We start from the raw sequence: 115,343 nt of genomic DNA, 5'->3' as shown, positions 1-115,343 counted from the left end.
TCGTCCCTGCGCTCCATGGCGCGCCAGGGGCAGGCGCTGCCCTTCGTCATCACCGTCGACGGGGAGTTCGGCGGCCAGATCACCATCGGCAACGTCGTCCGGGGCGCGCTCCGCTCCGCCTGGGTGGGCTACTGGGTGGCCGGCGACCGCGTGCGGGGCGGGGTGGCCACCGCGGCGGTCGCCCTCGCCGCCGACCACTGCTTCGCCGCGGCCGGCCTGCACCGGCTGGAGGCCACGGTGCGGCCGGAGAACAGCGCGTCGCTGCGGGTGCTGGCCAAGCTGGGCTTCCGCGAGGAGGGGCTGTTCCGCAGGTACCTGGACGTGGACGGGGCCTGGCGGGACCACGTCTGCCTCGCCCTCACCGTCGAGGACGCCCCCGAGGGCCTGGTCGCCCGCCTGGTGGCCGCCGGCCGCGCCCGGCTCGGCTGAGCGCGTGGCCTTCGTCACCGGACGCTTCACGTATCCGCCCCCGGGGCATGGCTACCTGATCAGGCATGTGGGGGAGAGGGATGACGCGGAGTGGGGACCGCGGGCCGCGTAACGGGGGTCGGGCGGCCGTCGTTGGTCCGTGCGGGTGGTCACGTCGGCGTCATGCTGGCGCGTCGAGATCGTCATCCGGTTCGATGAACGCATCGGGTGATCTCTACCGCCTGCCGGGAACGCGTGCCCGTCGGCGCGCCTCCGACACTGGTGTGACTGCTGTGACTAGCGTGGCGGTGGCACACGCGCGCTGCTCGACGACCGGGGGAGGTGGCGAGTCATGAGCTCGTTGATCTTCGCGGCGCTGGCCGTCGCCTGGCTCGTCGTGCTGGTCCCGATGATCGCCCGGCGGCGCCAGGAGGTCGTCCGCACCGCCGACTCCGCGTTGGCCGCCCGCGTCCTGCGGCGGGGCGGGTCCCGGCGGGCCGGCCAGGCCAGCAGCACGGAGGACGGGTTCGACATGGCCGACCCCGACGGCGACGGCCACCCCGGTGGCGAGGGTGACGGCGCCCACGGCCCGTACGAGGCGTACGGCGACGGCGACGACCGCCCCGGGCCCGACGAGCGGAACGACCTCGCCGACGAGCCGGGGACGTCCCGGCGCTACCGACCGGGCCGGGGCGGCTTCGACCCCGACCACGCGGCCGCCGTCGCGCGGGCCAAGTACCAGTTCCGGCAGCGCGTGGTCCTCGCCATGCTCCTGCTGGCGCTCGTCAGCGGCGTGCTGGCCTTCGTCTCCCTGCCGCTCCTGTGGTGGGTCCACGGCGGGCTCGACCTCCTCCTCGTCGGCTACCTGACCTACCTGCGCCGCCAGGTGCGCATCGAGGAGGAGGTCCGGCAGCGCCGCCTCGCCCGGCTCGCCGGCGCCCGGCGCCGCGCCGCCGGGCAGCCGCACCCCACCACGGCGCCCGCCGAGCGGGACGAGCAGCTCGCGGTCCCACCCAGCCGGTCGCCGCGCCCCGGGACGATCGTCGTGGAGATCGACGACGAGGACCCGGCGTTCGACGAGCTCGACGCCCCCACGCCGTTCAGCTACCGCCGCGCGGTGGGCGAGTAGAGGGGGGTGGCGAAAGTGCCCCCAGAAACCTGCTATGCTTTGGGGGCACCAAGCACGGGGCTGTAGCGCAGTTGGTAGCGCGTCTCGTTCGCATCGAGAAGGTCAGGGGTTCGATTCCCCTCAGCTCCACGTCCGACTGGACGACCCCCGTTCGCGGAAAGCGCGAACGGGGGTCGTCCTTTATTGTTTTGGAGGGCCGAGCCCCCCATGCCCCCCACGGTGCGAGCTCCTCGCCTTGGCGGGCGCTGGGCGCGACATCTCGGACCAGCATCTCTTCTTTTGTGTCTTACATCACTGGGGCGGGGTCGTTCTGTGGGCTCCGGGGCGTATTTCCGCTTGCTGTGGTGAGGCTCACGTTCTTCTTCTGGGGTGGGGTGGGCCGTGGCGGTCTTCGACCGCACAGCTGGGAGGACCTCGGCTCGCCTCGGTGGCGCCGGTGATCTCTGTTGGCCGATCGCTTGGTGCGGGCGCTCGGAGTGTCCACATGGGCCCATGAAGGGCTGTCTCTTCCTCGCGCAGCGTCGAAGGATCAGGGCCATGGCTGTCTTCGACCGCATGGCTGGGCACAGCTTGCTGTTGGCGTGGTTGCCTGGCGGTGCACGCCTTTGGGACTGTCCACGTTGGCTCTGGGGGTGCTCAGGGGCTGTGCGGTCGTCTTCGATCGCACGGCTGCACAGAACGGCTGTGGGGGTTTGCCGCTGGCTCAAGGTCTTCTCTGGGAGGGGCAGTCGCCGAGAAGTGGTGGGCTTTGGCGGTGGTTCGGCCGTACGGCTGACGGGGGTGCTCGCTCGGTATTCGCGCTCGGGAGAGCTGTCAGGAGCCCGGGTTGTTGGGGTGGGTGCCAGATCTCTGCTGTTGACAGCCCCCACCCGCCTTGGGGGGCGAGCCCTGCTCCAGCCTATTCGCTCGGGGGCGCGTGGCAAAGGGCTGAGGGTTTCGCTGTGGATAACTTGGGGCCCTGTGGACAACCTGGTGGAGTTGTTGGGGATGGCCTGTTGATTGCGCTGGCTTTGGGGGGCGAGTCGCCGGCGAAGATGCAGGTCATCGCCGCTCTCGGGTGGGGATCAGCTGGGCAGGCTGGTGCGCAATGCCTGGATCGGGTGGTTCGCGGGGGATTGTGACTGCAGCGTCATGCGACGCCTTGATTCCGCAGGTGATCACGACATGTCGTCTCCTCCCGCGCGGCCGCAGATTTTCTCGCTTACCTGGCCGACTCGTCCGTAGTGCTTGCCAGGGTGCGGTTGTTCAGCACAGGATAGAAGACCAGCGTCACCAGGATGAGAAAAACGCCACCGGCGACATACGAGACCTGGACGGCGAACAAGCTGGCGAGAACGCCGCCGAGTGCCGCGCCAACCGGACCCCCGGTCATTACCACCAGTCTGCTCGACGAGAGCACTCTCCCCAAGAGTTCATTGGGCACGATCTGCTGGCGCAATGTGCTCACCACGACTTTCTCCGCGGTCATCAGCGCGCCGGTCACCATCATCATCGCGGCCGCGACCCACGCATTGGCGACAAGTCCCAGAACCAGAACGGCCGTGCCCACGCCGGCTTTGCCCGCGAGCACCACCGTGCCGGGGCCGAATCGCTTGCCGGCGGCCGCCGCGGCCAGTCCCCCGACCGTCGCGCCGACCGCGGTGGCCGTCAGCAACAAACCGAAACCGAAGTCCGGAAGTCCGAGGACCTCCTTGGCCAGCAGCGCGAGCATCGCGAACTGGGCGGTGACGGCGATGTTGCCGAGGCAGGAAGCCGTGGCCAGCGCCCGCAGGGTCCGGTTCCCGAACAACCACCGGATGCCCTCGGCGATTTCGCCCCGCACGCTCCTGCGCGGAGTTCCGGACGTCTCCTTCGGCTTGGCGTCCGTCCGGATCGAGAAGATCAACAGGCCGCTGGCGGCGAACGAGAGGGCGTTGCCGGCGAACGGCAGGAGGTTCCACAGGCCGAACAGGGCGGAGCCAAGCGGAGGCCCCACGAAGTCCTCACCGTTGCTCTCCGCCGCGACGATCCGCCCGTTCGCCGTTGCCAGGCTCCGCGGATCCCGCGACACGAGGTCGGGAACGGCCGACTGGGCGGCGATGTCGAAGAAGACCTGGCCGACGCCCAGCAGGAACGCCGCGAGCACCAGACACACCAGGTTCACCAGCGCGGTCAGGACCAGCACCGCGAGAGCGACCAGGACGGCGAACCGCCCCAGGTCGGCCCACACCATCACCCGCCGGCGGTCCAGTCGGTCCACCACGACACCGGCGTGCAGCGAGAGCAGCACCCAGGGAACCTCGGCGGCCATGACGACGGAGCTCAACGCCATCGGGCCGCTGGTGCTCTGCAGGACCAGCAGGGGCAGCGCGGCGGCGTGCATGCCGGTGCCGATGGCCGACACGAGCGTGGCGCCGAAGAGTCTGTGGAAGCGACTTCCCAGTCTCACCTTGGCGTCGCCAGATTCCTTCGTGCGCACTTCGAGAATTCCTCTGGCCAGAGTTTCACAACAGAAGGCTCCAGTGCTGGGTATCGCGCCGAGCCGAACCGTGCGAACACGTCCGAGACGATTCCGCCGATGCTCAGAACGGATTCCGCGTTCACCATCTCCTCGTGCTCGCAGTCGATCGGGCAGGTCTCCACTCCTCCCTGGGTGAGACCAGTCCACCGCGGAAGTTGATACGGAAAGGCCGGGCGTGGGGCGCCCGGCCTTTCCTGGGGAATCTGGTGGGTCAGCGGTGGCGGGCGACGTCGTAGGCGGCGCAGCCGATCAGCTCCAGGGAGACCTGGAGGCGGTCCAGGCTGATGTTGTCCTGGATGGTGTCCTCGGGGGTGTGGTAGGTCGGCTCCAGCAGCTGCGGCCCGGCTTCGCCGCGCCAGCTGAAGTTCGCCGAGGCGATGCCGCGCTGGTGGAAGGGCACGTGGTCGCTGGAGCCCCTGGCCACCGGACCCTTGGTCTGGGGCGTGTAGCCCAGGCGTCGCGCGGCCCCGGCCACCGCCGAGGTGGTGGTGTTGTTCCCGCCGTCGACGGAGAGCAGCCAGTAGTGCTTCGCCGGGTCGTGGCTCGTGGCGACCATGTCGTTCTGGAAGCAGCCGGCGATGCGCTTGGCCGCGTCGTCGTCGAGCTGGGACACGTAGTGCTTGGAGCCGATGAGGCCCTGCTCCTCGGAGCCCCACAGCGCGAAGCGCAGGGCCTTCTGGGTGGGCAGGTAGCGCAGCACGCGGGCCAGCTCCAGGCAGAGCGCGGTGCCGCTGCCGTCGTCGTTCGCGCCCGGCGAGCCGGGAACGGAGTCGTAGTGGGCGGTGACCATCACGACGCCCTGGTCCCGGGACGGGAAGGTGGCCGGGCGCTCGGCGAGCACGTTGTACGAGGTCAGCTTCTTGTGGTGGGTGACGCGCAGGCTCAGCCGCAGGCCGCCGCCCGCGAGTCGCTTCCTGGCCTTCTCGCCGTGCACCTGGGCCAGACCGAGCACCGGGACGCCGACCCGCTCGCCGATGGCGGGGGTGAAGGAGCCGGCCCGCTGGTTCGGGGCTGTCGGGGCGGGTGTGGCGACCAGGAGCACGGCTGCCGCGCCCTTCGCGACCGCGGTCCTGACCTGCTTCGCCTCGCTGCCGCGCACGCGGTCGACCAGCACGATCCTGCCCCGGACGTCGGCCGGGTAGTCCCCGTCGCCACCGGCTCGGGCGTCCACCACGTCGCCGGTCACGGTCACGTCGAGCGCGCCCTCCGACGAGGCGGCGGACTGCCAGCGGACCCCGTCGCCCAGCACGTCGGCGAGGTACTTGTCGGCCACCGGGAACGGCTGGAGCCGCACGTTGTACCGCAGGTCCCGCAGCACGTCGGCCAGGTAGTCGGCCGCCCTGCGCTCCGACGGCGTGCCGCCGATGCGCGGCCCGATGGTCTCGCTGAGGTGCCGGATGTGCGCCAGAGCGCGCCTCGCGCTGACCCGCGCCGTGATCGCGTGGTCGCCGATGCCCAGCGAGGGCGGGTTGACCGCGCCGGGGCGCTGGCGGGTGGCCGCGGCGGCCGTGCCGGGCAGGAATCCGACGGTGGCGAAACCGGCCAGGGCCGCGGCCCCGGCGAGCAGGTCACGGCGGCGTACTCCGGTCATGGGGTGTCTCCCGTGCGTTCGGCAGTCCGCGAAGGCCCCGCCGCTCGGACGCGACGGGGCCTTCCCGGAAGGCTTCTTCGTATGTCGACGCAGGGCACCCTGTGCTGAGGAAACCTAGGTTCGCTCCCCGCCGGGAACAACCCGCCGTTCGGCGGGGTCGGTGGCGGCGGGCGGTCCGCCCGGGCGCGGGCTCGGGGCGCTGCTCGGGGCCCTCGGCCGGCGGACCACCGGCCGAGAGGCGCTCCAGCTCTCCGCGGCGGGGCGTCAGCGCCAGGACGGCAGCCACATCTCCGCGTTCCACCACCACAACGGGATGGCGTTGCCGTTCAGGATCGGCCACAGCCAGGCGAAGTTGGCCACCACGAGCCCCGTGTAGATCGCCACCACGAGCAGGCCCGTGCCCCGGCGTTCCGCGCCGGCGCGGGCCGAGCCCAGGATCTCGCCCATCACCAGGACCAGCCCGAGCACCAGGAACGGCGCGATCGGGGTGACGTAGAAGTAGTACATCTGCCGGTCGAGGTTGACGAACCACGGCAGCCAGCCCGCGGCGTAGGCGACCAGCACGGCCGCGTACCGCCAGTCCACGCGGGTGACGGCGCGCCACAGCGCCCAGCCGAGCATCGGGAAGGCCAGCCACCACATCGCCGGCGTGCCGACCAGCATCACCGCGCCCAGGCAGTCCTGCCGCCCGTCGCAGCCCGGCGCGCCACCACCCGACTCCAGGTAGTAGAGCATCGGCCGCAGGCCCATCGGCCACGTCCACGGCTTGGACTCCCACGGGTGCGGCTTGTTCGGGTCGGTGACCAGGGAGTTGTGGAACTCCAGGACCTTCGAGCTGTAGAACCACAGCGACCGCAACGCGTCCGGCACGAACCAGAAGGGCGAGTCGGCGCCCACGTCCCTGCCCACCGCGTGGCGGTCGACGCCGGTCTCGCTGCCGAACCAGGCCCACCAGGTGGCCAGGTACGCCAGGATCGGCACCACGGCCAGCGCCCACAGCGCGGGACCCAGGTCGCGCACGACCGTGCCGACCCAGGGCCTGGGCACGCCGGCCGCGCGGCGCGCCGTCACGTCCCACACCACGCAGAGCACCGCGAACGCGGCCAGGAAGTACGTGCCCGACCACTTGACGCCGCAGGCCAGGCCGAGCAGCACACCGGCGCCGAACCGCCACCAGCGGAAGCCCATCCGCGGTCCCCAGGGCGTCTCGGCCACGCGGCCCTCGCGCACCGCGACCGCCAGGCGTTGCCGCACCTGGTCGCGGTCCACGAGCAGGCAGCCGAACGCCGCCAGCACGAACACGGCCAGGAAGGCGTCGAGCATCCCGACCCTGGACTGCACGTGGCTGAGGCCGTCGCAGACCAACAGCACGCCGGCCAGGGCGCCGAGCAGCGTCGAGCGGGTGAGCCGGCGGGCGATCCGCACGATGAGCAGCACGCTGACCGTGCCGGCGACCGCGGCGGAGAACCGCCAGCCCCATCCGTCGTAGCCGAACAGCCACTCGCCGATCGCGATGAGCTGCTTGCCCAGCGGGGGGTGCACGATGAGCCGGTAGCCGGCGTTGTCCTCGTAGCCGCCGTTGCGGAGCACCTGCCACGCCTGCGGCACGTAGTGCTTCTCGTCGAAGACCGGCGTGCCCTTGTCGGTGGGGAAGCCCAGGTTCCAGAACCGGACCAGACCGCCGAGCGCCGCGAGCGCGAGGGCGGTGGCCCAGCCGCGGAGCCGGTCGGTGGGCGGGGGCGGGCCCAACCGGTCGACGGGGTCGGCCGGCGCCGGGTCCTCCGGTGGCGGCAGCGCCCCGACCGGCACGACGGCGTCGCCGGGTTCCGGCGCCTGGCGCACCAGGACACCGACGCCGGACTCCTCGGCGTCGGGGACGGTGCGAGGGACACCGCTGTGCTCGATGGTTCGCTCGCTCCGCTCGCTCACTCGGCCGATCGTAGGGTGGGCGGCGTGAGCCCCGTATCCGGTTCCGGCCGCCTGGTGCTGGCCGCCGCCCCGATAGGACAGCCCCGTGACGCCTCGCCCCGGCTGGTCGAGGCGCTCGGCGCTGCCGACGTCGTGGTCACCGACGACATCGCCTGGCTGAGGGGCCTGGCGAGCGCGCTCGACGCGCCTCCCGCCGGACGGGTGGTCGACACGGACGAGCCGGTCCGGCCGCTGGCCGAGGCGGTGCGCGACGGGGCCACGGTGCTCGTGGTGACCACCGACGGGATTCCCGGGGCCGCCGCGGTCGGGCTGGTCGCGGCCTGCGCGGCCGAGGGGGCGCCGGTGACCTGCGTGCCCGGCCCGTCGGCGGTGACGGCCGCGCTCGCGGTGTCCGGGTTGCCGTCGGACCGGTTCTGCTTCGAGGACGCGCCGCCGACGGAGCCGGAGGAGCGGGGGCGCTGGTTCGCGGCGTTGGCCGGCGAGCAGCGGACCGTGGTGTTCTGCGCGGACCCCTCGACGTTGGGGGAGACGTTGGCCGAGGCGGCCGCGGTGTGGGGTGCGGACCGGCCCGCGGCGGTGTGCCGGGACCTGACCGGTCCGGGGGAGGACGTGCGGCGCGGCGGCCTCGCCGAGCTGGCCGAGTGGGCGGCGGGCGGGGTGACCGGGCCGGTGAGCGTGGTGGTCGCGGGCGCCGAGCCGTCCGACCTCACCGGGGACGACGTGGACGCGCTGGTGGCGGAGGTGGAGCGACGGGTCGCGGGGGGCGCCCGGCTGAAGCAGGCCGTGGCCGAGGTGGCCGAGACCAGCGTGGGAACGGGGAAGAAGGCGCTCTACGACGCGGTCCTGGCGGCTCGGCGCGCGTAGGGGGACGAGACTTTTGCCGGAACCCGGTTGTTCGCCGCCGGAGTGAATCCGTTCGAGGCGAATTTTCACTCTCCCGGGGTGGCTGTGACCGGCCGAAACTGTCAGACCTCGCCGTCATGATGTGAAAAGGGGGTTCCCCCTAGCTAAGGGCTGTAGGCACGAGGCGGGCGCTCGGTCGGCGATTCTCGGGGGTCTCGGCGCGGACTCGGGTGTGGGCCTGACCGCTCTTCACATGAGTGGCTGGGTCAAGGGGCTGCCGAGTCGGGCGGTGTGCGCGCCGACGGCCGGGGTGGGGGCCTCGGGGTGCAACAGGGCTTCGAGCGGGGCCGCCTTCGTCAGGCACTCCTGCCACTCCGCGTGGGGGTCGGAGTCGGCGGTGATGCCGCCGCCCACGCCCAGCCAGAGGCGGTCGCCGTGTTGTTCCAGGGTGCGGATGGCCACGTTGAGCTCCAGGCCGGCCAGCGGCGAGGCCACGCCCACCGCCCCGCAGTAGACCTCGCGGGGCGTGGTCTCCAGCTCGGCGACGACCTCCAACGCGCGCAGCTTCGGCGCGCCGGTCACCGATCCGGGCGGGAAGGCCGCGGCCAGCAGGTCGGCGTCGGTGGCCGCCGCCGGCAGTCGTCCCTCCACCGTCGACACCAGGTGCCAGACGCCCGGGTGCGGCTGCACGTCCAGCAGCTCGGGCACGGTCACGCTGCCGACCTCGCAGACCCGACCCAGGTCGTTGCGCACCAGGTCGACGATCATCACGTTCTCGGCCACGTCCTTGGTCGAGCGGCGCAGCAGCTCGGCGTTGGCGGCGTCGGCCGGCCCCCGCCGGGGCAGGGTGCCCTTGATCGGGCTGGACCGCACGAGCCGGTCGTGGCGGGCCAGGAAGAGCTCGGGCGACAGCGACGCCACGGCGCCCCACCCGCCGGCCACGTACGCGGCGCGCGCGGGGCGCAGCCGGGCCGAGCCGGCCGCGAACACCTCCAGGGCGTCGCCGTCGAACTCCCACTCGAACCGGGTGCACACGTTGGCCTGGAAGATCTCCCCGGCCGCGATCCGCGCCACGCACCCGACCACCGCCGCCTCGTGGCGTTCGGCGGGAGAGCGCCGCAGCGGGCCGGCCAGCCAGGGGCGCTCTGGCGGGTCCTCGTCGGCGGCGACGAGCTCGGCGAGCTCGGCGACCAGCTCCTCCGGCGCGGGGCGGTCCACCGGCACCAGCGCCTCGAACCACCACTGGCCGCGCGCGTCCCGGCGCAACACGTGGTCGGCCCAGCCCCACGCCGCGTCCGGCAGCAGCCGGGCGCGACCCCCGCCGGGCCCGAGCGGCCCGGACCAGCGGCCGGGATCGGTCAGGCCGTAGCCGAGAAAGCCGAACCACCCCCCGCCGACAGCGCCGGGGGGCAGGTCGGGCGCGGCCACCACGACCGGTTGCCGGTCCGGGGTCGTGAACGCCTCGGCCGGGGAGGTCGGAGCGACGAGGACGGTCGGCGCGAGCACCGCCTGCCCGCCGAACCAGTCACCGATCACCGCCGCCGGCGGGGCCGTGCCGGCCGCCGCGGCGCGTGCCGCCAGTCGTCGCAGGACCCGCTCCGGCCCGGCGTCGCCGGCCAGCGGCCGCGACACGACCCACACCGCCTCCATGACCCCACATCTTCACCCAGTCGGCGTAACTCGCCGTCACCCGGTCATCGGGCCGGCCCATTCTCGTGGGGCGGTGGGCCGGCCCGACAGGCCGGTCAGGCGTTCCGCCGCCGGTAGGAGCGCGTGCCCCACACCACGGTGAACCCGAACACGACCACCACGACCAGCACGCCGACCAGCACGTCGGTCGCCGCGTAGTCGCCGAGGAACAACGCCCGTTCGGCGTCCACCGCGTAGCTGAGCGGGTTGAACCAGGACACGACGCGCAGCCAGTCCGGCGCGAGGGCCATGGGCAGGAGCACGCCCGAGAGCAGCATCAACGGCAGCGTCAGCGACTGGACGACGGGCGCGAACTGGTACTCGTTGGGCAGGGAGAGGGCCATCGTGTAGGACGCCGCGGACAGCGCCCCGGAGAGCACCGCCGCCAGGAGCAGCCCGAGCGCCAGCCCCGCGACGGGCGCGCGCATCCCGAGCACGGCCGCCGCGGCGAGCAGGAGCACCGCCTGGACCATCGTTACCACGACGTCCCGCAGCACCCGGCCGAGCAGCAGCGCGGTCCGGCTGACCGGGGTCACCCGCATCCGCTCGACCACGCCGGCCCGCAGGTCCGGCAGCAGCGCGAACCCGGCGAACCCCCCGGTGAACAGGGCGAGCTGCACCAGGATGCCGGGCGCGAACACCTGCCAGGAGTTCGTCGCGCCGGGCACGCGCACCAGGTTCTCCAGCAGCGGCCCGAACAGCACCAGGTAGAGCACCGGGTGGACCATCGAGATCACGATCGTCACCGGGCTGCGCAGCACCGGTCCGATCGTGTGGCGGAAGACCAGCAGGGTGTCACGCGGCACGGGTTGCCTCCGGGGCGTCGTCGCGGAGCGAACGGCCGGTCACGGCCAGGAAGACGTCGTCCAGCGTGGGATGGTGCACCTGGACGGAGGTGAGCGGCACGGACGCCTGGTCCAGCGCGCGCATCAGCTCGGGCAGCGCCGTGTCGCCCCGGGGCACCCGGAAGCGGACGCTGTCCGCGGTGGTCGCCACGTCCCGCGCTCCCCGCAGCCGCCCGGCGATCTCCGCCAGGGCGGCGAGCCGGGGCCCGGCGACCTCGACCACGTCCCCGGAGACCTGCCGCTTCAGCTCGGCGGGAGTGCCGGCGGCCACGATCCGCCCGTGGTCGATCACCAGGACGCGGTCGCACAGCGCGTCGGCCTCGTCGAGGTAGTGGGTGGTCAGGAAGACCGTGGCGTGGTGGTCGGCGTTGAGCGCGCGGACGTGGTCCCACACGTGGGCGCGGCTCTGGGGGTCCAGCGCGGCGGTGGGCTCGTCGAGGAACAGCACCGCCGGGTCGTGGACCAGGCCGATGGCGAGGTCCAGGCGCCGGCGCTGCCCGCCGGAGAGGGTGGCGGTCGTCCGGTCGGCCAGGTCGCCGAGGGCGAACCGGTCCATCAGCTCGTCGACCCGCCGGCGGGCGCGGTCGCGGTCGAGCCGGTGCAGGCGGGCCTGGAGGACCAGCTCCTCGCGGACCCGGCCCTGCGGCGAGCAGCCGCCGCCCTGGGCGACGTACCCGATCCGGCGGCGCACCGCGGCCGGTTCGCGGCGCAGGTCGTGGCCGGCGACCTCGGCGGAGCCGGCGGAGGGTTCGAGCAGCGTGGTGAGCATGCGCAACGTCGTGGTCTTGCCGGCCCCGTTCGGGCCGAGGAATCCGACGATCTCGCCGGCGGCGACGTCGAGGTCGACGCCGCGGACCGCGTCGACGGTCGCGCGGCGGGTCTGGAAGCGGCGGGCGAGCCCGCGCACGTGGATCACGTGACAACCCCCTGGGAGGGAGAGGAGGAACGAGGTCTGCTCAGAAGTCAAACTTGACTACCGGTGGGCAGCATGGCCTTCGACGCGACTGGTAGTCAAGTTTGACTAGATGGTATTTCGTATACGATCTACGACCCCTATGGAGGGTCGAAGCGATATCGCATACGAAAGGCGAACTCCTCCGCGGCTGAGCGGGTCAGCCCGGTCAGGCCTCGCCGTCCCGGTCCTCGTCCTCGCCGGCCATGCGGTAGTCCCCAGCGCGGAGTCGGTCGACGAGGCCGAGCGCCCACTCCACCTCGGCGTTGACCTGGGCCGTCCACAGCAGCACGTGCTCACGCACGTGCTCCGGCTTCCCCACGTCGGTCACGCTCCAGCTCGTCAGGCGGGCCAGCGAGGCCCGGAGCTGGTCCACCCGCAGTGTCAGCAGCGTGACCGCGTCCTCGCGGCGCAACGCCGGCAGCATCGACAGTCCCGCGCTGAGCGCGTAGCCGTCGCCGGCCTCGCTCAGGGCGCGGCGCAGCAGGAGCTGGAACTCGGTCTCGCCGTCGTCGGTGAGCCGGTAGACGGTGCGCTCCGGCCCGCCCTCGCCTGCCTCCGGCTCGTCGGCGGCGAGCAGGCCGTCCCTGGTGGCCTTGCGCAGCGCGTGGTAGATCGACCCCGGCTTGGTGTTGGCCCAGCTGTCGGCGCCCCAGGTCAGCAGCTCCCGCCGCACCTGGTAGCCATGCGCCCTGCCGGCCATGCGCACCACGCCCAGCACCAGCAGCCTGGTCGCCGACATCGCCAGCGCCTCCTCCCCACCACCCGGGACCCGACAACCCGGTCGGGTGGGCGGGTCGGTCGACCGTAGGCTAGGCGGACATGAGCACCCATGTCCTCACCGCGGTGGCCTGGCCGTACGCCAACGGCCCGCGGCACATCGGGCACGTGTCCGGGTTCGGCGTTCCGTCCGACGTGTTCTCCCGCTTCCAGCGAATGTCGGGCAACCGGGTGCTCATGATCTCGGGGACCGACGAGCACGGCACCCCGATCCTGGTGCAGGCGGACAAGGAGGGCCGCACGGCCAGGGAGACCGCCGACAAGTACAACCGGGTGATCGTCGAGGACCTGCGCGGCCTCGGCCTGTCCTACGACCTGTTCACGCGCACCGTCACCGGGAACCACTACAAGGTGGTGCAGGAGCTGTTCCTGGCGCTGCACCGCAACGGGTACGTGATCCCCAAGGTCACCAAGGGCGCGATCAGCCCGTCCACCGGCCGCACGCTGCCGGACCGCTACATCGAGGGCACCTGCCCGATCTGCGGGTACGACGGCGCGCGGGGCGACCAGTGCGACAACTGCGGCAACCAGCTCGACCCGGCCGACCTGATCAACCCGAAGTCGCGGATCAACGGCGAGAAGCCGGCGTTTGTCGAGACCGAGCACCTGTTCCTCGACCTGCCGGCGTTCGCCGAGTCGCTGGGCGAGTGGCTGTCCACCCGCACCCAGTGGCGCCCCAACGTGCTCAAGTTCAGCCAGAACCTGCTCGGCGACCTCCAGCCCCGCGCGATCACCCGCGACCTCGACTGGGGTGTGCCGATCCCGCTGGACGGCTGGCGCGACCAGCCCCTGAAGCGGTTCTACGTGTGGTTCGACGCCGTCGTCGGCTACCTGTCGGCCTCGGTGGAGTGGGCGCGGCGCAGCGGCGACGCCGACGCCTGGAAGGCGTGGTGGACCGAGCGGGACGCCCAGGCGTACTACTTCATGGGCAAGGACAACATCGTCTTCCACTCGCTGATCTGGCCCTCGCTGCTGCTCGGGCACAACGGCCGCGGCGACCGCGACGGGCGGCCGGGCTCCTTCGGCGAGCTGAACCTGCCGACCGAGGTCGTCTCCAGCGAGTTCCTCACCATGAGCGGCTCGAAGTTCTCCACCTCGCGGGGCACGGTCATCTACGTCACCGACTTCCTCCGCGAGTTCGGCCCGGACACCCTGCGCTACTTCATCTCGGTCGCCGGCCCCGAGAACCAGGACACCGACTTCACCTGGGAGGAGTTCGTCCGCCGGATCAACTTCGAGCTGGCGAACGAGTGGGGCAACCTGGTCAACCGGTCGATCTCGATGGCGCACAAGAACGTCGGCGCCATCCCGAGGCCCAGCGCCCCGCAGCAGGCCGACGAGGAGCTGAAGGCGTTGGCGCGCAACGCTTTCGACGTGGTGGGCGACCACCTGCGGCGGTCCCGCCTCAAGGCGGCGATCGGCGAGGCGATGCGGGTCGTCGGCGCGGCCAACCGCTACCTGTCCGACCAGGAGCCGTGGAAGCGCAAGGACGACCCGGAGCGGCGGGACACGATCCTGCACACCGCGTTGCAGGTCGTCAGCGACGTGAACACGCTGCTCACGCCGTTCCTGCCGCACTCGGCGCAGAAGGTGCACGAGCTGCTGGGCGGTACGGGCGTCTGGGCGGCGCAGCCGGAGATCCGCGAGGTCGACGACCTGGACGTGGCCGGCTCCGCCTACCCCGTGCTCTCCGGCGACTACGCCGCCGAGCAGGCGCGGTGGGAGTCCCGGCCGATCGAGGTCGGTCGGCCGCTGGCCAAGCCGGCGCCGCTGTTCGCCAAGCTCGACCCCGCGCTCGGCGAGACCGGGCCGGAGTGGGCCGCCATCCAGTGAAACCCACCGTCGTGTCCACGGTGGACAGACGGCGCGCCCGGCGCCCGGTCCGTCCACCGTGGACACGACGGACCACTGTGGACTGAGGGGAACTCCTTGGCGCGTAACGGAGAGCGCCCGCCCGCACCGGAACCCCTTCCGGCGCCGGCGGTTGACGCGCACACCCACCTGGACGCCATCGGCTGCGCGGACGCCGCCGACGTCACCGCCGCGGTCGACCGCGCCGCGGCCGTCGGCGTCACGCGCGTGGTCACCGTCGCCGACGACCTGGACTCGGCCCGGTGGGCGGCCCGCGCCGCCACCTGGGACGACCGCGTGTTCGCCGCCGTCGCCCTGCACCCCACCCGGACCGCGAACTTCGACGACCGGGACCGCGCGACGCTGGAGGAGCTGGCGCGCCAGCCGCGCGTCGTCGCGATCGGCGAGACCGGCCTGGACTACTACTGGGACTACTCGCCGCCGCACGCCCAGCACGAGGCGTTCCGCTGGCACATCGACCTCGCCAAGCGGGTCGGCAAGCCGTTGATGATCCACGACCGGGACGCGCACGAGGACGTCCTGCGGATCCTGGCCGAGGAGGGAGCCCCGGACACGGTGGTCTTCCACTGCTTCTCCGGCGACGCCGACTTCGCCCGCCGCTGCCTCGACGCGGGGTACGTGCTGTCCTTCGCGGGCACGGTGACCTTCCGCAACGCGGGCGCGCTGCGGGAGGCCGCCCGGCTGACGCCACCGGACCAGATGCTGGTGGAGACCGACGCCCCGTTCCTCACGCCCCATCCGTTCCGGGGACGGCCCAACGAGCCGTACTGCGTGCCGTACACGTTGCGTGATCTCGCCGCGCTGCGCGGGGATGACCTTGTTGGGTTGGTCTCAGCCGTCACGGCGACGGCCGAGCGCGTTTTCCGACTCGCCGAGATCCCTTCTTTGTGACGCAACGTGGTTAGCGCCGGAGCTCCTCTCCACGTTCAGTGTTTGATCCAAAAAGGGGTTCCGGCGACATTGTTCTGAACGCGATCTTCCGTTAGCGTCCCGTTACCGACAGCCGGGATGGGGAGATCCCCCGGTGCCCCGCGAACCGGGCGCCGCCGGGCGCCGACGTCGAGGTGCGAGCCGACGACGTCGCCCACGGTGTTGTTCCGCCGATTCGCGGGAGATCGGCCGCGTCATTCCCCCGTGACGCCGTCGACGCGCACTCTCCCCTGCCCGGAACCCCGATGACAGGACAACAGGTGAGCAAACGCACGTTGGCCAGGGCAGCCGTCGCGGCCACGCTCCTGGTCCTCACCGGCGGCGGCGCCACCGCCGTGGCCATGGACAAGTCCGTCACGATCTCCGTGGACGGCGAGACGCGTGAGCTGAACACCTTCGCCTCGACGGTCGGCGCGGCCCTCGACGCCGCCGGGCTGCGCGCCGGCGAGCACGACGCGCTGGCCCCGGCCTCGAACGCCACGATCGGCGACGGCAGCCGGATCGTCCTCAAGCGCGGCCGACTGCTGCGGATGACCGTGGACGGCAGGAGCCGCGAGGTCTGGACGACGGCCCTGACCGTCGAGGACGCCCTGCGGCAGCTCGGCATGCACTCCTCCGGCGCGGTGGTCTCCGCGGACCGCGCCCGACGCATCCCGCTGGAGGGCATGTCCCTCGACCTGCGCACCGCGAAGGTGGTCACCCTCGTCGACGGCGGCGCCAAGCCCCGCGAGGTCGCCACCAACGCCGCCACCGTCGAGGAGCTGCTCCGCGAGCTGGGACTGGCCCTCGAACAGTCCGACACGGTCAACCCGGCGGGGGTGACCTCGCTGACCGGCGGCAGCCGGATCGAGGTCACCCGGATCCGGGTCGAGGAGGTCACCGAGAAGCAGAAGATCGAGCCGCCCGAGGAGAAGGTCGACGACCCCGAGCTGGTCAAGGGCACGCAGAAGGTCGAGGACAAGGGCGAGCCGGGCGAGAAGACCCTCGTCCTCAAGGTCACCAGGGTCAACGGCAAGGAGACCGCCCGCGAGCAGGTCTCGGTCAAGGTGACCAAGGAGCCCAAGCCCAAGAAGGTCCGCGTGGGCACCAAGCCGGTCGTCGACGGCGCCGTCTGGGACAAGCTCGCGCAGTGCGAGGCCACCGGCAACTGGGCGGCCAACACCGGCAACGGCTACTACGGCGGCCTCCAGTTCAACAAGGGCACCTGGGACGCCAACGGTGGCGGCCAGTACGCCGAGTACCCGCACCAGGCCAGCCGCGAGCAGCAGATCGCGGTGGCCACCAAGGTGCGGGAACGCCGGGGCGGCGGGTACAGCGCGTGGCCGCACTGCGCGGACAAGCTCAGCCTGCCGAAGTAGTTTCTCTCCCGTGGCAGAAGACCTCACACCGGCCGGGCCGGGGAGCAGTCAGCTCCTCGGCCCGGCCGACGTCCGCCAGCTCGCCGAGGAGCTGGGAGTGCGCCCCACCAAGAAGCTGGGGCAGAACTTCGTGCACGACACCAACACGGTGCGTCGCATCGTGGCCGCGGCCGAGCTGCGGCCCGACGACGTGGCGTTGGAGGTCGGGCCCGGCCTCGGCTCGCTGACGCTGGCCCTGCTGCCCGCCTGCCGCGCCGTCGTCGCGGTGGAGATCGACCCCGTGCTCGCCGAGCGGCTGCCGCGCACCGCGCGGGAGCGCGCGCCCGAGCTGGCCGACCGGCTGCGTGTCGTGCCGGCCGACGCCATGCGGGTCAGCGCCGAGCGGATCGGCGCGCCCGAGCCCACCTCCCTGGTCGCGAACCTCCCGTACAACGTGGCCGTGCCGGTGGTGCTGCACCTGTTGGCGGAGCTGCCGACGCTGCGGCACGGCCTGGTGATGGTGCAGGCCGAGGTGGCCGACCGGTTGGCCGCGCCGCCCGGCAGCCGGACCTACGGCGTGCCCAGTGCCAAAGCAGCCTGGTACGCCGACGTGCGGCGCGCGGGCCCGGTGCCGCGCAGCGTCTTCTGGCCGGTGCCGAACGTGGACTCCGGACTGGTGGCGCTCACCCGGCGGGAACCGCCGTCGTCCGTGAACCGGGACGCGGTGTTCGCGGTCGTCGACGCCGCCTTCGCGCAGCGGCGCAAGACCCTGCGCGCCGCCCTCGCCGGCTGGGCCGGCTCCGCCGTCCGCGCCGAGGCGGTGCTCCGCGCGGCGGGCGTCGACCCCTCCACGCGGGGCGAGCAGTTGGGGATCGGGGACTTCGCGCGGATCGCCGAGGTCGCGGCCACGCTGTAGCCCTGGTTCGCTTCCAGCGATGGCGCTGGACAATGTGCCGGCGCCGTCTGCACAGCCCGACGAGGCCCCGAGCGCGGCCACCTCAAGGATCTAGCTGGTCCGGGGTGGCCACCACCCGCTCGGGGCCTTTCCGCGTGTTTCGCCCCGCTGGGCGACCCTCGCCGGCCGGTTTCTGTCGGCCCCGGATGGGATGTTGGAAGTGGGGGGTCCCCCTTACCAAGGCCTGTAGGCGACGAACGACGCACGCACGGCGTCGGCCTGTGGTCTGCCTCTCGGCGAGAGCGCGGGCGGCGGGAGTCGTGCCCGGCGCGGCTTGAGCCCGGGGCCGGGACGGCACGACAACCCTCGCCGGGGAACCGCACGTCGAGTGATTGTGCGATCACCGAGTGGTGCGATACCACGGGATGCGTTCGGCCGCGGGTGTGATGTGGCGAACGATCCACGTCCTGGGACGGCCCTGGGCTTGCCATTCGTGGGACGCGTGCTGTCTACTGTCCGGGCAATCCATCCCGAGCGGCCGAGAGACCTGGCTCGTTGACGCCGCAGCAACCACCCCTCGGGGGCAGGTGCTAACGCCAGGAGCGATGGAGCCGAGATGCCTCGTCAACGAATGCTCACGCGTCGGCGTGTGGTCGACCAGTGCCGACGCACCGCGTCCGGCTGTCGCCGCGCCGACGCCTGATCCAGCGCATTTCCCCTTCCTGAGTCCCCATCGGACGCCTCCGCGCCGCCGTACCCGCCGGCCGCGCGGCGGAGGCGCCCGGTCGCGTGCTGCCCTGGAGTTGACGTGATCACTGTCGAGAACCTGGTCAAGACCTTCCGAGGACGCGGCGAGACCCTCGTCGCGCTGGACGGCGTCTCGCTGGAGGTGCCGCAGGGCACCGTGTGCGGCGTCGTGGGTCAGAGCGGTGCTGGCAAGTCGACCCTCGCGCGGTGCGTCGCGTTGCTGGAGAAGCCGGACTCCGGGGCGATCCGGGTCGACGGCACCGACCTGGTCAGCCTCGGCGGCGCCGCCCTGCGGGCCGCGCGGCGCCGGATTGGTGTTGTGCCACAAGGGGATTCACTGTTGCGGCAACGCACAGCCGCTGGCAACGTCGCGCTCCCGCTGGAGTCGGCCGGCGCGGCCCGGTTGCAGCGCCGCGCCCGGGTGCTGGAGCTGCTCGACCTGGTCGGCCTGGCCGACAAGGCCGGCGCGTACCCGGACCAGCTCTCCGGTGGTCAGCGGCAGCGCGTGGCGATCGCCAGGGCCCTGGCGGGCAGCCCCTCGGTGCTGCTGGCCGACGAGCCGACCTCGGCCCTGGACCCGGAGACGACCGCGTCGGTGCTGGGCGTGCTCGACCGCGCCCGCGCCGAGTTGGGCGTCACCGTGCTGATCGTGACCCACGACATGGACGTGGTGCGGCGGATCTGCGACGACGTCGCGGTCCTGGAGAAGGGGCGCGTCGTCGAGCACGGCAAGGTGCTCGACCTGGTGGCGCGGGAGAGTCGCACCGCGTCGGCCCTGCTGCCCACCACCGACCAGATCACTGGACTGTCCAGTGTGGACAGTGAGCGGGGCTACGGCCGGTTCGACCGCATCGCCGACGTCACGCTGGTCGGCTTCGCCGCGGTCGGCGCGCTGCTGCCCGAGGCGTCCACCCGCTTCGGCGTGCAGCTCGCGGTGCTGGGCGGCGGCCTGACCCGGCTCGCGGACACCCCGGTCGCGCGGTTCCGCGTCGGCCTGTCCGGCGACCGCGCGGACGCGGCGCTGGACTTCATCACCGAGCACGGCGGTGTGGTGCAGCGCGCCACACGCGAGGAGGTAGCTGCGTGAAGGCGGAAACGCCTTGGTCCAAGGTCTTCCAGCTCGTGCTGGAGGCGACCGGTGACACGATCTACATGGTGGGCGTGGCGACGGTGTTCGCGGCGCTGTTCGGCGTCCCGCTCGGGGTGCTGCTCCATGTGACCGCGCCCGGCGGACTGAGCCCGCAGCGCCTGCTGCACCGCTTGCTGTCCCTCGTGGTCGACGTCGGCCGCTCGATGCCGTTCATCATCCTGCTGCTGGCGATCTCGCCGTTCACCAAGGTCGTCTCCGGGACCACGCTGGGTGCCGACGCGGCGATCGTGCCGCTCACGGTCGGCGCGGTGCCCTTCGTGGCCCGGCTGGTCGACAACGCGCTGCGCGAGGTCGACGCCACGGTCGTGGAGGCCGCGGTGACGACCGGCGCGAGCCGGATGAAGATCGTGCACAGCGTGCTGCTCCGCGAGTCGGCGCCCGGCCTGGTCGGCGCCATCGGCGTCACCCTGGTCGCCCTGGTCGGCTACTCGGCCATGGCCGGCGTCGTCGGCGCCGGCGGCCTCGGCGACCTCGCCATCCGGTACGGCTACCAGCGCTACGACACCCGCGTGATGATCGCGTCGATCGTGGTCCTCGCGGCGCTGGTGATCGTGGTGCAGTTCGGCTTCGACCGCGTCGCCCGACTGCTCGACCGACGCCGGCGCGTCAACGCCTGACGCTCCCTCCAGCTCCGCACACTCACCCCGACGAACCGGGCAGCCGCCCGGTCCCGCGTCGACGCACGCCCGGCGGCGGGTCGACGCGCACCCGAAAGGACCCTCCCATGCGATTCCGCGCCCTCACCGCGGCCGTGCTGGCCACCACCGTGACCCTGGGCCTGGCGGCCTGCGGCGGCGGCTCCGACGCCGCCAAGAACCCCGACGCGCCGCTGCGGGTCGGCGCGAGCCCGGTGCCGCACGCCCAGATCCTCAACTACGTCAAGGACGAGCTGGCCAAGGACAAGGGCCTCAAGCTCGAGGTCGTCGAGATCACCGACTACGTGACGCCGAACACGTCGCTTGCGGAGAAGAGCCTGGACGCCAACTACTTCCAGCACAAGCCCTACCTGGAGAAGTTCGAGGCCGACAAGGGCGTGAAGCTGCAGTGGGTCGGCCCCGTCCACCTGGAGCCGCTCGCGGCGTTCTCCAGGAAGGGCGTGAAGTCGCTGGCCGAGCTCGGCGACGGCGCCAAGGTCGCGGTGCCCAACGACCCGACCAACGAGGCCCGCGCGCTGACCCTGCTCGCGCAGAGCGGCGTCCTGGAGCTCAAGGCGGGCACCGAGCGGACCGCCACCAAGAACGACGTCACCAAGAACCCGAAGAACCTGCAGATCGTCGAGCTGGAGGCGGCCCAGGTGCCGCGCAGCCTGGACGAGGTGGACGCCGCCGTCATCAACGGCAACTACGCGCTGCAGGCCGGCCAGGACCTCAAGAGCGCGCTCGCGGTGGAGAAGGCCGAGGGCAACCCGTACGCCAACGGCCTGGTCACCCGGCCCGAGCTCGCCAACGACGAGCGGATCAAGAAGCTGCAGGAGCTGCTGACCTCGCCGAAGGTCAAGGAGTACATCGAGAAGAACTTCAAGGGCGCGGTCACCTCGGCCACGAGCTGAGCGCGAGGGCCGGCGGCGGTCCCGGGGCGGCCACGCCCCGGGACCGCCGCCGGCGTGTTCGACCCCGATCGGGTGTCGTCACCGCGGGTTTACCCGGATAGGGGACGATCGGAGTCCGGGCTGCCCCCGTTCGGGGTGGAGCGGATGGACAGGGTGGACAGGGTGTTCCACGGGGTGAGCGGAGTCCACCGACGTGGTGGCGCGAGGTGGGCGGAGGTGCGGTGGTGAGCCGGCTAAGTGCGAGGCGGGCCCAACGCCGCGTAGGCTCGACGGACGTGCTCGCCGTCGTCCCTCCACCGGTCACCGTCCGCGTGCCGGCCAAGGTCAACCTGCACCTGTCCGTCGGTGACGTTCGGCCGGACGGTTACCACGAGTTGGTCACCGTCTTCCAGGCGTTGTCGTTGACCGACGAGGTCACCGTGGCCGTCGCCGACGACCCCGGCGTCGAGGTCCACGGCGAGGGGGCGGCCACCGTCCCCACCGACGCCTCCAACCTCGCCTGGCGCGCCGTGCAGGCGCTGGCCGAGCGCACCGGCCGCGACCCGTACGACCCCAAGGTCCGGGTGGTGATCCGCAAGGGCATCCCGGTCGCCGGCGGGATGGCCGGCGGCAGCGCCGACGCCGCCGCCACCCTGGTGGGCCTGGCCGCGCTGTGGAAGCTCGACATGACCCGCGACGAGCTCGCCGAGGTGGGCGCCCGGCTGGGCAGCGACGTGCCCTTCGCGCTCTACGGCAACACCGCGCTCGGCACCGGCCGCGGCGAGCGGCTCGTCCCCGTGCTCGGCCGGCACGTGTTCCACTGGGTGATCGCGCTGGACCGGCGGGGCCTGTCCACCCCGGACGTCTACCGGGAGCTGGACCGGCTCCGGGAGGAGAGCCGGCCGCCGCGGGTGGGGGCGGTCGAGCCGGTGCTGGAGGCCCTGGCCACCGGCGACCCCCGGCAGCTCGCCCTGCTGCTGGGCAACGACCTGCAGTCGGCGGCCGTCTCGCTGCGGCCCTCGCTGCGCCGCACGCTGCGCGCCGGCGTCGCCGCCGGCGCCCTCGTCGGCATCATCTCCGGCTCCGGCCCCACCTGCGCCTTTCTGTGCAGCGATGCCGGAGCCGCCGTCCGGGTGGCCGCCGAGCTCTCCGGCGCCGGGGTGTGCCGGACGGTGCGCGTGGCGCAGGGCCCGGTGCCCGGCGCCCGGGTCGTCGCCAGCGAGGAGCCCAGCCGGCCCACCCCGCCCGAGGTCCACGCGTAGGCTCCGCGTTCCCACCCCGGCACGGGGACGGAGACGGGGAACGCCGGACGAGCGTCGTCGCGCACAGGCGCGCAGGAGGAAAAGAGTTCCGTGGCCAACCTGGTCAACCTGGAGTCGGTCAGCAAGAGCTTCGGTGTCCGCACCCTGCTCGACGCCGTCTCGCTCGGCGTCAACACCGGCGACCGGATCGGCGTCGTCGGGCTCAACGGCGGCGGCAAGACCACGCTGCTGGAGGTGCTGGCCGGCGTCGAGCCGCCCGACGACGGCCGGGTGAGCCGCACCCGAGACCTGCGGATGGCCGTGGTCACCCAGCGCTCCGAGCTGGCGCCGGAGGCCACCATCCGCGAGTGCGTGATCGACCCGCTCGGCCACGACGCCGACCACGAGTGGGCCGCCGACCCCCGCGTCCGGTCCGTCCTGGACGGGCTGGGCATCTCCGCGCTCGGCCTGGACACCCGGGTCGGGCCGCTGTCCGGCGGGGAGCGCCGCCGGGTGGCCCTGGCCGCGGCCCTGGTCCGCGACCTGGACCTGGTGGTGCTCGACGAGCCCACCAACCACCTGGACGTCGAGGGCGTGCGGTGGCTGGCCGACCACCTGCTCGCGCGCCGCTGCGCCCTGGTCGTGGTCACCCACGACCGGTGGTTCCTGGACACGGTCTGCACCCGCACCTGGGAGGTCGTCGGCGGCCGCGTCGAGCAGTACGAGGGCGGCTACGCGGACTGGGTGTTCGCCCGCGCCGAGCGGGCCCGGCTGGCCGAGACGCTGGAGGAGAAGCGGCGCAACCTGGCCCGCAAGGAGCTCGCCTGGCTGCGGCGCGGCGCGCCGGCCCGCACCTCCAAGCCGAGGTTCCGGATCGAGGCCGCCGAGGCGCTGATCTCCGACGTGCCGCCGCCCAGGGACAACGTCGAGCTGCTGGCCTTCGCGAAGCGCCGGCTGGGCCGCACCGTACTGGAGCTGGAGGACGTCTCGCTGGCCATCCCCGGCGACGAGGGCCGGGTCCTGCTCGACGGCGTGACCTGGCGGATCGGCCCCGGCGACCGGGTCGGCCTCGTCGGCGTGAACGGGTCGGGCAAGACCACGCTGCTGCGCCTGCTGGCCGGCGACCGCGAGCCGGAGGCGGGCGTCCGCGTCCAGGGCCAGACCGTGCGGTTGGCGCACCTGTCGCAGGAGCTGCACGACCTCCCCGGCGAGCTGCGGGTGCTGGAGGCGATCGAGGAGGTCGCGCGCCGCGTGCAGCTCGGCAAGCAGGAGCTGTCCGCCTCGCAGCTCGCCGAGCGGTTCGGCTTCCCGCAGGGCCGGCAGTGGACACCCGTGTCCGACCTGTCCGGCGGCGAGCGGCGCCGCCTCCAGCTCGCCCGGCTGCTGATGGCCGAGCCGAACGTCCTGCTGCTCGACGAGCCCACCAACGACCTGGACATCGACACCCTCCAGCAGTTGGAGGACCTGCTCGACTCGTGGCCCGGAACGCTGGTCGTGGTCTCGCACGACCGGTACCTGGTGGAGCGGGTGTGCGACGGCGTCGTCGCGTTGTTCGGCGACGGGCGCATCACGCACCTGCCCGGCGGCATCGAGGAGTACCTCCAGCGGCGGGAGGGCGCGGCCAGCCCGGTGGCCAGGGTGGCCGAGGAGGCGCGCCCGGCCGAGCCGGCCGCCAGGGGCGGCGGCCCCTCGGGTGCCGACCTGCGGGCCGCGCAGAAGGAGCTGACCAGGCTGGAGCGGCAGCTCGACCGGCTCACCGGCCGCGAGGCCGAGCTGCACGCCGCACTGGCGGCGGCGGCCACCGAGCCGGACCGGTTGCTGGCCCTGGACGCCGAGCTGCGGACGGTGCTCGCGGAGAAGGACGAGGTCGAGCAGCGCTGGATGGAGCTGGCCGAGCAGGTGTCCTGAGGCGACGCGATCACTCCTGAGGCGCACGACCACTCTGACGGCCCGCCTCAGGAGTGGTCGTGCCTCGGCGGTGCGCCGGCGCGTCGGCCGCCGAACGTGACGGAGCCTCATCCCGCCTTCTTTCCGCACCTGGCCGGGGGCCGCCTTGGTCCTGGGGTCGCTGGTGGGGAAGAGGACGATCCCGGCGGCGGCCAGCACGGGCGTCAGCACCAGCGCGAGCAGGTGGGACGCGTCTTCGCCGCCCGGCTCCGGTTCCCGGTCGCCGACCACCTCCCGCACCTGCTCGCTGTCGTTGCCAGCTCGGCTCCTGACCGGCGCGACGAGGGGTGCTCTGACCGCACGGACGGCTTCGGTCCAGCCGGGCAATCTCACTAAAAGTGACGATTTTGACACTTTCGGTCGCTACCGGGCACGTTGTTCGTCGACCCTCCGTCGCCCCTGTCACTCGTTCTCTCCCGACAACGCCCCGGTCGGGTTTTTGTCGGGTCGGAGGGGGACCGCGAGTCGATCTCCGGTCGTACTCTCCGCAGCATGAGCCGGTTCGTGGACCTGCTGGTGGCCACGGCGCGGAGCGTCGGGGGCCTTGAGCGCGGCATGACCACCGGAGCGCCCGCCCGTCCCACCCGTCGGACCTGGGCCGAGGTGCACCGCGAGGCCCTGTGGATGGGTGGGGCGCTCTCCGCCGACGGCGTGCTGCCGGGCGACGCCGTCGCCGTCCTCGCCGGCGACCCGGCCCTGATCGCGCCCGCCGTCCAGGCGGTGTGGCTGGCCGGCGGCAGCGTCACGATGTTGCACCAGCCGACGGCCCGGACGGACCTGGCGACCTGGGCGGCCGACACCCTGCGCGTCCTGGCGATGGTCGACGCGCGCCTGGTGCTGCTCGGCGACCCGTTCGACGCCGTCGGCGACGTCCTCCGCCAGCACCAGGTCGCGTTCCGCCGGATCACCGAGCTGACCGGGACCCCGTTGGTCGACCCGGTGCCGGTCGACGGCGACCGCACGGCGCTGCTCCAGCTCACCAGCGGCTCGACCGCCGACCCGAAGGCCGTGCGCATCACCCACGACAACCTCGCGGCGAACCTCGCCGCGATGACCGAGGCGGCCCGGCTCGACGCCGACCACGACGTGGTGGTGTCGTGGCTGCCGCTGTTCCACGACATGGGCATGGTCGGCTGCCTGACCGCGCCGATGGCCTTCGGCCTGGAACTGGTCAAGGCCACGCCCGCCGACTTCCTCGGCCGGCCCCTGCTGTGGCTGGAGCTGGTCAGCGAGTACGGCGGGACGGTGACCGCCGGCCCGAACTTCGCCTACGCCGTCGCCGGCCGGAGGCTGGCCAAGGCGGAGGACGGCGCGCTCGACCTGTCCACGCTGCGGTTCGCGTTGAACGGCGCCGAGCCGATCGACCCCGACGCGGTTCGGACCTTCCTGTCCGCCGGCGCGCGGTTCGGGCTGCGGCCGGAGTGCATGGTGTGCGCCTACGGCATGGCCGAGGCGTCCTTGGGCGTGTCCTTCGCCCCGCTGGGCGCCGGCCTGCGGCTGGACGTCGTCGACGCCGAGGCGCTGGCCGGCGGCGGGCGCGCGGTGCCGGTGCCGGTGCCGCCGGCGGGGACGGGGACGGAGGCGGGGACGGAGGCGGTCCCGGCGAGCTCAGCGAGCTCGGCCGTCCGCGCGTTCCCGCTGCTCGGACCGCCGCTGGCCGGCCTGGAGGTGCGGGTGGTGGACGAGCGGGGGCGCGCGCTGGGGGAGCGGGAGGTCGGTCTGATCCGGCTGCGCGGCACCTCGGTCACCCCCGGCTACCTCACCACCGACGGGCCGGTGCCGACCCAGGACGCGGACGGCTGGCTGGACACCGGCGACGAGGGCTACCTCGTGGGGGGCGAGGTCGTGGTGTGCGGGCGGCGCAAGGACGTGATCATCCTGGGCGGGCGCAACATCTACCCGACCGACATCGAGCGCGCCGCGTGCGCGGTCGACGGGGTGCGGGCCGGCAACGCGGTCGCGCTGCGGCTGGACGCCGGCAGCCGGCGCGAGCGCTTCGCGGTGGCGGTGGAGTCCCGGCTCGCCGGTGACCCGGCGGCCGAGCGGACGCTGCGCAAGGAGGTGACCGCCCGGGTGATGGACGCCGTCGGGGCGCGCCCGGTCAGCGTCGTGGTGCTCCCGCCGTCGAGCCTGCCCAAGACGCCCTCGGGCAAGCTGCGTCGCGCCGCCGCGCGGGACCGGCTCGCGCCTCTGATCGACGCCTGATCTCCCCGGGGGCCGTCAGCTCGCTCCGCGGCCGGGACGGCAGGGGAGAAGGGGCGAGCGACGGAGAACGTGCGGCGACGAGCCTCAGGGCGCGTGGAACTTGTTCTGCGCGACCTCGATGCCGTCGGTCATCAGCGACTCCACGGCGTCGGCGCAGCGGTCCACGACGAACGGCAGTTCCTTGCGCTCCACGCTGGAGAAGTCGCGCAGCACGTAGTCCGCGGGGTCCATCCGACCCGGCGGCCGGCCGATGCCGAACCGCACGCGGTAGTAGTCCTTGGCGCCGAGCGACTTGGAGATCGAGCGCAGGCCGTTGTGGCCGCCCTCGCCGCCGCCCAGCTTGAGCCGCACCGCGCCGAAGTCGACGTCCAGCTCGTCGTGCACGACGATCAGGGCGGCCGGCGCGACCTTGTAGAACCGGGCGGCGCCGACCACCGGGCCGCCCGAGACGTTCATGAACGAGCGGGGCTTGACCAGCACGGCCCGCCGACCGGCGAGCCGGCCCTCGACGACCTCCGCGCCGCTGCGGTGCGCCTTGAACCGGCCGCCCATCCGCGCGGCCAGCTCGTCCAGCACCATGAACCCCGCGTTGTGCCGGTTGCCCGCGTAGTCCGGCCCGGGGTTGCCCAGGCCGACCACCAGCGCCAGCTCCTCCGTCACGTGTCGCTCCCCGTTCCGGTTCCGCACTCGGTGAGCACGAACGGCGCGCCGCCCCGGAGGGTGACGCGCCGTTCGTGTCGGCGCCTCGTTGGCCGGTTCCGGCCACGACGTTCGTTGGTCGTCGCGCCCGGCACGGCCTGGTGCCTGACTAGCGCCCGACAGTGCCCGTCATGCCCGACGTCTGAGGGCCTGCGGCTCACGCCTCGGCGGTGGCCTCCGCGGGCTCGCCGGCCTCGACGGTGGTGGTGCCCTCGGCCTCGAGCTGGGCGGCGGTCGGCGCCGGGACGATGTTCACGACCAGGGCCTCGGCGTCGGTCGCGAGGGTGACGCCGCGCGGCAGCACCAGCTCGCTGGCGTGGATCTGGGTGCCGGCCGCGACACCGGCCACGGACACCTCGACCTGCTCGGGGATGTGCAGCGCCTCGGCCTGCAGCGAGACCACGGTCAGCTCCTGGGTCAGGAGCGTGGCCGGGGCCGGCTCGCCGGTGACGACCACCGGCACGTCGACGGTGACCTGCTCGCCCCGCTGGACCAGCAGCAGGTCGACGTGCTCGATGTAGTTCTTGATGGGGTGCGTGGTGACGGTCTTGGTCAGCGCGAGCTCGCTGTTGCCGTCGCCCAGGTCCAGGGTCAGCACGGCGTTGTGGCCGTGCTCGCGGACCACGCGGGCGAACTCGAGCGCGGGCAGCGCCAGGTGCTTCGGGTCAGAGCCGTGACCGTAGAGCACCGCGGGGATCTTGCCGGCGCGGCGGGTGCGACGGGCGGCGCCCTTGCCAAACTCGGTGCGCGGCTCGGCGGCGAGACGGACCTCGGACACGGTGGTGCTCCTCGATGACGTCGGGCGGGTGATCGGGTCTTCGGCCTGCGGCGGCGGGGGGCGCGGTGGGGTGAGGACAGCGCGCGGCATCAGCGCCGCCGCGTCGATCACGCCAGGCGCGAGGCCCACCCTCGCCGAGGCAACCCGGAAAGTGTAGGCGGTGCTTCCGGCGGGTGCGAACCGGGGTGCGGTTCAGGCGTCGACCTGATCTCCGCTCTGGTCGCCGTCGTAGTTCGCGCGCGCGTCGAGCACCTCCGAGACGTGACGCTCCGCCCAGCGGCCGATGGCCGTGATGGGGGTGCGCAGGGAGGCGCCCAACGCCGTGAGCTCGTACTCCACGCGTGGCGGGACCTCCGCGTACACGGTCCGCTTGATCAGCCCGTCCCGTTCCAGCGCCCGCAGGGTCTGGGTGAGCACCTTCGGTGCGATACCCCCCACACCGCGCCGCAGCTCGGTGAACCGCATCGGGCTCTGCCGGGAGAGCAGGAGCACCACGAGGACGGTCCACCGGTCGCCGATCCGGTCCAGCACCAGCCGGGTCGGGCAGTCGGGGTTGTGCAGGTCCGGCTCCCGCGCCTCGGCGGGTTCTTCGGTAACCACAGGGTATCTATAGCACGTTGAAGTACTCGATAACCAGTAGTTACCGTGAGCCGACCTGCGAGAACGACAGGAGTGGGACATGAAGCTCGTACTGATCGGCGCCACCGGCATGATCGGGAGCCGGGTGCTCGACGAGGCCGTCCGCCGGGGGCACACCGTGACCGCGGTCGCGCGGAACACCGCGGGGCTGGCCGAGCGGGCCGGCGTGACCGCCCGGACCGGCAGCGTGTTCGACGCCGGGTTCCTCGCCGACGTCGCGGCCGGCGCCGACGTCGTGATCAGTGCGATCTCGCCGCGGGTCTCGCCCGAGGGCACCCTGGCCGACGCCGCCCGTCGACTGCTCGACGCCGCGCGGACCGCCGGCGTCCGGCTGGCCGTCGTGGGCGGGGCCGGCAGCCTGGAGGTCGCGCCCGGCGTGCTCCTGGTGGACACGCCGGACTTCCCCGAGGCGTACCAGGCCGAGGCGCGGGCGCAGCGGGACGCGTTGGAGGTCGTGCGCGCCGAGGGCGCCGACGTCGAGTGGACCTTCCTCTCGCCGGCGGCGGAGATCGCGCCGGGCGAGCGGACCGGGCGGTTCCGGCTCGGCGGCGACCAGCTCCTGGTCGACGCGGCCGGCACGTCCAGGATCTCCGCCGAGGACTACGCGGTGGCCCTGCTCGACGAGGTGGAGAAGCCGGCGCACACGCGTCAGCGGTTCACCGTGGCGTACTGAGTTCGGGTGTCGGGTGCCGGGTGCCGGGTGCCCGGTGCCGCCCGGGGCGGGCAGGGCGACCGGCGCGCGTGCGGCCGGAGATGAGCGAAAAGGCCGCTCCCCTGAAGGGGAGCGGCCTTTTCGCGTGCTCTGGGCTCGTCGCGCTCAGGAGGTGAGGGCGATGACGGCGGCCACGACGGCGCCCACGCCGGCCAGCGGGCCGAAGTACTGCATCGGCACGAAGAAGAAGCGGTGCTGGTTGCGGAACATCACCGGCTGACCGGTCTGCGGGTGGAAGCCCTGGACCGGCCGGTTGAGCCGCTGACCGAGGAACCAGATCGCCACGCCGGCCACCGCCAGCCCGACCGCGGTGCCCAGGTTCGCGTGGTCGGTCGCCCCACCGAGCGCGACCCCGATCCCGGTGCCGCCACCGCCGCCGAGGGCCAGCAGCACGAAGACGAGAACTCCCCAACCCGTCCAGACCAGCACGTCGTCACCTCCGACTCGTTGTACGCCGGGCAGATCGACGTGGTCGCGACCGATTCGGTTCCCCCGAATGGGGAAATACCTGTCGCTGGGCCGTGTTCTGCTTCACGCTCCGGTGTCGGAAAGCTGCACATTCGTGGTGAGTGCCGTGGGGCTTTCTGTCAAACCATTTGCCTGAGTTGTGCACAGGCGCCCGGAGTTGTCCACAGCGCAAGGTGATGTGCTGGTCACGGCTGGTGTTGGGTGGATAGGCTGGAGCGGGGCTCGCCCCCCAGGGCGGGTGGGGGCTGTCCTCGGGGGGAAATGGGGGCAGGTGTCCCTTTTCGGGGCGAACGGGCGTTCGCGGCGCACGGGAACGGAAAAGGCGGCGCGCCCCGCGGACGGGGACGCGCCGCCTTTCTCGGCGTCGTGCTCAGGCGTTGCCGTCGAACAGGCTCGTCACCGAGCCGTCCTCGAAGACCTCCTGGATCGCCCTGGCCAGCAGCGGGGCGATGGAGAGCACGGTGAGCTGCGGGAACCGCTTCTCCTCCGGGATCGGCAGGGTGTCAGTGAAGATCACCTCGCGGGCGCCGCTGTTCGCCAGCCGGTCCGCCGCGTCCCGGGACAGCACGCCGTGCGTGGCCGCGATGATGACGTCCTTCGCGCCCTCGGCCAGCAGCTGCTCGGCCGCCTTGGCGATGGTGCCGCCGGTGTCGACCATATCGTCGATCACCACGCAGGTGCGGCCCCGCACCTCGCCCACCACCCGGTTGGCCACGACCTCGTTCGGCTTGAGCGGGTCGCGGGTCTTGTGGATGAACGCGATCGGGTAACCGCCGAGCGTGTCCGCCCACTTCTCGGCCAGCTTGGTCCGGCCGGCGTCCGGCGAGACCACGGTGATGTCCGAGCCGGAGTACTTCTCCTTGACGTGCGAGGCCAGCAGCGGCATCGCCCACAGGTGGTCCACCGGGCCGTCGAAGAAGCCCTGGATCTGCGCGGTGTGCAGGTCAACGGTCATGATCCGGTCCGCGCCCGCGGTCTTGAACAGGTCGGCCACCAGCCGCGCCGAGATCGGCTCCCGGCCGCGGTGCTTCTTGTCCTGCCGCGCGTACGGGTAGAACGGCATGATCACGGTGATCCGCTTGGCGCTGGCGCGCTTCAGCGCGTCCACCATGATCAGCTGCTCCATCAGCCACTGGTTGATCGGCGCGCAGTGGCTCTGGATGACGAACGCGTCGCAGCCCCGGACGGACTCCTCGAACCGGACGAAGATCTCGCCGTTGGCGAAGTCGTAGGCCGACTGGGGCGTGATCGTCACGTCCAGGTGCTTGGCCACCTCCTCGGCCAGCTCCGGGTGCGCGCGCCCGGAGAAGAGCATGAGGCTCTTCTTCGGTGTCGCGGACATCGCGCTGACGCCCATGCTCATTCTCCCTCCCCATGGGTGTCCCCAGCCGCGCCGTCGGCCGCGCCCGTCTCCAGGGCGGTGAGGGCGCGCTGGGCGGCCTGGTCGGCGGGGCTGCCCGGACGCCGCCGGGCCACCCAGCCCTCGACGTTGCGCTGCCGGGCGCGGGCGACCGCCATCGCGCCGGGCGGCACATCGTGGGTGATCACCGAGCCGGCTGCCGTGTAGGCGCCGTCACCCACCTGGACCGGAGCCACGAACATGTTGTCCGAGCCGGTGCGGCAGTGGGACCCGATGACGGTCCGGTGCTTGCGCTCCCCGTCGTAGTTCACGAAAACCGTGGCGGCGCCGATGTTGCTGTGGTCCCCGATGGTGGCGTCGCCCACGTAGCTCAGGTGCGGCACCTTGCTGCCGGCGCCGATGTCGGAGTTCTTCACCTCGACGAACGCGCCGACCTTGCCGGAGACGCCCAACCGGGTGCCCGGCCGCAGGTAGGCGAACGGCCCCACCGAGGCGTTCGCGCCGATCTCGGCGCCGGTGCCGTGGGTGCGCACGACCGTCGCGCCCGGGTGCACGACGCAGCCGACGAGCGTGGTGTCCGGCCCGACCACCGCGCCCTCGCCGACCGTCGTGCCGGCCCGCAGCTGCACCCCGGGCTCCAGCACGACGTCCCTGGCCAGCTCCACGTCGGCGTCCAGCCAGACCGAGGCCGGGTCGACGACGGTGACGCCGGCCCGCATCCACCGCTCCAGCAGCCGGCGGTTCAGCTCGCCGCCGAGCCGGGCGAGCTGCACGCGGTCGTTGACGCCCTCGACCAGCCACGGGTCGTCGCAGACCAGCGCGCCGACCCGCCGGCCGTCGCCCCTGGCCACGCCCAGCACGTCGGTCAGGTAGAGCTCGCCCTGGACGTTGTCGGTGGAGATCCGGCCGAGCCCGTCCCGCAGCACCTCGGCGTCGAACGCGTACACCCCGGAGTTGATCTCCGTGATGGCCCGCTGCTCCGCGCTGGCGTCCTTGTGCTCGACGATGCCCGCGACGGCGCCGTCGGCCTCGCGCAGGATGCGGCCGTAGCCGGTCGGGTCCGCCACGACGGTGGTGAGGACGGTCACCGCGTTGCCGGCCCGCGCGTGCTCGACGAGCAGGGCGCGCAGCGTGTCCGCGTCGAGCAGCGGCACGTCGCCGTAGCTGACCACGACGGTGCCGGTCAGGTCGGCGGGCAGGACGTCGAGCGCGCAGCCCACGGCGTGCCCGGTGCCCCGCTGCTCCTCCTGGACCGCGGCGCCCAGCTCGCGGCCCAGGCGCGTGGCCAGGCCGGTCAGGTGCTCGCCGACCGCGTCGCGGCCGTGGCCCACCACGACGACCAGGTGCGCCGGGTCGATGCCGGCCGCCGCGCGCACCGCGTGCTCCACGAGGGGGCGACCGGCGACCGGGTGCAGCACCTTGGGTGTCGCCGAGCGCATCCGGGTGCCCTCGCCGGCGGCCAGGACCACGGCTGTCACCGGGCCGGCCGGGGTGGGGTCGACCGGGTTCGCGCTGGTCCGGGCCGCGCTGGTCGGGTCGGCACCGGTCCGGTCCGTGTCGGCGTCGGTCGGGGTGCGGTCGGTCGCGGAGCAGGCTGAGGCGGTCCCGCCCTGGAGCATCAGCTCTCCCTAGATCCGTCGTCGCTGATCGGTGGGGCGCCGCAAGGCGGTGGCCCAGGGGCGCCGAGGCCCTCCGGGGTACCGATCCTACGGTGCGTTCGGGACGACGACGTCGTCGCGGTTCGGCCCAGCTCGCCGGGGGTGATCGACAGCGCGGGCCGGTGGCGGGGACGGGGGCTAACCGCCGGTGGCGATCTGGTTGCCGCCCCGGCGTTTCGCCTGGTACATCGCGGCGTCGGCGCGGGCGAGCACCTCGGTGCCGGAGTCGGCGGGGTTGGCGGCCACCACACCCACCGACAACGTCACACCCCGGGAGAAGGTGAGCGGGAGCTGCGCGACCGTGTCCACCGCGCGCTGCAGCGCCGCCTCCGCGGCGGGCAGCGGGGCGCCGGGCAGCAGCACGACGAACTCGTCACCGCCGTACCGGGTGACCACGTCGTCCAGCCGCAGCGCGTTGCGGAGGGTGCTGGCCACCAGCCGCAGGACGTGGTCGCCCTCGGCGTGCGAGCACCGGTCGTTGACCTCCTTGAAGCCGTCGAGGTCGACCAGCGCCACCGACAGCGGCTGCTCCCGCGCCTCCTCCAGCAGGACGACCAGGTGCTCGTCGAGCGCCCGGCGGTTGGGCAGCCCGGTCAGCGGGTCCTGGAAGGCCGCCACCGCGATCGCGCCGGCCCGGCGGCTCAGCCGCTCGTGCTCCAGCCGGGTCATCAGCGTGGCGATGCGCGCCTGCCGCAGCGACCACAGCTCGGTCTCCAGCTCGTAGGTGTACTGCTCCAGGGCGCTCATCGTCACCTCCCCGCCGTCCGGGCCGGACAGCCGGGCGAACTCGCGGACCAGGGACAACCGCAGTGCCGGCTCCGAGGTGTCCTCGGCCAGGTGCTTGCGCGAGGTCGCCAGCACCCGCAACGCCTCCTCCGGGTGGCCGTCGAGCTCCAGGCACCGGGCCAGGGCGAGCGCGACGAGGATCTCCTCCTTGGGGTAGATCGACGAGTCGAGTAACGACCGCAGCAGCGGCACGTGCTCGCCGCCCGGCCTGGCCAGCGCGAACGCCGCGCCCAGCACGGGGAGCTGCTCCCAGGCCGGCAGGTCCTCCCTGCGGGGGAACAGCGACTCCCGCCACGGCCCCTCCACGGCCACCGCGATCGCCGCGGCCGTGTCGAAGCGCTCCTGGGCGGCCCGGTCCCTGCCCACCCGCTCCAGCCGCAGGCCCCAGCCGATGAGCAGTTTCACCCGGTTGATGAGGTGCACCGAGATCTCGTGCGGGCCGCCGTTGTTGCGGACGCACTGGTGCGCCCTGGCCAGCACCTCGTCGGCGATCTCGTGCACGCCGAGCTGGATCAGCACCAGGCCGATGTCCACCAGGGCGGTGGCCAGCATCCGCTCCCAGATGCGCTTGGTGACCAGCGGTTCGGGCACGGGGTTGTCGAGCATCGCCAGCGCGGTGGCGATCGAGGACAGCGCGATGTCCTCGTTGCCCACCTGCAGGGCGCGCGAGCCGCGCAGCGCGAAGGCGTCGGACTCCAGCACGACCAGGTCGTGGCGTCGGGCGTGCTGGAGCAGCTCGTCCAGGACCGGGTCGGCGGTGTCGACCAGCGCGGGCGTGACCAGCCGGACCACCGCGTTCGCCCGCAGGACCTGGCCGAGGGTCCACGGCTCGTCCCGGAGCTGGGCCTCGGCGAGCAGCAGGCGCGCCTCGTCGGCGGCGGCCAGTTGGCCGTCGGCCTCCGCGCGCTGGGCGTGGGCGATCAGCTCGCGGGCACGGGCCAGCAGCCACGCGTCGGACACCTCGCCCAACGTGGGCCCCGGGTCGCTGGCGGCATCCTGCAGCGGCGAACACCCCCTGTGGGCAGGGCCGGTCCCGGCCACCACCGCTGCCGGCGGGGGTGGCCCCGGCAGCTCCGCCGCCAGGATTCGAACCTGGACCATCGGAACCAAAATCCGAGGTGCTGCCGTTACACCACGGCGGAACGGCGACGCCCGCGCGCGAGGCGCGGACTCCACCGATCGACATCGTGGCACATCCGGGCGGCGGATCAGAACGCCGACGAGACTGTGATCTTGCCCCCGTCCGGGGGGCGACGCGCTCCGCCGCAGGTCGGCGCGGGTGCGGGCGGTCGTCACCCGCGCAGGAACTCGCTGACCGCGCTCTCGTACCGGGCCGGGTCGGCGTTCCACTCCGCGACGTGCTCGGCGTCGGGGAACTCGACGTACCGCACCGGCCAGCCCAGACCCGGCGCGGCGGCGGCCAGCTCCCGGGAGGTCTGCACCGGCACCGTGCGGTCGGCGGAGCCGTGCAGCAGCAGCGTCGGGGGCTTCGCGGCCGGCGGGTGGGCGGCCAGCTCGAACCGGTCGAAGTCCAGGTCGGCCCGCCAGCCGGAGACCAGCTCGGCGACCGGGGTGAACGCGCTGGGCACCCCCCGGTTGCCGGCCTGGAGGTCCAGCGTCCGCCGCCAGCTCAGGACGGGCGCGTCCAGCACCACCTTGCTCACCATCGACGCCAGCTCGGACCGGGCGAGCAGCTGACCCACGATCGCCCCGCCCATCGACCAGCCGTACAGCACGACCCGCTGCGCGCCCTTGTCCCGGGCGTAGCGCATCGCGGCCTCCACGTCCCGCCACTCGGTGTCGCCCAGGTGGAACAGCCCGTCGGGGGAGGCCGGCGCGCCCACGTCGTTGCGGTAGGTGATGGCCAGCACCGGCAGGCCGAGCCGGTGCACCACGGGCAGCGCCCGCAGCGACTCGCGCCGGGTGGCGCCCCGCCCGTGCACGGTGATCACCCACGGGGTGTCGGCGGTGGCCGGCGCCGTGGCGGGCGCCGGCACGAACCAGGCGGGCGCGTCACCCAGCTCGGTGCGCACCGCCACGTCGGTGAACTCCAGGCCGTGCGCGCTGCGCGGGTCGCCGTGCCACACGTCGCTGGTCATGCGGACGCTGGCGCCCTCGGGGGGCGCGCCGGCGACGAGGCGCCGCTCCACCCGGCCGTCGCCGCGGCGCAGGACGTCGCCCACCCGCACGGAGCCGGTCGCCCACTCCAGCCCCCAGGTGCCGGGTTTGGCGGTGCGGGCGGACTCGGTCAGCACCACGGACGCGTCCGGCCCCTCCGGCCGGACGCTGATCACCTTCTCGGGGTAGTCGACCGCCTGGACGCGGTCGGGCTGGAGCAGCTCCGCGCTGTAGTACCAGGCCCCGCCGGTGCTGCCTGTCAGCAACACCACGACCACCGTCAGAGCGACAAAAAACCCGATCCGGCGACGTCGACGACTGCGGTTGGTGACGGAGCGCATCGGCACATCCTCCGCCCTCCGACGTCGGGGGGAGGTTGGGGTGGTCGGCGCGACACGCCTGGTGTGGCGGGGACGACACGCCGCCGGTGGGGAGGCGGCTCTGGCGCTCCGGTCGCCGGCAACTTACGCTGGCGTAGGTTACGGTTCCGTAGCCGTAGGTTTGAACGGCTTGCCGTCTCCCGACACCGAGGTAGCAGCGCATGACCCTCGCCCAGGAGGCCCCCGCGTCGGAGCGGGCGCCGAAACCGATGTTCGAGGAGCCCCGCGGCGTCACCGCCCAGGTCTCCGTGTACCTCTTCGTGATCCTCCCGACCCTGGCCCTGGTCGCCGCCGTGCCGCTGGCGTGGGGCTGGGGGCTGGGCTGGGTGGACGTCGCCCTGTTCGTGGCCTTCTACGCGATCAGCGGCCTCGGCGTGACCGTCGGCTACCACCGGCACTTCACCCACGGCTCGTTCAAGGCCAAGCGCGCCCTGCGGGTCGCGCTCGCGGTCGCCGGCAGCACCGCCGTGCAGGGCTCGGTCGTGGACTGGGTGGCCGACCACCGCCGCCACCACGCCTACTCCGACAAGGAGGGCGACCCGCACTCGCCGTGGCTGTTCGGCTCCTCGCCGTGGGCGTTGACCAAGGGCTTCTGGCACGCCCACATGGGGTGGCTGTTCGAGCGGGAGTCGACGAACAAGGAGCGGTTCGCGCCCGACCTGGTCGCCGACCGCGACATCGTCGCCGTGGACCGGCTCTTCGTCCTGTGGACCGCGCTGAGCCTGCTGCTGCCCGGCGTGCTGGGCGGTCTGATCACCTGGACCTGGTGGGGTGCGCTCACCGGCTTCTTCTGGGCCGGGCTGGTCCGGGTCGCCGCGCTGCACCACATCACGTGGTCGGTGAACTCGATCTGCCACATGATCGGCGAGCGGCCGTTCGCCAGCAGGGACAAGGCGGCGAACTTCTGGCCGCTGGCCATCGTGTCCTTCGGCGAGGCGTGGCACAACCTGCACCACGCCGACCCGACCTGCGCGCGGCACGGCGTGCTGCGCGGTCAGATCGACATCTCGGCCAGGACGATCTGGCTGTTCGAGAAGTTCGGCTGGGTGTGGAACGTGCGCTGGCCGACGCCGCAGCGGCTCGCCCGCATCAGCGCCAAGTGACGGTGAACCCGGTGGAGCCGTATGCGCCCGTGCCGCCCACGACTCCGATCGTCGGCGGCGTTGGCGCGTACGGCCCGGCGTTCGCCCTCGTCATCTAGGCTGTTCGGGTGGCGGTGCGACGGCGAGGGCGAACCCGGGAGGACGGGTCCGGGGGAGGCGACGCCAAGGTGGCCCGGGTCCGGATGACCGGCAAGGAACGCCGCGAGCAGCTGCTCGACATCGGCCGCGCGCTGTTCGCGGAGAAGGGCTTCGAGGCCACCTCCATCGAGGAGATCGCGCACCGGGCCGGCGTCAGCAAACCCGTGGTGTACGAGCACTTCGGCGGCAAGGAGGGGCTCTACGCGGTCGTCGTGGACCGGGAGATGCGCAACCTGCTGGACCGCATCGTCTCCGCGCTCACCGGCGGGCACCCGCGTCAGCTCCTGGAGCAGGCGGCGACCGCGCTGCTGGACTACATCGAGGACTGCACGGACGGCTTCCGTATCCTCGTCCGCGACTCCCCGGTCGCCAGCGCGAGCGGCACGTTCTCCAGCCTGCTCAACGACATCGCCAGTCAGGTCGAGCACATCCTGGGCGTTCAGTTCGACGCCCGCGGCTACGAGCCGAAGCTCGCCGCGCTCTACAGCCAGGCGCTGGTCGGCATGGTGGCGCTCACCGGCCAGTGGTGGTTGGAGGTGCGCAAGCCCAAGAAGGACGAGGTGGCCGCGCACCTGGTCAACCTCGCCTGGAAGGGCCTGTCGCACCTGGAGCACAAACCGCAGCTCCGCACCCGCCGCTGAAGCTTCGTCCACAGTGGATTCATATGTCCACAGTGGACTCGGCTGCGCGCGGTGGACTCGTCGGCGGGCGCAGCCGCCACGCGGTCACCCCCGGGTGATCCGGAGGACCTTGTCGTCCTGTCCGTTGCTGGTGGTCACGTAGAGCGCTCCGTCCGGGCCGCGCTGGGCGCCGCGCAGCCGGCCGTAGGCGCCGTTCAGCTCCGGCGGAGTGGTCACCCGCCGCACCTCCTGCCCGTCCGGGGAGAGGTGGGCCAGGAGCAGCTTCCTGCCCTTCAACGCGGTGATCGCCACCGTCCCGTCGAGATCACCCCACTGCTCGCCGGCCAGGAACGCGACGTCGCAGACCGCCTCGGTGGGCCGGCCCGAGCTCCACAGCGCCTCCACCGCCTCGGGGAAGCGGGCGCGGTCGGTCATCGGCACGTCCTCGTCGTAGCCGTTCGGATCGCCCTCCGGCCCCCAGCCGTAGTTCCCGCCGGGGCGCACCAGGTTCAGCTCGTCGTCCACCGTCGGGCCGTGCTCGGCGAGGTAGACGCGGTCCGTGCCCGGCCGCGTCGCCAGCCCCTGCACGTTGCGGTGGCCGTAGGTCAGCGTCAACCGCTCCTCGGGCGTCGGCGAGCCCAACCACGGGTTCCCCGGCCACGGCTCCCCCGTCTGGAGGTTCATCCGCAGCACCTTCCCGCCGAGCCGGGACCGGTCCTGCGCCATCCCGTTGAACGCGGCGTCGCCGGTGCCGACGAGCAGCGCGCCGTCGTGCGCCAGTTCCATCCGGCAGCCCGCGTGCCGCCCGTTCGGATTCACCGGAAGCCCGGACAGCAACGGGTCCCTGACCCGCTGCGCGCTGCGCCCGTCGTCGGCGAGTTTCCAGGTGACCAGCCGGACGTCCTCCGGCGGCCCGCTCGGCGCCTTCCGCGACTGGCACGTCGTGAACTGCCGACTCGTCGCGAAGTCCGGGTGCACCAGCAACCCCATCAGCCCGGTCTCGTGCTCCACGTACACGTCGCCGAAGTCGGCCTCCACCGGCGAGACCGTCGCCCCCGGGCTGCCGCTCGACACCAGGGCGAGCCGGCCGGCCCGCTGCGGCACGAGCAGCCTGCCGTCGGGCAGGAACCCCACGTCCCAGCCGTGCTCCAGGCCGTTCGCGACCACGTCGACGCGCAACCTGGGCTCGTCCGCTCTCGGCTCGCTCGACGCGACGCCCGGCGCACCGGAACAACCGGCCACCGCGACCGCCATCACCACGACGACACCCAGCACCCCAAGGCTCCGCGTGAACACGATCACATTGTTCCCCCGAGGCGCACATCCCGTCCGGGTGATCCCTTCCGACAGAGGTGAGCCCCTGGTCCGCGCACGGCGAACCAGGGGCTCACTGACCAGCGGGGACAGATCAGCTCTTCGGCAGCTTGCCCCGGTGGACCTGCTGGTAGTTCGGCTCCTGCGGTTGGTCGGCCCGCGCGTCCAGCGAGCGCGGTGCCGGAGCGTTCTGCACCGCGGCGCTGGCGCCGTAACCCGCCGTCCACACCTGGAACTCGGGTCCCACTCGCCAGGTGACCCACAGCGTGTTGTTCGCGCCGTTGAGCATGGCGAGGTCGGTGTCGCTCTCGGGACCGCCGTTGAACGGCTTCCACTCCCGGAAGGTGCCGCTGTCGGGCGAGGTGAGTCCGGTCTGGAAGACGACGTTGTCGGTCGAGCGACGCGCGACGATCTCCACCCCGCCGGTGTTGGTGAGGACGGCCGACGGCGAGCCCGCGATCTTCAGATCACCGACAGCCCCCCACGGGCCCTGGAAACCGAGCACCATGTTGCCCTGGTGGTTGTAGACCTTGCCGTCCACGCCCCGTGCGAAGAGCCGCAGGGAGTCGATCGGTAGCTGGCTGCTGAGCCTTTGCACCAGAATGGCGGGGCGTCCCGTGGTGGCCATGGAACCAACGCTTCGTCCGGATCCAGACTTCCCGTCGGAGAAGAGGAACACTCGCACGGTGCCGTCCTTGGCTCGGGCGGCGAAGTAGAAGGTCTGTCCGTCTGGCCCGAGGACGACGGAGAAGTCAGGGGTCAGGTTCTCGCTCCCGGACTGCTTCCAACCGAGGAACGGGCTGTTCTCCGCGTACTGCGTCCGGTGCCAGAGCTTGCCGTCGGCGTCGACGGCGAAGGCGGTGTGCAGCTTGTTCTTGTCCCGCATGACGACGGGGTCGCTGAGCATGGCGCCGCCGAGGTTGGCCACCGGGCGGAAGGAGAAGCTGTTGTTGCTCGTCTCGCGGTAGGCGAGGACGTCCGAGGCGTGTTGCCCCGCCTGGGCGTGGCCGAAGAGCTCGGTGGTGCCGTCGGAGTGCTGGACGAGGCCGGGAACCCCGGTGAACTCGTGGTAGCCGGTCATGCCGGACCAGTCGATGATCCGGGGGTCGGCCGCGCTGCGCTGCCTTCCGTAGGTCAGCGTGCCGTTGTCCTGGACCAACGCGTACCGCATGAGGCCGTTGTCGCCCTGGAGGAGCGCGTTGCGGGCGGGCAGCGACGCCGGCACCGCCGGGCGCTGGGGCGTGGCCGTGGTGGTGAGCTTGCAGTCGTTGGTGGTCGCGACCACGTCGAACTCGTGGTGCCACCCGGTGCCGACCAGCCTGCCTACTCCGGTCGTCTTGTCGTCGTCCCAGGTGTTGGTGTCCTCGTGGTAGCGGTACCAGAGGAGCTCGCCACCGCCCGTCTTCGGGTTGACCCAGGTGGCGTAGAGCACGTCCCCGCCAGGGGAGGACACGTGCTTGAACGCGTGCCAGCCGTGCCAGGGGCCCTTCTGGTACTGGATCCAGCGTTGCGACGCGACGTCGTAGCGGAAGCGGTACAGCTCGCCGTTGGGCTTGCGCGCGTAGAGCACGCCGTCGCCAGCACCCACGATCATGTCGTACTGGTCCCAACCGGTGTCGATGATGTCACCGGTGCCGTTGATCCAGTTCTTCTTGGCGTCGTCCCAGCGGAAGAGCTTGAGCTTGCCCTCGGGATTGATCTCGTAGATGTGGCCGTTCTGGTCGACGGTCACCTTGTTGCGGTGTTCCGGCTGGGTGTACCTGGCCCACCCGGATCCGACCGTCTCGTACTGGAGTCCGTCGGCGAAGGTGTCCCACCCGTTGCCGTTCCAGCGGTACCGGCGCAGGTCACCCTGGTTGCCGTCCGCTCGCAGGCTCCACATCCAACCATTGGGGCCGGCCAGCGTCCTTCCCTGGTGCCAGCCATTCCCGATAGTTTTCTTCTGGCCCCAGGAGGCCGCGCCGGTCTCCGGTTCCTCATGCGGGTAGAGATAGAGGTCGCCGTCCTGCTGCACGCCCATGACGCTGGCGCTCGTGCGACACGAGATGTTTTCGGCCGCGTGCGCGACGTTGTTGCCGAAGGGAACGAATGGGGCGATGGTGGCGGCGGTGGCCGCGGCCATCGCGAGAAGAATTCCTCTGCCGGTTCTGCCTGGTCTCGAAGGTCTCATTCTTCTTCCTTTGAGATGGGACGTCGCGCCGGGGTGACGGCCGTGGGCGGTGGTGAGTTCCTCCTGGTCCGGTCGCCCTGGCCTTGTCAAGGTAGCCAGACGGAGACGCTTCGCGCAGCGCTTTCTTTGGACGCGGAAAGGCCTTATCCCTTCCTTGTGGATGCAAGCAAGCGTCCGTTTGTGTGAACTCCTGCGCGTTACCGTCGCGACGGTGATTCACGTCACGGACGCCTGCTTTCGGCTGCTCGCCGACAAGCCATTCGCACTCTTGTGCCCGCACTGACCCCACTCCATCCTCAAAGCGATCGCGGCCCGTTCACGGGACGCGGCGGAACGCTGGGTGGGTGTCCACAGTGGGGGGAAGGTTCGCCGTGCGCGCAGTTCGCCGATCCCGCCGTCATCGTATTTCCGGCCGAACGCGTGCCGACCGACCAGGAGGCAGAGGCAGACCTCGTCCGGCCGTCTACGGGGTGATCCTCGCCCTGTTGCTGGGCGTGGTCGGACCGTCGGCCGCCGAGGTGATGCCACCGTTCGGTGGGCTCGCTTGGGCGGAGAGCAAGGACCCGCGTGAGCTGGCCCCGCCCCAGGAGTGGGGCACGGCGAAGAAGGACGAGCCGCACACCGTCGAGGGGGAGGGCGCGAACCGCGCCGAGCCCCTCTCCGACCAGGGGAAGCACCCCCAGCTGGCGGCCCAGCCGGATCCCAAGCCGCGAAACGAGGTTCGTGCGGTCGACGCCCCTACGCAGGTTCGGGGCTTCGACAGCGCGAGCAGCCGGGAGCTGGCCGACCGGCGTGGCGCGCACGAGCGCACCTACCAGAACGCCGACGGGACCAGGACCACCGAGTTCAGCCGGGACCCGATCCACTACCGCAAGCCCGACGGGGCGTGGGCGCCGATCGAGACGGTGATCGTCAGGGACGGCGCGGAGTGGCGGAACACCGCCGACCAGGTCGACATCCGGTTCGCCGCGCGGAGCGGGCAGAACGACCTGGTGCGGATGCGCCTCGACGGGAACCGGGAGTTCGCGTTCGGGGTCGCCGACGCGGGTGTGGCGCAGGGCGAGGTCAACGGCAGCGCCATCACGTACGCCGCCATCCGGCCGGAGTCCGACCTGCGTGTCGACGTCGTTCCGGGCGCGGTCAAGGAAACCCTGGTGCTCCGCTCCCCGAAGGCGCCTCGGACCTGGCTATTCCCGTTGCGGCTCAAGGGGTTGAGCGCGAAGACCGACGGCGACCAGGTGCTGCTCCTCGACGGCGAGGGCAAGGAGCGCGCCCGCATTCCCCGCGGCTTCATGACCGACTCCAAGGTCGACCCCACCACCGGTGACCCCACCACCTCCTACGGCGTGACGTACAAGCTCGTCGACCACAACGGTCAGCAGGCGTTGGCCGTGGAGCTGGACCAGGCGTGGCTGGACGACCCGGCGCGCCAGTACCCGGTGTCGGTCGATCCCACCGTCGCGACTGTCAACAGCAGCGAGAGCATGTACGTGGAGAAGTCCACGTCCGGCTACAACAAGCGCTTCGACGGTGCCCAGGAACTGCGCGTGGGTCGCGCGAACTCGGGTGGCGTCGACCTGACCGCGGCGAGCTACGTCAAGTTCGGCGACCTCGGCCCCGGCGGGAGCCTGCACAACCACAAGATCTTCGGCGCGCAGCTCTACCTGACGAACTACTGGTCGTGGTCGTGCCAGCCTCGGCCGGTCACGGTGCACCCCGTCCTCACCGACTGGGGAACCGGCGGATACCCCGGCCCCGGCGTGGGCGATTCGCTCGCCGAGAAGTCGTTCGCGCACGGCTACATCGGGCTGGGCCAGTCGGCGTCCCCCTGCCCCACCACGCCGGAGCTGATCGACCTCGGCGAGGGCGGTCGCGATCTCGTCCAGCGGTGGGTCAAGGGCGAGCAGGTCAACCACGGCCTGTCGGTCCGCGCCTCCGAGACGGACGTCTTCGGGTGGAAGAAGTTCGCCGGCCACGGCACGGCGAACCCGCCACGGCTGTTCGTCACGCACACCGAGTACGACGCCGAGTACCGCATCGACCGGGGCACGCCGGAGCCGCCGGTGCTGCGCAACCAGGGCGGCCGCGTCAAGATCACGGTGACCAACCGGGGCGCGAACACCTGGGGCGCCAACGACTTCGCCCTGGGCTACCGGGCCTTCACGGCGGGCGGCAGCCCGGTCAAGTCGCCCGAGGCGGCGTCGCTGCCGCACGACGTCGCGCCGGGGCAGTCCGTGACGCTGGAGCCCTACGTCCAGCCCATGGAGCCGGGTGACTACCTCCTCGACTTCAGCATGTTCCGCCGGGGCGGCGCGTACTTCACCGACGAGCAGATCCGTCCGGCCCGGCTGGCCATGTCGGTGTTCAACATCGAGCCCATCGTCAAGGCCCAGTACCCGCCGAGCGGGCACGCCGCCCCGACGCTCACCCCGCAGCTGTGGGTGGACGCGGTGGACGTCGACGCCCCGCCGGGCTCCGCGTTGCAGTACCGGTTCGAGATCTGCCGCAGGGGAGCCGACGGCAACCCCTTCGACTGCTGGGACTCCGGCCGCGTCGGCCAACGCACGTGGACGGTGCCCAAGGGCAAGCTCCGGTGGGGGCAGACCTACCTCTGGCGTGCCTTCGCCTGGGACGGGGAGACGGAGAACCAGAAGCTCGACTTCAGCGTCCTCACGACCTCGGTCCCGCAGCCCGAGATCACCTCGCACCTGGGCGGCGCGCCCTACAGCACCAACGACCGGGACTTCGACCCCCAGGTCGGCAACTACTCCAGCAGCGCAGTGGACGCGTCGGTCAAGGTCACCGGGCCGGACCTGACGGTGGCCAGGACCTACAACAGCCAGGACCCCCGGCGTGATCTCGCCTTCGGAGCCGGCTGGTCCACCCGCTACGACATGCGGATCGTCCCCGACGGCGACGGCTCGGGCAACGTCGTGGTGACCTACCCCGACGGCCAACAGGTGCGGTTCGGCGCGAACGCCGACGGCCTGACCTACGCGCCGCCGCCCGGGCGCTTCGCCACCCTGTTCCGCGTCGGAGACCAGTCGGGCGGCGGCTGGCGCCTCGTGGACAAGGTGCGCAACGTCTACACCTTCCGCCCGGACGGAAAGCTCGTCAGCATCCACGACAACGCGAACCGGTGGATCGAGCTCGACTACAACACCGGCGGCGACCTCCAGCGCGCGATCAGCCGGACCAGCAACCGCACGCTGCACTTCACCTGGGCGGGCGGCCACGTGGCGTCGGTGAAGACGGACGCGGTGGACGGCAAGCAGATCACCTGGACGTACAAGTACGAGGGCGACCGCCTCAAGGAGGTCTGCGACCCCAAGGGCGGGTGCACCAAGTACGAGTACGGCACGGGCTCGCACTACCGCAGCGCCGTCCTGGACTCGCAGCCCGACTCGTACTGGCGGCTCGGCGAGCCCAGTGGTGACTCGGCGACCAGCCAGGTGGCCGTCAACCTCGGGAAGGACTGGGGCCGGTTCACCGACGTGGCCCTCGGGGCGAAGGGACCGGTCGAGGGCAGCCCCGACACCGCGGCGACCTTCAACGGCAGGTCGTCGTGGGTGAAGCTCCCCGAGGGATCGGTCAGGAAGAGCCGCGACCTGGCCCTGGAGCTGTGGTTCCGGACCACGGGGAGCGGCCCGCTGGCCGGCCTCCAGACCCACGCCTTCACCGAGAACCCGACCGGCGCGCTCCCCGCGCTCTACGTCGGCAACGACGGCAAACTGCGCGGCCAGTTCTGGCACGGCCGGGTCGACCCGATCACCACGGCGCAGCCGGTGAACGACGGCAAGTGGCACCACGTCGTGCTGTCCGGCTCGCTCGCCACCCAGACGATGTTCCTCGACGGCGCGAAGGTCGGGTCGACCGAGGGCGAGATCGACCTCGCCTCGATGAACCACGCCCAGATCGGCGCCGCGTACACCGTGCCCCCGTCGGCCTGGCCGGAGTGGGGCGCCGACGCCAAGCGCCACTTCGCCGGCGACATCGACGAGGTCGCGCTCTACCAGCACCCGCTCGGCGAGGCGGCGGCCCGCGCGCACTTCGAGGCGCGGCGGGCGTCCGACCAGATCACGAAGGTGACCACTCCTGGCGAGCGGATCGCCGCCGAGGTGAAGTACGACGTCACCAACGACCGGGTCAGCGAGGTCGTGGACCGCGACGGCGGGCGGTGGCGGATCGCCGCGCCCGTGATCACCGGCAACCCGAACAAGGACGATGCGCAGGGCCGCAAGGTCCGCAACCTGATCCGCACCATCCAGGTCACCGACCCCGGGAATCGCCTGCACGTCTACGACTACGACCCGATCAAGGGCCGCATCCTGCGCTCCGTCGCGCCGCTGGGCGTGGGAGCGCGGGAGGAGGACAAGCTCGGCTCCACGGGCACGCCGGTCACCACTCCCTCGGCGACGCCGTGCCCGAGCAAGCCGACACCCAACCCGGACGGCAGCCCGCACTACTGCGGCGGTCAGAGCACGAACGACCCGAGCTGGGTCGGCGGCCCGGTCCAGGGCCTCGGCGTGCGGAGCTTCGACTACGACGAGTCGGGCTTCCAGCACACGATCACGGACGAGAACGGCAACCAGGTCGTGCTCAAGCACGACGAGCGCGGCAACGTCCTGTCGCGCACCACGTGCCGTGGCCCCGGGAACTGCCAGACCGTCCACAACACGTACCACCTGCCGCCCAAGAACGGCACGGACGACAACAACCCGGTCAACGACAAGCTCCTGACCAAACGGGACGGTCGCTCGTCAGGACCCGCCGACGACACCTACCGGACCGCCTACACCTACACCGCCACCGGCGACCTGGAGACCCAGACCAACCCGGACGGCTCGCAGGTGCGGCACACGTACACCGACGGGAGCACCGCCGCCGAGGGCGGTGGCAACGAGCCGCCGGCGTTGGTGAAGACCACGACGGACGCGCGCGGCGCGAAGACCACCTACCGCTACTACGCCAACGGCGACGTCGCCGAGACGATCGATCCCGCCGGTCTCCGCACCAGGTACCGGTACGACGTCCTCGGCCGGAAGGTCGAGGAGACCGAGGTCTCCGACAGCTTCCCCGGCGGACTGACCACCAGTTACGTCTACGACGAGCGGGGCAGGGTCGTCGCCGTCACGGAGCCGCCCACGACCGACGCGGTCAACGGCGCCAAGCACCAGCGGCGGACGGTCACCGCGCACAACGCCGACGGTGACCCGGTCTGGGTGCAGGTCTCCGACGTCACCGGTGGGGACCAGACCCGGATGACGGTCTACGACTACGACCGGCACGGTCGCCAGTCGAAGGTGACCGACGCCGAGGGCAACGCCACTTACTACGGCTTCGACGCCTTCGGCAACCGGACCTGGGTGGTCAACCCCAACGGCACGAAGATCGAGTACGCCTACACGGCCAGGAACAAGCTGGCCGAGGTGCGCCTGCGCGGGTGGCACGGCAAGCCGGTGAGCCCGGACGAGAGCGGGCGACCCGGTGACGGCGAGGGCGACAAGAACGTCGGCGAGACCCTGCTCCTCAACTCCTACGTCTACGACCTCGGCGGTCGACTGGCGAAGCACACCGACGCCATGGGCCGGCAGACCGAGTACCGGTACCACGGCGACAACCTCCTCTGGCGAGTCCGCGCGCTCCAGGTCCGACAGGCCGACGGCAGCAAGAAGGACGTCGTCCTGGAGGAGAACAGCTACGACGCCGCCGGCAACCTGACCAAGCGGGTCGGACCGGGTGGGCGGGCGACCGTCCACGAGGTGAACGCCACCGGCCGCATCACCGCCACCACGGTGGACCCGGAGAACCTGAAGCGGCGCACCGAGTTCCGCTACGACGCCAACGGCAACGTGTTGCAGGTCGTCAAGAGTGGCAACTTCTCCAACGCGGGGTCGTTCCAGGCGACCGCCGCGGAGGTCGTCGACTACGAGTACGACGCGGCGGGGCGCCAGACCGCCGAGAAGCTCCGCAACGGCTTCGCGGCGCTGACCACCACCCGGCGGTACGACCAGCACGGTCGGGTCGTCGCCGAGACCGACCCACGCGGCAACGCTCCGGGGGCGAAACCGGCCGACTTCACGACCGAGTTCCGCTACGACGAGGAGGGGCGCGAGGTCCAGGAGATCGCGCCCACGGTGCAGGTCGAGAGCGCCGGCAGAGCGCCGTCGGCGGCGCGTCCGACGAAGTTCACCGGCTACAACACCTTCGGCGAGACCGTCGCCACGAAGGACGAGAACGGGAACGTCGGCAAGCGCTCGTACGACCGGACCGGCCGCCTCGTCGAGGTGGAGAGCCCCGGCTACACCCAGCCGGGAGCGTCCGAGCCGGTGCGGAGCGTCAGCAGGAACCGGTACGACCACGCGGGCAACCTGGTCGAGACGACCGATCCCCGGGGAGCGGTCACCCGGTACCGCTACGACCAACTCGGCCGACTGCTGGAGCGGCAGGACCCGAAGCCGGACAAGCCCGGTGAGGGTGGCGGCACCTGGCGCTACACCTACACCCACACCGGCGAGCGGCTGTCCGAGACCGACCCGCAGGGCGCGCGGACCGAGGCCACGTACGACGAACTCGGCCGCAAGATCACGCAGAGCCAGCTCGAACGCCGACCGGTCGCGGCCGCCCACACGTCGAAGTACGAGTACGACCTCGCCGGGAACCTGGTGGCCGAGACCTCCCCGACCGGGGACGTGGTCCGGCACGCGTACGACGTCCTCGGCCAGCGCATCAGCACGACCGACCCCGCGGGCGTCGTCACGCAGTTCGGCTACGACGGGGCCGGCCGCCCCAACTACGGCAGGGACGGGCTCGGCCGGACCTCGTTCTCCCAGCGCGACGCGGCCGGCCGGCTCGTCACGCAGGCCGACTACGACGCCAACGGCCAGCTTCTGCGCCGGGTCAAGGCGGCGCACGACGCGGCGGGCAACGTGGTCGCCAGGACCGACGCCCAGGGGCACACCACGAAGTACGCCTTCGACGCCCTGAACCGACTGGTCCAGCAGGTCGAGCCGGTCTCGGACACCGAGACGATCACGACCAGCTTCGGCTACGACGCCAAGGGGAACCGGACCCGCTACACCGACGGTCGGGGCAACGTCACGACCTACAGCTACAACAGCTGGTCGCTCGCCGAGTCGGTGGTCGAGCCGGCGACGCAGGCCCACCCCGAGGCGAAGGACCGCACGTGGACCGCGATCTACGACGCCGCGGGCAACACGGTCAAGCAGCTCGCGCCGGGCGGAGTCACGCGGGATCGCCAGTTCGACGCGCTGAACCGGCTGACCAAGGAGACCGGCTCCGGCGCGGAGACCGCGACCTCGGAGAAGGTGTTCGAGTACGACCAGATCGGCCAGCTCACCTCGCTGAGCGCGCCGGGCGGCAGGAACACCTTCAACTACGACGACCGGCGGCACCTGCTGTCGGCTGAGGGTCCGTCCGGAAAGGCCAACTTCGAGTTCGACGGCGACGGGCGGATCACCGCCCGGACCGACGCCGCCGGCACGACCCGGTTCGGCTACGGCAAGGGACGGCTGACGACGGTCGCCGACGGCATCACCGGCGTCAACGAGGCACTGTCCTACAACGAGGCCGGCCAGGTCTCGAAGGTCGACTACGGCACGGGGCGGGTGCGCGAGTACGGGTACGACAACCTCGGTCGACTTGCCTCCGACGCGCTGAAGAACTCGGCCGGCACCGCCGTGACGTCGGCCGTCTACGAGTACAACGCGAACAACCAGTTGACGCGCAAGGCCACCGCCGGCACCGCGGGCGCGGGTGACAACACCTACGGCTACGACTACGCCGGCCGGCTGACCTCGTGGACCGTGGGCGGCAAGACCACCCAGTACGCGTGGGACGCGGCCAGCAACCGCACGCGCAACGGCGACAAGACCGCGAGCTACGACGAGCGGAACCGCCTGCTGGCGGACGGGGACTACACCTACAAGTACACGGCCCGAGGCACTCTCGCGTCGCGCACCAGCTCCGGGCTGGAGGAGAAGTTCACGTTCGACGCCTTCGACCGGCTGATCGACGTCGGCAAGGCGAAGTACGAGTACGACGCCCTGGACCGGGTGACCAACCGCAACGGGCAGAAGTTCTCCTACGCCGGAACCGAGATCGACCCGGTCAGCGACGGCATCACCACCTACAGCCGAGGTCCGGCCGGCGAGCTGCTGGCGTTGGCGCAGGGCGGTGACAAGCGGCTCCTGTTGTCCGACAAGCACGGCGACGTCGTCGGCGGGTTCAAGCCGGAGGGCGAACTCACCGGCCTGGCCGACTCCGCCACCTACGACCCCTTCGGGCAGGTCACGGCGACCGGCGGGGCCAAGCGCGCGGTCGGCTTCCAGGGCGACTGGACGGACCCGGACACCAACCAGGTCAACATGGGCGCCCGTTGGTACAACCCGGGCACGGGCTCGTTCCTCTCCCGGGACACCGTCACCGCGTCGTCGGGTGGCGCGGCCTGGTTCAACCGCTACACCTACGGCGTCGGCTCACCGCTGAACTTCATCGACCCCGACGGGCACTGGTCGTGGGGCGACGTGTGGGACGTCGGCAAGAAGGTCGTCAGCGGCGCGGTCGAGGTGGTCAAGGAGGTCAGCGGCTACAACGACGTCAAGAACTTCATCGACGAGCCGAGCTTCGGGAACTTCCTCTGGGCGGCCTCCAACTTCGTGCCATTCGGCAAGGTCGCCAAGGGCGTGAAGTACCTCGCCAAGTACGGCGACGACCTCATCGGCGGCGCTCGGCGCTACGGGGACGACCTGGTGGGCGCCGGCCGCCGCTACGGCGATGACCTCGCTGGCGCCGCCCGGCGCTATGGCGACGACCTCGCCGGCGCGGCTCGCCGGTACGGCGACAACATCGCCGGCGCGGCCCGACGCTTCGGCCGAGGGGTGGCCAAGTACGGCAAGGCGGCCGGCCGGTACGGATCGATGGCCGCCCGCGCGGGACGTGCGGGGATCAGCACCATGAGCGCCGCGGCCGCCGCTGCGGCCCGACGCGCCGCACAGGAGGCGGTGACCCGGGTCGCCCGCCAGGCAGCGGAGACGGCGGTCCGGCGCAACCCGATCCCGGTCCTGCAGGCGGCGCTGAAGCCGACCTACCTGATGAAGGACCTGGTGTCCTCCGCACCGCATCTGCCGGCGAAGGCGGTGCAGGCGCTCAAGACAGACGTCCAGGACCTGAACAAGATCTACGACACCATCAAGGCGACGATCGTCAAAGCTGGGACCGAGGTCATCCAGAGCGTCGCGGAACAGGCGGTCTCGGAGCTGGTGAGCAGCGTTTCACCCGAGGCTGCCGCGGCGATCGACCTCCTCGGCGGCCCGAAGGGCAAGCGCGGCGCCGGCCAGGCCCGCGCGTCGGGCCGGACGGCCAGAGCCGAGGCGGCGACCGGGTGCCGGGTGAGTGGTGTCGGCACAGCAAGCCTCGACCGGCACAGTTTCAGTCCCGAGACACCGGTCCTGATGGCCGACGGCTCGCGGAAGCCCATCAAGGACATCCAGCTCGGCGACCAGGTGATGGCCACCGACCCGACCACCGGTCAGACGGGCATCCGCGAGGTCACCGACGTCCGGTCGCACGACTCCGACAACGTGCTCGTCGAGGTCACCATCGACACGGACGGGCAGGCTGGCGACCAGACCGGCAAGCTGGTCGCGACCGACGAGCACCCGTTCTGGGTCGAGAGCGTCGGCAAGTGGCTCCACACGAAGGACCTGAAACCCGGCTACACCTTCCGGACCGCCGACAACCGTCCGGCGACCGTCACCGGAACGCGCTCCTTCAGCGAAGTCCGCCGCGTCTACAACCTCACGGTCGACGGCCTCCACACGTACTATGTGCTGGCGGGGCCCACCTCGGTCCTCGCCCACAATTCCAACCCCACCCGGGCCCACAAGTGCGGCGAGGTGGCAGTCGATACGAATGCCGTGACGGACGCGCTGTCGGGCGCGAAGACCACTGAAGTCGATGCCGCATTGGCGGGACGCTCCCCTGTCCTTTCGCCCACCGCCCACCGTGAACTGCTCGAAGGCGGCCACTCGGCGGACGACATCGATGGCTGGCTGTCGGCGCGAGGAGGTCGCATGGGGCCAGCTGCCACCAGCGAAGGTGTTGCTTCCCTTCAGGCTCGCCTCAGGAGCATGTGGAAGGCTAAGTCGTTTAGGCCCATGATTGCCGACGATGATGCCGCGGTCTTGCATTCGGCAATACAGGACGGGCTGTCCGTGATCACAAACGACAAGAGGTTTTATAAGAATATCGAGAGACTTGGATACTCGAGTGAACGATATTAGCTGGCGATGACTTGGGGTGGCCCGCTTGTTTGATTGCGGGCCACCCCTCGACTGTTCGGCCGCCAAATACGCCCATGAAAGTGGTATACATGCGCGAAAGTGAGATCGAAGAGATCGAGGAGCTGTGCTCTGCCGCCACGCCCGGACCCTGGTTCGTTAGGTCCTTGGACGATGACTATGCAATGAATCTTGTGGCTGTGAGCACTGTTCCTGACACTGGTCGATCGGAGAGGTGGCCGGACTTCGACCACCGTGAAATAATCGCCGCAACACTGGTGCAACATCCTCGATATGTAGACTCTGGTGATGAGCGTTGGGATGAGAATGCGGCCTTCATCGCGATGGCGCGAGAGGCTGTTCCGCGTCTAGTGGGAGAAGTGAGACGCCTCCGTGCCTTGCTTGCGGACAAGGAGAGTGGCTGAGAGGTGCGTTCTGTTCACGGTCCGACCATGGTTGTTCGCGACGGATCGTGACAGCTCGTAGGGGCTGCTGAGGGTAGGGGGCAGCCCTCCTTTGGCAGCTCCTGCCTGTTGTAGTTTGAGGGCTTACTGTGGATGACATCGCTCTCTCGACTTCGCTAGCCAAGGCTGGGTTGCGTCTGCTGGGATCGGTTGACGCGACTGAACCGCTTATTCCTCCGAATCTGGCGACGTTTGCCAATAGTTGCCCCGCGGAGGATGGGGCATTTGGGGGAGTGGTCGAGCTGGATGATCCGCGTCTGTGGGAAAAGGCGAACTCTGAATGGTATGGCCTAGCGCTGCGGTTCGGATTGTTCAGTGCGGTTGACCCTCGTTTTCTGGTGGCAGTCCGCTGTTCAGGTGGCGGATCGCCCCAGTGGTGGTGGGTGTGAGTCGAGTTGCTGGACGAGTGGGACATTGTCGGCGAGGGGGCGTCGACTGGCGTTTTGGGAGCCTGCTTCTGTCGACCCGCCTTCGTCATGCTGTCTCTGGATGGCGGTGTCATTTTGAGATGTGATGTCGGGGAAGTTTCCATCGATTTCAGCGTCGTGCGTGAACCTCATCATGCTCAAACCCTTGTGCGGCATGGAGAATGGATGGCAGGGTCGCCGCTTGTCGATGAAAGCATCCGCTCCGCGATAAAGCGCTGGCTGGCGAGTTATCGTTGAGCGGAAGCGTCAGTTAACGTGGGGGCGACCAGGCCGTCTGTTTCCAAGAGCTTCGGGCTCGTTCTCCTGTTGCCATTCAGTGGTTTGCGGGCTGCCTATATTTGTTGGCGTGTCGCATGAATGCCTGGGGGTGGTTTTCCAGCGAACCGGCATTGCACTTGGCGCTGGCGACGTGAGGGCGATGGTTGCCGGTGGGTGTCGGGCGCTCGAAGGTCTGCTCGCCGGAGTGGTGTTGGGGGAGGGTCGTAGGGTGGGGGTTGAGACCCCTGACCGGTGGCTTGTCCCGGGCAGGGGTGTGCCCGCTTTCCCGAGTCGCGTCCCACCACGCAGCGTCCACCCCAGGGGGAGTCCCGTGTCGCACCCCGCTCCGTTGTCCGGCCTGTTGACCGCCGCCATGGCCGACGAGGCACTTCGTGCCGTCGTCGGCGCCGCGGGCTCGTCCACCCTGGAGGTGGAGGGTCCGGCGGCGGCCCGACCCCTGGTCACCGCCGCGCTCGCCGCCAACCCCGACCGGGGCGGAGCGGGCCGGCCGGTCCTCGCGGTCACCGCCACCGGCCGCGAGGCCGAGGAACTGGCGGCCGAGCTGGCCGAACTGCTCGGCCCTGACATGGTGGCCACCTTCCCGTCATGGGAGACCCTGCCGCACGAGCGCCTGTCACCCCGGGCCGACACGGTCGGCCGTCGGCTGTCGGTCCTGCGGCGCCTGGCGCATCCCGAGGAGCACCCGGCGGGGTCGCTCTGCGTGGTCGTGACGACGGTGCGCAGCCTGATCCAGCCGCTGGCTCCTGGCCTCGGCGAGTTGGAGCCGGTGCGCATGAAGGTCGGCGACGAGCACGACTTCGAGGCGCTGGCCGAGCGGCTGACGATCCTGGCCTACAGCCGGGTGGACCTGGTGGAGAAGCGGGGCGAGTTCGCCGTGCGCGGCGGCATCCTCGACGTCTTCCCGCCGACCGCCGAGCACCCGCTGCGCGTGGAGTTCTGGGGCGATGAGGTCAGCGAGATCCGCGCGTTCTCCGTGGCCGACCAGCGGTCGCTGCCCGACCCGGTCGCCGAGCTGTTCGCCCCGCCCTGTCGGGAGTTGCTGATCACCGAGGACGTCCGGACGAAGGCCGCCGCGCTGGCCGAGGAGCACGCGGGCGACCAGCACCTCGCCGAGATGCTGGACAAGATCGCCTCGGGCATCCCGTGCGAGGGCATGGAGGCGCTGATCCCCGCCCTGTGCGTCGGCGAGCTGCGCCTGCTCACCGACGTGATGCCCGAGGGGACGCACGTCCTGCTCGCGGACCCGGAGAAGGTGCGCACCCGGGCGCACGACCTGGTGCGGACGGGGCAGGAGTTCCTGGAGGCGTCGTGGATGGCCGCCGCCGGGGGCGGCAAGGCCCCGATCGACCTCGGGGCGTCGGCCTACCGCGAGCTGGGCGAGGTCGCGACGAGCGCGCGCGACGTGGGCCTGTCCTGGTGGACGCTGAGCCAGCTCACCACCGCCGAGGCCGGCGTCATCGAGATCGAGGCTCCGGTCCGGCTGGACATCAGGAACGTGGAGGGATACCGGGGCGAGGTCGAGCGGGCCTTCGCCGACCTCCGGGCGCACACGGCCAGCGGCGGCGCGGCCGTGCTGGTCTTCCCGGGCGCGGGCACCGCGCAGCGGGTCGTCGAACAGCTCCGCGAGGCGGAGGTGTCGGCGCGGCTGGTCGACCGGCTGACCGCGCCGCCGGCTCCGGGTGTGGTCACGGTGGTGCGGGGCGCGCTGGAGGACGGCTTCCTCGCGCCCGGCGTGAACCTCGTGGTGCTCACCGAGACCGACCTGACCGGCGGTCGCGGTGGAACGTCCACAAAGGACATGCGGCGGATGCCGTCGCGGCGGCGCAACGCGGTCGACCCGCTGGCGCTCAAGCCCGGCGACTTCGTCGTCCACGAGCAGCACGGCATCGGCAAGTACGTGCAGATGGTGCAGCGCACGGTCGCCGGGGCCACCCGCGAGTACCTGGTGCTGGAGTACGCGCCCAGCAAGCGCGGCCAGCCGGGCGACCGGTTGTTCGTGCCGACCGACCAGCTCGACGAGATCTCCCGCTACGTTGGCGGCGAACTGCCGACGCTGAACAAGCTCGGCGGCGCGGACTGGAAGAACACCAAGGCCAAGGCGCGCAAGGCCGTCAAGGAGATCGCGGCCGAGCTCGTGCAGCTCTACGCCGCCCGGCAGGCCGCGCCCGGCCACGCCTTCGGCGGCGACACGCCGTGGCAGCGCGAGCTGGAGGACGCCTTCCCCTACACCGAGACGCCGGACCAGCTCTCCGCGATCGACGAGGTCAAGGGGGACATGGAGAAGGCGGTCCCGATGGACCGGGTGATCTGCGGCGACGTCGGCTACGGCAAGACCGAGATCGCGGTGCGCGCCGCGTTCAAGGCGGTGCAGGACGGCAAGCAGGTCGCGGTGCTGGTGCCCACCACGCTGCTGGCGCAGCAGCACCTGAACACCTTCACCGAGCGGATGCGGTCGTTCCCGGTGACGGTCAAGGGGTTGTCCCGGTTCACCGACCCGATGGAGTCCGAGCAGGTCGTGGCGGGCCTGGCGACCGGCGACGTCGACGTCGTCATCGGCACGCACCGGCTGTTGCAGACCGGCCTGCGGTACAAGGACCTCGGCCTGGTGATCATCGACGAGGAGCAGCGGTTCGGCGTCGAGCACAAGGAGCACATCAAGGCGCTGCGCACGCACGTCGACGTCCTCACGATGTCGGCGACGCCGATCCCGCGGACGCTGGAGATGAGCCTGGCCGGCATCCGCGAGATGTCGACGATCCTCACCCCGCCCGAGGAGCGGCACCCGGTGCTGACCTACGTCGGCGCCTACGACGAGAAGCAGGTGGCGGCGGCCGTGCGGCGCGAGCTGCTGCGCGACGGCCAGGTCTTCTTCGTGCACAACCGGGTCAGCACGATCGAGAAGGCCGCGCGCCGCATCCGGGAGCTGGTGCCGGAGGCGCGCGTGGTGACCGCGCACGGCCAGATGCACGAGGACCGCCTGGAGAAGATCATCCAGGGCTTCTGGGAGCGCGAGTTCGACGTGCTCGTGTGCACCACGATCGTCGAGACCGGCCTGGACATCTCCAACGCCAACACGCTGATCGTGGACCGCGCCGACCTGCTCGGCCTCTCCCAGCTGCACCAGCTCCGCGGCCGGGTCGGCCGGGGCCGCGAGCGCGGGTACGCGTACTTCCTGTACCCGACGGAGAAACCGCTGACCGAGACCGCGCACGACCGGCTCGCCACCATCGCCCAGAACTCGGAGCTGGGCGCGGGCATGGCGGTGGCCATGAAGGACCTGGAGATCCGCGGCGCCGGCAACATCCTCGGCGCCGAGCAGTCCGGGCACATCGCCGGCGTCGGCTTCGACCTCTACGTCCGGCTGGTCGGCGAGGCGGTGGACGCCTTCCGCCGGCACTCCGGGGCGGGCGGCGCGGCCGTCGAGGAGGAGGAGCCCGCGGAGGTGCGGGTGGACCTGCCGATCGACGCGCACATCCCGCACGACTACGTGCCGGGCGAGCGGCTGCGCCTGGAGGCGTACCGCAAGATCGCGGCGGCGGTGGACGCGGAAGGGCTGGACGCGGTGCGGGAGGAACTGGTCGACCGGTACGGCGCTCCGCCGGCGCCGGTCGAGCGCCTGCTCGCCGTCGCCGGGTTCCGGCAGGCGTGTCGTCGCCACGGTGTCACCGAGGTCGCCATGCAGGGCAACAACATCCGCATCGCGCCGTTGGAGCTGCGCGACTCGCAACTGGTGCGGATGCGGCGGCTGTACCCGCGCGCCGTCCACAAGGCGGCGACGAGGACCGTGTCGGTGCCCCGCCCCACCGAGGGCGCGGCCGGCGGGCGGATCGGCGCGCCGCCGCTGCGTGACGTCCCGTTGTTGCAGTGGTGCGCGAACTTCCTGGACTCGCTGGAGGTTCCGGCGCCGGTGACCACGGGCTGAGGCACGCCGCTCCCGCACGTCGGCCCTGGCCCATGGCCGGGGCCGACGAGCGGTGCCGCCGCCATCCCGACGGGGGAGCGCGCCACCCGGGAGAAGGGTGAAGGTTCTCGGTGAGCACCTGCTGACTCAGCGTCGCGGTCATGAGAAGGTAGGCGACTGTGACGACCGCCATCCGCCGTCCCGCCCGCCTGCTCGCCCTCGTCGTCGCCGCCGGCGCGTTGCTGGTCGGCTGCGGCTCCGGCCCCAGCCAGGTCGGCGCGGCCGCCGTCATCGGCGACTCCACCATCCCGCTGGACCACGTGCGGCAGCGGTTGGACTCGGTGTTCCACAAGGACCCGGACATCAAGTCGGACCTGCGGCGGCAGGGCACCCTCGACGTGGTGGCCCGCAACATCGTGACGCTGTCGGTGCGGCACGACCTGATCGGCAGGGCCGCCGGCCGCGAGGGGCTGTCCTACCGGGAGGACCAGGTCACCGAGCTGATCGACAAGCAGGGCGGGGCCGAGGCCGCCTCCCGGGGCACGGTCTACGACGAGCACACCTTCCGCGAGCGGGCCGCCGACCAGCTCCTGCTCGTGGAGCTGGGCAAGAAGTACCTGGACCGGCTGAGCATCACGGTGGACTACACGCAGGCCAGCTCGCGCAAGGCCGCCGAGGAGAAGGCGCGGCAGCTGGCGAACGAGCCGGCCAGGGCGCGGGAGATCATCACCAGGGACCGGGCCAGCGGGGTCCCGGCCGGGCTCAACGAGCGGCTGCGCGCGTCGGACAACCTCCAGCTCGCCTCGACGCCGTTGTTCAGCGCGGAGAAGGGCAGCGTGCTCGCGTTCCCGGTCAGCGACCGGGACGGGCAGTGGCTCGTCGCCGTGGTGCGGGAGCGGACGCTCGCGGACAGCGGGACCGCGACGGGCGTCGACGCCAAGCAGCTCGACCCCCGGCAGCTGGAGGCGATCGGCCTGCGCATGCTCGCGCCGCTGTCCGAGGAGCTGGGTGTGCGGGTGAACCCGCGCTACGGCGTGTGGGACTCGATGAGCCTGGCCGCGGTGGCCAGCGCGGAGGAGACCGGTGGCTTCCGGTTCCCGCCCCGCGAGCCCACCCCCTGAGCCCGCCTGCTGAGTCGGCCCGCGGAACTGGCCCACTGAGCCGGCGCCCGGCCGGGCGGTAAGACTGGAAGGGTGAGCGACCCCGACATGCAGGACCCCACGCCGCGGCCCGTTCCGGTCGCCGGTTGCGCCGTCGTGCTGCTCAGCGACCGCTTGGGCGCTGTGCTGCCGGCCGCCGCGTTGCCGCTGCTCCGCACCGCCGAGGCGGTGTACGCGGCAGCGGACCTGGACGACGCGCTGCGGGCCGCGATGGGCGCGCACCCGGCGCCCTCGCCCTCTGCTTTGGTACTGGAGGCCGGCGAGCGCGCGGTCGTGCTGGTCGCCGCGGACGCGGGCGAGCCGGCGGCGGCCGCGCTCCACGCCGCGGGCGCGCCGGTGCTCGGCACGCCGGAGCCGGGCGGCGCCGCGCTGTTGGACGCCGTGGCCGTGATGGACCGGCTGCGGTCGCCGGGCGGGTGCCCGTGGGACGCCGAGCAGACGCACGACTCGTTGCGGCAGTACCTCATCGAGGAGACCTACGAACTGCTGGAGGCCATCGAGGACGGCGACCGGGCCGCGCTGCGGGAGGAGCTGGGCGACGTCCTCCTCCAGGTGCTGTTCCACGCGCGGATCGCGGCCGAGGACCCGGCGGACCCCTTCTCCGTGGACGAGGTGGCGCGGGACCTGGTGGCCAAACTGGTCGGCCGGCACCCGCACGTCTTCGCCGACGGCGACCCGCACGTGCACGACGCGACCAGCCAGCAGCACCGCTGGGAGGAGCTGAAGCAGGCGGAGAAGCGGCGGGAGTCCGCGTTGGACGGTGTGGCCACCGGGCAGCCGGCGGTCGCGTTGGCGGCCAAGCTCGCGCAGCGGACCGCGCGGGCCGGGTTCCCTGCGGACCTGCTGCCGGAGGGGGAGTCGGCGGGCGAGCTGTTGTTCGTCGTCGCGGCGCTGGCCAAGCTCGCGGGCGAGGACCCGGAGGGCGAGCTGCGAGCGGTGGCGCGCGGGTTCGCCGAGCGGGTGCGGGACACCGAGCGCGTGGCGCGCGCGGCGGGGGTGGACCCGGCGACCATGGGGCCCGCCGGCTGGCGTCGGTTCTGGGCGGTCGGCGCGCGGTCCTGAACCGGCCGCGGTCTTCCATTGCCTGGCGCGGGGATCGGGCGGGCGTCCCGGGTTTTCCGTTGTCGCGTAAGGCAGTGCGGGCGGACGTGACTGTTGTGCGGGCTGGTGTTGTTTGGCGGACGGCGAAGGAATTACTTGTCAAACGCAATGCTTGAGTTATCCACAGGCAAGGGCCTGTTCCCTCGTGTGAGTGACAACTTTTCCGAGTTGTCCACAGGGGGCGGTGTTTGTGGTTTCTCGCGGGGTTCTCGCTGGATAGGCTGGAGCGGGGCTCGCCCCCCAGGGCGGGTGGGGGCTGTCCCGGGGGAGGCGGGATTTCGCGGCGCGGCGGGCCCGGAGCGAGTGGGGCGACGCCGGACGGCGGTAGGCGGGGTGGGCGAATGCCCGTTCCGCTCGCGATCACGGGGGGTAACGTCGCCATGGTGACCGGTTACCTCCGCTTCCCACATCTGCATGGTGGGCTCGTGACGTTCGTCGCCGAGGACGACGTGTGGTTGGCGCCGCTGGACGGCGGCCGGGCGTGGCGGGTCTCCGCCGACCGCGTGCCCGTCAACCACCCCCGGTTCTCGCCCGACGGCGACCGACTGGCCTGGACGAGCCACCGTGACGGCGCACCCGAGGTGCACGTGGCGGCCGTGGACGGCGGGCCAAGCCAACGGCTGACGCACTGGGGCGACCCGCGGACCAGCGTGCGCGGCTGGACTCCCGACGGCGCGGTGCTCGCCATCAGCGCCACCGGCCAGGCCTCGACCCGACGCACCTGGGCGCACGCCGTCCCGGTGGACGGCGGTCCCGCCCGGCGACTGCCGTACGGGCTGGTGAGCGAGGTCGCGTACGGCCCCGACAACGCGGTGCTGCTCGTCTCGGCCGGATTCCGGGACCCCTCGCACTGGAAGCGCTACCGCGGCGGCACGATCGGCAAGCTCTGGCTCGGCCGCGCGGACGGCGACGACGTTCCCGAGTTCCACCGCATTCTGTCCGATGTGGACGGACAGTTGCACTCGGCCGGCTGGGTCGGCGACCGCGTGGTGTTCCTGTCCGACCACGAGGGCGTCAGCAACCTCTACTCGTGTCTGCCCGACGGGTCGGACCTGCGCAAGCACAGCCACCACACGGAGTTCTACGCGCGCCACGCCACCACCGACGGCACGCGGGTGGTCTACCACTGCTCGGGCCAGCTCTGGCTGCTTGAGGACCTCTCCGCCGAGCCCCGTCCGCTGGAGGTCCGGCTCGGCGGTCCGCGGACAGCGCGCCAGCCCTACCCGGTGCGCGCGTCCAGCGAACTCGGCGAGTTCCAACCGGACCGCACCGGTCGGGCCAGCGCGGTGGAGGTGCGCGGCACCGTCCACTGGCTGACGCACCGGGACGGTCCGGCGGTCGCGCTGACGGTCGAACCCGGTGTGCGGGCGCGTCTTCCCGTCGTGCTCGGCGACAGCGGTCGCGTCGCCTGGGTGACCGACGCCAACGGCGAGGACGCGATCGAGATCGCTCCTGTGGGGGACCGGGAGTCCGCGGCCGCCCGTGGCCGCGCCGCGTCCTCCACTCAGGACGAGGGGTCGGGCGAGTCGCGGGACAGGGGCGAGAACGAGGAAAAGGGCGAGGAAAAGGACAAGGGCAAGGGCGGGGAAGAGGGCGCGGACAAGCGCAAGGGCAAGGACAGGAGCAGCGACGCCGCCGAGCGCCCTGAGCGTTCCTCGACGGCGGCGTTCGGAGAGGCGGCGGGTCCGTCGCGGGACGCGCTGCAGCCGCGCCGGCTGGCCACCGGCCAGCTCGGGCGGGTGCTGGAGCTGGTCAGCTCGCCCGACGGCCGCACGCTCGCGGTGGCCACGCACGACGGCCGGCTGCTGCTGCTCGACGTGGAGACCGCGGAGCTGCGCCAGGTCCTCGCCTCCGAGGACGGCGAGGTGCAGGACCTGGTCTTCTCCCCGGACTCGGCGTGGCTGGCCTGGTCGCACCCGGGACCGCCGCCGCTGCGCCAGATCCGCGTCCTCCGGCTGGCCGATCTGTCCATTGTGGACGTGACGTCGCTGCGGTTCCTCGACTACGAGCCGGTGTTCACCCTGGACGGCAAGCACCTGGTGTTCCTGTCGGTGCGCACCTTCGACCCGGTCTACGACGCGCACGTCTTCGACCTGTCCTTCACCGCCGGCTGCCGCCCGCACCTGGTGCCGCTGGGCGCCCGCACCCCCTCGCCGTTCGACCCGCGCCTGGGCGGCCGGCCGGCCGGCGACGCCGACGACGACGCCGGGGAGCGCGAGGGCAAGAACGGGGCGCGCAACGGCGAACCCGAGCCCGTGGTCGTCGACGTCGAGGGCATCGCGGAACGGGTGGTGCCCTTCCCCGTGCCGGCGAGCAACTACTCCTCCCTGCGCGCGGGCAAGGGAGGAGTGCTGTGGCTGCGCGAGCCGCTGAGCGGCACGCTGGGCCACGACATCGCCGGCTCGGACGCGGAGCAGCCGCGCCCGGTGCTGGAGCGGTTCGACCTCAGGGAGCTGCGCTGCGAGGAGCTCGTCGACGGCGTGGACGCCTTCGACGTCAGCGGCGACGGCGCGCGGCTCGTGCTGCGGGACCGGGGCGCGCTGCGGGTACAGCCCTCCGACCGCAAGGCGGAGCGGGACAGCGGCGCGGACGGGGTGATCGACGTCGACCTGTCCCGGATCCGGGTCCAGATCGACCCCGGCGCGGAGTGGCGGCAGTCCTACCACGAGGCCGGCCGGCTGATGCGGGACCACTTCTGGCGGGCCGACATGGGCGGCGTCGACTGGGACGCGGCGCTCGGCAGGCACGCCGCGGCGCTGGACCGCCTGGGCAGCCACGACGACCTGGTCGACCTGCTGTGGGAGGCGCAGGGCGAGCTGGCCACCTCGCACGCCTACGTCGTCCCGCCGTCGCACGGGGTCGAGTCCGGCCGGCGCCAGGGCCTGCTCGGCGCGGACCTGGAGCGGGCAGGGGACGGGACGTGGCGGGTGGCACGGGTGCTGCCCGGCGAGAGCTCCGACCCGGACGCGCGGTCGCCGCTGGCCGCGCCGGGCGTCGGCGTGCGCGCCGGCGACGTCCTGGTGGCCGTGGACGGCCGCCCGGTCGACCCGACGAGGGGCCCGGGGCCGCTGCTGGCCGGCACCGCCGGCAAACCGGTCGAGCTGGTGGTCCGGCCTGCCGACGGCGGGGCCACGCGCCGGGTGGTCGTGCGGCCGCTCGACAGCGAGGAGCAGCTCCGCTACCACGACTGGGTCGCCGGCCGGCGGCGGCACGTGCACGAGCTGTCCGAGGGCCGGGTGGGCTACCTGCACGTGCCGGACATGGTCGCGAGCGGGTGGGCGCAGCTGCACCGGGACCTGCGGCTGGAGCTGCGGCGGGAGGCGCTGGTGGTGGACGTGCGGGAGAACCGCGGCGGCCACACCTCCCAGCTCGTGGTGGAGAAGCTGGCCCGACGCGTCGTCGGCTGGGACTACGGCCGGGGCTACCGGCCGGTCAGCTACCCCATGGAAGCGCCGCGCGGCCCGGTGGTGGCGGTGGCCAACGAGTTCTCCGGGTCCGACGGCGACATCGTCAACGCGGCGATCAAGGCGCTGGGGATCGGCCCGGTGGTCGGGGTGCGCACCTGGGGCGGTGTGATCGGCATCGACTCGCGCTACCACCTGGTCGACGGCACCCTCGTCACCCAGCCCCGGTACGCGACCTGGCTCTCCGGGCCGGGCTGGGGGGTGGAGAACCACGGCGTCGACCCGGACGTCGAGGTGGTGATGACCCCGCAGGACTGGGCGACCGGCCGGGACCCGCAGCTCGACACCGCGGTGCGGCTGGCGTTGGAGACGCTGGCCGAGCGGCCGGCGGCCACCCCGCCGCCGCTGCCCCGCGACTGACCGCCGAGGTCGCGTCGGGACGTGCCGGACGACACGTCGGGGAGCCGGGAGGTGGATGTCGACCACCTCCCGGCTCCTCTCTCAGAGGGGCCGCAGGGTCGCGGTCAACCGAGCATGCGGCCCCGGTCCGGTGCCGGTGGAGCACCGCGGGCCCCACAGCCGTCGGGGCCGGGAACCCGCCGTTCGGCCCAGCATCGCCGGCCGGCATTCGGGCGATCTTCGGGGGCGGTCCGCGCCAAGGAGCCGTCCCCGACCCGCCTCGCACACGTAGCCTGGTCGGCGTGCCCATGACCGAGGCGCCGTTCCCCGCCGCGTCCCAGGCCGACAGCCCGCGCCCGCCACGCCGCCGACGTCCCCGGTCGTTCGGCTGCCTGGTGCTGGTCGCGGTCCTGCTGACCGCGTTGCTCGCCGTGGTGGCCGGCGTCGTCTGGGCGCTGAGCTCGCTCGACCGCGTGACCGGGCCGGGCCTGGCCGATCCCGTCGACCCCGCCCCGGTGGAGCCGGGGTCGGCCGCGCCGGGCTTCGGCGGCCCGCTGCCCGAGGCCGGGCAGGCCGCCGCGACCGACGAGTGGGCCCGCCGGATCTCCGAGCGGACGGGCGCCCCGGCCAGGGCGCTGACGGCCTACGTCCGCGCCGACCTGGCCATGCGCTCCCGGGCGCCGGCCTGCCACCTCTCCTGGGCCACCCTCGCCGGCATCGGGCGGATCGAGTCCAACCACGGGCGCTGGGGCGGGGCCACCCTCAACGCCGACGGCCGCCCGTCCCAGCCGATCATCGGCGTCGCCCTGGACGGCTCGCCGGGCCTGGAGGCGATCCCGGACACCGACCAGGGCCGGCTCGACGGCGACGCCCAGCACGACCGGGCCGTCGGCCCGATGCAGTTCATCCCCGCCACCTGGAAGATCTGGGCCACCGACGGCAACGGCGACGGCGTCGCCGACCCGCACAACATCGACGACGCCGCGCTGACCGCCGCCCGGTACCTCTGCGCCAACGGTAGGGACCTGGCCACCGGCCAGGGCTGGTGGGCCGGGCTCCGCTCCTACAACAACTCGGTGGAGTACGGGCAGCGCGTGTTCGGCGTGGCCGAGCGCTACGCCCGCGCCAGCGCCACGGGCTGACCGCCCGGCTCAGGAGCCGTCGTCGTCGCGCACGTTCTGCACGGCGATCCGCGCCCGGAGCTCGCCCAGCGCCTCCTGGTAGTCCGGGGTCGGGTGCATGACGGCCGCCATCCGGAGCTGGGTGTGCGCCTCGGTGAGCCGGCCCTGCCGCTCCAGCGTCCTGCCCAGCGCGAACCGGGCGTAGTGGTCGCTGGGGTCGATCTCCAGCACCCGGCGGAACGCCTGCTCGGCCCGGCGGAGCTGGGCCGACAGCAGGTAGGCGCGGGCCGCGAGGAGGTGGACGCTCCTGGCGTGCGGCGCGGCGTCGAGCACCGGGCGCAACGCGCGGAGCGCCGCCAGCGGTTGCCGCGCCGCCAGCAGCGACTCGGCCCGCCGGAACGCCTCGAACGGGGTGTCCGCGCTCATGGTTCGGCTAACGCTACGCCCGGGTGGGCTGTTCCTGGACCGCCATCTGGTGGGTGCCAGGGGCGGGCTCGGCCGCCTTCGGCGTCCGGGTGCCCAGCACGCAGGCGACCGCGCCGAGCACGAGCCCGACGACCGCCCCCACCGACGGCGTCTCGCCCAGCACCGGCCAGGAGACCAGCGCGGTCACCGAGGGGACGGCGCTGAACAGCGTGCCCGCCCGCGCGGCCCCGCCCCGCCGGACGACCTCCAGGAACAACGTCCCGCCGGCCGCCGACGCGAACACGACGAGCCACAGCACCGCCAGCGCGGCCTGCAGCGGCTCGGTGACCGTCCCCGGCTCGACCAGCGCGAGCACCCCCACCAGCGGGGTCGCGGCGACGAGCTGCACCGCGCTCGCCGCCTTCACGTCGACGCCCTGGCAGAACCGCTGCTGGTAGACCGCGCCGGCGGAGACGCCGACCAGGCCGAGCAGCGTGAGGCCGATGCCGGCGTCGATCCCGGTCTCCGCGACCCGGCCGCCCAGCGCGGCGACCACGGCCGCCACGCCCACGACCAGGCCGACCACCCGCGCCCTGCCGATCCGCTCGCGCAGCACCACGGCGGCCAGCCCCGCGATCACCACCGGGTTCAGGCCGATGACCAGCGCTGTGACCCCCGCGGGCACCCCGGCGCGCATGCCGCCGTAGACCCCGACGAACTGCACGCCCTGGAACAGCAGCCCGGACACGGCGACGTGCGCGAGCAGCCGCCCGCGCGGCCACCGGGCCCGCGTCACGGCCGCGATGCCGGCCATGAGCACGGCGGCGAGGGCGAACCGGACCGTGGTGACCAGGAACGGGGGAGCCGCCGCCACGCCGAGCGCGCCGGCCAGGTAGCTCGTGGCCCAGATCAGGATCGTGAGCGCCGCGAGGCCGGGGGGAATCCGCATGCGGACAAGCGTCGCCGCGCCGTCCCCGCGCTGTCCAACAACGATCAGCGATCGCGATCGATCAGTGAACGTGATCGGTCAGCGGACGTGATCGGTCGCGGTAGCCTTCGCCCCGTGGCGCCGGTCCTGGACATCGTCCCGTTGCGCAGCCTGGTCGCGGTGGCCGACTGCGGCGGCTTCCACCGCGCCGCCGCCGCGCTGCACCTGACCCAGTCCGCGGTGAGCCAGCACGTCCGGCGGCTCGAACGCGTGCTCGGCCGGCCGGTCGTGCGCCGGGAGGGCCGTCGGTTCCGGTTCACGCCGACCGGGGAGGCGCTGCTGGCCGAGGCCCGCCGCCTGCTGAGCGTGCACGACGAGATGATCCGGCGGCTCGACGTGGAGCGTCCGGGAACCCTCGTCGTCGGCTCCACCGAGTACGCCGCCGACCAGCTCCTCCCGGAACTGGCCGCCGCGCTGCGCCACGCGCTGCCCGGCGCCGAGGTGCGGTTCCGGCTCGACCACAGCGCCCGGCTGGCCGAGGCGGTCGAGCAGGGGGTCGTCGACCTCGCCGTGCTGCTCGGCGGCCCCACCGGCGGCCGGACGCGCGCGGCGGGCGTGCTGCCGCTCGCCTGGTTCGCCGCACCCGACTGGCGGCCGCTCCCCGGGCGGCCGCTGCCGGTCGTCGCCTACCACGAGCCCTGCGTGCTGCGCCGGATCGCCGTGGAGACCCTCACCGCCGCCGGCATCCCGCTCGACGTCGTCGTCGAGGCCGCGGACCTCGCCGGCGTGCAGGCCGCCGCCAGGGCCGGGCTCGGCGTCACGCTGCTGCCCGCCGGCTCCCGCCGACCCGAGGGGCTGGCCCCGTGGTCGGAACTGCCCCCGGTGCCGCTGCGCCCGCTGCGGGTCCGGGTGCGCAGGGGCCTGCCCGTCGACCTGGCCCGCGACGCCGCCGCGGCCGTCCGCGTCGCCCTCGGCACCGCCGGCCGCCACCCGGTCGAGACCCCCGCCGCCGCCGTCCGGTGACCCCGGCGCTCACCTCGTCACGGGTTGTGACGTGCGTCGGGCACCGCGCGTCCCCGACCCGGACGACCGACGGGGCCGACTAGGCTCGCCCCCGGTTGTGGCAGTCCGCACGCTGGTAAGGAGCGCACGTGGCGGTCATCGAGCAGGTCGGCGCCCGCGAGATCCTGGATTCTCGCGGCAACCCCACGGTCGAGGTCGAGGTCGCGCTGGACGACGGCACCCTGGCCCGCGCGGCGGTGCCCAGCGGCGCCTCGACCGGCGAGCACGAGGCGGTGGAGCTGCGGGACGGCGACACCGACCGCTACGCCGGCAAGGGCGTCGAGAAGGCGGTCTCGGCCGTGCTCGACGAGATCGGCCCCGAGCTGGTCGGCGTCGAGGCGGTGGAGCAGCGGGTCATCGACCAGAAGCTGATCGACCTCGACGGCACCCCGGACAAGTCCCGCCTGGGCGCCAACGCGATCCTCGGCGTGTCGCTGGCCGTGGCCAAGGCCGCGGCCGAGTCCAGCGGCCTGGAGCTGTTCCGCTACGTCGGCGGCCCGAACGCGCACCTGCTGCCGGTGCCGATGATGAACATCCTCAACGGGGGCGCCCACGCCGACAACGACGTGGACATCCAGGAGTTCATGATGGTCCCGATCGGCGCCGAGTCCTTCCGGGAGGCGCTGCGCTGGGGCTCCGAGGTCTACCACGCGCTGAAGTCGGTGCTGAAGTCCCGCGGCCTGGCCACCGGTCTCGGCGACGAGGGCGGCTTCGCGCCGGAGCTGTCCAGCAACCGCGAGGCCCTGGACCTCATCGCCGCCGGGGTCGACAAGGCCGGCTACAAGCTGGGCCGCGACATCGTGCTCGCGCTCGACGCGGCCGCCACCGAGTTCTACGCCGACGGCGCCTACACGTTCGAGAAGTCGAAGCGCAGCGCCGAGCAGATGGCGGCGTACTACACCGAGCTGGCTGACGCCTACCCGCTGGTCTCCATCGAGGACCCGCTGGCCGAGGACGACTGGGACGGCTGGGTGCGGCTGACCGCGGAGCTGGGCGAGCGCGTCCAGCTCGTGGGCGACGACCTGTTCGTCACCAACCCGGAGCGGCTGGAGGAGGGCATCTCGCGGCGCGCGGGCAACGCCCTGCTGGTCAAGGTCAACCAGATCGGCACGCTCTCCGAGACGCTGGACGCCGTCACCCTGGCGCACTCCTGCGGCTACCGGACGGTGATGAGCCACCGCTCCGGCGAGACCGAGGACACCACCATCGCCGACCTCGCGGTGGCCGTCGGCTCCGGCCAGATCAAGACCGGCGCCCCGGCGCGCAGCGAGCGGGTGGCCAAGTACAACCAGCTGCTCCGCATCGAGGAGGCGCTCGGCGACGCGGCCCGCTACGCCGGCGAGCTGGCCTTCCCTCGGTACAGCCCGGAGAGCTGATCCCGGCATGACCGGGCGCGAGCAGGACCGGGAGCGGCGCCGCCGGCGGGGCGACCCCTCGTCGGCGCGCCGCCCCGAGCGCGCCCGCCGCACGACGCGCGGCGGGCGCGACGGCGCCCGCACCGGCGGCTTCCCGCCGCCGTGGCGGCGCCAGCGCGTCGGCCCCGGCACCGGGGGCGCGTTCGGGTTGTCCTCCACCCGGCGCGCCGCGCTGCTCGCGCTCGTCGTGTGCGCGCTGGCGTTGAGCGTGGCGGTGCCGTTGCGCACCTACCTCAGCCAGCGGGCCGCGGTGCAGGAGGAACAGCGTCGCCAGGGCGACCTGCGACGCGAGGTGGAGGAGCTGCGCAAACGCAGGGACCAGCTGGACGACCCCGCGCAGGTGGAGGCCGAGGCCCGGCGTCGGCTGCGGTTCGTCCGGCCGGGCGAGACGCCCTACGTCGTGCAGCTCCCGCCGAGCCAGCAGGCGCGCCCCACCCAGCACCAGCCGGAGGGCGAGCGCGCAGAGTGGTACACGGAGCTGTGGAACTCGATTTCGGGGAGTGGGTCGTGACGGGGCAGGAACCCGAGCCGGTGGCGCGGCCGCCGCACCTGGAGCCGGTGAGCGAGGCCGACCGGGCGGCGATCCAGGCCCAGCTCGGCCGCCCGCCCCGCGCGTTGCGGGCGGTCGCGCACCGCTGCGGCTGCGGCCTGCCCACGGTCGTGCAGACCAGCCCCCGGCTGGAGGACGGCACCCCCTTCCCCACGCTGTACTACCTGACCTGCCCGAAGCTGGCCGGGATGATCAGCACGCTGGAGGCGTCCGGGCTGATGCGGGAGATGACCGACCGGCTCGCCGAGGACGAGGAGCTGGCCGGTCGGTACCGCGCGGCGCACGAGTCCTACCTCGCGCAGCGCGACGCGCTGGACCCGCTCGGCACCGCGGTCACGGCCGGCGGCATGCCCGGCCGGGTGAAGTGCCTGCACGCCCTGGTGGCGCACTCGCTGGCCATGGGGCCCGGGGTCAACCCGTTCGGCGACGAGGCGCTGGAGCTCCTCGGCGACTGGTGGCGGACCGGGAGCTGCGTCCACACCGCCTGACCCCGGTCGAGCGCCGGCGCCGCGTTCCGCGCGTCAGAAGTGGGTCGCGTCGCCCGGGTGTCGGATGGTTCGCTGTGCCGACGGCGCACGGTGTGCCGCGCACGGCTCGCGGCGACCTCCGCGGTGTCGTGGGTGGACGCGAGAGCCCGCGAGAGCCGCTGATCGGCGGGTTGCGCCGCACCACCGCTCCTGCTGGTCTGGGGCATGTCGCTCGCCTGGGGGATCGGTGTTCGCGGGGCGCGCGTGGACACGCCGGGGGAGACGTGCGGCCCGGGACATCCTCCGGTGAGATGTGGTGACAGTGCGTGGCACGTCCGGCACGCTGTCCCCAGCACACGTGGCACACACAGCACAGCCGGCACAGTGGGCACCAGAAGCAAGCGAGCACCAGAAGCAAGCCAGCACGAAGAGCAGTGAGCTCCAGAAGCAAGTGAGCACGGGAAGCAGCGCGGGAACGTCGGGCGCGGGGCGGCGGTGACGTCGTGGCCGGCCCGGACGGTTCGAGGAGGGTGTGGGCATTCGTGGCAGCGCCGCTCGGGAAGGCAGGCAGAAGATCGCGTCGGCGGTTGTCCCGTCGGCGTCACCGACTCGGAGGAGCGGCGGCCATCCTCGGCGCCCTGATGGTGCCGGTCGCCGTCGCGGGCACCGGAACCGTGGGCCTGCTGCCCGCGGCCGACGGCAATCCGCTCGGCCTGGGGATGCCCGGCGCGGGTGACGTCCTCGCCGTGCTGAACGCCAGCAACAGCTCGGAACTCGGCGCGGCCGGCCGGCTTCCGTCCGCCGAGGACGTCAGCCCCGACCTGCTGGGCGACGTCGACACCGGCGACCTGGACACCGACGGCGGTCCGCTGTCCACCGTCCCCAGTGGACCGCTGGGCCTGCCCGGCGTCATGTTGCAGGCGTACCAGCGGGCCGAGCGCGCGTTGGCCCAGACCCAGCCCGGCTGCGGCCTGCACTGGTCGGTCCTCGCCGGCATCGGCCGCATCGAGTCCGGGCACGCCGGGGGCGGCCGGGTCGACTCGACCGGAAGGACGCTCAGGCCCATCCTGGGGCCGCAGCTGTCCGGCGGTCCGGGCATGGCGGCCATCCGGGACACCGACGGCGGCCGGTTCGACGGCGACACGACCTGGGACCGCGCGGTCGGCCCGATGCAGTTCATCCCCTCCACCTGGGCCTACTACGCCTCGGACGGCAACGGCGACGGCAAGAGCGACCCGCACAACGTCTTCGACGCGGCGCTGGCGGCCGGGAAGTACCTCTGCGCCTACAACGCCAACCTCCGGGACCCGCGCCAGCTCGCCGCCGCGGTCTTCCGCTACAACCACTCCAACGAGTACGTCCGGGACGTCCTGAGCTGGGCGAAGGCGTACGCCGCCGGGGTCACGCCGCTGGAGGTCGAGCCCGGCCCCGCCGGCGAGCACGTGGTGGCCTTCCCGCCGCCGCAGGCGCGCCCCGGCGACCCCGCGGCGCAGGGCGGCGGTGACCCCTCCGGACAGGGCGGGGGCGCGCCGTCCCAGCCCGGCCAGAGCAGTTCCTCGTCGGCGTCGTCGACACCGTCGAGCACCACCGGGTCGTCCACCAGCAGCTCTTCGTCGCCGTCGAGCACCACGAGCACGACCACCACCACGACGACGACAACCACCACCACGACCACCCCGACGACGACCACGCCGAGCTGCACGACCCCGACGACGACCACGGGCACCTCGACGTCGACCAGCACGACGACGACCACGCCCGCGCCGCCGACGGGCTCGTCGACGTCGTCGGCGCCGTGCGTGCCGACCACGAGCCCGACGGCGCCGTCGACCGGCACGACCACCGGCGGCACGACGCCGACCACCTCGCCCAAGGTCATGCCGACCCGCTGACACCACGACGACCCGCGACGTCCGCGCTCTCTATGGTGGTGGGGAAACCCCTCACCACCGGGAGGACGCCGATGTCGCGGGTCGCCGCCATCGACTGCGGGACGAACTCGATCCGCCTGCTGGTCGCGGACGTCACCACCAGGGACGACGGCTCGCACTGGTTGCGCGACGTGCACCGCGAGATGCGCGTCGTCCGCCTGGGCGAGGGCGTGGACGCCACCGGCGTGCTGTCCCCGGACGCGTTGCGGCGCACGGCCGACGCGCTGGCGGACTACACGCGGGTGCTGCACCGCAAGGGCGCCGAGCGCGTGCGCATGGTGGCCACCTCGGCCACCCGGGACGCCGCGAACCGCGAGGACTTCTTCGGCATGGTGCGGCAGGTGCTCGGCGTCGACGCCGAGGTGATCTCCGGTGACGAGGAGGCGCGGCTGTCGTTCACCGGCGCGGTGGGCGACCTGGAGCCGGAGGACGGCCCGTTCGTCGTCGCCGACGTCGGCGGTGGCTCGACCGAGCTGGTGCTCGGCACGTGGGACGGCGCGAAGGCGCTGGTGGAGGCGGCCCGGTCGGTGGACGTCGGGTGCGTGCGGATCACGGAGCGGTGCCTGCGGTCCGACCCGCCCACGGCCGAGGAGGTCGCCGACGCGGAGCGGGTCGTGCGCGAGGTGCTGGCCGAGGCGTTCGACGCGGTGCCCGTGGAGCACGCCCGCACGTGGGTGGGGGTCGCCGGAACGGTGACGACGCTCTCGGCGCTGGTCCAGGAGCTGCCCGAGTACGACTCCGAGCGCACCCACCTGTCCCGGCTGTCCCTGGACCAGGTGCGGTCCACCACCGATCACCTGCTCGCGATCCCGCACGACGAGCGGGCCCGCTACGGGTGCGTCCACCCCGGCCGGGTGGACGTGATCGGCGGCGGCTCGCTGGTGGTGAAGGTCCTGGCCGAGGAGCTGTCCCGCCGGGCGGGGATCACCGAGCTGGTGGTCAGCGAGCACGACATCCTGGACGGCATCGCCCTGTCCGTCGCGTGACCCGCGCTGACCACTGCCGGGGTAAGCCCACGGCCACCAGACGAAGGACGGCCCGCCGGTCCGCGTGATGGCAGCCGAGACCACGCGGCCGTAATGCCGGCCGCCGCACCTCTTCGGGTTACCCCGTCACCCACACGCACAGTTGCGAGTCCGGCTCCGCTGGCGCCTCATGGCCGAGGGACGTCCGTGTCCGAACCGGACGCGGGCGCCCGGAACGGGACTTCGGTCCCGCCGTGGCACGGAGGTGGCCGTGAGCGACCGGACACGGGACTGACGCGGGGATCGGGGCGGTCCCCATGGGCAGGGCGAAGAGCGGTGCTGGCGCGGGCGTCGGCGTGGGCACCGGCGCGGGCGTCGACGCGGACGAGCGGCGGCAGCTGACCCGGCAGTTCGGCGTGCCGCTGGCGGGCCTCGGCGTCTCGGTCGCGCTCGTCGTCTACTTCGGACGGGAGTGGGCCAGGGCGCACGCCAGGGCGCTGGGCCTGCACGAGGGCGTCCTCGGAACGTCCACAGAGGACTACCTGGCGCGCGGTCTGGTGGCGATGGTCCCGGCGTTCCTGGTGGTCGGCGCGGTCGGGCTCGGCTGGGCCTGGCTGGACCGCCGGGTGCGGCCGTGGTGGCGGCACGCCCGGCCGGGGCCCGTGCTCGGCCCCGCGCTGGCGGTGCTCGCCGGCTCCTGGCTGCTGCTGCCGATGGTCGCGACCCTGGTCGGCCGGGTCCAGCCGGGGCTCGGGCACGTCCTGCTCCCGCTGTCCTTCGGGGTCGGGCCGCTGGTCTCGGTCTACGTCCTGCACCTGGAGCACGTGGCGCGGCGGGACGTCGAGCCGCGGTGGCGACGCACCCTGGTCGCGTCCTTCACCGTGGCGGTCGTGCTGGTGAGCCTGCTGTGGACCACCAGGAACTACGCCGACCTCCTCGGTCGCGGCTGGGCGGACGAGTTCCCGGCCCGGTTGGCCGAGCAGGCGCAGGTGGTGGTGTACAGCGCGGAGCGGCTGCACCTCACCGCGCCGAGGGTCGACGAGGAGCGCCTGGAAGGCGACGCCTCGCGTTACCGCTACCGCTACAGCGGGCTGCGGTTCCTGGACTTCGCCAACGGCCGCTACTTCCTGGTCTCCGACGGCTGGATGCCGCAGTTCGGGGTCGTGCTGGTGCTGTCGGCCAACGACCCCTCGGTGCGGTTGGAGTTCGTGCGCGACTCGCGGGTGCCGTGAGCGGGGGCGCCACGGGAAGGAGGCGCGATGTTCCGGACGACGCACGGCGGGGCGGCGGCCTCGGTGCCGGGCCTGGTGCTTGGCCTGGTGTTGGGCTCGGTGGTCCTGCTCGCGGGGTGCGACGTCGTCGGCACGCCCACCGGGCAGGGCCTGGCGCTGCCCTCCCCGCCGCCCCGGTCGCCCAACCTGCCCCGGCCGACCAGGGAACGGGAGGTCTACGAGGCGCTGCGCACCGGTGACCCCGCCCGTGCGCAGGAGGTCCTCGACCGCGACTGGCAGGACATGACCAGCCCCCGCAACGTCGTGCTCTACCAGGCGGCCATCGCCGTGGCCTCGGGGGACGGCGCGCGGGCGAAGGCGGAGATCCAGAAGGTGCGGCAGCACTACTCGCTGGGCACGGGGAACGCGACCGGCGTGCTCGACTGCAACATCCTGCGGGCACTGGCCGAGCGGCTGTCCGACAAGTCGCTGGACTGCCAGGCCGACCCGCCGCCGCCCTGGCCGGCGGGTGGGCGGCAGGACCCGCGCGCCGCGGCCGTCCCCTCCGGCCCCACCGCGCGCCCCACCAGCCCGCGGCCGACCACGGGCATCCGGCCGACCGGGACGACCAGGACGTCCGCGCCGGGCGGACCGGGCACGCGCGGGACGACGGGGAACACCGCGGGCAAACCGTCCGGGACGACGGGAAGCTGGTGATGCGGGCGCGTCGACTCGCGCCGCGCCCGCGCCCTGGCTCCTCCGCGGGAGCCGGGCCGGGCGGTGACTGGACCGAGCTGGCCAAGCTGGCGGGCGGCGTGCTCGCCAACGCCACCGTGCTGTCCGCGTTGTTGATCTACTTCGGTTGGCAGCGCGCGGACGCGGAGTCCCGCGCGCTCGGCGTCGACGAGAGCCTGCGCGGCCTGTCCAACCAGTACTACCTGCTCAGCAGCGTCGGGCCGTTGTTCCCGGTGCTGGCCGTGCTCGCCCTGCTCGGCCTCGGCTGGCTGTGGGTCGACGGTCGACTGCGCGCCCGCGTCGGCGCGCCAGGACCGGGGCCCCGGGCGAGGCACGCCCTGGCGGTGCTCGCGCTCTCCTGGGCGCTGCTGCCCGCCGTTGTCCTGGCGGTGCGGCCGGCGGCTCCGGTGCTCGCGCGGCTGCTCTTCCCCGTCTCGATCGGGATCGGCGCGCTGGTGTCGTTGTACGCGATCTCGCTGCGCCGGCTGCCCGGGCGGCCGGCCGACGGCTCGTGGCGGTGGCGGCTCGCGAAGGGGTTGGCGGCGACGGTCGTCGCGTTGAGCCTCTTCTGGTCGGCGTCGCGGTACGCCGAGGTGTACGGGCAGTGGCAGGTGGACGGGTTGGAGCGCGGGCTGGCGAGCCGGCCGGCGGTCGTCGTCTACGCCCGCGAACGGCTGCACCTGGACGCGGCGATCGCGCAGGAGACCCGACTCGACCCGGAGAACGCGCGCTACCGGTACCGCTATCGGGGGCTGCGGCTGGTGGAGTACACGGGCAACAAGTTCTTCCTGATCCCCGAAGGCTGGACCAGGGGGCGAGGGTCGGTCGTGGTGTTGCCGGACGACGCGAACACCCGGATGGAGTTCGTGCGCGGGGGCTGATCGGCGGCTCCGCGTCGCGACGCCCACGCCGTGTTCTCGCTGCGTGACGGGCCTTCGCGAGCATTGGTTTCAGGGTTTGGCCGGGCCACGTCTCGGTACGGCCAGAAGACCCCCGCGGATCATGCCCTGCGCCAGCCGTGCTTCGCCAGTTCTTTTCCCGAGTTGTGCACAGGGGCCCGAACTTGTCCACAGGCGACGGTTGTCGGGTTTGCCCGTCTGAGCTGGGCCGATAGGCTGGAGCAGGGCTCGCCCCCCAGGGCGGGAGGGGGCTGTCCGGAGGTGGGGACAGGTCCACGTCGCGGCGAGGCGCACGGCCTCCCGGGAGAGGCCGCGAGGGGCGGCGAGGGGCCCGGAAGGGCGCGTTCGGCGGACCGAGGCGCCCCGTCCGGGCGTTCGCCGTCAGCGGGTCGGGGTGGCCGACCGGAGGAAGGCCGCGATGTCCGCGGACTGCTGGACGCGCGACGGCTCGTGGACGTACATCATGTGGCCGGCCTCGTAGTACCGGAACTCGATGTTGTCCCGCAGCACCGGCGGGATGGCCAGGTTCGCCAGCGTGTGCTCGGCGGCGGTGAACGGCGTGGCGCCGTCGTGGTAGCCGCAGGCCACGTGCACCCGGAGGTGGGGGTTGGTCCGCAGCGCGTTCGCGAGCTTGTCCGCGACGTTGACGTGCGCGCCCTCGAACTCCTTGTAGGACCACGGGTGCACGCGGTCGGTGAGGATCTCGTAGGGCAGGTCGTTGTGGTAGTCGAGCTCGGCGTGCACGTAGTGGTTGAGCGCGGCCGTGTAGGGACCCGTGATCGCCAGGAGCGACGGGTCCTCGGCGAAGCGCTCGCGACCCGCGTCCGGGTCCCAGCCCGTGAACCGGCCGTCGAGCCGACCGACCACCTGACGCCGGTCGCGCAGCACCTCGGTGAAGAACCGGAGGTGCTCCAGCCGGAGGTTGACGCGGTCGACGTAGTCCTCGTCGAGCCCGGTCAGCGACGCGACCCTGCGCGCCACCTCGGCGCGCTCCGCCGCCGACAGCCGCGCGCCGCGGGCGAGCGCCCACGGGTAGTCCCTGGCGGCGAAGTCGGCGGCCTCGGCGAGCACCTCGGACAGCGGCCGGTCGCCGTGCAGGCCGTGGTGGTGCGCGATGGCCGCGTAGGTGGGCAGGAACAACGCGTACGGCAGGTCGTTGCCCTGCGTGAAGCGGATCGTGCCCATGTCGAGCACCGCGGAGATCAGCACCAGGCCGTTGAGGTACATGCCGTAGCGCGTCTGCAGGTGATCGGCCAGGGCGGCGGCGCGCAGCGTGCCGTAGGACTCGCCGGCGAGGAACTTCGGGGACATCCAGCGCCCGTGCCGCGTTGTCCACAGCCGGATGATCTCGCCGACGGACTCCAGGTCGCCCTGGAAGCCGTGGTAGTCCTCGGGCTTCTCGCCCTTCACGGCGCGGGAGTAGCCGGTGGAGACCGGGTCGACGAACACCAGGTCGCTGTGCGCCAGCAGGGTTTCGGGGTTGTCCGCGAGCGCGTACGGCGGGGGCGTCAGGTCGCCGGCGTCGCCCGACACGACCCGGCGCGGGCCGAGCAGGCCGAGGTGCAGCCACACGCTCGACGAGCCGGGGCCGCCGTTGAACGCGAAGGTCACCGGGCGGGTCGCGGGGTCCGCCCCGTCCAGGGTGTAGGCGGTGAGGAAGACCTCCGCCTTCGGCAGGTGGCCGTCGAACTTGCCGTCGTTGTGCACCTCCTTGCGCAGCACGACGCGACCGGTGGTGGCGGTGTAGGCCAGCTCCCGGTCGCCGACGGTCAGCGAGTGCCGGGTGGTGACCAGGTCGTCGGTGGGTTCGACGGGCGCGCCGGCGGAGGTGTCCTCCTGGCCGTTCGGCTGCGACCGCTCCGCGGGGGTGCTCGGACTCGGTTCCGTGGCGTCCTTCGACATGCTGAGTCACCCTAAAGGTGATCACGCCCACGATGGGAGGAGTCCGAGGTGCTCACCGATCCGGCCGATGCTGCCCGGGGCGTGACCGACCTGGCGGATCTGGACGAACTGGTGACCCACTGCCGGGCGTGCCCGCGGTTGGTGGCCTGGCGAGAGGAGGTGGCGCGCACCCGCCGCGCCGCCTTCCGGGACCAGGTGTACTGGGGGCGGCCGGTGCCCGGCTTCGGGCCGCCGGACGCCCGGCTGGCGATCGTCGGGCTGGCGCCGGCGGCGCACGGCGCGAACCGCACCGGGCGCATGTTCACCGGCGACCGCTCCGGCGAGGTGCTCTACGCGGCCCTGCACGCTGTCGGGCTGGCCTCCCGGCCGGTGGCCGTCAGCAGGGACGACGGGCTGGAGCTGCACGGCGTGCGGATCACCGCCCCGGTGCGCTGCGCCCCGCCGGAGAACCGGCCCACGCCGGGGGAGCGGGACACCTGCCGGTCCTGGCTCGCCAGGGAGCTCCAGCTCCTGCGGCCCGCGCTGCGGGCGGTGGTGGTGCTCGGCGGGTTCGGCTGGCAGGCGTTGCTCCCGGTGCTGCGGGAGACGGCCTGGCGGGTGCCGGTCCCGCGGCCGGTGTTCGGCCACGGCGTGGACGTGGTCCTGCCGGCCGTCGACGGGGGACCCGACCTCCACCTGTTCGGCTGCTACCACCCCAGCCAGCAGAACACCTTCACCGGCCGGCTGACCCCGGCGATGGTGGAGGAGGTGCTCCGGAGGGCCGGCGGGACCGCCGGTCTCGCGACCCTCTAGTTGATCAAGAAAATCCGGCCGGCGCACAGCCCGACCGCCCCGCTGAATTGATTTGGGGCCGGAATCGCCGCAGGTCAACGCATACGTAGACGCGCTACTGTGACGTGCGTCTACAACGGACGTCACACCCGTAAGGAGGGTGTCAAGCGACTGGTTGGGGGCGGTGCGACCATTAGGCCATGGCAGCAGGGAAGAGCGGTCCGACACGGATCCTCGTGGCCGGCGGTGGATACGTCGGCCTCTACACCGCGCTGCGGCTGCAGTCGAAGCTCCGGCGCAACGAGGCGTCGATCACCGTCGTCGACCCGCAGCCGCACATGACGTACCAGCCGTTCATTCCGGAGGCGTCGGGCGGTTCCATCGAGCCGCGGCACGTGGTCGTGCCGCTGCGCCGCGTCCTCCGGAAGTGCAACGTCCTCACCGGGCGGATCACCAAGGTGGAGCACGCCCGCAAGGTCGCGCTCATGGAGGCGCCGGACGGGCACGTCGAGGAGATCGAGTACGACCAGCTGGTCGTCGCGCTGGGCTCCGTCGCGCGGACCCTGCCGATCCCCGGGCTGGCCGAGGTCGGCATCGCCGCCAAGACCATCGGTGAGGCGATTTACCTCCGCAACCACGTGCTGTCCCGGCTCGACGCCGCGGCCAGCACCCCGGACCCCGAGCAGCGTCGCCGGATGCTGTCCTTCCTGGTCATCGGCGGCGGCTTCGCCGGCATCGAGATGGTCGGCGAGCTTGAGGACATGGCGCGGTACGCCTGCCGGTACTACGACAACATCAAGCCCGAGGACATGCGGTGGGTGGTCGTGGACGCCGCCAACCGGGTGCTGCCCGAGGTGAGCCCCAAGATGGGCGTCTACACCGTCGAGCGGCTGATGGACCGTGGCATCGAGGTCTACCTGGAGACCCTGGTCAAGAGCGTCGAGGGCGGGCACGTCGTGCTCAGCGACGGCACCGAGTTCGACACCGACACGGTGATCTGGACCGCGGGTGTGAAGGCCAACCCCGTGCTGGCCGAGACCGACCTGCCGCTCGACCCGCGCGGCCGGCTGCGGTGCACCGCCTCGCTCCAGGTCGAGGGCACCTCGGACGCCTGGGGCGCCGGTGACTGCACCGCCGTGCCGGACCTGTCCCGGATCGAGGAGGACCCGCAGGCCACCTGCAGCCCGTCGGCGCAGCACGCCGTGCGGCAGTCCAAGGTGCTGGCGAACAACATCGTCGCCAGCCTGCGCGGCCGCAAGGTCAGGGACTACTACCACAAGTACCTGGGCTCGGTGGCCAGTCTCGGCCTGTACAAGGGTGTCGCGGACGTCGCCGGCATCAAGCTCAAGGGTTACCCCGCCTGGGCGATGCACCGGGCCTACCACGTGAGCAAGATGCCGACCTTCAACCGGAAGTTCCGCATCATCATGGACTGGACGATGGCCCTGCTGTTCCGGCGCGAGGTGATCTCGTTGGGGCAGATCAACGAGCCGAAGGCGGAGTTCGAGCGGGTCGCCAAGGGCTGACCGCGCGCTCCGGGCCGGCCGTGGGGCCGGGGGGAGTCCGCCGGATGGAGTCGATCGTCGCCCGGAGTCGCGTAGGCTCCGGGCGACGTCGTGTTCGGTGGTGGCCTCGTACGCCAATCGTTGGCGGAGGTTGCTCTCCTCAGGTGACAAAATCACCGAACCGACTTGACTTTGCGTTAGGTGAAACCGAGACTACCCGAGGTGTATCACCTGAAAGTGTGAACACCGTGTGGGGAGAGGTGACCGCCATGTCGCTGCAGGAGTTGGCGGCGCGGGTCCGCCGGGGTGAGGTCGAGGACGGCGTGTTGGCCGAGTACGCCTCCGAGTACGCCAGGGCCCACAAGATCTACGCTCGGAAGAAGGACGACTGACGTGCGCGGCGCCGGGCGGGACGGGCAGGACAATCCCCTCCCGCCCGGGCCCCTCGTGGACCACGCGTTACCGGACCGGCCCCCGCTCGCGGCCACCCGGACCCCGACCGCCCCGTTGACTCCGCAGGCTCCGGCTCCCCTCGCCCCGGCCGCGCAACCCCCGGCCGCACACCACGCGGCCGCGCAGCCCCCGGCCACGCGCCCTCCGGCGCCCCAGTCGCTGATCTCGCGGTCCCGGATCACCGATCGACCGGCGCCCCTGCTGCTCCAGGGGCAGGACTACTTCTTCCGCGCTCCCGCCACCTGCCTGGACTTCCAGGAGCGGGTGCACGGCGGCGACCTGGTCGCCGACCCCGGCGGGGAGCCCGTGCCCTGCGTGCTGGTGTTGGCCCGCGCGGCCGACATGGAGATGAACGAGCTGTCGCTCGCGCTGGCCGAGCACGGCGTCCGGATGGCCCGGATCGACGTCGACCGCTGCCTCGACCTCGCGCTCACCGTCCACGTCGACACCCCGATCATCGAGCTCGACCGCTGGCTGCTGCGCCCGGTCCTGGTGTGGCGACGGCACTTCGACCTCACCGCGCTGCCCGTCGACCCCCGCACAGTCGCCGGCGCCTACGCGCGCACCCAGTGGCAGGCGCTGGCCGACTGGCTGGCCACCCGCGCCGACTGGTCCCACGTCAACCCGGCCCGGCACACCGCGCACCTGGACCGGCTCACCCAGCTCACCGACGCCGCCGCGTTCGGCCTGCGGGTGCCGCGCACGGCCGTCACCACCTGGCCGGGCCGCAACCGCCCGGGCGGCGGCCCCTGTGTGGTCAAGAGCACCGGGCACCACCTGCTGGAGCCGCGCCCCGGCGCGTTGCACGGGCTGTTCCCGCGCCCGCTCGACGTCAACCGGGCGGGCGAGACCCCCGAGCCCGCGCCGGTCATCGTCCAGCAGTACCTCGACGCCGACCACGAGCTCCGCGTGTTCGTCGTCGGTGAGCGCCTGATCACCTACCGCGTGCGCAAGGACGATCCCGCCCAGCTGTGGGTCGATCCGGAGGCCGTCACGGTGGACCGTGCGCACCTTCCCCTCGCGTTGGGTGAAAGACTGCTCGCGCTGACCCGACACTGGCGGCTCCAGGTTGCCGCCTTCGATCTGCTCGCGGTCGAGGGCGAGCACGTCTTCCTTGAGGTGAACGTGAACTGCGACTGGCGCTGGTTCGAGCATCGAGCCGGAACCACCGAGGTGTCCGATGCCGTGCACGCGTGGGTGGCCGCGCGCTTCGAGGAGCTGCGGTATGCGGGTCAAGGTCGCTGAGTACGCGGCCCTGTTCTACGAGCGCGGGCGCCTGGTCTGGGATGACTACCTCCACCACCGGCAGTTCGAGCTGACCGAGGTCGCCGAGCGGGTGTGCCGGGCCTTCGCCGAGTTCGCCGACCCGGACGAGGTCTGCGCCGAGCTGGCGCCTGAGGACGCCGCCGCGGTGCGCAAGGTCGTCGACGAGCTGGTCGAGGCCAGGGTGCTCGTGGTCGAGGGGTCCGCCGAGCACGGCGAGGAACAGGCGTTGCTGGCGGCATGGGCCAGTTGGGGCTCCTCCGCCCGGCACTTCCACTTCGCGACCAGGACGCTGGGCGACACCCGCTACGCGAGCTGGACCGAGCAGGACGCGGAGCTGGACGACAAGCTCGCCACGAACCCGCCGCCACCGCCGTTCAAGCGCGTCGGCACCGGTCCGGTGGAGCTGCCGAAGGGCAACGGCCTGCCGGACTGGGCCAACCGCCCGTTGCTGCAGGTGCTGTTGGAGCGGCGCACCACCCGGCGGTTCGGCGAGCAGCCGCTCGACCTGGCCGAGCTGGGGCACCTGCTGCGGATCGTCGGCGGCCCGCTGCCGGTCAAGGGCGCGATCGGCCGCTCCGGCACCGTGTTGAAGACGAGCCCGTCCGGCGGCGGCCGCCACCCCGTCGAGCTGTACCTGCACGCGCAGCGCGTCGAGGGCCTGGAACCGGGCTGGTACCACTACGACGCCGCGCGGCACGTGCTGGAGCCGCTGGGAACCACGTGGACCCCGGAGCAGGTCGCGACCTCGGCCGGCGACCAGGAGTGGGTCGGCGAGGCGGCGGCCGCGATCTACTACACGGCCGTGCTGGGGCGCACGCGGTGGAAGTACGACACGGCGCGCGCCTACCGCGTGGTGCAGATGGACGTCGGGCACCTCTCGCAGACCGCGTACCTCGTGGCAACGGCCATGGGGCTGCGGGTGGGTTTCACCGCCGCGCTGCGGGACGAGCTGGTGGAGGAGGTCCTGGGCTGCGACCCCCACCACGAGATCGTGCTCGGGGTCACCGCGCTGGGGCGTCCCCGCCGGCGGCGCTGACGCGGGGCGGGGGGACGCCGGGACAGGAGTCGCGGAGGCCGGAGCGAGGTCCGGTCGAGGGTGTCGAACGGGTGCCGACGCGCGTCGGCACCCGTTGCTCCATGCGGCCGAGTCAACACGGTTGGTCACTGGGCCGGGCGGGGGAGTTGTGGTCAAGTCCGTTCGCAAGCGCGGCGAAAGGCCCTAGGCTCCTCCTGCCCCCGTAGCCCAATCGGTAGAGGCAGGCCCCTTAAAAGGGTTCCAGTGTCGGTTCGAATCCGATCGGGGGCACTCTCCGTAACCAAACCCGATCGGCCTCTCACCTGGAAAAACAGGCGAGAGGCTGATCTTGTCTGGGGAAGTTACCCCAAGTGGGGTCGGTCGCTGCGCCGAACGCGGTCAGGTTCGGGGCCGGAAACATCACGCAGCGTGGAGGAAAGCGAGTGTCGCCCGGTGGCGGCCCACCGCGACCGGTGCCGTCCCGATTGCGCCGGGCCGGAGAGGCTGGGGTGGCCGACCGGCGAGCAGGAGAAGTAGTTGATTCGTCAATTCGTTTTCCTGCGATTCTCGGCGTGTTGTCCACAGGTACTCGAATTGTCCACAGTGGAGCCCGAGTGGCTTCGGCCGCGGGCGCCGAGCCGATAGGCTGGAGCAGGGCTCGCCCCCCAGGGTGGGTGGGGGCTGTCCGGAGGGCTGAGCGGGCGGGAGAGCGCTTTTCCGGGGCGCGGCCATAGGCGAACAAGGGCAAGCGGTTTCGTGCGCTCAGATCGCCGTGTGTGGCGACTTCTGCCCCGCCCGTGGGTCTCCCGAAGCGGAAGGGGTGCGCCAGCGGCCGCTGACGCACCCCCGGTCGGTCCCGCGCGGACCTCAGACGCTCTTGGCGAGCTCCGTCTCCTCGGCCGTCGCGACGTCCCGCACCGCGCCGCGGTCCTGCGGCGACGGACGGCCCACCCCGCGCAGGGCGAGCAGGCTGGTCAGCAGGCCGGAGAACAACGACACCACGCCCACGCCGATCGCGGTGGCCGAGGGCATCACGATGCGGATGATCGTCTGCGGCTCCAGGTCGGCGAAGCCGCGCGAACCCCACCAGGACACCGCGCCGACCGTGCCGACCAGGCCGGCCGCGATCAGCGCGAGCCCCGCGCCGAGCATGACCTCGAACCGCATCAACGACAGCCAGAGCGGGCTGTTGTCGTCGCGGAGGATGCCCGAGCTGCGTCCGTAGATCTTCGCGCAGGCGCCGAACAACAACAGCTGCACCGCGACCAGAACCAGCAGGCTGGCGTACACCAGCGCGGCGATGTCGAACCGCACCCCGGCGACGGTGACCGGACCCCTGGTCAACGCCACGGTGCCGACCAGGCCGAGCACCAGCAAAATCGTGCCGGGCGCGATCAGGGTCTTGCCCGGGGCGAACATGAGCAGGAAGCGCAGGTGCCGCCAGCCGTCCCGCCAGGTCCGCAGGTGCGGTGGCCGGGACCGGCCGTCCGGCTGCAGCGTGGTCGGCACCTCGACGATGTCGTAGCCGGCCAGCGCGGCCCGCACGACCAGCTCCGAGGCGAACTCCATGCCCGGCATGCACAGCCCCAGCGCGAGGACGCGCTCCCGGTTGAAGCCCCGGATGCCGCAGTGGAAGTCGCGGACGCTCCTGAGTCCGAACAACACCCGGCCGAGCCAGCTCAGCACGGGGTTGCCGAGGTAGCGGTGCAGCGGCGGCATGGCGCCGGGCGCGATGCCGCCCCGGAACCGGTTGCCCATCACCACGTCGTGGCCCTTGCGCAGGCCCTCGACGAACGGCCCGAGGTTGCTCAGGTCGTAGGAGTCGTCCGCGTCGGCCATGATCACGTACCGGCCGCGTGCCGCCTTGATGCCGGCCAGCAGGGCGCCGCCGTAGCCCTTGATCGGGGCGTGCACCACCCGCGCGCCGTGTTCCTCGGCGATGCGCTGGGAGCCGTCGGTGCTGCCGTTGTCGGACACCAGCACCTCACCGGCCACGCCCAGTTCCTCCAGGCTGCGGCGCGCCTTGGTGACGCACACGGCGAGTGTCTCCGCCTCGTTCAGACAGGGCAGGAGCACGGTCACTTCGAGCTTGTCGTTCACGAGGTCTCCACGTCGACCTTGTTCGGAGCGGCCCGGTCGGAGCCGCTGTCCTCGTCCGTCGGGGAAGGGACCCGCTCCGCGGAACGGGAGCCGGCGGTGATCAGGCGGTGCGCGGCGAGCGCCCCGCCGACCGCCATCAGCACGACCGAGGGCGCACCGTAGCGGACCTCGTACATCGACGTGGCCACGGACGCGGCCATCATCGCGAGGCCGGTGCCGACGAGCACGAAGCCGTCCAGGCCGTCGCGCCACCCCGGCCGGCGGGGGCGGAACACCAGCGCCGCCACGGCCAGCAGGACGGACAGGCCGAGCGCGAGGTGCGGGGTCTGCACGCGCTGCGAGTAGACGTGCAACGCCCTCCGCAGCGCGCTGGGCTGGTCGGCCGCGGGGTCGGCGTGGGCCGAGCCGAACGAGTCGGGCTGGGCCAGGAACGGCTTGCAGCGGGCCAGGTCAGGGCCCTCGTCGCGCACGTCCACCGGCATGACCCACCAGCCGAACAGGCACGAGTGCGCCGGACCGACCTCCTGGCCGGGCAGCAGGTAGCGGGCGGTGTCCCGCAGCACCAGCCAGGCGTAGTCCCCCGGCTGCTGGCGGATGACCTCCTTGGCGAAGCCGCCGATGAAGTCGTCGGCCGAGAGCGGGTAGCTGGCCAGGTTCTGGTCGAAGGTCAGGTACCAGTCACCCCGTTCGGGGCGCTGGTCCAGCGGCTGGCTCGGGCACAGCTTGCGCTGGTCCGGGGTGAGCTCCAGCCGGTCGCAGTCCGCGATCTTCGCGGTGCGGGAGTAGAGGTACCGGCCCTGCAGCGGGCTGAAGGTCGCCTTGCCCGTCTCCTGCCTCGTCCACTCCAGGTAGCCGCCGACCAGCACGGCGACCGTGAGTGCGAACGCGCCGCACTGCTTCCACCCCGCGCGGCGGACCAGCAGGACGAGCAGGAGGATGCCGGCCACCCCCAGCCCGACCGAGCGGGTGAGCACCGCCGCCGACATCAGCACGCCGGCCACCAGGCAGGCGAGCACGCCCGGCCGCTCCCGCCACAGCAGGAGCAGCGCGGCACTGGTGAGCAGCACGATGAACAGGACGTCCGACATCACGTAGTGCTCGAGCACCACCTGGTGCGAGTCGAGCAGCACGGGCGCCGTCCCGAGCGCCGCCAACCAGGCCCGCACCCCTCTGCGCCGGAGGAAGGCGTAGATCGCGACGCCCAGCCCGAGCCCCGCCAGGTGCTGGAGCACCGAGACGGTGGCCAGCGAGTCGGTCGGGCTGAGCAGCCGCAGCAGCGCGGGGTAGCCGATGCCGTTCACGCCCGACGCCGGCCGGAGGTTGCCGCTGGCGTCGAGGTAGCGCCCGCTGTCGGTGAGGAACCAGAAGGCCGGCCAGTAGGAGCACATGGTCAGCACCCGAACCGCGAGCCCGGCGGCGAACAGGACACCGAACAGCCAGTGCCGGGAGGCGAGGGCGCGGAGCCGCCGACGGGAGGACGGTCTGTCGGGCGTCGGCAACGGTGACCTCTCGGGTGCGGCTGGCGAGGGAACGGGAAGATCGACTTGTGACATGCCCTGGGCTTCTCCGGACGGGGCGGAAGCGGCGAACCGGGACGAAAGGATACACCGCTAACGCGAATGGCTGATCGATGTCCGTTCCATGAACACCTGGGGCCATTTGCTGACGCTATGTCACCGCTCGCGCGTCGGGCAGGACCGCCTCTCTCGTTCCGCTTCGAAGTGCTTGCACCGGAACGGACTTTCGGTTTGTTTATGTCGACAACATTACTCCGTTCGTGGTGTTTGTCTCTCGCGTCTTTGTTGTTACGGGAAAATGACTTTCTTGTGGCATGTGCGTGGACGTCCGTGGTTGCGGGTGTGCCTTGGGGGCGCTGTCAGGGCTGGCAGGCTGGGTGGAAGGTGCGGTACACGACAGGGAATGGAGGCTTCGGGCGGTGGAGGTAGCGGTTTGGTGGTTAACTCACGGCCGCGCTGAGGGTGTGAACGACCGCCGCACGTGCCGATCGTCGTTGTCGCGGTAACGTGGAGGCGCCTCCTGGAATCTTCGTCGTCCGCTTTCCTGCCTCCGGAAGAGGCGGCGCGAGGAACGCGCGGAGAGGAATGGCGTGGGATGGGTAGCTCGCCATCCAGCGCGCCAAGCGGGCTGTAGCTGACCCAACGCGCTTCGTGGTCTTGGTCACGGGTGCCGAGGTCAGGTGGCTTCGATGTGAAGTAAAGATCAAACTCGGGCCGGTTCGCGAGGGGCAGTTCCCGTCCTCTCGTGGTGTCCGTATCTCCTGGCAGGAGCCGTCAGGTGGAGTCGACGGAGACCGTGCCAGCGTTCGAACGAAGCACGATCCGGTTGTCCGCGCCGGGAGAGTGGCTCGCCGCCACCCTGGCCGTGCCGACTCTGGTTCTGGCGTCGACGGCATACGACGTGTTCCCGGGAACCCGCACGTCGATCGCGCCGACCTCGGTCCGAACCTCAGCCAGTGTTGGTGGTCGGTCGAAGCCGAGCTTCACGGCACCCGCGTGGGCGGTCACGGAGACGTTGCGGCTCCCCAGGTCGACGGCGTGCACGCGCCCGGCTCCGGTGTTGACTCGGAGGTCACCGTGGAGGCCCCGCACCGTCACCGAACCCGCGCCGGAGTCCACCTCAAGCGCCGTGTCCCGGGGGAGCCGGAGCTGGTAGGCGACCTCGCAGACCCGGTCGTCGGTCGCGGCGCCGCACCCGTGGTTCTCCAGTCGCAGGGTCGTGCCGTCGACTGTGCGGGAAGTGGGCGGTGGATCGCCGCTGTGCCGAATCCGCTCCCGCACCCGGACTGGCCCGTCTCCCACGTCCACGTCGATGGACGCGGCCTGCGTGCGGAGCGCCACGGTCAGGATTCGTTCTCCGTACTCGTGGGTCTCGTCCGTCTGCCGGTCGCCGTCAGCGTCGCCGCCGCCGTTGGTGTTGATCGCCGGAGACGTGCCACTCCGAGGATGACCAGCCTGCCGAGCCTCCCAGCAGCCGGCGAGTACGCCTCCAAGAGCCATCACCGCCAGGACGATCACAATGCGTCGCATCACCATGGTGGTCCCCTTCCCCTGGTTCCGGTCGCGGAACTTCGTCGCGGTTCACGCTAGGCAGCGGGAACTCCGGGCACGAGGGTGCGCGGCACAGTCCTGACCTGAGGAAAACCACGCCCGGGAGGGGAAGGGAAACCGCACCTTCGGGGGTGTCGACCAGCTTCCGCCGGTCCCGCGCTCTCGGGCGGGGCGGCGAAAGTGGTGGGCGGCCCAGGAGATGCGCGAAGGCGTGGTCAGAACTCGAGAACCGTGCCGTCGTCCAGGATCTCGACACCAGCGGCGGCGACCTCGGCTCGCTGCGGGGAGGCTGCGTCGAGCAACGGGTTGGTGTTGTTCAGATGGGTGTAGATCCGGCGGGACCCGCTCAACCCGCGCAGCCGGTGCAGAGTGCCGTCTGGCCCACCAACGGGCAGGTGGCCCATTGCGCGCTGCGCCTGGTCGCCTACTCGCGCGCCGGTCGCGCCGGACATCTCCTCCGGTCCGAAGAACGTGCCGTCCAGGAGCACGCAGTCGACCGCCGGCAGCAGGTCGTCGAACGCGACGGGCCACTCCGCCAGACACGGCGCGTAGAGCAGAGCCCCGCCCGTCCGGGGGTCGACGACGCGGTAGGCCACCACCCAAGAACCGTCTACTGTGGACTCTCTCGCGTACTTGGGGCGTTTGCTGCCCACGGAGAACGCGGTGACCCGGAGTCCGCCGTCCAGCTCGAACCCGACGTCCGGCTCCACCAGAGACCACCGCACGCCGTTGTAGTGCTGGAGCACACCACCGAAGCTGCCGCGCACCGAGTCCAGAACCGGGGCGGTGCCGTGGATTCGAAGGTCGATGCCCTCGCGCAGCATCACCACGCCCAGCGCGTGATCCAGCTCCGCGTCAGTCAGCAAAACGCCCCGCAGCGGCGTTTCGCGCGGCCCGGGACCCGCGGTGAGTTCGGGCGCGGCCAGGATCTGCGCCCGCAGATCCGGAGATGCGTTGAGCAGCCACCAACTCCGCCCGTCGCCGCTGACCGCCACGCTGTCCTGCGTGCGGGTGGGAACCCCGGGTTTGCCCGCGCGCACGCACAACGCGCAGGCGCAGTTCCACTGGGGAAAGCCGCCTCCAGCCGCGGTTCCGAGCAACCGGACTCTCATGACGCGCCCCCGTTTCGGGCGGCGGGCATCCGTCGGGGGACGCTCGGCGGCGGCACGAGGGCGGTCTGCTCGGAAAGCACCCGGTCCACCACCTCCCGGTGCGGAGACAGCGAACAGACGGGGTCGGTGTTGGCGGCGTCCCCGGTGAGCAGGAACGCCTGACAGCGGCAGCCACCGAGATCGACGTCCCGGAAGGCGCAGCTCCGACACGGCTCGCGCATCCAGCCCGTGCCCCGGTAGGCGTTGAAGGACGAGGAGTCGTACCAGATGTCGGCGAGGGTCCTCGTGCGCACGTTCTCCAGCGCCAGGCCCTCGATGGACCCGGCGGCGGGGCACGGGAGCACGTCGCCGTTCGGCGCGACCGTGAGTTGACGGCTTCCCCAGCCGTTCATGCAGGGTTTGGGCCGGCGCTCGTGGTAGTCGGAGTACACGTACGCGATCTCCATCTGGCCGGCCAACCGCTCCGTCGCGGCCCGCACGACGACGTCGGCGGCGCGGAGTTGCGCGGCCGTGGGCAACAACGCCGCCCGGTTGCGCAACGCCCACCCGTAGAACTGGGTGTTCGCCAGCTCCAGGCGGTCAGCGCCCATCCGCTCCGCGAGATCCACGATCGCGCCGACGTGGTCCAGGTTTCCCCGGTGGAGCACGGCGTTCACCGTCAGCGGCAGACCGAGGCGCCGCACCACGGCCGCCGCGGCCACCTTGCGCTCGTGCGCCCTGACGCCCGCGATCACGTCGGCCAGTCGAGCGTCAGCGTCCTGAATGGACAGTTGCACGTGGTCGAGCCCCGCGGCCACCAGCTCGGTGGCGGTGGCGTCGGTCAGCGACAGCCCGGACGTGACGAGGTTGACGTAGCAGCCCAGCGCGTGGGCGTGCTCGACCAGAGCGGGCAGATCGCGGCGGGACATGGGTTCGCCGCCGGAGAGGTGGACCTGGAGGACACCGAGCTGTCGGGCCTGGTCGAGGACCGAACGCCACTGACCGGTGTCCAGCTCGTCGGCCGCCGGCACGAGCTGGACGGGATTCGAGCAGTAGGCGCAGTGCAGCGGACAGCGGTGGGTCAGCTCGGCGAGAAGCCCGAGTGGGGGGTTGACGGAGGGACGGGGCTCACTCATCGCCGCGCACCGCCTCCCCGGGCTCGGTGTTCTCCACGATCTCCACGAGGCGCCGGCGGACCAGGCGGCGCAGGAGTTCCGAGACCTGGGCGGCGTCGACGCCGTCGAAGTCCTCGGCGAGCGAGGCCACGATCGTCGCGACGTCCGCGCCGCCGTCGCACCGGCCGAGCACCGCCGCGGCCGTCTCGTTCGGCAGCAGCACGCCCTCCGGGTACAGCAGCACGTAGCTGTCGCGGGTCGGGTCGAAGCTGAGCCGCACACCTCGGCGCAGCCGGGGAACGGCGGTGCCCGGCAACGCGGCCGCGGCGGGGGAGGAGTCGGGCGTCGTCATGGCGCGATCTGGTGGCACGCGTAGTCGATGCTGTCGAGGATGGCGCGCAGCACGTCGCACTTGAACGCGAGCGCGGCCACCGCCGCTTCCTGCTGCTCCCTGGTGCCGCAGTGCTGCACCACGATGTCCACTGTGGACCGTCCCTCGCCGGCGACCACCGCCAACCGCGAGGTGAAGTAGGCGAACCCCTCCTCGCCGATCCACGGGTAGTGCTCGCGCATGTCGGCGAGCCGGCGGCGCATCAGCCCCGGCGAGAACATCTCGGTCAGCCCCGAGGCCACGCCCTCCTGCCAGGAGCGGGCGCGGGCGAAGTTCACGTAGGCGTCGACCGCGAACCGGACGCCGGGCAGCACGTGCCGCTCGTCCAGCACCTCAGCGCGGTCCAGCCCGACCGCCTCGGCCAGCCGCAGCCAGTTCCGCGCGCCGCCGTCGCCGGCGTCGCGTCCGTCGTGGTACACGATGCGGTCCAGCCAGTGCCGGCGCACCTCCGGCAGCGGGCAGTTCGCGATGATCGCCGCGTCCTTCTGCGGCAGGCACCGCTGGTAGTACCAGCGGTTGGCGGCCCACAGCTGCAGCTCGGGCTTGGTCAACCGGCCCTCGTGCAGCCGGAGGTGGAACGGATGGCGGTCCCAGTACCGGTCGGACAGGTCCCGCAGCGCGGCGACGAAGTCCGCCGCCGGCATCGGGCCGGTCGGCGTGTCCGGGTCGGTCGGTGCGCTTCCCATGCCGAAGACCTCGGTCCCCCCTGCCGTGCCGGTGAGGCGCAGTCCCCCGTGTTCACTTCTTCGGATGACGGGCGCTCGTGGGCGTGACGCCACCGGCGCGGCGGTCTCGGCCCGCCCGGCGACCGGGCGAACACCGCGCAGGTTCACGGCGCGGTGTTCGCCCGGTCGTGGGACGGACCTGACGGAATCAGAACAGTCGGGGCGCGGACCGCGTGGGCCAGCGCCTCGCCGGGATCGGACGGCCACGCGCTCTCACCGGCTCAGCTCTGTGGACCAGCCGGCGACGCCGTGCCCTCTCGGACGCCGATGCGGTGAGTGGCGCGGCCCCGGGCGGTGTCAGCCGCGGGCCACGTAGGCGGTGACCTCGGCGGCGGTGTCGAAGTCGGTGAAGTCGGGGCGCACCCAGTGGCGACGGGAGTCCGTCGTGGTGTGCCGCTCGGTGTCGGTGGCACCGGCCCCACGGGTGTTCGTGGTCGTGGACATCGGCCTCACTCCCTCGTGGTCGGCGACCGGCCGGGCCGGTCGCGGGGCGGCCCCAACGTAATTCGGGGTGGTGGAAAGAGAACAGCGCTACAGGGGTGAACCTCTACTCCGATTCGGGTGAGGAGGTGGTGACGGGGCGTGCCGATCACGGGTGGTGAGGGCGAAACGGACGCGGCCGTTCGCGCCGTCGACTGCGTCGTTCGGGTCGCGCCCGGTGACGGGTACGGGTCAACATGCCGGTGGGACGCGGTCGGTGGACGCCGGCGCGGTCGGCGGACGGGTGTCCCGGCGCCAGTGGCGGCACCGCACTGTCCACATCGGACATAACCGGACAATCGTCGCTGGTGGGACACGGTTGACATCGGGGAGGGCCACACGTTGTAGCGATTGAGCTCACCGGGTGGTCGTCCGATACCGCTGGGAGGCGTCGTCGCGTGTGTCGGGACCACCGGCGGCGGGGTGACGTCCCCCCCGGTCAGCACACCTGGAGGTTAAGTGAGCATCAGACGCAGCGTCGTCGGTGTCGCCCTGGCCCTGCTGCCCTGCGCGGTGGCCCTGTGCGCCGCCCCCGCCGCCACCGCTGCGCCGCCCCCGCCCGCGGGGCGGAACGAGGAGCGCACCCTCGCCGGCGGCCTCGTCGTGCCGTGGGGCATCGCGTTCCTCCCCGACGGGACCGCCCTGGTCACCGAGCGGGGCACCGGGCGCGTGCTCCGGGTCTCCGGCAGTGGGACGACGGAGGCGCAGAAGATCCAGGACGCCGTCGCCTACGGCACGGACGGCGGGTTGCTCGGCATCGCGGTGTCGCCGGACTACGCGAGCGACGGCTGGGTCTTCGTCTACTACACCACCAACGAGGACAACCGGATCGCCCGGTTCCGGCTCGGGGAGCAGCCGGAACCCGTCGTCACCGGGATCTCGCGACACCTCTACCGCAACGGCGGCCAGCTCGCCTTCGGCCCGGACGGGATGCTCTACGCCGGGGTCGGGGACGCCTACGGCTACCAGGTCGCGCAGGACAGGAACTCGTTGAACGGGAAGATCCTGCGGATGACCAAGGACGGGCAGCCGGCGCCGGGCAACCCGTTCCCGGGGTCGCTGGTCTACTCCCTCGGCCACCGCAACGTGCAGGGGCTCACCTGGGACCGGGAGGGGAACCTGTACGCCGGGGACATCGGCGAGTCCAACTGGGACGAGGTCAACCGCATCCAGGCCGGCGGGAACTACGGCTGGCCGGTGTGCGAGGGCTACTGCGAGAACGGCGAGGGCCACCTCGACCCGGTGATCGTCATGCGACCGGAGGAGGGAGTCCCCTCCGGGCTCGCCTACCGCGACGGCTACCTCTACATCTCCACGCTGCGCGGGGAGAGCCTGATGCAGGCGCCGATCGCGCCCGGGGACGAGCGGACCAGCGCATATCACATGATGACCGCGCGCAACGGTCGCCTGCGGGCCGCGGCGGTCGCCCCGGACGGCACGCTGTGGGTCACCACGTCCAACCGGGACAACCGGAGCTCCACGCTGGCCGACGACGACGACCGCGTGATCAGCATGGACGTGCTGCGCGGCTGACGCCGCCCGGCCCGTCCGGTGGTGACGTCCGACCCCTGGGGCGTGGCCGACGGCCTTCCCGGTCCGGCTGGGGCGCCGGTCCCGGCGAGGAGCCCGCTCGGCCGCGCCCCCGGTGGCCCCGGCCGCCACCGATCCCGGCCCGCGCCGCCCGTTGTCCGCCGTTCGCCGTTCGATGCCCGCCGTTCGGCGACTCGCCGCGACCACCGCGCGCTTTCCCCGGTTCGAGGTATGCGCTCACCGGCCGGAACTGTCAGCCCCGCCTGCCATGCTGAAGTCAGGGGGGTCCCCCTACTTCAGGCCTGTAGTCGCGCGCGAGACCTGTCCGGCGGTGTCCGACCCCGACGCGGGGCTTCGATCGCCCCGCGAGGCCGGCCGACAACGCCTCAGGTCGTGGGTTCGGCCACCACGATCCGGTTCTCGTCGTAGCCGAGGTCTCCGCCGACCCAACGCCCGCCGCAGGTCACGAGGACGAGCCGGTGCGCGCCCTCCTGCCCGAACAGCGCGTTGGCCCGCGCGGGCAGGTCGTCCTTGTCGACGGTGTGCACCTCGGTCACCCGGTAGCGCCAGGCCGTGCCCGCCGCGTCGGCCACGCTGACCTCCTGCCCCCGCTGGGTCCGCCACAGCTCGGCGAACGGCCCAGTGGCGCCGCGCCAGTTGACGTGGCCGGCGAGGACGGTCGCGCCGGCCGCCGCGCGGAGCCCGGCGCCCCACCAGGTGGCGTCGCCGACGCCCTCGGGCACCGGGAGGACGCCGTCGCGGCCGACCTCCTTGCGCACGAGGCGGGCTGTGCCCCCGGCGGGCAGGCGCACGGTGCCCGGTCGCTGGCCGGCCGCCGGGCGTGGCGGCGACGGCTCCGGCTCGGCCGCAGCCTGGCCCTCCGCCGGCTCGGCGGCCGGCGGCTCCTGCCCGGGCGCCCCGCCACCGGGGACGCCCCAGTGGCGGTCCCGGCCCTCGTCGTCCCGCAGGCTGTGGGCCGGCGGAGCCGGCGGCGGGTCCCCGGCGGTTGGAGTGCCCGGCACCAGGTCCGGCGGTGCCGCCCAGAGCGCCACCGCCAGCACCGCCACCGTCAACAGGGCGAGCCCGGCCGGGCGGGGGGCGAACCCCCACCCGACCGGGCCGCGGTGCGCTCCGCGTGTACCCGACGTTCGTCTGCGCCCCGGCATGGTCAGCGCCTCCTGGTCACCGCCCGCCGGACCGACGGGTGACGAGCCGTCGCCAGCAGAGCGCCCCACCCAGCCCCGCGCCGAGCAGCGTGAGCGCGCCCAGCCCGAGGATGCCGGCCGGGGTGAGCACGGTCATCGTCGACGCGACGCCGGTAGCCGGTTCGGAGCCGGCGGGGATCGTGACGGGAACCACGGGCTTCGGCGCCGGGTTGGGCTTGTTGACCAGCGTCAGCGCCAGCGTGCTGCCCGGGGTGAGGGAGCCGCAGACGGTGGGCGGGTTCTTGGCGTCGAAGCCCTTGTCGTACCCGGGAGCGGCCTCGGTCTCGATGAGGCAGACCTCCTGGGGGGTCTTGAGGTCGGGCACCGCGGCCTTCCCGTCCTGCCCGGTGCGGACCACCAGCGGCTTACCGTCCTGCCCGGTCAGCTTGCCGTCGTCCTGCTTGAGGGCGGGGCTGGTCCTGTCCGCGGCGGTCACCCGCAGCGAGACGCCGGCGATCGCGGCGCCGGTCGACGCGTCGACCTTGGACACCGTGACCTGGCTGGGGGCGTTGCGGGCCGGGACGGTCCCCTCCTTGTTCAGGGGGGTCTCGCCGCCGGTGGTGATGACCTGCTGGACCCCGGCCTTGCCGGGCTTCAGCAGCACGGGCTGCGCGCTCGGCGCGCGCACCGAGGCCGCGAGCTTCGGGGTGAAGCCCGTCGGGGTGACGTCGACGGCCAGCGGAGCGCCGTCGGCGGGCGTCTTGGCCGAGCCGCCGGCGGCGTCCCCGCCGAGCGTGCCCTCGGTCGCCGTGAGCTGCACCGGCACGCCGCCCACCGGCTTGCCGGTGGCCGAGACGACCTGGACGGTCCACTTGTCCGCCTTGCCCACGGTCTGCGCCTGCTTCGGCGGGGTGAGCGTGAGCTGCCACGGCCCGCGGTGCGCCTCGGCGTCGGCCTCCAGCCGGCCCACCGCCTCCTTGGCCTTCGGCTGCTTCTTGCCGAGTTCGTCGAGGTGGGACTGGACGTTGTACCCGATGGTCTCGAAGCCGTTGCCCGGGTCCAGCCGCTTGGGGTCGGTGGTGCCCGCGGTCCACGAGTGCAGCAGGTGGGCCAGCGCCGCGGCCTCGTCGGCCGAGGTGGTGTTCTGGTAACGCAGCAGCAGGTAGGACACCTTCGCCGCGACCTCGGGCGCCAGTGGCTCACCCCACTTAGTGGTGAGGGGGCCACCCGGTTGGAAGTCGACGTCGTCGGTGGGCTCGTGCAGGGCGAACTGCACGCACCACACCTGCTGGTTGCGCCACGTGTACGAGCCGAGCCAGTCGGTGGTCTTGTCGGTGGGGCGGTTCTTGTACGGCTGGCCCGCCACGGCGTGGCCCAGCCGCTCGCCGGCCGCGGTCGCGGTGCCCGGCAGCGCGGCGGTGGCCGCCGCCGCGAGCAACGTGGACCCGGCCAGCCAGGAGAGCAGCTTCCGCAGCCCCTGCATGTGTTCCCCGCTTCCCGAATCGAGTCCGTGCGGTGGGCGGTCGGGCCGGTGGTGTGCCGCCCGAAGGGGAGCGGGTTCTGCCGGCGTCCCCCGATGACGATCGACCGCGCCGGTCCACAAGGCTTTCCCTTGATCACGGTGAGTCACAAGCCGCCAGTGGGAGGACGCGTGGTGGCACGCTGCGCGGTGATCTTCACCGGACCCGTGTGGCGGTTCACCGGAGTGGATCAGCGGTGGGGCCGTTCGGGGAGTCGGGCGATCACTGTGGGTGTCGTGACGGACATATCCCCGGAAAGCCCGCGTCGGAGGGGCCGGGGCCCGAGTAAAGTCGCCTTTACCGTCCGGGGAACCGGCCGGCGGCAGCCGCCGTTGAACCCTTGACGGCGTGACCACGCTCCAGGAGGACTTCAGGTGCGCACGACGAGCAACCCTGCGTTCCGCAACCTGCCGACGGGTGGCGGGTACGCGACTTTCGACCAGTACCCGGCCGGCGGCTACGGCTACCCGGCCGCCGGCGCGCCCACGACCGCCGAGCGGCCGATGACCATCGACGACGTGGTCACCAAGACAGCGATCACCGCGGGGTCGGCGCTGGCCGCCGGCGTCCTCACCGCGTGGAGCGGGCTCTACGTCCTGGCGCTGCCCGCCGCGATCATCGGCCTGGTGCTCTCCCTGATCGTCATCTTCCGGCAGAGCGCCAACCCCGGCCTCGTGCTGGGCTACTCGGTGGCCGAGGGTGTGTTCCTGGGCGCGCTGACCGGCGTGCTCGACAAGGTCTACCCCGGCATCGGCTTCCAGGCCATCGTGGGCACCGCGGGCGTGTTCGCCGGCATGCTGCTCGTCTACAAGACGGGCGCCATCCGGGTCACCCCGCGCCTGACCCGGTGGATCGTCGGCGCCACGATCGGCGTGGGCGTGCTGATGCTGGCCAACCTGGTGGTGAGCTTCTTCCACACCGGCGGCCTCGGCCTGCGGGACGGCTCGCCGCTCGCGATCGGCTTCAGCCTGCTGTGCATCGGCATCGCGGCGTTCAGCTTCCTGCTCGACTTCGACGCCGCCGACGAGGCCATTCGCTCCGGCACCCCGGCCAAGTACGCCTGGTACATCGCCTTCGGCCTGATGACCACGCTGGTCTGGCTGTACCTGGAGATCCTGCGGCTGCTGCAGTACTTCCGCGAGGACTGATCGGACGGTCAGACCCACGAGGGCCCCGGCGCGCGCCGGGGCCCTCGGTCTTTCCGGGCCCGTTCACGCCCCGCTCGCCCGGACGCCGACGCCCGCTCGTCGGCCCTCCGCGTGGAGGAGCGACGAGCGGGCGTCGGGCGGAACCGCGCCCCGGCGACCGGGGGCGGCGGGGCTCAGCTCAGCCGCTCGATGACCATGGCCATGCCCTGGCCACCGCCCACGCACATCGTCTCCAGGCCGAACCGCTTGTCGTGGAACTGGAGCGAGTTGACGAGCGTCGTGGTGATCCGGGCGCCGGTCATGCCGAACGGGTGGCCCACCGCGATCGCGCCGCCGTTGACGTTGAGCTTCTCCAGCGGGATGCCCAGGTCCTGGTAGGACGGGATGACCTGCGCGGCGAACGCCTCGTTGATCTCGACCAGGTCGATGTCGTCGATGGTCATGCCGGCGTTGGCCAGCGCCCGGCGCGACGCCTCGACCGGGCCGAGGCCCATGATCTCCGGCGACAGGGCGGACACGCCGGTGGACACGATCCGCGCCAGCGGGGTGACGCCCAGCGCGCGGGCCCGCTCGTCGCTCATGATCACCAGGGCGGCGGCGCCGTCGTTGAGCGGACAGCAGTTGCCGGCGGTCACCCGCCCGTCGGGCCGGAACACCGGCTTGAGCCCGGACACCTTCTCGTAGGTGGTGCCGGCCCTGGGGCCGTCGTCGGCGCTGACCACCCGGCCGTCCGGCAGGGTCACCGGGGTGATCTCCCTGGCCCAGAAGCCGTTCGCGATGGCCTTCTCGGCGAGGTTCTGCGACCGCACGCCGAACTCGTCCATCTCCTGGCGGCTGACGCCCTTGAGCAGCGCCAGGTTCTCGGCCGTCTGGCCCATCGCGAGGTAGATGTCCGGCAGCTCGCCGGCCGCCCGCGGGTCGCGCCACTCCTGGGCGCCCTCCTCGGCCACCCGGGCGTTGCGCCGCTCCGCGTCGGCGAACAGCGGGTTGCGCGTGTCCGGCCAGCTGTCGGAGTTGCCCTTCGCGTACCGCGACACGGTCTCCACGCCGGCGCTGACGAACACGTCGCCCTCGCCCGCCTTGATCGCGTGGAAGGCCATCCGGGTGGTCTGGAGGCTGGACGCGCAGTACCGGGTCACCGTGCACCCGGGCAGGTGGTCGTAGCCGAGCAGCACCGAGACGACCCGGCCCATGTTGAAGCCCTGCTCGCCGCCGGGCAGGCCGCACCCCAGCATCAGGTCGTCGATCTCGGTGGGATCGAGCTGCGGGACCTTGTCCAGCGCGGCCCGCACGACCTGCGCGGTCAGGTCGTCCGGGCGGATGTCGACCAACGAGCCCTTGCCGGCACGTCCGATGGGCGAGCGTGCCGCGGCGACGATCACGGCCTCAGGCATTACGGAACTCCTTTGTCCGGGTTTGCCGTGAGAGTAGTGTCACGCGTCCCGGCCGCCGGTGCGACGAAGGCCACTCGCGCCGAGCCGTCCAGTTCGCGCCCACCCGGGGCGTGCTCGCCCGGCTCGCGCCGGCTCGTTCAGCGCTCGCTCATTCCGCCGCCACCCCTTCCGCCGGGCGCGCGGCCTCGGCGCGGCGCAGCGCCCGGTTGAGCCGGGAGACGATCCGCGCGGTCGGCCGGCGGGCCTCGGCGGTGGCCGAGCGGGCCGGGGCGGCGGGCACCGGCCCGGACCAGACCGCGGCGGCCACGCACAGCGCGGGCAGCAGCACCTCGCGGGCCGCGGCGTACCCGGCGGCGGAGGGGTGGAACTGGTCGGTGCTGAACAGCTCGGCCGGGCGGGTCAGGAACTCCGGCGACAGCAGGTCGGCCAGCGGCACCGGCTGCCCGCCGGCCGCCGCCACCGTCCGGCGCTGCGCCCGGGCCAGGGCCAGGCTCCAGGTCCGCGCGACCGAGCGCAGCGGCTGCGGGATGGGGCGGATGGCGCCCAGGTCCGGGCAGGTCCCGACGACCACGGACACGCCGGCGGCCCGCAGCCGGGCCACCTGCTCGCCCAGCAGCTCCGCCGAGGTGCGCACTGACAACTGGGTCGTGACGTCGTTCGCGCCGATGATGACCAGCGCCAGGTCGGGTGGCTCGACCAGCGCGGCGTCGACCTGGCCGGGCAGCTCCCTGGTGGTCGCGCCGCTGATCGCGTGCGTGACCAGCCGCACCGGCCGCTCCGCCTCCGCGGCGAGGCCGAGGGCCAGCAGCACGCCGGGCAGCTCCTCGGGGGCGTCCACCCCGACGCCGGCCGCGGAGGAGTCGCCGAGCACGGCGAAGGTCAGCGGCGTCCCGGCCGCCGCGGCGTTGTCGGCGTTGTCGGTGTCGTCGGGGGCGAACGGCCCCGACCCGTCGGGCAGGTAGACGCCGTCCGCGCGCAGCGGCGGCGTCTCCGGAACCCCGATGACCCGCCGCGCGCGACGCGACTGCTCCGTCAGCAGGCCGTAGGCCGCTCCGGACAAACCACCGAGCGCGCCGGTCGCGAACGCCACCGTGCGCAGCATGCGAATCCCGGTCACCGCGACCCCCTTCCCGGTTCACCCGTTCACGAGGGCGGTCGGGGCCGCCAGCTACGCGAACCGCCAGGAACAACACCGGCGCTGAGGGAAATTAACGCACATGGCTGACAGCGCCCCCGGCCACGTCCCCACGGCCGCCGGGCTCACTCCACCCGCTCGGTGGCGGGGTCGGGACGTTCGCCGAGGAACTCGATCCACGCCGTCTTCGCGCACGGGTAGTGCTTGGCCGCCTCGACCAGGTCCATGAAGCCGACGATCATGCGCTCGAACCAGTTCTGCAGCCGCGGGTCGGCGATCCAGCCGTTGTCGGTGAACGCCTGGTGGGCCTGGGCCAGGCTGAACATCTCCGGGTACACGCGCGCGCCCAGGTGCTCCAGGGGCACGCGCAGCGCCCAGAGCCCGCGGTTGCCGCCGGCCATCGACGGTGAGGCGGACATCAGCAGCCCGTGCCGCTCGTTCAGCGGCTGGGGCTGGAACCGGGAGACCCAGTCGATCGCGTTCTTCAGCCCGCCGGGCACGGAGAAGTTGTACTCGGGGGAGCTGATCACGAAGGCGTCGTTGGCCTCCAGCCGCCGCCGGAACTCCGCGGCCCCCTCGGGGAAGCCGTCCAGCTCCTGCACGTCCTGGTCGTAGGAGGGGGCGTCGAAGTCGCGCAGCGCGGCGAAGTCCACCCGACCGCCCAGGGCCTCGATGACGGTGGCGGCGAGCCGGGCCAACCGGTGGTTGAGCGAGCCGGCGCGCAGGGATGCGGCGAAGACCAGGAAACGGAGCCGACGACGGTCGTCCGTTGCCATGCGACCTCCCCGCGGGGGCCCGGTGCCCGTGTGAACGGGGACAGGCTAGGCAAGCGGGGGATGGCCCGCCTGTCGGCGCGCGCGGCGACCGTGGGCGTCCTCGCCGCCCGCCGTGCCCGCACCGGGTGGCGCCGGCCATTCGTCCAGGTGATGTTGCGGTGGTTCGCCTCGACGCACGTCCGCGTCGGGTTTTTGATCCCGCACGGGATCCAGAGAACTGGTCCAGAAATCCGAAAGACATTCGGGAGCGGAGTTGCCAAAGATCAGGAATCTCGCGGTCTTGATGTCCGCGGGTGCCGCGCTCGCCCTCGCTGGAGGTGGCACCGCCAACGCGGCCCAGTCGCCGAACGGGTTCGGCGCGCGGGACACCTCGTTCGGGCCGCAGGGCATCACCCACGACGGCACGAACTTCTCGGCCAAGGGAATCCGGGCCGTCCTGGACTACCCGGCGATGGCCGAGCAGGCCGGTCTCAAGGGGTTCGGCAAGGACAGCGCCTTCGCCCAGGCCCACCCGTGCAAGGTCTTCGGGATGGGGGCGCACGGCATGCAGCAGCAGGCGTGCTGAAACAGACGTCGGAGCGCACCGGGGCCACGGTTCCGGGCGCTCCGACGTCTGCGAGCGAACCCCGTGACCGGCGATCCGGCCCGAGCCGACCCGACGAACGGCGGGCGCCCGACCGGGCGCGTCCTGTACGCCGGTCGAGGCAGGACCTAGGCTCAGGTGGAGCGTCTCAACGACTGGGAGGGCACTGGTGGAGTACGTCGAGCACGTCGTCGACCTCGTCGGGAACACCCCGCTGGTGAAGCTGGGGTCGGTGGCCGACGGGTTGGCTCCGCTGGTGCTGGCCAAGGTCGAGTACCTCAACCCGGGCGGCAGCGTGAAGGACCGCATCGCGCTGCGCATGGTCGAGGCGGCCGAGGCGTCCGGCGAGCTGCGGCCCGGCGGCACCATCGTCGAGCCGACGTCGGGCAACACCGGTGTCGGCCTCGCGCTCGTCGCCCAGCGCAGGGGCTACAAGTGCGTCTTCGTCTGCCCAGACAAGGTCAGTGAGGACAAGCGCAACGTCCTCAAGGCCTACGGCGCCGAGGTCGTGGTGTGCCCGACCGCCGTCGCCCCCGAGCACCCGGACTCCTACTACAACGTCTCCGACCGCCTGGTGCGCGAGATCCCCGGCGCATGGAAGCCCAACCAGTACGCCAACCCGGAGAACCCGGCGAGCCACTACCACTCCACCGGTCCCGAGCTGTGGCGGCAGACCGAGGGGCGCATCACCCACTTCGTCGCCGGCATCGGCACCGGCGGCACGATCTCGGGCACCGGCCGCTACCTGAGGGAGATCAGCGGCGGGAAGGTCCGCATCGTCGGCGCCGACCCCGAGGGCTCGGTGTACTCCGGCGGCACCGGCCGGCCGTACCTGGTGGAGGGCGTCGGCGAGGACTTCTGGCCCACCACCTACGACCGGGAGATCTGCGACGAGATCATCGCGGTCTCCGACAAGGACTCCTTCGAGATGACCCGCCGCCTGGCGCGGGAGGAGGGCCTGCTGGTCGGCGGCTCGTGCGGCATGGCCGCCGTCGCCGCGCTGCGGGTGGCCGAGCGCTGCGGTCCGGACGACGTGGTCGTCGTGCTGCTGCCCGACGGCGGCCGGGGCTACATGTCGAAGGTCTTCAACGACCAGTGGATGGCGTCCTACGGCTTCCTCTCGCCCGACCACTCGGGCGCCTCCGTCGGCGACGTGTTGCGGCGCAAGGTCGGCGACATGCCGGAGCTGGTGCACGCGCACCCGAACGAGACCGTCGGCGACGCGATCGCGATCATGCGGGAGTTCGGCGTGTCGCAGATGCCGGTCGTCAAGGCCGAGCCGCCGGTGATGGCCGCGGAGGTCGCGGGCGCGGTCAACGAGCGGGACCTGCTGGACGCGTTGTTCACCGGCAAGGCGCAGCTCGCCGACCGGCTGGAGCTGCACATGTCCCAGCCGCTGCCCGCGGTGGGCGCCGGCGAGTCGATCAACAGCGCGCTGTCCGCGCTCTCCGACGCCGACGCCGTCCTGGTGCTGGTCGACGGCAAGCCGGCGGGCGTGGTCACCCGGCAGGACGTCCTGGGCTTCCTCGCCGGCCGCTGACCCAGAAGCCCGCCGAGCAGAACGGCGCTGAACAGAGCGGCGCTGAACAGAGCGGTGCCGAACAGAAGGCGCTGAACGAGAGCGACGAGAGCTGAGAGCGACGCGGCGCCGTTTCCCGCCCGAGGTGGGGGACGGCGCCGTCGCGTTCCTCCGCCGGGGCTCGACCCGTCGTTCGACCCGCCGAAACGAACGGGTGGACAAGCGCTCTTCTCACAAGGTCCGAACGGAGCATCCGCTACGGTGGTGCCCCGTTCGTGACCGGCCCGGCCAAGGGAGTTGCATACCCGATGACCGCTCCGCAGCCGCCGCACGGTGGCGCGGCGCCGGGAGCGCCGTTCGGCGCCCCCGTGCCCCAGGACCCCACGGTGAGCCCGGGCGGCGGGGGCCAGCCCCCGGTGGCGGGCCAGCAGCAGATCGCCGACGCCACCCAGGTCGTCGCGCCCGGTCAGCAGCCACCGGCCCCGGCCGGCGGTGAGGCGGGCGTGACCCAGGTGGTGTCCCCGACCCAGGCCGCGGCGCTGACGGCCCAGCCCGACGTGACCGCGGCGGCCGACGCCGGGGCGACCCAGGTGGTCCCGCCCGGCCAGGCGGCGCCGGCCGCGCAGGGCGACGCCCCCGCCGGCTCGGCCGCTCCCACCGCCACCGGCGACGCGGGCGCGACCCAGGTCGTGTCCCCTGGGCAGGTCTCGGCGCTCGCCCAGAGCCCGGCCGCCGGCCCGGACTCCGGCGCCACCCAGGTGGTCAACCCGAGCCAGTTCGGCCAGCCGGCCCCGAGCGGCTTCCCGCAGGCGGGAGTGCCGGGCGCGCAGCCGGCGTGGGGCCAGCAGGCGCCGCAGGGCGCGTATGGGCAGCAGCCCGGGTTCGCGCAGCCGGGGATGGCGCCGGGCTTCCCGCAGCAGGCCGGCCAGTGGCCGGGAGCCCCGGGCATGCCCCAGGCGGGCCAGCCGTACGCCGGCGTTCCGGGCGCTGCGCAGCAGGGGCAGTGGCCGGGAGCCCAGCAGGGCGCCTACGCGCAGCAGCCGGGCTACGGCCAGCCGCAACAGTGGGGGCAGCAGCCCGGGTACGGGCAGCCGTACGGCGGCTACGGCCAGCCCTACGGCGCGCCGGGCGGCCAGCTCGCCGACTGGGGGTCCCGCGTGGTCTCGGCGCTGATCGACTTCGTGGCGCCGGTCGCCGTCGTGAGCGTGCTGTGGGTACTGGGCGGGGTGATCGGTGAGGTCGGGTTCATCCTGCCCATCATCGGCTACCTCGGCCTGTTCGCCTTCACGCTGTGGAACAGCGTGTTCCACCAGGGCAAGACCGGGCAGTCGCTCGGCCGCAGGATGGCCGGCACCCGGCTGGTCAACGAGCAGACCGGGCAGCCGGTGGGGGTGGGCACCGCGTTCCTGCGGCAGATCTGCCACGCCGTCGACTCCCCGTTGGCCATCGGTTTCCTCTGGCCGCTGTTCGACGAGAAGAAGCAGACCTTCGCCGACAAGATCGTCCACAGCGTGGTCGTGAAGGTGAACTGATCCATTGCCGCGGCACGGCCCCTGGCGTCGGGAGACGCCAGGGGCCGTGTTTCGTTCGGAGCCCCGGAGCGTTCGGGCACTCCTGGGCCGTTTCACCCAGCCGGGATCGTCCGGCGAGATAACGTCCCCGTTCATGTGGAATCCCGGCCCGCCTGGTCAGCAACAGCCCGGCCACCCGGTCCAGTACGGCAACCCCGGTCCCCTGGCGCCACCGGCGCCCATTGCCAAGCGGCCCAACAACGTCACCACAACCCTCGCGGCCATCGTCGCTCTCTTCGCCGCGGCCCTGGTGGGCTTGGGCATAGTGGACATGGCGGTGAACGGTGCTCTGATCTTCATCCTCAGCATGAAGGCCGGACCGCTGTCGTTCATGTTCACCCTGCTGACGCTCGTCCGGTTTCCGTGCCTCGGCCTCGGTGGGCTGCTCCTCGCGCTGGGCAAGCGGGCCGGCCAGGTCCTGGTCCTCGTCGGCGCGGCAACGGGACTGGTCACCGTGACGGTCACCGTGATGATGTTCGGCCTACCTCCCCTGGCCCACAATGCGACGATCCAGATGCTGGCCCACGTCGTGCTGGGGATCGCGGTGATGGTTCTCGCTCTGCTCCCGCAGACCATCCGGTACCTGGCCGACAAGCGCGCCCAGGCATCGGGAGCGCCCGCGTTCATCCCCGCCGGGCCGCCGACCGGTCCTGGTATGCCTCAGGGCTACGGTCCGCAGCCCGGTATGGCCCAACCGGGGGCGTACGGTCAGCCGGGCGGGTTTCCGCAACCACCGCAGGCACCGGGATACGGGCACCCTCCGCAGGGTTGGTCCGGATGACAACGCCCAGTCGGGTCATTTCTGGCGTCGCCCGTACGTCTTGCATCGGGAAACTCGAAGATCGAAAGGAAGTTCGCTCTTTCGTGGGTTTTCCCAGGAGCTTCCCCTCCAGCTGGTGACGCGAGCTCCCGTTTTTGTCAGACCCGGACGCGATGCTTGAGATGGGGGTTCCCCCTACTACAGGGCTGTAGTCGCGCGCGAGATCCGGGCGACAGGAAGATCCACTCGGCAGTGACATCGCCAGGGGACAGCCGGGGAGGGTTGCCCGAACGTCCCTGAGAAGACACGGCAAGGACCAGGACAGACGCGTGAGTCCCACCAGGTGGACGGTCGCCCAGGTCTGCCAGGCCGCGCAGCCTGGCAGACCGCCCGGTGGGCTTACGTCGGGGTCGGTCCGCGGCATCGCTGACTAGGCTGCGCACATGAGTGACGGCTTCGCCACCAGGGCCATCCACGTCGGCCAGGATCCCGACCCCGGCACGGGCTCGGTGATCGTTCCGATCTACGCCACCTCGACCTACGCCCAGGACGGCGTGGGCGGGCTGCGGGGTGGCTACGAGTACTCGCGCACCGGCAACCCCACCCGGACGGCGCTGGAGGAGTGCCTGGCCTCCCTGGAGGGCGGCCGGCACGCCCGCGCCTTCGCCTCCGGCATGGCCGCCAGCGACGTTATGCTGCGGGCGGTGGTCCGGCCCGGCGACCACATCGTCATCCCGAACGACGCCTACGGCGGCACGTTCCGCCTGGTGGACAAGGTGTTGCGGCACTGGGGCGTCGAGCACACCCCGGTCCCCCTGTCCGACGTGGACTCGGTCCGGGCCGCGCTCCGCCCCAACACCAGGGTGATCTGGTGCGAGACGCCGACCAACCCGCTGCTCAACATCGCGGACATCACGGCGTTGGCGGACGTGGCGCATGGTGCCGGCGCGAAGCTGGTCGTGGACAACACCTTCGCCTCGCCCTACATCCAGACCCCGCTGGAGCTGGGTGCCGACGCGGTGCTGCACTCCACCACCAAGTACCTGGGCGGCCACTCCGACGTCGTCGGCGGCGCGTTGGTCACCAACGACGACGAGCTGGCCCAGCAGATCGCGTTCCTGCAGAACAGCGCCGGCGGCGTGCCCGGCCCGTTCGACGCGTGGCTGACCCTGCGCGGCGTCAAGACGTTGGCGCTGCGGATGGAGAAGCACTCCGACAACGCCGAGCGGATCGTCGAGGCGCTGCTCAACCACCCGAAGGTCGAGCAGGTTTTCTACCCCGGCCTGCCCACCCACCCCGGCCACGAGGTGGCGGCCAAGCAGATGCGCCGGTTCGGCGGCATGGTGTCGTTCACCGTCGCCGGCGGTGAGCAGGCCGCGCTGGAGGTCTGCTCCCGCACGCGGCTGTTCACGCTCGCCGAGTCGCTGGGCGGTATCGAGTCGCTCATCGAGCACCCGGGGCGGATGACGCACGCCAGCACGGCGGGCTCCCTGCTGGAGGTCCCCAACGACCTCGTGCGGCTGTCGGTGGGCATCGAGGACGGCGCCGACCTGGTCGCCGACCTGGTGCAGGCGCTCGGCTGACCCGGGCAGGGCCAGGAGCACGACCGGAACACGACCGAGGGGCCGTCCGACAGATCCGTCGGACGGCCCCTCGGCGTCGGTCCTACTGGCCTACTGGTCGTAGAAGTTCAGCGAGTTGGAGTGGGTCTCGCCCTGGCGCGACCCGACCCTCGGGTGCTCCAGGCGCGGGACCTCGCGCAGGTCGCCGTGGTCGACGCAACCGCCGACCAGTTCGACGACCCCGTCCCGGGACACGTAGCGACCGGGGTCCGCGCATCCGGCCCTGGCCACCGTGAACACCGCCGCGCCGGCCAACGCCACGGCCGCGGCCAGGGACGCGACCAGTGGGGTCGTTCCGGTACCCCGACCCAGGCGCGTCATGTCACACCTCCCAGCAGCGGTGGCTCGACGTCGTGGAGTGACCGCGTGTGCGCCAACGGCCACGCGCGTCCGAGCGTACCGGGCCGGCCGGCGGCGCGTCGGCGGGACTCGATCTTCCGCGCTGATCCACCATGTCCGCGTGGAGCTGGTCAGCCCGGACCGGATCCGAGCCGCGCGTCTGCTGTTGGCCGGCGTGGCCCGGCAGACCCCGCTCGAACCCTCCCGCGCCCTGGGCCGCGACCACGGCCCGATCCATTTGAAGTGCGAGAACCTGCAACGCGCCGGCTCGTTCAAGGTGCGCGGCGCCTACGTTCGCCTGCACGGGCTGACGCCGGTCCAGCGGTCGCGCGGCGTGGTGGCGGCCAGCATCGGCAACCACGCGCAGGGCGTCGCGCTCGCCGCCTCGCTCCTGGGCATCCGGGCCAACGTGTTCATGCCCGAGCGCGCGCCGCTGCCCAAGATCGCCGCGACGCGCGGCTACGGGGCCGACGTCCGGTCGCACGGCGAGAGCCTGGAGGACGCGCTCGCGGCGGCGCGGGAGTTCGCGGCCAAGACGGGCGCCGAGCTGATCCACCCCTTCGACCACCCCGACGTCGTCGCCGGGCAGGGCACGGTCGGTCTGGAGGTCCTCGACCAGCTTCCCGAGGTGGCCACCATCCTCGTCCCGACCGGTGGCGGTGGGCTGCTCAGCGGCGTCGCGGCCGCGGTGAAGCCGCTGCGGCCCGAGGTGCGGGTGGTGGGGGTCCAGGCCGAGCGGGCCGCGGCGTGGCCGCCCTCGTTGGCCGTCGGGCACCCCGTGCGGCTCGCCGAGGCGCGGACGATGGCCGACGGCATCGCGGTGCGGGAGCCGGGGCCGGTGACCTACGCGCACGTCTCGGCCCTGGTGGACGAGATCGTGACGGTGGACGAGGAGTCGTTGTCCCGGGCGTTGCTGCTGTGCCTGGAGCGGGCGAAGCTCGTCGTCGAGCCGGCGGGGGTGGCCGCCGCGGCGGCGTTCTCCCGGTACCCGGGGCGGTTCCCCGCGCCGGTCGTGGCCGTGTTGTCCGGGGGCAACGTCGACCCGTTGCTCCTGCTGCACGTCATCCAGCACGGCATGACCGCCGCCGGCCGCTACCTGGCCCTGCGCCTGCGGATCCCGGACCGCCCCGGCGCGCTGGCCGAGCTGTTGGCGCTGGTCGGCCGGCTCGGCGGCAACGTGCTCGACATCGAGCACTCGCGGGTCTCCGGCCTGCTGGCGCTGGGCGAGGTCGAGGTGGCCATGAACATGGAGACCCGGGGCCCCGACCACCGACGCGAGGTCGTGGCCGCGTTGCGGGAGGCCGGCCACACGGTGACCGAGCAACCCTGACTGTCCTTTGTGGACTCACTCCCTCTCTGCGCGCGGGGGGAGTGCTCCGGACAGGACGATGCCCCCGGCGCGGGCCGGGGGCATCGTGGGGTCCGGTCCCGGGGGCGCGGCGCCCCCGCGGGATCAGAGGTTGCCGCGGCGCTCCTGCTCCCGCTCGATCGCCTCGAACAGGGCCTTGAAGTTGCCCTTGCCGAAGCCCAGCGAGCCGTGCCGCTCGATCAGCTCGTAGAACACCGTCGGCCGGTCGCCGATCGGCTTGGTGAAGATCTGCAGCAGGTAGCCGTCCTCGTCCCGGTCGACCAGGATGCCGCGCTTCTTCAGCTCCTCGATCGGCGCGCGGACCTTGCCGATGCGCGCCCGCAGCTCCGGGTCGTCGTAGTAGGAGTCCGGGGTGTCCAGGAACTCCACGCCGGCCGCCCGCATCCGGTCCACCGTGGTGAGGATGTCGTTGGTGGCGAGCGCGATGTGCTGGCAGCCCGGGCCGCCGTAGAACTCCAGGTACTCGTCGATCTGGGACTTGCGCTGCGAGACCGCCGGCTCGTTGAGCGGGAACTTGACCCGGTGGTTGCCGTTGGCCACGACCTTGCTCATCAGCGCCGAGTAGTCGGTCGCGATGTCGTCGCCGACGAACTCCGCCATGTTCACGAAGCCCATGACGCGGTTGTAGAACTGGACCCAGTAGTCCATCTTGCCGAGCTCGACGTTGCCGACGCAGTGGTCGACGGCCTGGAACAGCCGCTTCGGCGCGTCCGCCGGCTTGGGGTAGGCGCCCTGCCTGGCGACGTAGCCGGGCAGGTAGACGCCCTGGTAGCGGGACCGGTCCACCAGCGTGTGCCGGGTCTTGCCGTAGGCGGCGATGGCGGCGATCCGGACGGTGCCGTGCTCGTCGGAGACGTCGTGCGGCTCCTCCAGCACGGTCGCGCCCTGCGAGCGCGCGTGCTCGATGCACTTGTCGACGTCGGCGACCTCCAGCGCGAGGTCCACGACGCCGTCGCCGTGCTCGCGGTGGTGGTCGAGCAGCGAGCTGCTCGGGTGCACCGCGCCCTTGATCACGAAGCGGGCGGACCCGGACTTGAGGACGAACGCCTTGTGGTCGCGGTTGCCGGTCTCCGGGCCGGAGTAGGCGATCTGCTCCATCCCGAAGGCGAACTGGTAGAACAGGGCGGTCTGCGTGGCGTTGCCGACCACGAACACCACGGCGTCCATCGACCGCACCGGGAACGGGTCCTTCGACGCGTCGTAGTCCACCAGGCCCACGAGCTGTTTGAGCTGGTCGAAGCTCACGTCGTCCAGGCCGCTGTCGCGGTTGATCATCTCGGTCATGCTCTGCCTCCCGCGGGTGTCGCCGCTCCGGTCGTGCCGGGTGGCGAGGTCACTGGCGGCAGCATGGGCCGGTGGGGCAAGCTGAGCAAGAGCCGGCCGGTTCACTGGACAGACTGCGCAGCGCGGGGCCGGGATCGGCCGACAGAATGGGCAGACTGACCAGGAGGTGTGACGTGGCTCCCACCGATCGGGAGGACGGCGTGCTCGACGAGCTGGACGCCCGGTTGCTGCTGCTGCTCACCGACGAACCGAGGCTGGGCGTGCTGGAGTGCTCCCGGCGCCTCGGGGTGGCCAGGGGCACCGTGCAGGCCCGGCTCGACCGCCTGGTCCGGCGCGGGGCGCTGCGCGGTTTCCCGCCCCAGCTCGACCTCGCCGCCATGGGCTACGGGCTCACGGCGTTCGCCATCCTGGAGATCGCGCAGGGCCGCCGGCAGCAGGTCGCGGAGCGGCTGGCCGCCATCGACGAGGTCTGCGAGGTGCACGCGACGACCGGCCAGGGCGACCTGCTGGTCCGGATGGTGGCCCGGTCGAACGCGGACCTGCAGCGGGTGATCGACGAGGTGGTGGACGTCGAGGGCGTCACCAGGACGTCGACGTCGATAGCGCTGTCGACCCCGGTCCCGTCCCGGGTGCGCCCCCTGCTCGAACGCTCGCTGGACGGGCCGGCCGAGAGCTGACCGCGCAGCCCCGGCGGCCGAACCCCCGCGGCCGAACCCCCGGTGTCCGGGCCGGACCCGACCCGGACACGGCACGAGGCCCGCCGTCGGAGTCGACGGCGGGCCTCGGGTGATCGGGGGGACGCGGGCTCAGCCTCGGTACGGCTCCGCCTTCAGCAGGGTCACCTTCATGGTGTTGCCGTTGGGCAGCTCGTACTGCCGGGTCTCGCCCTCCTTGGCGCCGACCAGCGCCGAACCGAGCGGCGAGTTGGGGGAGTAGACCTCGAGCTTGCCGTGCGAGCCCTCCTCGCGGGCGGCGAGCAGGAACGTCTCGGTCTCGTCCTCGTCCTCGTAACGGATGGTGACGACGCTGCCGGGGTGGGCGACGCCCGACTCCGTCGGGGCCTCACCGACCTTGGCGGTCCGCAGCAGCTCCTGGAGCTGGCGGATCCGCGCCTCCTGACGACCCTGCTCCTCGCGCGCCGCGTGGTAGCCGCCGTTCTCCCGGAGGTCGCCCTCCTCCCGGCGCTCGTTGATCTCCGCAGCGATCACCGGGCGATTGGCGATGAGCTCGTCCAGCTCGTGCTTGAGCCGGTCGTAAGCCTCCTGGGTCAGCCAGGTCACCTGGGTCTCGCTCACGGTCACCACTCCTCGTCTGCTCCGGTCCCGCGGCTGCGGGTCGGCACGCTCCGGGCACGGTGCCGCCCGGAACGGAAAAACACGGCCCGCCTTGGGGCCGTGCTGTCATCGAGGGTAACACGTTGGCAACGAGCCGTCGGCGTGAAAGACGTCAACGGCCCGCTCGGCGGCCGCGTTTCACCTGTTTGGCCGCGGCTCGCTCGACAAGTATGCAGGAACCTGGTACGAGCAGCCGAACACCTCCCCCGTAACGGGGCGCTTGGACGTTCTGACCACGGCGTTCAGCACGGTCCGGTCGGTGCCCGGCGGCACCAGGACCTCCCGCCGTCCGGCCTCGTCGCCGTCCTGCGACCGGGTGCGCACGATGCACATCGCGGCCCGGTCCGGGTGGTCCCGCACGACCTCGAAGCCGACCTCCACGGCTCCCTCGTCCAGCACGCGGTACGCGACCTGCTTTCCCTCGATCGGGGGAGAGCCGAGGTTGCGGAAGAGGATGACGGCCAGCGCCAGCCCGGCCAGCGCCACCACCGCCGTGAGCACGGGGTAGGCCCAGCGCGGCGCCCGCCGTCGACCGACGCGGCCGTAGCGGTCGGCGAGGGCCCTCTCGGCCTCGGAGCTGTCGGTCTCGGCCACCGGTGGTCCGGACCTCCCAACGGGAACTGTCATGCCGACGGGGACAATGGGCGGCGACGCCCAGTCGCTAGTACCTGTCGAGTATCTCCCGTCCCGCTCGCACGCCTGTCGGCAGGGGCCGTGGACGGGGAGGAGGGACACCGGTCGCCGATGGCCGAGAAGCTGCGTCTGATGACGGTGCACGCCCACCCGGACGACGAGTCCAGCAAGGGGGCGGCCACCACGGCCCGCTACGTGGCCGAGGGCCACGAGGTGATGGTCGTGACCTGTACCGGTGGGGAGCGGGGCAGCGTCCTGAACCCCGCCATGGAACGCCCCGAGGTGCTGGCCGACCTGGCTGCCGTCCGCCGGGGGGAGATGGCGCGCGCCGCCGAGATCCTCGGGGTGCGGCATCACTGGCTGGGTTTCGTCGACTCGGGCCTGCCCGAGGGCGACCCCCTGCCCCCGCTGCCCGAGGACTGCTTCGCGCTGGTCCCGCTGGAGGAGTCCACCGAGGCCCTGGTGCGGGTGATGCGCGAGTTCCGGCCGCACGTGGTGATCACATACGACGAGAACGGCGGGTATCCGCACCCGGACCACATCCGGTGCCACGAGGTGTCGGTCGCCGCGTTCGACGCGGCCGGCGACCCGGACCGGTTCCCCGGCGTCGGGGATCCGTGGCAGCCGCTCAAGCTTTACTACTCGCACGGGTTCTCCCGGGCGAAGCTCACCACGTTCCACGAGGCGCTGGAGGCGCGCGGCATCGAGTCGCCGTACGGTGAGTGGCTGGGTCGGTGGGACCCCGACCGCGCTGACGTCCTGGAGCGCGTGACCACCCGGGTGGAGTGCGCGGACTACTTCGAGCAGCGGGACGAGGCGTTGAAGGCGCACGCCACGCAGATCGACCCCAACAGCCGGTGGTTCGCGGTGCCGAGGGAGGTCGAGCGCGAGGTGTGGCCCACCGAGGAGTACGAGCTGGTGCGGTCGCTGGTGGACACGACGTTGCCGGAGGACGACCTGTTCGCCGGAGTGCGGGAGAAGGTGCATTGCTCATGACGGCCTGGTCGGGCCCGTTGCCGGGGCACGTCGGCTTCGCGGAGTCGGTGGCGGTGGTCGCGCAGCCGCCCACGCCGAAGCCGAACGATCCCGGGGGGCGGGGTGAGGACTTCGGCAAGTCCTCGCCCGTCGGCCTGTTGTTGCTGATCCTGTTCTTCGTCGCGGTGGTGTTCCTGGTCCGCTCGATGACCAAGCACCTGAAGCGGCTGCCGGCGAGCTTCGACGAGCCGGCCGGCGGCACGTCGGGCGACGGGAAGTCGGGGGACGGCGCGTCGGGTCCGAAGCCCGACGTGAAGGTCGACGCGAAGACCGACGCGAAACCGCGGGACAGGGGCAGGAAGAACAGCACCGGGCACACCGCCACGGCGTGACGCTCATGCCGTCCCGGCCTCCTGGGGCCGGGACGGCATTGGTGTCCCTGTCTCGCCACGTGACCTCATGCCGGCGTGGGGCTCTGTCCACAGTGGACTTCTTGGGTGCTGGGCGGGCTGGCGGCTGTCTCCTCGCCGACCCGTTGTCCTCTCCGGTGATCCCCCGATGTGGTGCTTCTGGCCTGGATCGGCGGAGTTGTCCACAGGGGGACGGGGGTGTTGTCCACAGTCACCCGAATTTGTCCACAGCGGAGCGCTGTCACCTTGGACGCCGTGTGACTCGCCGATAGGCTGGAGCAGGGCTCGCCCCCCAGGGCGGGTGGGGGCTGTCCGGAGAGGTGGGGCTCCGCACGCGGCGGACGTCGGGAAGCGGGTCGTTCAGCGCGAGTGGTCCAACGGGCGCGTCGGCTCCGACCAGACGCGTTGGGCGAGCACCCAGACCACTTCCCGCTCCGGGTAGCGCAGCGCCGTGAGCGTGCCCCCGAAGACGCATCCGGTGTCCAGGCACATCGTGTTGTTCACCCACACCGCCTCGGGCGTCGGCGTGTGGCCGTAGAGCACCGTCGCCCGGCCCCCGTAGTCCCGCGCCCAGGGCAACCGCACCGGAAGCCCGAATTCGTCGACCTCGCCGGTCGTGTCGCCGTACAACGCGAAGCTGCGCACGCGCCCCGACTCCTTGCCGTGGTGGCGCTCGGGCAGCCCGGCGTGCGCCACGACCAGTCGGCCGCCGTCCAGCAGGTAGTGCGGGACCAGCGCGTCGCAGAACTCCCGCACCCGGTGCCGGAACTCCGCGGGCTCCGCCGCGAGCTGCGCCAACGACTCGCCCAGGCCGTGCCGCACCGCGACCCTGCGCCCGTCCAGGGCCCGCACGAGCTTGTCCTCGTGGTTGCCCCGGACGGCCAGCGCCGTGCCGGCCTCGACCATCCCCATGGCCAGCCGGAGCACCCCGGGCGTGTCGGGACCCCGGTCGACCAGGTCTCCGAGGAACACCGCGGTCCGCCCCTCGGGGTGGTGCGCCCCGGTCGCCCGCCCCCGCTCGTCCCGGCGCAGCACCCAGCCGAGCCGGCGCAGCAGCTCCTCCAACTCCGCCCGGCAGCCGTGCACGTCGCCGATCACGTCGAACGGCCCGGTCGCGTCGCGCCGGTCGTTGCGCAGCGGCTCCACCACGACCTCCGCCGCGTCGACCTCCTCCGGGGTGCGCAGGACGTGCACCGTCCGGAACCCCTCGCCGGCGAGGCCGTTCACCGAGGTCCGCAGCAGCTCGACCTGCCGGCGCACCACGTCGGGGTCGACGACGCGGTCGGTCCGCGCGGCGGCGCGCTCCAGGCACACCTGTTCCGGCAGCGCCAGCACCACCGCGACCGGACGCACGTCGTGCTCCTTCGCGAGCTGGACGAGCGGGGCGCGCGCCTTGCGCTCCACGTTGGTGGCGTCCACGACGGTCAGCCGGCCGGCCGCCACGCGCTTCCGGGCCACGCTGTGCAGCAGCTCGAAGGCGTCGGCCGTGGCGTCCTGGTCCGCGGGGTCGTCGGCGACCATCGCGCGGAAGGCGTCGCTGGACAGCACCCGCGTGGGGGAGAAGGCGCGGCGGGCGAAGGTCGACTTGCCCGACCCCGCGGCGCCGACCAGCACGACCAGCGACCGGTCGGGGATGCGGAGTTCCACGTGGCCATCGTGCCCGACGGCTGCGCCGGACGGCCCGGCCTGCCAGGCTGGGCGCATGGCGAACCGGCTTGCCGACTCCACCAGCCCGTACCTCCTCCAGCACGCCGAGAACCCGGTCGACTGGTGGCCGTGGGGCGAGGAGGCCTTCGCCGAGGCCCGCCGGCGCGGCGTCCCGGTGCTGCTGTCGATCGGCTACGCCGCCTGCCACTGGTGCCACGTGATGGCGCACGAGTCCTTCGAGGACGACGAGCTGGCGCGGTTCATGAACGACAACTTCGTCAACGTCAAGGTGGACCGCGAGGAGCGGCCGGACGTGGACGCGGTGTACATGGAGGCCACCCAGGCCATGACCGGGCAGGGCGGCTGGCCGATGACCTGCTTCCTCACCCCCGAGGGCGAGCCGTTCCACTGCGGCACCTACTACCCGCCGTCCCCCCGGCACGGCATCCCGTCGTTCCAGCAGTTGCTGGAGGCCGTGCGGGACGCGTGGGTCCAGCGGGGCACGGAGGTGCGGATGGCCGCGAAGCGGATCGTGCAGCAGCTCGCCGCGCGGGCCCAACCGCTTCCCGAGTCCACAGTGGACGCCGAAGCGCTCGCCGGCGCGGTGGCGAAGCTCGCGGCGGAGGCCGACGAGCGCGACGGCGGGTTCGGCGGAGCGCCCAAGTTCCCGCCGTCGATGATCCTGGAGTTCCTGCTCCGGCACCACGAGCGCACCGGCTCGGAGACCGCCTTGGCGCTCGTGGCCGCCACCTGCGAGCGGATGGCCAGGGGCGGGATCTACGACCAGCTCGCCGGCGGGTTCGCCCGCTACAGCGTCGACGCCGCCTGGGTGGTGCCGCACTTCGAGAAGATGCTCTACGACAACGCCCTGCTCCTGCGGGTCTACGCGCATTACGCCCGGATCAGCGGATCCGCACTGGCCCGCGAGGTGACCGAGGAGACGGCGGCCTTCCTGCTGCGCGACCTGCGCACGGCGGAGGGCGCGTTCGCCGCCTCCCTGGACGCCGACACCGAGGGCGTCGAGGGCCTCACCTACGTGTGGACTCCGGCCCAGCTCGCCGAGGTGCTGGGCGCGGAGGACGCGGCGTGGGCGGCCGACCTGCTCGCTGTCACCGACGAGGGCACGTTCGAGCACGGCACGTCCACGCTGCAACGCCCCAGCGACCCGGACGACGCGGAGCGCTGGGCGCGGGTGCGCGCCGCCCTGCTCGACGCGCGCGCTCGCCGCCCGCAGCCCGCGCGGGACGACAAGGTCGTCACGGCCTGGAACGGCCTGGCGATCACCGCGTTGGCCGAGGCCGGCGCGGCGCTGGACCGGCCGGAGTGGATTGAGGCCGCGGTGGCCGCCGCCGAGCTGGTGACCCGGCTGCACCTCGTCGACGGGCGTCTGCGGCGCAGCTCACGGGACGGGGTGGTGGGGGCCGCGGAGGGCGTCCTGGAGGACCACGGGTGCCTCGCCGACGGCCTGCTGGCCCTGCACCAGGTCACGGCCGACCGCCGCTGGCTGGACCGGGCCGGCGAGCTCCTCGACGCGGCGCTGGCGCGGTTCGCCGACCCCGAGGCGCCCGGCGCCTTCCACGACACCGCCCACGACGCGGAGACCCTGGTGCGACGTCCTTCGGACCCGGCCGACAACGCCAGCCCCTCCGGGGCCGCGTCGGTCGCGGCGGCGTTGCTCACCGCCTCCGCGCTGATCGGCGACGACCGGGCCGGGCGGTACCGGGACGCCGCGGAACAGGCGATCAACCGAGCCGGTCTGCTCGCGGCCAGGGCTCCCCGTTTCGCGGGCCACTGGCTCACCGCCGCGGAGGCGGCCCAGCACGGCCCGGTCCAGGTGGCCGTGGTCGGCGCCGGGGAGGCGGCCGAGGCGCTGGTCACCGCCGCCCGGCGGGCGCTGCCCGGCGGGGCCGTGCTGGTGGCCGGCCAGCCGGACGCCGCGCCCCTGCTGGCCGGCCGCCCGCTCGTCGACGGCGCGCCGGCGGCCTACGTCTGCCGTGGCTACGTCTGCCACCGCCCGGTCACGGACGCCGAGGCACTGCGCGCGGAGTTGGCGCGTCAGGGGTAGAGAGTGAACCAGATCGCGATGAAGTGATCGCGCTACGCGCGTGACCTGCGCTGTGGCCCCAACTACGGGCTTGAACAGGGCAAACGCGTCTCGCTGACTCTCGGCACTTCTCGCC

The 115,343-nt window shown here is 72.4% G+C and carries 86 protein-coding genes, 3 tRNA genes, 1 pseudogene and 1 riboswitch (1 of these 91 running past the window's edge); of the genes and pseudogenes, 51 read left to right on the top strand and 39 right to left on the bottom strand.

Annotation, left to right across the window (positions count from 1 at the left end):
• The 3 genes from BUE43_RS26475 to BUE43_RS26465 form a co-directional block, all read left to right on the top strand.
• On the top strand, positions 1-429 hold the 3' portion of the coding sequence (locus tag BUE43_RS26475) for a GNAT family N-acetyltransferase (protein ID WP_083960184.1). It extends 246 nt beyond the left edge of the window; the window shows 429 of its 675 coding nt (coding positions 247-675); its start codon lies beyond the left edge, outside the window; its stop codon occupies positions 427-429.
• 331 nt (positions 430-760) lie between these two features.
• Positions 761-1,537, top strand: coding sequence for a divisome protein SepX/GlpR (gene sepX, locus BUE43_RS26470; RefSeq protein WP_073488380.1), 777 nt, complete (start codon positions 761-763; stop codon positions 1,535-1,537).
• Positions 1,538-1,593: 56 nt separating this feature from the next.
• Positions 1,594-1,666 (top strand) — tRNA-Ala (locus BUE43_RS26465).
• A gap of 1,072 nt (positions 1,667-2,738) precedes the next feature.
• Here BUE43_RS26465 and BUE43_RS26460 read toward each other — a convergent pair.
• The 3 genes from BUE43_RS26460 to BUE43_RS26450 all read right to left on the bottom strand — a co-directional run bounded on the left by BUE43_RS26460 (position 2,739) and on the right by BUE43_RS26450 (position 7,437).
• Positions 2,739-4,184, bottom strand: a complete 1,446-nt coding sequence (locus BUE43_RS26460) for an MFS transporter (protein ID WP_083960183.1) — start codon at positions 4,182-4,184, stop codon at positions 2,739-2,741.
• 64 nt (positions 4,185-4,248) lie between these two features.
• The gene (locus BUE43_RS26455) at positions 4,249-5,628 is read right to left on the bottom strand and encodes a M28 family peptidase (protein WP_073488377.1); all 1,380 of its coding nucleotides are present in this window, start codon (positions 5,626-5,628) and stop codon (positions 4,249-4,251) included.
• Between the two features lie 264 nt (positions 5,629-5,892).
• On the bottom strand, positions 5,893-7,437 hold the full coding sequence (locus BUE43_RS26450) for a dolichyl-phosphate-mannose--protein mannosyltransferase (RefSeq protein ID WP_083960196.1): 1,545 nt from the start codon (positions 7,435-7,437) through the stop codon (positions 5,893-5,895).
• A gap of 144 nt (positions 7,438-7,581) precedes the next feature.
• Between BUE43_RS26450 and rsmI the strand changes: the two genes are divergently transcribed.
• Positions 7,582-8,421 carry a 16S rRNA (cytidine(1402)-2'-O)-methyltransferase gene (rsmI, locus tag BUE43_RS26445; RefSeq protein WP_073488507.1) on the top strand — a complete coding sequence of 280 codons (840 nt, stop codon included), beginning with the start codon at positions 7,582-7,584 and terminating at the stop codon, positions 8,419-8,421.
• Positions 8,422-8,649: 228 nt separating this feature from the next.
• Here the strand turns inward: rsmI and BUE43_RS26440 are convergent, their stop codons facing one another.
• The 4 genes from BUE43_RS26440 to BUE43_RS26425 all read right to left on the bottom strand — a co-directional run bounded on the left by BUE43_RS26440 (position 8,650) and on the right by BUE43_RS26425 (position 12,628).
• Complete coding sequence (locus BUE43_RS26440; RefSeq protein ID WP_083960195.1) at positions 8,650-10,041, bottom strand: aminodeoxychorismate synthase component I; 1,392 nt, start codon at positions 10,039-10,041, stop codon at positions 8,650-8,652.
• Between the two features lie 104 nt (positions 10,042-10,145).
• Positions 10,146-10,895, bottom strand: a complete 750-nt coding sequence (locus tag BUE43_RS26435; protein ID WP_073488372.1) for an ABC transporter permease — start codon at positions 10,893-10,895, stop codon at positions 10,146-10,148.
• On the bottom strand, positions 10,885-11,850 hold the full coding sequence (locus BUE43_RS26430) for an ATP-binding cassette domain-containing protein (protein ID WP_073488369.1): 966 nt from the start codon (positions 11,848-11,850) through the stop codon (positions 10,885-10,887). Before BUE43_RS26430 ends, BUE43_RS26435 begins: the two co-directional genes overlap by 11 nt.
• Before the next feature lie 205 nt (positions 11,851-12,055).
• On the bottom strand, positions 12,056-12,628 hold the full coding sequence (locus BUE43_RS26425; RefSeq protein ID WP_073488366.1) for a PadR family transcriptional regulator: 573 nt from the start codon (positions 12,626-12,628) through the stop codon (positions 12,056-12,058).
• A gap of 80 nt (positions 12,629-12,708) precedes the next feature.
• Between BUE43_RS26425 and metG the strand changes: the two genes are divergently transcribed.
• The 10 genes from metG to BUE43_RS26370 all read left to right on the top strand — a co-directional run bounded on the left by metG (position 12,709) and on the right by BUE43_RS26370 (position 26,518).
• The gene (gene metG, locus BUE43_RS26420) at positions 12,709-14,499 is read left to right on the top strand and encodes a methionine--tRNA ligase (protein ID WP_073488363.1); all 1,791 of its coding nucleotides are present in this window, start codon (positions 12,709-12,711) and stop codon (positions 14,497-14,499) included.
• Positions 14,500-14,595: 96 nt separating this feature from the next.
• Positions 14,596-15,429: a TatD family hydrolase gene (locus BUE43_RS26415; protein ID WP_073488360.1), complete on the top strand. Its 834-nt coding sequence runs from the start codon at positions 14,596-14,598 to the stop codon at positions 15,427-15,429.
• Positions 15,430-15,728: 299 nt separating this feature from the next.
• Positions 15,729-16,826, top strand: coding sequence for a ubiquitin-like domain-containing protein (locus BUE43_RS35380; RefSeq protein WP_073488357.1), 1,098 nt, complete (start codon positions 15,729-15,731; stop codon positions 16,824-16,826).
• A gap of 10 nt (positions 16,827-16,836) precedes the next feature.
• Positions 16,837-17,721, top strand: coding sequence for a 16S rRNA (adenine(1518)-N(6)/adenine(1519)-N(6))-dimethyltransferase RsmA (gene rsmA / locus BUE43_RS26405; protein WP_073488354.1), 885 nt, complete (start codon positions 16,837-16,839; stop codon positions 17,719-17,721).
• Between the two features lie 501 nt (positions 17,722-18,222).
• A riboswitch (SAM riboswitch) is annotated at positions 18,223-18,312 on the top strand.
• 196 nt (positions 18,313-18,508) lie between these two features.
• On the top strand, positions 18,509-19,534 hold the full coding sequence (locus BUE43_RS26400) for a methionine ABC transporter ATP-binding protein (RefSeq protein WP_073488351.1): 1,026 nt from the start codon (positions 18,509-18,511) through the stop codon (positions 19,532-19,534).
• Positions 19,531-20,214, top strand: coding sequence for a methionine ABC transporter permease (locus BUE43_RS26395; RefSeq protein ID WP_073488349.1), 684 nt, complete (start codon positions 19,531-19,533; stop codon positions 20,212-20,214). Before BUE43_RS26400 ends, BUE43_RS26395 begins: the two co-directional genes overlap by 4 nt.
• Positions 20,215-20,321: 107 nt before the next feature.
• A complete protein-coding gene (locus BUE43_RS26390) occupies positions 20,322-21,146 on the top strand; it encodes a MetQ/NlpA family ABC transporter substrate-binding protein (protein ID WP_073488346.1) in 825 nt (274 codons plus the stop codon).
• A gap of 275 nt (positions 21,147-21,421) precedes the next feature.
• On the top strand, positions 21,422-22,387 hold the full coding sequence (locus BUE43_RS26385; RefSeq protein WP_073488343.1) for a 4-(cytidine 5'-diphospho)-2-C-methyl-D-erythritol kinase: 966 nt from the start codon (positions 21,422-21,424) through the stop codon (positions 22,385-22,387).
• A 90-nt stretch (positions 22,388-22,477) separates the two neighbouring features.
• On the top strand, positions 22,478-24,274 hold the full coding sequence (locus BUE43_RS26380) for an ABC-F family ATP-binding cassette domain-containing protein (RefSeq protein WP_073488340.1): 1,797 nt from the start codon (positions 22,478-22,480) through the stop codon (positions 24,272-24,274).
• Positions 24,275-24,805: 531 nt separating this feature from the next.
• Positions 24,806-26,518 (top strand): fatty acyl-AMP ligase, encoded by a 1,713-nt coding sequence (locus BUE43_RS26370; RefSeq protein WP_073488333.1) that lies wholly within the window; start codon positions 24,806-24,808, stop codon positions 26,516-26,518.
• A gap of 84 nt (positions 26,519-26,602) precedes the next feature.
• Here BUE43_RS26370 and pth read toward each other — a convergent pair whose 3' ends face one another.
• The 3 genes from pth to BUE43_RS26355 form a co-directional block, all read right to left on the bottom strand.
• A complete protein-coding gene (gene pth, locus BUE43_RS26365; protein ID WP_073488330.1) occupies positions 26,603-27,178 on the bottom strand; it encodes an aminoacyl-tRNA hydrolase in 576 nt (191 codons plus the stop codon).
• Positions 27,179-27,374: 196 nt separating this feature from the next.
• Positions 27,375-27,995, bottom strand: a complete 621-nt coding sequence (locus BUE43_RS26360) for a 50S ribosomal protein L25/general stress protein Ctc (protein WP_073488327.1) — start codon at positions 27,993-27,995, stop codon at positions 27,375-27,377.
• Between the two features lie 192 nt (positions 27,996-28,187).
• Positions 28,188-28,595 carry a winged helix-turn-helix transcriptional regulator gene (locus BUE43_RS26355; RefSeq protein WP_073488324.1) on the bottom strand — a complete coding sequence of 136 codons (408 nt, stop codon included), beginning with the start codon at positions 28,593-28,595 and terminating at the stop codon, positions 28,188-28,190.
• 79 nt (positions 28,596-28,674) lie between these two features.
• Here BUE43_RS26355 and BUE43_RS26350 point away from each other — a divergent pair, with 79 nt between their 5' ends.
• Positions 28,675-29,307: an NAD(P)-dependent oxidoreductase gene (locus BUE43_RS26350; RefSeq protein WP_073488321.1), complete on the top strand. Its 633-nt coding sequence runs from the start codon at positions 28,675-28,677 to the stop codon at positions 29,305-29,307.
• A 144-nt stretch (positions 29,308-29,451) separates the two neighbouring features.
• Here BUE43_RS26350 and BUE43_RS26345 read toward each other — a convergent pair whose 3' ends face one another.
• From BUE43_RS26345 to BUE43_RS26320, 6 genes are all read right to left on the bottom strand, one after another.
• Entirely contained in the window at positions 29,452-29,775 is a 324-nt protein-coding gene (locus BUE43_RS26345; RefSeq protein ID WP_073488317.1) for a hypothetical protein, read from the bottom strand.
• A gap of 409 nt (positions 29,776-30,184) precedes the next feature.
• Complete coding sequence (locus BUE43_RS26340) at positions 30,185-31,156, bottom strand: ribose-phosphate diphosphokinase (protein ID WP_200797676.1); 972 nt, start codon at positions 31,154-31,156, stop codon at positions 30,185-30,187.
• 17 nt (positions 31,157-31,173) lie between these two features.
• Complete coding sequence (gene glmU, locus BUE43_RS26335) at positions 31,174-32,793, bottom strand: bifunctional UDP-N-acetylglucosamine diphosphorylase/glucosamine-1-phosphate N-acetyltransferase GlmU (RefSeq protein ID WP_083960180.1); 1,620 nt, start codon at positions 32,791-32,793, stop codon at positions 31,174-31,176.
• A 177-nt stretch (positions 32,794-32,970) separates the two neighbouring features.
• Complete coding sequence (locus tag BUE43_RS26330) at positions 32,971-34,578, bottom strand: GGDEF domain-containing protein (RefSeq protein WP_234995939.1); 1,608 nt, start codon at positions 34,576-34,578, stop codon at positions 32,971-32,973.
• Positions 34,579-34,689: 111 nt separating this feature from the next.
• A tRNA-Gln gene (locus BUE43_RS26325) sits at positions 34,690-34,760 on the bottom strand.
• 150 nt (positions 34,761-34,910) lie between these two features.
• Positions 34,911-36,077, bottom strand: a complete 1,167-nt coding sequence (locus BUE43_RS26320) for an alpha/beta hydrolase family protein (RefSeq protein ID WP_073488311.1) — start codon at positions 36,075-36,077, stop codon at positions 34,911-34,913.
• A 200-nt stretch (positions 36,078-36,277) separates the two neighbouring features.
• Here BUE43_RS26320 and BUE43_RS26315 point away from each other — a divergent pair, with 200 nt between their 5' ends.
• Together BUE43_RS26315 and BUE43_RS26310 are read left to right on the top strand one after the other, a co-directional pair.
• On the top strand, positions 36,278-37,219 hold the full coding sequence (locus BUE43_RS26315; RefSeq protein ID WP_073488308.1) for an acyl-CoA desaturase: 942 nt from the start codon (positions 36,278-36,280) through the stop codon (positions 37,217-37,219).
• Positions 37,220-37,401: 182 nt separating this feature from the next.
• The gene (locus tag BUE43_RS26310) at positions 37,402-37,998 is read left to right on the top strand and encodes a TetR/AcrR family transcriptional regulator (protein ID WP_073488501.1); all 597 of its coding nucleotides are present in this window, start codon (positions 37,402-37,404) and stop codon (positions 37,996-37,998) included.
• An 84-nt stretch (positions 37,999-38,082) separates the two neighbouring features.
• Here the strand turns inward: BUE43_RS26310 and BUE43_RS26305 are convergent, their stop codons facing one another.
• Together BUE43_RS26305 and BUE43_RS26300 are read right to left on the bottom strand one after the other, a co-directional pair.
• Entirely contained in the window at positions 38,083-39,231 is a 1,149-nt protein-coding gene (locus BUE43_RS26305; protein ID WP_073488499.1) for a PQQ-dependent sugar dehydrogenase, read from the bottom strand.
• 154 nt (positions 39,232-39,385) lie between these two features.
• Positions 39,386-41,413: a tachylectin-related carbohydrate-binding protein gene (locus BUE43_RS26300; protein WP_073488305.1), complete on the bottom strand. Its 2,028-nt coding sequence runs from the start codon at positions 41,411-41,413 to the stop codon at positions 39,386-39,388.
• Positions 41,414-41,931: 518 nt separating this feature from the next.
• On the opposite strand from BUE43_RS26300, the gene BUE43_RS34390 reads away from it, so the two are divergent.
• From BUE43_RS34390 to BUE43_RS26265, 7 genes are all read left to right on the top strand, one after another.
• On the top strand, positions 41,932-51,765 hold the full coding sequence (locus BUE43_RS34390; RefSeq protein ID WP_073488302.1) for an RHS repeat-associated core domain-containing protein: 9,834 nt from the start codon (positions 41,932-41,934) through the stop codon (positions 51,763-51,765).
• A gap of 856 nt (positions 51,766-52,621) precedes the next feature.
• Complete coding sequence (locus tag BUE43_RS35370) at positions 52,622-52,891, top strand: hypothetical protein (protein WP_234995938.1); 270 nt, start codon at positions 52,622-52,624, stop codon at positions 52,889-52,891.
• A 352-nt stretch (positions 52,892-53,243) separates the two neighbouring features.
• Positions 53,244-56,855, top strand: a complete 3,612-nt coding sequence (gene mfd, locus BUE43_RS26285; protein WP_073488294.1) for a transcription-repair coupling factor — start codon at positions 53,244-53,246, stop codon at positions 56,853-56,855.
• A gap of 158 nt (positions 56,856-57,013) precedes the next feature.
• A complete protein-coding gene (locus BUE43_RS26280; RefSeq protein ID WP_083960177.1) occupies positions 57,014-57,955 on the top strand; it encodes a hypothetical protein in 942 nt (313 codons plus the stop codon).
• An 87-nt stretch (positions 57,956-58,042) separates the two neighbouring features.
• Positions 58,043-59,056 carry a nucleoside triphosphate pyrophosphohydrolase gene (locus BUE43_RS26275; RefSeq protein ID WP_073488495.1) on the top strand — a complete coding sequence of 338 codons (1,014 nt, stop codon included), beginning with the start codon at positions 58,043-58,045 and terminating at the stop codon, positions 59,054-59,056.
• Between the two features lie 380 nt (positions 59,057-59,436).
• Complete coding sequence (locus BUE43_RS32990) at positions 59,437-62,919, top strand: S41 family peptidase (protein WP_234995937.1); 3,483 nt, start codon at positions 59,437-59,439, stop codon at positions 62,917-62,919.
• Positions 62,920-63,206: 287 nt separating this feature from the next.
• On the top strand, positions 63,207-64,040 hold the full coding sequence (locus BUE43_RS26265) for a lytic transglycosylase domain-containing protein (RefSeq protein WP_143174403.1): 834 nt from the start codon (positions 63,207-63,209) through the stop codon (positions 64,038-64,040).
• Between the two features lie 9 nt (positions 64,041-64,049).
• Here BUE43_RS26265 and BUE43_RS26260 read toward each other — a convergent pair whose 3' ends face one another.
• Entirely contained in the window at positions 64,050-64,445 is a 396-nt protein-coding gene (locus BUE43_RS26260; RefSeq protein WP_073488288.1) for a tetratricopeptide repeat protein, read from the bottom strand.
• Positions 64,446-64,458: 13 nt separating this feature from the next.
• Positions 64,459-65,373, bottom strand: coding sequence for a DMT family transporter (locus BUE43_RS26255; RefSeq protein ID WP_073488285.1), 915 nt, complete (start codon positions 65,371-65,373; stop codon positions 64,459-64,461).
• A 114-nt stretch (positions 65,374-65,487) separates the two neighbouring features.
• On the opposite strand from BUE43_RS26255, the gene BUE43_RS26250 reads away from it, so the two are divergent.
• From BUE43_RS26250 to BUE43_RS26210, 9 genes are all read left to right on the top strand, one after another.
• A complete protein-coding gene (locus BUE43_RS26250; RefSeq protein WP_073488282.1) occupies positions 65,488-66,375 on the top strand; it encodes a LysR substrate-binding domain-containing protein in 888 nt (295 codons plus the stop codon).
• A gap of 128 nt (positions 66,376-66,503) precedes the next feature.
• Entirely contained in the window at positions 66,504-67,790 is a 1,287-nt protein-coding gene (gene eno / locus BUE43_RS26245) for a phosphopyruvate hydratase (RefSeq protein WP_073488279.1), read from the top strand.
• Between the two features lie 7 nt (positions 67,791-67,797).
• Entirely contained in the window at positions 67,798-68,340 is a 543-nt protein-coding gene (locus BUE43_RS26240; protein ID WP_073488276.1) for an FtsB family cell division protein, read from the top strand.
• Positions 68,337-68,867 carry a DUF501 domain-containing protein gene (locus BUE43_RS26235; RefSeq protein ID WP_234995936.1) on the top strand — a complete coding sequence of 177 codons (531 nt, stop codon included), beginning with the start codon at positions 68,337-68,339 and terminating at the stop codon, positions 68,865-68,867. Before BUE43_RS26240 ends, BUE43_RS26235 begins: the two co-directional genes overlap by 4 nt.
• 566 nt (positions 68,868-69,433) lie before the next feature.
• On the top strand, positions 69,434-70,738 hold the full coding sequence (locus tag BUE43_RS26230) for a lytic transglycosylase domain-containing protein (protein WP_143174397.1): 1,305 nt from the start codon (positions 69,434-69,436) through the stop codon (positions 70,736-70,738).
• 71 nt (positions 70,739-70,809) lie between these two features.
• Positions 70,810-71,763, top strand: coding sequence for a Ppx/GppA phosphatase family protein (locus BUE43_RS26225; RefSeq protein ID WP_073488270.1), 954 nt, complete (start codon positions 70,810-70,812; stop codon positions 71,761-71,763).
• A 296-nt stretch (positions 71,764-72,059) separates the two neighbouring features.
• Positions 72,060-72,974, top strand: coding sequence for a hypothetical protein (locus tag BUE43_RS26220; protein ID WP_073488267.1), 915 nt, complete (start codon positions 72,060-72,062; stop codon positions 72,972-72,974).
• 27 nt (positions 72,975-73,001) lie between these two features.
• The gene (locus BUE43_RS33710) at positions 73,002-73,670 is read left to right on the top strand and encodes a hypothetical protein (RefSeq protein WP_073488264.1); all 669 of its coding nucleotides are present in this window, start codon (positions 73,002-73,004) and stop codon (positions 73,668-73,670) included.
• Positions 73,670-74,569, top strand: coding sequence for a hypothetical protein (locus BUE43_RS26210; RefSeq protein WP_083960175.1), 900 nt, complete (start codon positions 73,670-73,672; stop codon positions 74,567-74,569). The genes BUE43_RS33710 and BUE43_RS26210 overlap by 1 nt, the downstream gene beginning before the upstream one ends.
• Positions 74,570-74,968: 399 nt before the next feature.
• Here BUE43_RS26210 and BUE43_RS26205 read toward each other — a convergent pair whose 3' ends face one another.
• Entirely contained in the window at positions 74,969-76,489 is a 1,521-nt protein-coding gene (locus BUE43_RS26205) for a S10 family peptidase (RefSeq protein WP_073488258.1), read from the bottom strand.
• A gap of 48 nt (positions 76,490-76,537) precedes the next feature.
• On the opposite strand from BUE43_RS26205, the gene BUE43_RS26200 reads away from it, so the two are divergent.
• The 6 genes from BUE43_RS26200 (at position 76,538) to BUE43_RS26180 (ending at position 81,790) form a co-directional block, all read left to right on the top strand.
• Positions 76,538-77,281, top strand: coding sequence for a uracil-DNA glycosylase (locus BUE43_RS26200; RefSeq protein WP_073488254.1), 744 nt, complete (start codon positions 76,538-76,540; stop codon positions 77,279-77,281).
• Between the two features lie 179 nt (positions 77,282-77,460).
• Positions 77,461-78,786, top strand: a complete 1,326-nt coding sequence (locus tag BUE43_RS26195; protein WP_073488252.1) for an NAD(P)/FAD-dependent oxidoreductase — start codon at positions 77,461-77,463, stop codon at positions 78,784-78,786.
• A gap of 248 nt (positions 78,787-79,034) precedes the next feature.
• Positions 79,035-79,157: a hypothetical protein gene (locus BUE43_RS35675; RefSeq protein ID WP_268844447.1), complete on the top strand. Its 123-nt coding sequence runs from the start codon at positions 79,035-79,037 to the stop codon at positions 79,155-79,157.
• Position 79,158: 1 nt separating this feature from the next.
• Positions 79,159-80,463, top strand: a complete 1,305-nt coding sequence (locus BUE43_RS26190) for an ATP-grasp domain-containing protein (RefSeq protein WP_234995935.1) — start codon at positions 79,159-79,161, stop codon at positions 80,461-80,463.
• Entirely contained in the window at positions 80,444-81,520 is a 1,077-nt protein-coding gene (locus BUE43_RS26185) for a SagB/ThcOx family dehydrogenase (RefSeq protein ID WP_073488249.1), read from the top strand. Before BUE43_RS26190 ends, BUE43_RS26185 begins: the two co-directional genes overlap by 20 nt.
• Before the next feature lie 196 nt (positions 81,521-81,716).
• Positions 81,717-81,790, top strand: a tRNA-Leu gene (locus tag BUE43_RS26180).
• Between the two features lie 576 nt (positions 81,791-82,366).
• Here the strand turns inward: BUE43_RS26180 and BUE43_RS26175 are convergent.
• From BUE43_RS26175 to pqqA, 8 genes are all read right to left on the bottom strand, one after another.
• Complete coding sequence (locus tag BUE43_RS26175) at positions 82,367-83,599, bottom strand: glycosyltransferase family 2 protein (RefSeq protein ID WP_083960174.1); 1,233 nt, start codon at positions 83,597-83,599, stop codon at positions 82,367-82,369.
• Positions 83,596-85,098, bottom strand: coding sequence for a phospholipid carrier-dependent glycosyltransferase (locus BUE43_RS26170; protein WP_073488245.1), 1,503 nt, complete (start codon positions 85,096-85,098; stop codon positions 83,596-83,598). Before BUE43_RS26170 ends, BUE43_RS26175 begins: the two co-directional genes overlap by 4 nt.
• A 792-nt stretch (positions 85,099-85,890) precedes the next feature.
• Positions 85,891-86,646, bottom strand: coding sequence for a DUF4097 family beta strand repeat-containing protein (locus BUE43_RS26165; RefSeq protein WP_143174395.1), 756 nt, complete (start codon positions 86,644-86,646; stop codon positions 85,891-85,893).
• A 236-nt stretch (positions 86,647-86,882) separates the two neighbouring features.
• Complete coding sequence (gene pqqB / locus BUE43_RS26160; RefSeq protein ID WP_073488239.1) at positions 86,883-87,779, bottom strand: pyrroloquinoline quinone biosynthesis protein PqqB; 897 nt, start codon at positions 87,777-87,779, stop codon at positions 86,883-86,885.
• Entirely contained in the window at positions 87,776-88,894 is a 1,119-nt protein-coding gene (gene pqqE / locus BUE43_RS26155) for a pyrroloquinoline quinone biosynthesis protein PqqE (RefSeq protein WP_073488236.1), read from the bottom strand. Before pqqE ends, pqqB begins: the two co-directional genes overlap by 4 nt.
• Positions 88,887-89,225 (bottom strand): pyrroloquinoline quinone biosynthesis peptide chaperone PqqD, encoded by a 339-nt coding sequence (gene pqqD / locus BUE43_RS26150; protein WP_073488232.1) that lies wholly within the window; start codon positions 89,223-89,225, stop codon positions 88,887-88,889. Before pqqD ends, pqqE begins: the two co-directional genes overlap by 8 nt.
• Positions 89,222-89,950 (bottom strand): pyrroloquinoline-quinone synthase PqqC, encoded by a 729-nt coding sequence (gene pqqC, locus BUE43_RS26145; RefSeq protein ID WP_073488229.1) that lies wholly within the window; start codon positions 89,948-89,950, stop codon positions 89,222-89,224. The genes pqqD and pqqC overlap by 4 nt, the downstream gene beginning before the upstream one ends.
• Before the next feature lie 336 nt (positions 89,951-90,286).
• Entirely contained in the window at positions 90,287-90,433 is a 147-nt protein-coding gene (gene pqqA, locus BUE43_RS26140) for a pyrroloquinoline quinone precursor peptide PqqA (protein ID WP_073488226.1), read from the bottom strand.
• A 495-nt stretch (positions 90,434-90,928) separates the two neighbouring features.
• On the opposite strand from pqqA, the gene BUE43_RS26135 reads away from it, so the two are divergent.
• On the top strand, positions 90,929-92,002 hold the full coding sequence (locus BUE43_RS26135) for a PQQ-dependent sugar dehydrogenase (RefSeq protein WP_083960173.1): 1,074 nt from the start codon (positions 90,929-90,931) through the stop codon (positions 92,000-92,002).
• A gap of 383 nt (positions 92,003-92,385) precedes the next feature.
• On the opposite strand, the gene BUE43_RS26130 is transcribed toward BUE43_RS26135, so the two are convergent.
• Together BUE43_RS26130 and BUE43_RS26125 are read right to left on the bottom strand one after the other, a co-directional pair.
• Positions 92,386-93,066 carry a class F sortase gene (locus tag BUE43_RS26130; RefSeq protein ID WP_234995934.1) on the bottom strand — a complete coding sequence of 227 codons (681 nt, stop codon included), beginning with the start codon at positions 93,064-93,066 and terminating at the stop codon, positions 92,386-92,388.
• A gap of 115 nt (positions 93,067-93,181) precedes the next feature.
• Positions 93,182-94,627, bottom strand: a complete 1,446-nt coding sequence (locus BUE43_RS26125; RefSeq protein ID WP_073488223.1) for a SpaA isopeptide-forming pilin-related protein — start codon at positions 94,625-94,627, stop codon at positions 93,182-93,184.
• 411 nt (positions 94,628-95,038) lie between these two features.
• On the opposite strand from BUE43_RS26125, the gene BUE43_RS26120 reads away from it, so the two are divergent.
• A complete protein-coding gene (locus BUE43_RS26120; protein WP_073488221.1) occupies positions 95,039-95,812 on the top strand; it encodes a Bax inhibitor-1/YccA family protein in 774 nt (257 codons plus the stop codon).
• A 173-nt stretch (positions 95,813-95,985) separates the two neighbouring features.
• Here BUE43_RS26120 and BUE43_RS26115 read toward each other — a convergent pair whose 3' ends face one another.
• The 3 genes from BUE43_RS26115 to BUE43_RS26105 all read right to left on the bottom strand — a co-directional run bounded on the left by BUE43_RS26115 (position 95,986) and on the right by BUE43_RS26105 (position 99,117).
• Positions 95,986-97,206 carry an acetyl-CoA C-acetyltransferase gene (locus tag BUE43_RS26115; RefSeq protein ID WP_073488218.1) on the bottom strand — a complete coding sequence of 407 codons (1,221 nt, stop codon included), beginning with the start codon at positions 97,204-97,206 and terminating at the stop codon, positions 95,986-95,988.
• A 148-nt stretch (positions 97,207-97,354) separates the two neighbouring features.
• Positions 97,355-98,323: an SGNH/GDSL hydrolase family protein gene (locus BUE43_RS26110; RefSeq protein WP_234995933.1), complete on the bottom strand. Its 969-nt coding sequence runs from the start codon at positions 98,321-98,323 to the stop codon at positions 97,355-97,357.
• A 143-nt stretch (positions 98,324-98,466) separates the two neighbouring features.
• Positions 98,467-99,117 (bottom strand): NADPH-dependent FMN reductase, encoded by a 651-nt coding sequence (locus tag BUE43_RS26105; RefSeq protein ID WP_073488211.1) that lies wholly within the window; start codon positions 99,115-99,117, stop codon positions 98,467-98,469.
• A 283-nt stretch (positions 99,118-99,400) separates the two neighbouring features.
• Between BUE43_RS26105 and BUE43_RS26100 the strand changes: the two genes are divergently transcribed.
• The 5 genes from BUE43_RS26100 to BUE43_RS26080 all read left to right on the top strand — a co-directional run bounded on the left by BUE43_RS26100 (position 99,401) and on the right by BUE43_RS26080 (position 105,133).
• The gene (locus BUE43_RS26100; protein ID WP_073488208.1) at positions 99,401-99,682 is read left to right on the top strand and encodes a hypothetical protein; all 282 of its coding nucleotides are present in this window, start codon (positions 99,401-99,403) and stop codon (positions 99,680-99,682) included.
• A gap of 187 nt (positions 99,683-99,869) precedes the next feature.
• Positions 99,870-101,240 carry a cystathionine beta-synthase gene (locus BUE43_RS26095; RefSeq protein WP_073488205.1) on the top strand — a complete coding sequence of 457 codons (1,371 nt, stop codon included), beginning with the start codon at positions 99,870-99,872 and terminating at the stop codon, positions 101,238-101,240.
• 287 nt (positions 101,241-101,527) lie between these two features.
• Positions 101,528-102,751, top strand: coding sequence for an RDD family protein (locus BUE43_RS33705; RefSeq protein ID WP_143174394.1), 1,224 nt, complete (start codon positions 101,528-101,530; stop codon positions 102,749-102,751).
• A gap of 133 nt (positions 102,752-102,884) precedes the next feature.
• Positions 102,885-103,571 carry a hypothetical protein gene (locus tag BUE43_RS26085; protein WP_143174393.1) on the top strand — a complete coding sequence of 229 codons (687 nt, stop codon included), beginning with the start codon at positions 102,885-102,887 and terminating at the stop codon, positions 103,569-103,571.
• A 422-nt stretch (positions 103,572-103,993) separates the two neighbouring features.
• Positions 103,994-105,133: a cystathionine gamma-synthase gene (locus BUE43_RS26080; RefSeq protein WP_073488198.1), complete on the top strand. Its 1,140-nt coding sequence runs from the start codon at positions 103,994-103,996 to the stop codon at positions 105,131-105,133.
• A 90-nt stretch (positions 105,134-105,223) separates the two neighbouring features.
• On the opposite strand, the gene BUE43_RS26075 is transcribed toward BUE43_RS26080, so the two are convergent.
• Complete coding sequence (locus BUE43_RS26075) at positions 105,224-105,493, bottom strand: hypothetical protein (RefSeq protein ID WP_073488195.1); 270 nt, start codon at positions 105,491-105,493, stop codon at positions 105,224-105,226.
• A 139-nt stretch (positions 105,494-105,632) separates the two neighbouring features.
• Between BUE43_RS26075 and ilvA the strand changes: the two genes are divergently transcribed.
• A complete protein-coding gene (gene ilvA, locus BUE43_RS26070) occupies positions 105,633-106,841 on the top strand; it encodes a threonine ammonia-lyase (protein ID WP_073488192.1) in 1,209 nt (402 codons plus the stop codon).
• A 123-nt stretch (positions 106,842-106,964) separates the two neighbouring features.
• On the opposite strand, the gene hppD is transcribed toward ilvA, so the two are convergent.
• Complete coding sequence (gene hppD, locus BUE43_RS26065; protein WP_073488189.1) at positions 106,965-108,164, bottom strand: 4-hydroxyphenylpyruvate dioxygenase; 1,200 nt, start codon at positions 108,162-108,164, stop codon at positions 106,965-106,967.
• Positions 108,165-108,337: 173 nt separating this feature from the next.
• On the opposite strand from hppD, the gene BUE43_RS26060 reads away from it, so the two are divergent.
• Positions 108,338-108,841 carry an Lrp/AsnC family transcriptional regulator gene (locus BUE43_RS26060; RefSeq protein ID WP_234995932.1) on the top strand — a complete coding sequence of 168 codons (504 nt, stop codon included), beginning with the start codon at positions 108,338-108,340 and terminating at the stop codon, positions 108,839-108,841.
• A 129-nt stretch (positions 108,842-108,970) separates the two neighbouring features.
• On the opposite strand, the gene greA is transcribed toward BUE43_RS26060, so the two are convergent.
• Together greA and BUE43_RS26050 are read right to left on the bottom strand one after the other, a co-directional pair.
• The gene (greA, locus tag BUE43_RS26055) at positions 108,971-109,459 is read right to left on the bottom strand and encodes a transcription elongation factor GreA (RefSeq protein WP_200797674.1); all 489 of its coding nucleotides are present in this window, start codon (positions 109,457-109,459) and stop codon (positions 108,971-108,973) included.
• A gap of 177 nt (positions 109,460-109,636) precedes the next feature.
• Positions 109,637-110,092, bottom strand: coding sequence for a DUF4307 domain-containing protein (locus BUE43_RS26050; protein WP_234995931.1), 456 nt, complete (start codon positions 110,090-110,092; stop codon positions 109,637-109,639).
• A 150-nt stretch (positions 110,093-110,242) separates the two neighbouring features.
• Here BUE43_RS26050 and mca point away from each other — a divergent pair, with 150 nt between their 5' ends.
• Positions 110,243-111,127 carry a mycothiol conjugate amidase Mca gene (mca, locus tag BUE43_RS26045; RefSeq protein WP_073488178.1) on the top strand — a complete coding sequence of 295 codons (885 nt, stop codon included), beginning with the start codon at positions 110,243-110,245 and terminating at the stop codon, positions 111,125-111,127.
• The gene (locus BUE43_RS26040; protein ID WP_073488175.1) at positions 111,124-111,498 is read left to right on the top strand and encodes a hypothetical protein; all 375 of its coding nucleotides are present in this window, start codon (positions 111,124-111,126) and stop codon (positions 111,496-111,498) included. The genes mca and BUE43_RS26040 overlap by 4 nt, the downstream gene beginning before the upstream one ends.
• 381 nt (positions 111,499-111,879) lie before the next feature.
• Here BUE43_RS26040 and BUE43_RS26035 read toward each other — a convergent pair.
• Positions 111,880-113,163, bottom strand: a pseudogene (locus BUE43_RS26035) (AAA family ATPase); the annotation flags it as partial.
• 55 nt (positions 113,164-113,218) lie between these two features.
• Between BUE43_RS26035 and BUE43_RS26030 the strand changes: the two are divergent.
• Positions 113,219-115,228 carry a thioredoxin domain-containing protein gene (locus BUE43_RS26030; RefSeq protein WP_073488172.1) on the top strand — a complete coding sequence of 670 codons (2,010 nt, stop codon included), beginning with the start codon at positions 113,219-113,221 and terminating at the stop codon, positions 115,226-115,228.
• The last annotated feature ends 115 nt before the right edge of the window (positions 115,229-115,343 follow it).

Origin of the sequence: Streptoalloteichus hindustanus, from assembly GCF_900129375.1 — a bacterium.
GTDB lineage: Bacteria > Actinomycetota > Actinomycetes > Mycobacteriales > Pseudonocardiaceae > Streptoalloteichus > Streptoalloteichus hindustanus.
The sequence above is the reverse complement of the archived record's forward strand: the minus strand, read 5'-3'. Positions and strand labels throughout refer to the sequence as shown.

Coding starts and splice junctions, on each gene's coding strand:
- sepX (WP_073488380.1), top strand. CDS start 761: ATGAGCTCGTTGATCTTCGCGGCGCTGGCCGTCGCCTGGCTCGTCGTG.
- BUE43_RS26455 (WP_073488377.1), bottom strand. CDS start 5,628: ATGACCGGAGTACGCCGCCGTGACCTGCTCGCCGGGGCCGCGGCCCTG.
- BUE43_RS26425 (WP_073488366.1), bottom strand. CDS start 12,628: ATGTCGGCGACCAGGCTGCTGGTGCTGGGCGTGGTGCGCATGGCCGGC.
- metG (WP_073488363.1), top strand. CDS start 12,709: ATGAGCACCCATGTCCTCACCGCGGTGGCCTGGCCGTACGCCAACGGC.
- BUE43_RS26390 (WP_073488346.1), top strand. CDS start 20,322: ATGCGATTCCGCGCCCTCACCGCGGCCGTGCTGGCCACCACCGTGACC.
- BUE43_RS26370 (WP_073488333.1), top strand. CDS start 24,806: ATGAGCCGGTTCGTGGACCTGCTGGTGGCCACGGCGCGGAGCGTCGGG.
- BUE43_RS26350 (WP_073488321.1), top strand. CDS start 28,675: ATGAAGCTCGTACTGATCGGCGCCACCGGCATGATCGGGAGCCGGGTG.
- BUE43_RS26340 (WP_200797676.1), bottom strand. CDS start 31,156: ATGTCCGCGACACCGAAGAAGAGCCTCATGCTCTTCTCCGGGCGCGCG.
- glmU (WP_083960180.1), bottom strand. CDS start 32,793: ATGCTCCAGGGCGGGACCGCCTCAGCCTGCTCCGCGACCGACCGCACC.
- BUE43_RS26320 (WP_073488311.1), bottom strand. CDS start 36,077: ATGCGCTCCGTCACCAACCGCAGTCGTCGACGTCGCCGGATCGGGTTT.
- BUE43_RS26315 (WP_073488308.1), top strand. CDS start 36,278: ATGACCCTCGCCCAGGAGGCCCCCGCGTCGGAGCGGGCGCCGAAACCG.
- BUE43_RS26310 (WP_073488501.1), top strand. CDS start 37,402: ATGACCGGCAAGGAACGCCGCGAGCAGCTGCTCGACATCGGCCGCGCG.
- BUE43_RS26305 (WP_073488499.1), bottom strand. CDS start 39,231: ATGGCGGTCGCGGTGGCCGGTTGTTCCGGTGCGCCGGGCGTCGCGTCG.
- BUE43_RS26300 (WP_073488305.1), bottom strand. CDS start 41,413: ATGGCCGCGGCCACCGCCGCCACCATCGCCCCATTCGTTCCCTTCGGC.
- BUE43_RS26275 (WP_073488495.1), top strand. CDS start 58,043: ATGCAGGACCCCACGCCGCGGCCCGTTCCGGTCGCCGGTTGCGCCGTC.
- BUE43_RS32990 (WP_234995937.1), top strand. CDS start 59,437: ATGCCCGTTCCGCTCGCGATCACGGGGGGTAACGTCGCCATGGTGACC.
- BUE43_RS26265 (WP_143174403.1), top strand. CDS start 63,207: ATGACCGAGGCGCCGTTCCCCGCCGCGTCCCAGGCCGACAGCCCGCGC.
- BUE43_RS26260 (WP_073488288.1), bottom strand. CDS start 64,445: ATGAGCGCGGACACCCCGTTCGAGGCGTTCCGGCGGGCCGAGTCGCTG.
- BUE43_RS26255 (WP_073488285.1), bottom strand. CDS start 65,373: ATGCGGATTCCCCCCGGCCTCGCGGCGCTCACGATCCTGATCTGGGCC.
- BUE43_RS26240 (WP_073488276.1), top strand. CDS start 67,798: ATGACCGGGCGCGAGCAGGACCGGGAGCGGCGCCGCCGGCGGGGCGAC.
- BUE43_RS26225 (WP_073488270.1), top strand. CDS start 70,810: ATGTCGCGGGTCGCCGCCATCGACTGCGGGACGAACTCGATCCGCCTG.
- BUE43_RS26220 (WP_073488267.1), top strand. CDS start 72,060: ATGGGCAGGGCGAAGAGCGGTGCTGGCGCGGGCGTCGGCGTGGGCACC.
- BUE43_RS33710 (WP_073488264.1), top strand. CDS start 73,002: ATGTTCCGGACGACGCACGGCGGGGCGGCGGCCTCGGTGCCGGGCCTG.
- BUE43_RS26210 (WP_083960175.1), top strand. CDS start 73,670: ATGCGGGCGCGTCGACTCGCGCCGCGCCCGCGCCCTGGCTCCTCCGCG.
- BUE43_RS26205 (WP_073488258.1), bottom strand. CDS start 76,489: ATGTCGAAGGACGCCACGGAACCGAGTCCGAGCACCCCCGCGGAGCGG.
- BUE43_RS26195 (WP_073488252.1), top strand. CDS start 77,461: ATGGCAGCAGGGAAGAGCGGTCCGACACGGATCCTCGTGGCCGGCGGT.
- BUE43_RS35675 (WP_268844447.1), top strand. CDS start 79,035: ATGTCGCTGCAGGAGTTGGCGGCGCGGGTCCGCCGGGGTGAGGTCGAG.
- BUE43_RS26185 (WP_073488249.1), top strand. CDS start 80,444: ATGCGGGTCAAGGTCGCTGAGTACGCGGCCCTGTTCTACGAGCGCGGG.
- BUE43_RS26165 (WP_143174395.1), bottom strand. CDS start 86,646: ATGCGACGCATTGTGATCGTCCTGGCGGTGATGGCTCTTGGAGGCGTA.
- pqqB (WP_073488239.1), bottom strand. CDS start 87,779: ATGAGAGTCCGGTTGCTCGGAACCGCGGCTGGAGGCGGCTTTCCCCAG.
- pqqE (WP_073488236.1), bottom strand. CDS start 88,894: ATGAGTGAGCCCCGTCCCTCCGTCAACCCCCCACTCGGGCTTCTCGCC.
- pqqD (WP_073488232.1), bottom strand. CDS start 89,225: ATGACGACGCCCGACTCCTCCCCCGCCGCGGCCGCGTTGCCGGGCACC.
- pqqC (WP_073488229.1), bottom strand. CDS start 89,950: ATGGGAAGCGCACCGACCGACCCGGACACGCCGACCGGCCCGATGCCG.
- pqqA (WP_073488226.1), bottom strand. CDS start 90,433: ATGTCCACGACCACGAACACCCGTGGGGCCGGTGCCACCGACACCGAG.
- BUE43_RS26125 (WP_073488223.1), bottom strand. CDS start 94,627: ATGCAGGGGCTGCGGAAGCTGCTCTCCTGGCTGGCCGGGTCCACGTTG.
- BUE43_RS26115 (WP_073488218.1), bottom strand. CDS start 97,206: ATGCCTGAGGCCGTGATCGTCGCCGCGGCACGCTCGCCCATCGGACGT.
- BUE43_RS26105 (WP_073488211.1), bottom strand. CDS start 99,117: ATGGCAACGGACGACCGTCGTCGGCTCCGTTTCCTGGTCTTCGCCGCA.
- BUE43_RS26100 (WP_073488208.1), top strand. CDS start 99,401: ATGTCCGCGGGTGCCGCGCTCGCCCTCGCTGGAGGTGGCACCGCCAAC.
- BUE43_RS33705 (WP_143174394.1), top strand. CDS start 101,528: ATGACCGCTCCGCAGCCGCCGCACGGTGGCGCGGCGCCGGGAGCGCCG.
- BUE43_RS26085 (WP_143174393.1), top strand. CDS start 102,885: ATGTGGAATCCCGGCCCGCCTGGTCAGCAACAGCCCGGCCACCCGGTC.
- BUE43_RS26080 (WP_073488198.1), top strand. CDS start 103,994: ATGAGTGACGGCTTCGCCACCAGGGCCATCCACGTCGGCCAGGATCCC.
- BUE43_RS26075 (WP_073488195.1), bottom strand. CDS start 105,493: ATGACGCGCCTGGGTCGGGGTACCGGAACGACCCCACTGGTCGCGTCC.
- hppD (WP_073488189.1), bottom strand. CDS start 108,164: ATGACCGAGATGATCAACCGCGACAGCGGCCTGGACGACGTGAGCTTC.
- mca (WP_073488178.1), top strand. CDS start 110,243: ATGGCCGAGAAGCTGCGTCTGATGACGGTGCACGCCCACCCGGACGAC.
- BUE43_RS26040 (WP_073488175.1), top strand. CDS start 111,124: ATGACGGCCTGGTCGGGCCCGTTGCCGGGGCACGTCGGCTTCGCGGAG.
- BUE43_RS26030 (WP_073488172.1), top strand. CDS start 113,219: ATGGCGAACCGGCTTGCCGACTCCACCAGCCCGTACCTCCTCCAGCAC.